Raw genomic sequence first — 112504 nt, forward strand, 5'->3', positions numbered from 1 at the left:
ATGGAAGAGAAGCTGCGCTTCGCCATCCGTGAAGGCGGCCGCACCGTCGGTGCCGGCATCGTCGTCACCATCAAAGAATAATCGAGACCGGCCAAAGCCGGATCGACAAGGAAAGGGCGGTCTTCGGGCCGCCCTTTTTCGTTAACGTCGCTGCGTGACATCGGAACCGCGCCTGCCCTGTTGCAAGCGCCATCACGGCAACTAGTATAGGTTGCATTGCGGGAGCTTTGCGAAAGAGTGGTTCCAGGGCGCTGTTTCGGCGAGAAGGGGTGGCAGTTGCGGGCACTGGTCCGTCTCATGCTGTTGGTCCCTGCGGTCCTGCCGGCCCAGGCCCAGGAGCAGTCTCTGGACATCCCGCCGATGCGCTTCGCCGTCGTGCGCAGCAATGCGCCGGGCTGCGAGCCCAATTGTCCGGAATGGATATCGGCTGAAGGCACGATCGCGGCGGGCACGCCGTCACTCTTCAAACGCACGCTCAAAACGTTGAAGGGACGGCAACTGCCCGTCGTCGTCAGCTCGCCCGGCGGCAATGTCGATGCCGCGCTCGCACTTGGCAGGATGATCCGCAAGGCCAAGCTCGATATCGCCGTCGGCGTGACGGTGTTTTCCGGCTGCCAGCCGGAGGCGAAGAATTGCAGCGACAACAAGGGCAAGGGTGCCGACTATTTCGGCATGGCCTTTGACGACGGGGCCATGTGCAATTCGGCCTGTCCGCTGATGTTTTCCGGCGGTGTCCGCCGCGTGGTCGGAGATTTTGCCTATCTCGGCGTCCACCAGATCACCACCACCTACAAGCGCGAGAAGCTGCTCTACCGGACCACCTACCGGATCGTGAACGGCAAGAGGAAGGTCATCAACACCAAGGTGGTCAGCCGGAAAAGTGCCGGCAGCTACAAGACCTACGAGATGAGCAAGGCGGTCGAGAAGACGCTATCGGCCTATCTCAGGGAAATGGGGATAGGCGACGGCGTGCTGGAAATGATGAAGGCCACGCCAGCCAGCGACATCCGCCAGATCGCGCTCGACGACATGCTGACGGTGAATTTGGTGACCAGCCGAGACGCGGCGGATCTGTTGACCTCCGCGAGCCTGTGCGCACTGCAGCAGCCGGCTGCGAACTGCCGGGAGATACCGAGCCCTGCAAACGATGCGACGCCATCGGCCGCTCCGACGGGCAAGCCCCGGGATGTCGCACCGGTTGGAATGGAAACCGCGAAGGCCGGCGCGGACATGCGCTTTGTCGTGGTTCGCGGCAGCAATCCGCTGTGTAATCCCGACTGTCCGGAATGGATCTCGGCGGAAGGCGTGATTACGAGCCAGACACCGCAGAAGCTGCGCCAGTTGCTCGCCACGCTTGGCGAGCGGCGCCTGCCTGTCGTGATCAGCTCACGGGGAGGTGACCTGTCCGGCGCCCTTGCGGCGGGCCGGCTTATCCACGAAAGGAAGCTCGACGTCGCCGTCGGCCGGACCGATTTCGTCGATTGCGACCCAGGGGCATGGAATTGCCTGGCCAAGGAGGGCGCCTATGCCGGTTTGAGCATCGATGCGGGCGTCGAATGCGATACGGCGTGCGCGCTGATGCTTGCCAGCGGCGCGAGAAGGCTTGTCGGTCCCGAGGCGCGGCTCAGCCTGTATCCGATGGGACAGAAGCAGATGGTCAAGGCGTATCTCGAGGAGATGGCGATCGGTCCCGCTCTGTTCAAAGCGATCGCGGAGCGCTCGGCCGAGCGCCGGCTTGAACCGGACATCATGCTGAGGGCGGGACTGATAACGGGGCCGCAATCGGTCGACGCACTGACCGGCGCCACGATTTGCAAAGCTGTTCCCAGGCCCGACAATTGCCGCGGCCTGCCGCCCGCCAATGCGGCGGCCGATGCGCCCGCAAAGCTGTAGCGCGCGGCTTCGGAAACTGGCCATAGAGGCAGGTTGAGCTGCCTTCGATCTTTCCGCTATCGTCGCCGCCGGTGGCGCCGAGGCTGGCGGAGGATCGATGATGAGCCGGGATGTTCCGACACTCTACGAATGGGCCGGTGGCAGCGATGCCCTGAACCGGCTGACGCAGACCTTCTATGACAAGGTGGCAAAGGACCCTGTTGTCGGGCCGGTATTCAAGTCGATGTCGCCGGACCATCCCGCCCATGTCGCGGCCTTCATCGGCGAGGTCTTTGGCGGACCGAAGACCTATAGCGAGAAATTCGGCGGCCACCGCGAGATGGTCATGCATCATCTGGGCAAGCATCTGACGGAAGAACAGCGCCGCCGCTGGATCAACCTGCTCGCCGACGCAGCCGACGAGGTCGGCTTGCCGGACGATCCCGAATTCCGTTCGGCCTTCATGGGCTATATCGAATGGGGATCGCGATTGGCCAAGATGAACTCCAATCTCGGCGAGACCTGCGATCCGGAAACCGAGCCGATGCCTGCCTGGGGCTGGGGCGTGCCTGGCGGGCCGTACACGCCGCCGGAAACAAAGTAGCTTCCATCCGCCTCGGAGTGCGGGCTGATGTCGGACCATTTCAAGACCGGGCGCTGGCGCGAGTGGGACGGCCCCGGTATCGAGCATCGTGAACTGCGTGAGCGCGCAGGGGAGGTTTTTGCCGACTCCGTCGTCATGTGCTCCGGCCAAAGGAGGGCAGACGATATCTCTATGAATCGCGCGTCAGTGACTTCAGGCGCGAACTCGAGATCGACCGCGACGGGCTGGTCGTCACCTATCCCGATTTCTGGCAAAGGGGATGAAGGCGCGTTTGCGTGCAAACCACTCTTTACAGACAGCGCGGAAGCTTTTAGGAAGCCCCTGCTGCGCCGAAGCGCGCACGATACGGGCATAGCTCAGTTGGTAGAGCGGCGGTCTCCAAAACCGCAGGTCGTAGGTTCGAGCCCTGCTGCCCGTGCCATTTCAAAAATGGCCGTCAGAAACGATATTTCCGCGGACCGCCCTTTGAAAATCGGCGACACGCTTGCCATATTAGGCCGATTGGGGCATAAGGACGCCATAGCCGGGACGGAACGACTGGATGGTTCCGAGGCGGCGTTTGGTCATAAAGCGGACACTTGCCACTTGCGTGGATCAAGAATCGGTTTTATGTAGACAGAACAGACACGCGACGCGTGGAGCTGGGAAGCCGGCTTTACGCGTCTGATTTGCATGGGCGAAATGATTGCGCTGATTCGGCGCGAGACTGGGCCCAGGCGGCACGTCCCGGCCAGCGGGATCATCCAGGGGACCCGGCCAACGGGTCTTGAAGACAGAGCGGCATATGGCTTCGAAAACCACAAATCCTTTCGTCTTTCTCCAGCAGGTTCGCTCGGAGACCGCCAAGGTGACTTGGCCGTCGCGGCGCGAAACGATGATCTCGACGGTGATGGTTCTGGCCTTCGCTGTGATTGCGATGATCTTTTTCTTTAGCGCCGATCAGTTGATGGGCCTCGCGATCGAACAGATTCTGGGCATTGGACGCTAAGTCCGGCGACTACGGAGAAGTCTAAAAAAATGGCTGCGCGCTGGTACATCGTCCACGCTTATTCGAACTTTGAAAAGAAGGTCGCCGAGGACATCGAGAACAAGGCCAAGCAGAAGGGCCTGTCCGCCGATATCGAGCAGATCGTGGTGCCGACCGAGAAGGTGGTCGAGGTTCGTCGTGGCCGCAAGGTCGATGCCGAGCGCAAATTCTTCCCGGGCTATGTGCTCCTGAAGGCCAATTTGACCGATGCCGTGTTCTCGCTGGTGAAGAACACGCCGAAGGTCACCGGCTTTCTCGGTGACTCCAAGCCGGTGCCGATCACCGAGGCGGAAGCGCAGCGCATCCTGAACCAGGTACAGGAAGGCGTCGAGCGGCCGAAGCCCTCGGTCACTTTCGAGATCGGCGAGGCGATCCGCGTGTCGGATGGTCCTTTCGCGTCGTTCAACGGCTTCGTCCAGGAAGTGGACGAGGAGCGGGCGCGGCTCAAGGTGGAAGTTTCGATCTTCGGGCGCGCCGTGCCTGTCGATCTGGAATTCGGACAGGTCGAAAAGGGCTGATCCGAAATCCCTGATGCCGGTCTGGCGATCAGGGGAGGCGGTGCGGAAACGCATGGCCTGAGAACGGTGGGAGGCGAATGTGGCTTTAGCCGGCCGCGTGAACCGCACCACCAGACTGCAACCGCCGGTGTTTTCCCTGATGGGGCCGGCATAGACAAAGGCAGGAAAAGAGATGGCTAAGAAAATTGCAGGCCAGCTCAAGCTTCAGGTCTCCGCGGGTTCGGCCACGCCGTCGCCCCCGATCGGCCCGGCGCTTGGTCAGCGCGGCATCAACATCATGGAGTTCTGCAAGGCGTTCAACGCGCAGACCCAGGAAATGGAAAAGGGATCGCCGGTTCCGGTCGTCATCACCTACTATCAGGACAAGTCGTTCACCTTCGTCATGAAGACGCCGCCGGTGAGCTACTTCCTGAAGAAGGCCGCGAACCTGAAGTCGGGCTCGAAGGAGCCGGGCAAGGTCAAGGCTGGCACCGTTTCGCGCGACAAGGTGCGCGAAATCGCGACCGCCAAGATGAAGGATCTGAACGCAAACGACGTCGAGGCGGCCATGCGCATGGTCGAGGGCTCCGCCCGCTCGATGGGTCTGGAAGTGGTGGGCTGAGATCATGGCAAAGATTGCAAAGCGTGTATCGAAGACCCGCGAAGGCATCGATCCCAACAAGGCTTATGCCCTGGGTGAAGCGGTGAAGCTGCTCAAGGACCGTTCCTCGGTCAAGTTCGACGAGACCGTCGAAGTCGCCATGAACCTCGGCGTCGACCCGCGCCATGCCGACCAGATGGTCCGCGGCGTGGTCAACCTGCCGAACGGCACCGGCCGCTCGGTTCGCGTCGCCGTGTTCGCCCGTGGCGACAAGGCCGAGGAAGCCAAGGCCGCCGGCGCCGACATCGTCGGCGCGGAAGACCTGGTCGACATCGTCCAGAAGGGCACGATCGATTTCGATCGCTGCATCGCCACGCCGGACATGATGCCGCTGGTCGGCCGTCTCGGTAAGGTGCTCGGCCCGCGCGGCATGATGCCGAACCCGAAGGTCGGCACCGTCACCACCGACGTCGCCGCCGCCGTCAAGGCATCGAAGGGCGGCGCGGTCGAGTTCCGCGTCGAGAAGGCCGGCATCGTTCATGCCGGCGTCGGCAAGGTCTCGTTCGACGTCAAGGCGCTGGAAGAGAACATCCGCGCCTTCGCCGATGCGGTGACCAAAGCAAAGCCGGCTGGCGCCAAGGGCAACTACGTCAAGAAGGTGTCGGTCACCTCGACGATGGGCCCGGGCCTCAAGCTCGACGTCTCGACGCTCGCTGCGTCCTGATTAAGACCATTTGGATCGGCCGCCGGAAGGCCGATCCGTGACTGAATTCCGGGCCTTGGATTAATCCTGGGCCCGGTGCCGGAAGTCGAAAGGCTTCCGGACATCCTGTCCGAGATTGCAGGCGGCCCAAAAGCCTTAATTCATGTGGGCCTGCATGAGACGGGTGAAGACCCGACAACGGAGCGAATGCTCCAATGAAAGGTTCGAACCGTGTTTGCCTTTTGTCTGCGCATCGCCGGCCTTGCCGTCGGTGTGGCGAAAGGGGGCAGGATCCTCGAGCGTCGTTCGGGAGATCCGTTACTGGATGGCCCGGCCGGCAAAAGGCAACCCGACGCCTGTCCTCGAAATGAGATGTTCTCATTGACGGGATTGGGGTCAACTGGAGATAGGCAGTGGACAGAGCGGAAAAACGCGAACTCGTCACGGGCCTGAACGAAGCGTTCGGAAACGCAGGTTCAGTCGTCGTGGCCCACTATGCCGGTATCACCGTCGCGCAAATGAACGACCTTCGGTCGAAAATGCGCGCCGCCGGTGGCACCGTTAAAGTCGCGAAGAACCGTCTCGCCAAAATCGCTCTTCAGGGCACGGACTCCGCATCGATCATCGACCTGTTCAAGGGACAGACGCTGATTGCTTATTCGGAGGATCCGATTGCGGCGCCGAAGGTCGCGTCCGATTTCGCCAAGGGAAATGACAAGCTCGTCATTCTCGGCGGCGCAATGGGCACCACCTCGCTCAATGCCGACGGTGTGAAGGCACTCGCCACACTTCCGTCGCTCGATGAGCTGCGCGCCAGGCTGGTTGGCATGATCGCCACGCCGGCAACCCGGATCGCCCAGATCGTCAATGCGCCAGCGGCCTCGGTCGCGCGCGTCATCGGCGCTTACGCCCGGAAGGACGAGGCGGCATGAGGCCGTTCCTCGCTATCAAAAACACACGTTCGAACCTAACGAAGGAATACAACAATGGCTGATCTCGCAAAGATCGTAGACGACCTTTCGAAGCTGACCGTCCTCGAGGCGGCCGAGCTGTCGAAGCTTCTGGAAGAAAAGTGGGGCGTTTCGGCTGCTGCTCCGGTGGCGGTTGCCGCTGCTGGCGGCGCTGCCGCTGCTGCTGCTCCGGCCGAGGAAAAGACGGAATTCGACGTCGTCCTCACCGACGCTGGCGCTCAGAAGATCAACGTCATCAAGGAAGTCCGCGCCATCACCGGTCTTGGCCTCAAGGAAGCCAAGGACCTGGTCGAAGCGGCTCCGAAGCCGGTCAAGGAAGGCGTTTCCAAGGCCGACGCTGACAAGTTCAAGGCCCAGCTGGAAGCAGCCGGCGCCAAGGTCGACCTGAAGTAAGCGTAAAAGCGGCGGGCGGCCTCGCGCCGTCCGCCACTCCCTTCGCCTGGAGGGAGGACGCGTAGCGCGAGATGTACGAGAACCTCTTTCCTGAGGGCCGCAAACCGGCCTTCAGGAAACGGGTTTTCTCCCGTTTTAGCCGTCCGCCGAAAGGCGGACGGAGAACAGACAGAGAGCCGCCGCCCAGGCGGTTCGGTATGCAAGGCGGACCGCGGCGAGGTTCGTCCCGAGTTTAGAGCTAAGGAGCGACGATGGCCCAGACCCAGACTTTCAATGGCCGCAGACGCGTACGCAAGTTCTTCGGAAAGATTCCGGAAGTTGCGGAGATGCCGAACCTGATCGAGGTTCAGAAGGCATCCTATGACCAGTTCCTGATGGTGGACGAGCCCAAGGGCGGCCGTCCGGACGAGGGGCTGCAGGCTGTTTTCAAGTCGGTCTTCCCGATCTCCGATTTTTCCGGCTCCTCGATGCTGGAGTTCGTGAAGTACGAGTTCGAAGGACCGAAATTCGACGTTGACGAATGCCGTCAGCGCGACCTGACCTATGCCGCGCCGCTGAAGGTGACGCTGCGCCTCATCGTGTTCGATATCGACGAGGATACCGGCGCCAAGTCGATCAAGGACATCAAGGAGCAGGACGTCTACATGGGCGACATGCCGCTCATGACCTTGAACGGCACCTTCATCGTCAACGGCACCGAGCGCGTCATCGTCTCGCAGATGCACCGTTCGCCGGGCGTCTTCTTCGACCACGACAAGGGCAAGTCGCACTCGTCGGGCAAGCTTCTGTTTGCCGCGCGCGTCATTCCCTATCGCGGCTCGTGGCTCGACATCGAGTTCGATTCCAAGGACGTAGTGCACGCCCGCATCGACCGCCGCCGCAAGATTCCGGTGACGTCGCTGTTGATGGCGCTCGGCATGGATGGCGAAGAGATCCTGTCGACCTTCTACAACAAGATCAGCTATGTGCGCGCCGGCGACCACTGGCGCATTCCGTTCAACGTCGAGCGTTTCCGCGGCCTCAAGGCCGTCGGCGATCTGGTCGACGCCGATACGGGCGAGATCGTTGTCGAGGCCGGCAAGAAGATCACCGCCCGCCAGGCGCGCCAGCTCGGCGAAAAGGGCCTGAAGGCGATCAAGGCGACCGACGAGGATCTGCTCGGCAACTACCTGGCCGAGGACATCGTCAATTACGCCACCGGCGAGATCTTCCTCGAAGCCGGCGACGAGATCGATGAAAAGACGCTCAAGGTGCTGCTTGGCACCGGCGAGCAGGAGATCAAGGTTCTCGACATCGACCACGTCAATGTCGGCGCCTATATCCGCAACACGCTCAACGTCGACAAGAACGAGAGCCGCCAGGACGCGCTGTTCGACATCTATCGTGTCATGCGCCCGGGCGAGCCGCCGACGCTCGAGACCGCCGAAGCCATGTTCAACTCGCTGTTCTTCGATAGCGAGCGCTACGATTTGTCGGCTGTCGGCCGCGTCAAGATGAACATGCGGCTCGAACTCAAGGCCGAGGACACCGTGCGCGTGCTGCGCAAGGAGGACATCCTGGCCGTGGTCAAGACGCTGGTCGAACTGCGCGACGGCAAGGGCGAGATCGACGACATCGACAATCTCGGCAACCGCCGCGTGCGTTCCGTTGGCGAGTTGATGGAGAACCAGTACCGCGTCGGCCTGCTGCGCATGGAGCGCGCGATCAAGGAGCGTATGTCCTCGATCGAGATCGACACGGTGATGCCGCAGGATCTGATCAACGCCAAGCCGGCGGCCGCCGCCGTGCGCGAGTTCTTCGGTTCCTCGCAGCTGTCGCAGTTCATGGACCAGACCAACCCGCTGTCGGAGATCACCCACAAGCGTCGTCTTTCGGCGCTTGGACCGGGCGGTCTGACCCGCGAGCGCGCCGGCTTCGAAGTGCGCGACGTGCACCCGACGCATTACGGCCGTATCTGCCCGATCGAGACGCCGGAAGGCCCGAATATCGGTCTGATCAACTCGCTGGCCACTTTCGCGCGCGTCAACAAGTACGGCTTCATCGAAAGCCCGTACCGCAAGATCGTCGACGGCAAGCTCACCAATGACGTCGTCTATCTCTCGGCGATGGAAGAAGCCAAGCACCATGTCGCGCAGGCCAACGCCGAGCTCGACAAGAATGGCGGCTTCGTCGACGAGTTCGTCATTTGCCGCAGCGCCGGCGAAGTGATGATGGCGCCGCGCGAAAACGTCGACCTGATGGACGTGTCGCCCAAGCAGATGGTGTCGGTGGCCGCGGCCCTGATTCCGTTCCTGGAAAACGACGACGCCAATCGCGCTCTGATGGGCTCGAACATGCAGCGTCAGGCCGTGCCGCTGGTGCGCGCCGAGGCGCCGTTCGTCGGCACCGGCATGGAGCCGGTCGTTGCCCGTGACTCAGGCGCCGCCATCGGTGCCCGCCGCGGCGGCATTGTCGACCAGGTGGACGCGACGCGTATCGTCATCCGCGCAACGGAAGATCTCGATCCGGGCAAGTCCGGCGTCGACATCTACCGGCTGATGAAGTTCCAGCGTTCGAACCAGAACACCTGCATCAACCAGCGTCCGCTGGTGCGCATGGGTGACCGGGTCAACAAGGGCGACATCATCGCCGACGGTCCGTCGACCGAGCTCGGTGATCTGGCGCTCGGCCGCAACGTGCTGGTCGCGTTCATGCCGTGGAACGGCTACAACTACGAGGACTCCATCCTGCTCTCCGAGCGCATCGTCGCCGACGACGTCTTCACCTCGATCCACATCGAGGAGTTCGAGGTCATGGCGCGCGATACCAAGCTTGGTCCGGAGGAAATCACGCGTGACATTCCCAACGTTTCGGAAGAAGCGCTGAAGAACCTCGACGAAGCTGGCATCGTCTATATCGGCGCGGAAGTGCAGCCGGGCGACATCCTCGTCGGCAAGATCACGCCGAAGGGCGAAAGCCCGATGACGCCCGAAGAGAAGCTTCTGCGCGCCATCTTCGGCGAAAAGGCTTCCGACGTGCGCGACACTTCGATGCGCATGCCTCCGGGCACTTTCGGCACCGTCGTCGAGGTGCGCGTGTTCAATCGCCACGGTGTGGAGAAGGACGAGCGCGCCATGGCAATCGAGCGCGAGGAGATCGAACGCCTCGCCAAGGACCGTGACGACGAGCAGGCCATCCTGGACCGCAACGTCTACGCGCGTCTTTCCGACGTGCTCGTCGGCAAGGAAGCGATCGCTGGACCGAAGGGCTTCAAGAAGGGCTCGACGCTGTCGAAGGATACGCTCGACGAGTATCCGCGTTCGCAGTGGTGGCAGTTTGCCGTGGAGAACGAAAAGCTCCAGAGCGAACTGGAAGCCCTGCGTGGCCAGTACGATGACTCCAAGAAGGCGCTCGAGCAGCGCTTCATGGATAAGGTCGAGAAGGTCCAGCGCGGCGACGAAATGCCTCCGGGCGTCATGAAGATGGTCAAGGTCTTCGTCGCGGTGAAGCGCAAGATGCAGCCGGGCGACAAGATGGCCGGCCGTCACGGCAACAAGGGTGTCGTGTCGCGCATCGTTCCGGTCGAGGACATGCCTTTCCTCGAGGACGGCACGCATGCCGATATCGTGCTCAACCCGCTGGGTGTGCCGAGCCGCATGAATGTCGGCCAGATCCTGGAAACGCATCTCGGCTGGGCCTGCGCGGGCATGGGCAGGAAGATCGGCGAACTGATCGACACGTACAAGGCGGCCGGCGACATCAAGCCGCTGCGCAAGACGCTCGAGAGCTTCATGCCGGCCAATGACCGCAACGAGCCGATCCGCGAGTATGACGACGAGAGCATTGTTCGCCTCAGCGAGCAGATGCGCCGCGGCGTCTCGATCGCGACCCCGGTGTTCGACGGTGCGCACGAGGCTGACATCAACATCATGCTGGAGCAGGCGGGCCTGCACACCAGCGGTCAGTCGCAGCTCTATGACGGACGCACGGGCGAGCCGTTCGATCGCAAGGTGACGATGGGCTATATCTACATGCTCAAGCTTCACCACCTGGTGGACGACAAGATCCACGCGCGTTCGATCGGTCCGTACTCGCTCGTCACCCAGCAGCCGCTGGGCGGCAAGGCGCAGTTCGGTGGCCAGCGCTTCGGTGAAATGGAGGTCTGGGCGCTGGAAGCCTATGGCGCCGCCTACACGCTGCAGGAAATGCTGACGGTGAAGTCGGACGACGTCGCCGGCCGCACCAAGGTCTACGAGGCGATCGTGCGCGGCGACGACACGTTCGAGGCCGGCATTCCGGAGAGCTTCAACGTGCTCGTCAAGGAAATGCGGTCTCTCGGCCTCAATGTCGAGCTGGAGAACACCAAGCTCGACGACGCCCCGGTTCGGCTGCCCGACGCGGCTGAGTAAAGGCTAGAGCGCGCCGCACGAAGTTGCGGCGCGCCAAAGGAATTCGACGGCCGGTGGCCGACAAAGACGGCGGGCGTTTGGCCCGCGACTAGATGCAAGGGGTTTTCGAGGACCCCGAAAAGGAGAACGGCATGAACCAAGAGGTCATGAATCTCTTCAATCCGCAGGCGCCTGCGCAGGTGTTCGATTCCATCCGGATCTCACTGGCCAGCCCTGAGAAGATTCTGTCCTGGTCGTTCGGCGAGATCAAGAAGCCGGAGACCATCAACTACCGCACCTTCAAGCCGGAGCGTGACGGTCTGTTCTGCGCGCGCATTTTTGGCCCGATCAAGGACTATGAGTGCCTGTGCGGCAAGTACAAGCGCATGAAGTACAAGGGCGTCATCTGCGAAAAGTGCGGCGTCGAAGTCACGCTGTCGCGCGTCCGCCGCGAGCGCATGGGCCATATCGAGCTCGCCGCTCCCGTCGCCCATATCTGGTTCTTGAAGTCGCTGCCCTCGCGCATCGGCACGCTGCTCGACATGACCCTGAAGGACATCGAGCGCGTCCTTTACTTCGAGAACTACATCGTCACCGAACCCGGCCTCACCGCGCTGAAGGAGCACCAGCTGCTCAGCGAGGAAGAGTACATGATCGCCGTCGACGAGTATGGCGAGGATTCGTTCACCGCCATGATCGGCGCCGAGGCCATTCATGACCTTCTGGCCGGCATGGATCTGGAGAAGATCGCCGGCGACCTGCGTTCGGAACTGGCTTCGACCACCTCCGAGCTGAAGCAGAAGAAGTATCTGAAGCGGCTCAAGGTCGTCGAGAACTTCATGGAATCCGGCAACCGTCCGGAATGGATGATCATGAAGGTGGTTCCGGTGATCCCGCCGGACCTGCGTCCGCTGGTTCCTCTGGACGGCGGCCGTTTCGCGACGTCCGACCTGAACGATCTCTATCGCCGCGTCATCAACCGCAACAACCGCCTGAAGCGGCTGATCGAGTTGCGTGCGCCCGGCATCATCGTGCGCAATGAAAAGCGCATGCTGCAGGAAGCTGTCGACGCACTGTTCGACAACGGCCGTCGCGGCCGCGTCATCACCGGCGCCAACAAGCGTCCGCTGAAGTCGCTTTCCGATATGCTCAAGGGCAAGCAGGGCCGGTTCCGGCAGAACCTGCTCGGCAAGCGCGTCGACTATTCCGGCCGCTCGGTCATCGTCACCGGTCCGGAGCTCAAGCTGCACCAGTGCGGCCTGCCGAAGAAGATGGCGCTCGAACTGTTCAAGCCCTTCATCTACGCCCGTCTCGACGCCAAGGGTTACTCCTCGACCGTCAAGCAGGCCAAGAAGCTGGTAGAGAAGGAGCGTCCGGAAGTATGGGATATCCTCGACGAGGTCATCCGCGAGCATCCGGTGCTGCTCAACCGCGCGCCGACGCTGCACCGCCTCGGCATCCAGGCGTTCGAGCCGATCCTGATCGAAGGCAAGGCGATCCAGCTGCACCCGCTGGTCTGCACGGCCTTCAACGCCGACTTCGACGGCGACCAGATGGCTGTCCACGTGCCGCTGTCCCTGGAAGCGCAGCTTGAAGCCCGCGTGCTCATGATGTCGACCAACAACATCCTGCACCCGGCTTCCGGCGCGCCGATCATCGTGCCGTCGCAGGACATGGTTCTGGGTCTCTACTATCTCTCGATCGTCAACCAGAACGAGCCGGGCGAGGGCATGGTGTTTGCCGATATGGGCGAACTCCAGCACGCGCTCGAGACCAAGGCGGTGACCCTGCACGCCAAGATCAAGGGTCGCTTCCGCACGGTCGACGCCGAAGGCAAGGTCGTGTCGAAGATCCATGACACCACGCCTGGCCGCATGATCATCGGCGAGCTTCTGCCGAAAAACGTCAATGTGCCTTACGAGACCGCCAACCAGGAGATGACCAAGAAGAACATCTCCAAGATGATCGATACCGTCTACCGCCATTGCGGTCAGAAGGAGACGGTCATTTTCTGCGACCGGATCATGGCGCTCGGCTTCGCTCACGCCTGCCGTGCCGGCATTTCGTTCGGCAAGGACGACATGCTGATCCCGGACAGCAAGATCAAGCTGGTCTCCGACACCGAGGCTTTGGCCAAGGAATACGAGCAGCAGTACAATGACGGCCTGATCACGCAGGGCGAGAAGTACAACAAGGTCGTCGACGCCTGGGCCAAGTGCTCGGAAAAGGTCGCCGACGAGATGATGGCCCGCATCAAGGCGGTGGAGTTTGAAGACAACGGCCGTCAGAAGCCGATGAACTCGATCTACATGATGTCGCACTCCGGTGCGCGTGGCTCGCCCACCCAGATGCGCCAGCTCGCCGGCATGCGCGGCCTGATGGCCAAGCCGTCGGGTGAAATCATCGAGACGCCGATCATCTCGAACTTCAAGGAAGGCCTGACCGTGCTCGAGTACTTCAACTCGACCCACGGCGCCCGCAAGGGTCTGGCCGACACCGCCTTGAAGACGGCGAACTCGGGTTACCTCACCCGCCGCCTAGTCGACGTGGCGCAGGACTGCATCGTCAACTCCGTGGATTGCGGCACCGACAAGGGCCTCACCATGCAGCCGATCGTCGATGCCGGCCAGGTCGTCGCTTCGGTCGGCCAGCGCGTGCTGGGCCGCACCGCGCTCGACGACATCAACCATCCGGTGACCGGCGACCTTCTGGTCAAGGCCGGAACGCTGATGGACGAGCGCGACGTGGAGCAGATCGAAAAGGCCGGCGTCCAGTCGGTCCGCATCCGCTCGGCACTGACCTGCGAGGTCAGGGTCGGTGTGTGCGCGGTCTGCTACGGACGCGATCTGGCGCGCGGCACCCCGGTCAACCAGGGTGAAGCCGTCGGCGTCATCGCGGCGCAGTCGATCGGCGAGCCGGGCACCCAGCTCACCATGCGTACCTTCCACATGGGCGGTACCGCGCAGGTGGTGGATAGCTCGTTCCTTGAAGCCTCCTATGAGGGCAAGGTCGAAATCCGCAACCGCAACGTGGTGCGCAACTCCGACGGCCAGCAGATGGTCATGGGCCGCAACATGGCGGTGCTGATCCTCGACGAAGCCGGCAAGGAGCGCGCCACGCACCGTGTCACCTATGGTTCGCGTATCTTCGTGGACGATGGCGACAAGGTGAAGCGCGGCCAGCGTATTGCCGAGTGGGATCCCTACACCCGCCCGATCCTCACCGAAATCGAGGGCAAGGTGGCGTTCGAGGATCTGGTCGACGGCATCTCCGTCCAGGAAACGGCCGACGAGTCGACAGGCATCACCAAGCGTGAGGTCATCGACTGGCGTTCGACGCCGCGCGGCAACGATCTGAAGCCGGCGATCGTCGTTCAGGACGGCAAGGGCAAGGTCGGCAAGCTGTCGAAGGGTGGCGATGCCCGCTTCCTGCTCTCGGTCGAGGCCATTCTCTCGGTCGAGCCGGGTGCGCAGGTTCGTCCCGGCGACGTGCTGGCGCGTATCCCGATGGAAAGCGCCAAGACCAAGGACATCACCGGCGGTCTGCCGCGTGTTGCCGAGCTGTTCGAGGCACGTCGTCCGAAGGATCACGCCATCATCGCCGAGATCGATGGCACGATCCGCTTCGGCCGCGACTACAAGAACAAGCGCCGCATCATCATCGAGCCGCATGACTCCACGCTCGAGCCGGTCGAATACCTGATCCCGAAGGGCAAGCCGTTCCATCTCCAGGACGGCGACGTCATCGAGAAGGGCGACTACATCCTCGACGGCAATCCGGCGCCGCACGACATCCTGGCGATCAAGGGCGTGGAGGCTCTTGCTTCCTACCTCGTCAACGAGATCCAGGAAGTCTACCGCCTGCAGGGCGTGTCGATCAACGACAAGCACATCGAGGTGATCGTTCGCCAGATGCTGCAGAAGGTCGAGATCACCACGCAGGGCGACTCGACCTACATCCCGGGCGACCACGTCGACGTGATCGAACTGGAAGAGGTCAACGAGCGGCTGATCGAGGACGGCAAGAAGCCGGCCGAAGGCCAGCCGGTGCTGCTCGGCATCACCAAGGCCTCGCTGCAGACGCCGTCCTTCATCTCGGCCGCCTCCTTCCAGGAGACGACCAGGGTGCTGACGGAAGCCGCGGTTGCCGGCAAGACCGACATGCTGCAGGGCTTGAAGGAAAACGTCATCGTCGGCCGGCTGATCCCGGCCGGTACGGGCGGCACGATGAGCCAGATCCGGCGCATCGCCACCTCGCGCGACGAACTCATCATCGACGAGCGCCGCAAGGCCTCCGGGGTGGAAGTGGCCGAGCCGATGCTGGCCGATATGACAACCGCCGCGCAGTAGGCGCGGCGGCAATAATCTCAGGCAACAGAAGCCGTCGGGGCAACCCGGCGGCTTTTTCCTTTCAGCGAACGATCGAGGAAGGCAGATGAGCACGAAGAGCTGGACGGCTGTCGATAACTACATCGTTTCCTCACTCTTCGAGGCGGATCCCGTTCTCGACGCGGTTCTGGCGGCCAACCGCGACAACGGCCTGCCGGCGATCGACGTCTCGGCGGCGCAGGGGAAGCTGCTCTTGCTGCTGGTGCGCATCGGCAGTGCGAAAAACGTGCTCGAGATCGGTACGCTCGGCGGCTATTCCACCATCTGGATGGCTCGCGCGTTGCCCATGGACGGCAAGATCGTCACGCTTGAACTGGACCCGCATCACGCCAAGGTCGCGCGGTCGAATTTCGAACGGGCAGGCGTGTCGGACCAAGTGGAACTGCGGGTCGGGCCGGCCCTTGAATCGCTGGCCGCGCTAAGTGCTGAAAATGCCGGGCCGTTCGATCTCATCTTCATCGATGCCGACAAGCCGAACAACCCGAACTATCTCTCCTGGGCCATGCGGCTTTCGCGGCCGGGAACGGTCATCGTCTGCGACAACGTCATCCGCGACGGCTATGTCGTGAACGAAGATGGCCGCGATGCCAATGTCGAAGGCGCACGCGCGGCCTTTTCATTCATCGGTGGCGACAAACGACTGGACGGCACAGCCATCCAGACCGTCGGCGCCAAGGGATATGACGGCTTTGCCATTGCGATTGTAAAATGAGGTTGCTGGCGGTGGTTTGTGGTTGACTGCCGAGAAGACGATCCAGCTATGGTGTATGGATTTATCCTGAAGGTGCTTGGGGAATTGGCAATTGAACGAAGTCGCGCTCTGGGAATTGATCAACGAGAGCCGGTACCGCATGAGTTTAGCGCAGAGAAGGCTCTGGGATCTGATCAGAATCGATCCAGAACAGTGGATTCATCGTTCACCGACTGGAAATGTCAGCATTTGGGTCGTGGCTCTGATCGGTCGCGGCGTCATTTCCTACAACGACGCTGAGAACGGTTTCGACCGCTCAAGTTTCGTCCAATACGGCGAGATCGTCGAGCTCGGCTGGGGACAGGACGAACTTGAGGGGGCCGTTCAGCACGTGTTGAACGAACTGGAGCTCGGATATCGGACGGCGCCCGGCATCTCCCGGCCTCAGCCGGGAGAGTTTCCAGACGGAAAGCGATGATGCAGATGGGACCGCCGTGCTGACAATTCATCTGCCGCAGGCTTAGTCGAAGAACGCCTCGGCCACGTTGCGCTTCCCGAGCATGAAGGCGTCGGCGACATGCTGCAGCGGCGCCAGATCGACGTCCGAGGTGCCGGCGCGTACGATCTCGGCAAAACGCCTGTAGAGCATCGGATATTCCGCTTCCGGTTCCTCATGGACGATCTGGCCATCGATGGCGAGCTTCGAGCCGCCACCCGAGAGCACCATCTTGCCCGCATCCGTGTCGGCCAGGATGTCCCAGCTTTGCGGGCCGGTCTGCAGCCAGTCGAGATCCATCGTCACCGGCAATCCGTTCGAGGTGCGGAAGGTGACTTGCGCCGCGACCGGGGCGGCGCGGTTTTCAGGAAAGTCGAGCACGGCCGAGGTGATGAACATTGCCGGCAGGATGTGCGTCGCGATCGACAGCGCATTGATGCCGGGATCGAAGACCCCGAAGCCGCCTGGCGCCCAGATCCAGTCCTGGTTCGGGTGCCAGCGGCGCACGTCTTCCTTCCAGACGATCGCCGCCGATTTGATTTTCGTCGAAGCCAAAAATGTCCGCGCCGCCTCCACAGCCGGCGCATAGCGCGAATGCCAACTGGCGAACAGCGACACGCCTTGCCTCGCCGCCAGTGCCTTCAGATCCTCGACCTCGCTGACCGTGGCGCCCGGCGGCTTTTCCAGGAAGACATGCTTCTTCGCCTCGAGCGCGGTGCGCGCGGCATCGTAGCGGAATTGCGGCGGCATACAGAGCGATACGGCTTCAAGCTCCGGCACCGCGTCGAGCATTGCTTCGATGGTGGGAAAATTCGGGATGCCGTCGACCTTGCCATGCCGGCTGGCGGCGGCGATGAGGCGATAGTTCTGGTCTTTCGCCAGCGCCGGCAGATGCTGGTCGCGAACGATCTTGCCGACGCCGACGATGCCTATGTTGATGGGCTGGGACACGGCCGCTCCGTCTGTTTGATGATGGTGAGCGTTTCTATCAGAACACTTGCCCCGGGCAAGCCGGAAGCCGAAAAGTCAGCCCCAGCTTTCCTCGAATTGCAGTGTCAGTTTTCCGCCCCCCAAAAAGGCTTCGATCGCAGGTTCGAAGGGCGAGGGGTCGAGGCCGTTGGCCGCCAGCCACTCATCAGAATAGTAGGTGTTGGCGTAACGGTCGCCGGAATCGCAGATCAGCGTCACCAGCGAACCGGTCTTACCGTGCTCGATCATGCGCGCCGCCTGAAAGCACATGGCGATGAAGTTGGTACCGGTCGAACCGCCGACACGACGGCCGAGCCGGCGCGACAACACCCGCATTGCCGCCAGCGACACGGCATCCGGCACCTGCAACATGTGATCAATGACACCTAGGACGAAGGACGGCTCCATGCGCGGTCGGCCAATGCCTTCGATGCGCGACGGCTGCTCGCAGCGACATTCGCGATCATGCGTGGCAAAGCCTTCGAAGAAGGCCGAGCGTTCTACATCCGCCACCGACAGCCGCGTGGCGTGCCGCTTGTAGCGCAGGTATCGGCCGATCGTGGCGGTGGTGCCGCCCGTCCCGCCACTCATCACGATCCAGCTTGGGATGGGGTGCCGCTCCTCGCGCATCTGTCCGAAGATGGAATCAGCGATGTTGTTGTTGCCGCGCCAGTCGGTGGCACGTTCGGCATAGGTAAACTGGTCCATGAAATGGCCGCCGAGCCGTTCGCTGAGTTCGGACGACTCGGCATAGATGCGCCTGCCGTCATCGATGAAATGGCAGTTGCCCCCATAGTGCTCGATCGCGGCGATCTTTTCGCGCGACGTCGACCGAGGCATCACCGCATAGAAGGGCACGCCGATCATGCGCGCGAAATAGGCTTCCGACACAGCTGTCGAGCCTGATGAGGCTTCGACCACCGGGGTGTCTTCACGGACAAGGCCATTGCACAGCGCATAGAGAAACAGCGAACGCGCAAGTCTGTGCTTGAGGCTGCCGGTCGGATGGGTGGACTCATCCTTAAGATAGAAGTCGATTCCAATCAGCGCCGGCAGATCGAATTTCCAGAGGTGGGTATCGGCCGAACGGTGCTGGTCGGCCTCGATCGCGGCGACCGCCTGGTCGGCCCAGGCTCGGGATGCAGGTTCAATCGGCTTTGATCCGGCCATCATCGGTGCCCTGGTTTCAGATCGGTGCGTCGAAGGTGACGATCGACACTTCGCCTTCGAGCGCGCCCTGATAGGCCGACAGATGCGGCTCGTCGTCCGGCACGCCGTCCATATCGCCGATCTGGTCGAGCTCGGCCTCGGCGTAACCTTCCGCCGCAAGCGATTCGAGGGCGCGACGCACCGCCGAATCGTCGTCGGGCGCCACCAGCATGACGTGGACGCCTTCCGGCTTGCCGCCTTTGCGCTTCCACACCCGGCCGGTGATGATGGTGACCGGGCGTTCTTCATTGTCGTTCACGGGCTGATTCCTCCTGGCAAAGCGCGGGCGAGGGGATTTTGAGTGCTCAGGCGGCCTTTTCGCATGAAGCGGGGCCGCGCGACAGCCAAAAACCGGTTACTTTCTTCTCCGTCCTTGCAAAATGGCGAAAGAAAATTACCTGCGGTTTTCGCATGGCTGCCAAGCCCCGCCTTCGATGCAATATTTGCCGCGCCGGGGTTGACGGTTCGCGGGCTTACGAGTAGAAGCCGCCCAGTCAGAACCGATGTGAGGCTCTCCCTTCCGAAGCGACACGCTTTGGAGTTTGCCTCAAACAGGGTTCGTTTTACGAGCGAAAAGACATTTCCGGCGTGCACGAAGCGGCTTCCGCTTCCTCTGCGATTTGTTCGGGCAAGACCGCGAGGCGCGGTTTGTGGCCCGAATTTGCGTATGGAAATGACGCTTTGAGCGAGCCTTGACCGGCACGAGACACGGAATTGAGAGACAAGAGGGTTTAATGCCTACCGTCAACCAGCTGATCCGCAAGCCGCGCATTGCGCCGGTGAAGCGCAACAAGGTCCCGGCCATGCAGCAGAACCCGCAGAAGCGGGGCGTCTGCACGCGCGTCTACACGACGACGCCGAAGAAGCCGAACTCGGCGCTGCGCAAGGTGGCCAAGATCCGCCTGACCAATGGTTTTGAAGTGATCGGTTACATCCCCGGCGAAGGTCACAACCTTCAGGAACACTCCGTGGTCATGATCCGCGGCGGTCGCGTCAAGGATCTTCCGGGCGTCCGCTACCACATCATCCGCGGCGTGCTCGACACGCAGGGCGTAAAGAACCGCAAGCAGCGCCGTTCGAAGTACGGCGCCAAGCGTCCCAAGTAAGATTTTCCGGCCCTGGCGCTGCTTGAAAGCGTCGGGCTACGAGATTGAGAGACAAAAGCCATGTCGCGTCGTCACAGTGCAGAAAAGCGTGAGATCAACCCGGATCCGAAGTTCGGCGATCTGATCGTCACCAAGTTCATGAACGCCGTCATGTATGACGGCAAGAAGTCGGTCGCCGAGACCATCGTCTATGGCGCGCTCGACCAGGTCCAGTCGAAGACCAAGCAGGAGCCGGTCACCGTCTTCCATCAGGCGCTCGACAATGTCGCGCCGCATGTGGAAGTGCGTTCGCGTCGCGTCGGCGGCGCCACCTACCAGGTTCCGGTCGACGTGCGTCCCGAGCGCCGCCAGGCATTGGCCATTCGTTGGCTGATCGCGGCTGCCCGCAACCGCAACGAGACCACCATGATCGATCGCCTCTCCGGCGAGCTGATGGACGCGGCCAACAACCGCGGCACGGCCGTCAAGAAGCGTGAAGACACCCACAAGATGGCTGAAGCCAACCGCGCTTTCGCACACTACCGCTGGTAAAGCGCGAACAGGACTGAGAGGCAGCTACGATGGCCCGCGAATACAAAATCGAAGACTACCGCAATTTCGGTATCATGGCGCATATTGACGCCGGCAAGACGACGACCACCGAGCGCGTCCTCTATTACACGGGCAAGTCGCACAAGATCGGCGAAGTGCACGACGGCGCTGCCACCATGGACTGGATGGAGCAGGAGCAGGAACGCGGCATCACCATCACGTCCGCCGCCACCACGACCTTCTGGAAGGGCCGTGACGGCAAGATGCGCCGCTTCAACATCATCGACACTCCCGGACACGTCGACTTCACCATCGAAGTCGAACGTTCGCTGCGCGTGCTCGACGGCGCCATCGCGCTGCTCGACGCCAACGCCGGTGTCGAGCCGCAGACGGAAACCGTCTGGCGCCAGGCCGACAAGTACCGCGTGCCGCGCATGATCTTCTGCAACAAGATGGACAAGATCGGCGCCGACTTCTACCGCTCGGTCGAGATGATCGGCTCGCGCCTTGGTGCGCAGGCTGTCGTCATGCAGCTGCCGATCGGCGCCGAGACCGAATTCAAGGGCGTCGTCGACCTCGTCGAGATGAACGCGCTTGTCTGGCGTGACGAGACGCTGGGCGCTGCCTGGGACGTCGTCGAGATACCGGCCGACCTTCAGGCACGTGCGGTGGAATACCGCGAGAAGATGATCGAGGCCGCCGTCGAAATGGACGAGACGGCCCTCGAGAACTACCTCGAAGGCAAGATGCCGTCGAATGACGAGATCCGTTCGCTGATCCGCAAGGGCACGATCGCGGTCAAGTTCTTCCCGATGTTCTGTGGCTCGGCCTTCAAGAACAAGGGCGTGCAGCCGCTGCTCGACGCCGTCGTGGAATACCTGCCGTCGCCGGCCGACGTTCCCGCCATCAAGGGTGTCGATGCCAAGACCGACGCCGAAATCGAGCGTCATGCGGTCGATGACGAGCCGCTCTCGATGCTCGCCTTCAAGATCATGAACGACCCTTTCGTCGGTTCGCTGACCTTCGCCCGCATCTATTCGGGTAAGCTCACCAAGGGCATCTCGGTCGACAACACCGTCAAGGGCAAGAAGGAGCGCATCGGCCGCATGCTGCAGATGCATGCGAACTCGCGCGCCGACGTCGAAGAAGCCTTCGCCGGCGACATCGTCGCTCTGGCTGGCCTCAAGGACACGACCACCGGCGACACGCTGTGCGATCCGCTGCATCCGGTCATCCTCGAGCGCATGGAATTCCCCGATCCGGTCATCCAGATCGCCATCGAGCCGAAGACCAAGAACGACCAGGAAAAGATGGGCCTCGCCCTTCACCGCCTGGCTGCCGAGGATCCGTCCTTCCGCGTCAAGACCGACGAGGAAAGCGGCCAGACCATCATCTCTGGCATGGGCGAACTGCACCTCGACATCATCGTCGACCGCATGCGTCGCGAGTTCAAGGTCGAAGCCAATGTCGGCGCTCCGCAGGTGGCTTATCGCGAGACGATCACCCGCAAGCATGAGCAGGACTACACCCACAAGAAGCAGACCGGCGGTACCGGCCAGTTCGCCCGCGTCAAGGTTATCTTCGAGCCGAACACCGAGAGCGAAGAGTTCGTCTTCGAGTCCAAGATCGTCGGCGGCGCGGTGCCGAAGGAATACATTCCGGGTGTCGAGAAGGGCATCCAGAGCGTCATGGGCGCTGGTCCGTTCGCGGGCTTCCCGATGATCGGCGTCCGGGCGACGCTGATCGACGGCGCCTACCACGACGTCGACTCCTCGGTCCTGGCCTTCGAAATCGCGTCCCGCGCCTGCTTCCGTGAAGCCGCGCCCAAGCTTGGCGTGCAGCTGCTCGAGCCGATCATGAAGGTCGAAGTCGTGACGCCGGAAGACTATGTCGGCAGCGTCATCGGCGACCTGAACGGCCGTCGTGGCCAGATCCAGGGCCAGGAAGCACGCGGCGTGGCCGTCGTCATCAACGCGATGGTGCCGCTCGCCAACATGTTCAAGTATGTCGACAACCTGCGCTCGATGAGCCAGGGCCGCGCGGCCTACACGATGCAGTTCGACCACTACGAACCGGTCCCGACCCTGGTGGCCCAGGAAGTCCAGAAAAAATACGCGTAACTCGAAAGAGCCGTCGCGGTAACGCAATTCAAAGCCCGTATGGGCGAGCAGGAAATGGAGACATCACATGGCAAAAGGTAAATTCGAGCGCACTAAGCCTCATGTGAACATCGGCACGATTGGTCACGTTGACCATGGCAAGACGTCGCTGACGGCGGCGATCACGAAGTATTTTGGCGAGTACAAGCGCTACGACCAGATCGATGCGGCGCCGGAAGAGAAGGCGCGCGGCATCACCATCTCGACGGCTCACGTTGAATACGAGACGGCCAACCGTCACTACGCCCACGTCGACTGCCCCGGCCACGCCGACTATGTGAAGAACATGATCACCGGCGCCGCGCAGATGGACGGCGCGATCCTGGTCGTGTCGGCCGCCGACGGCCCGATGCCGCAGACCCGCGAGCACATCCTGCTTGCCCGTCAGGTCGGCGTGCCGTCGATCGTGGTGTTCCTGAACAAGGTCGACCAGGTCGACGACGCCGAGCTTTTGGAACTGGTCGAGCTCGAGGTTCGCGAGCTTCTGTCGAAGAACGAATTCCCCGGCGACGACATTCCGATCGTCAAGGGTTCGGCGCTGGCCGCGCTGGAGGATTCGAACAAGACGATCGGCGAGGACGCGATCCGCGAGCTGATGGCTCAGGTTGACGCCTACATCCCGACCCCGGTTCGTCCGCTCGACAAGCCGTTCCTGATGCCGATCGAAGACGTGTTCTCGATCTCGGGCCGTGGCACGGTCGTGACCGGCCGCGTCGAGCGCGGCGTGGTCAAGGTCGGCGAGGAACTGGAGATCATCGGCATCCGTCCGACGACCAAGACGACCTGCACGGGCGTGGAAATGTTCCGCAAGCTGCTCGATCAGGGCCAGGCTGGCGACAACATCGGCGCGCTGCTGCGCGGCGTTGATCGTGAAGGCGTCGAGCGCGGCCAGGTTCTGGCCAAGCCCGGCACGGTGAAGCCGCACAAGAAGTTCGTGGCCGAAGCCTACATCCTGACCAAGGACGAAGGTGGCCGTCACACGCCGTTCTTCACCAACTACCGTCCGCAGTTCTACTTCCGCACGACGGACGTGACCGGCATCGTGTCGCTGCCGGCCGGCACCGAGATGGTGATGCCTGGCGACAACATCACGGTCGATGTCGAGCTGATCGTGCCGATCGCCATGGAAGAGAAGCTGCGCTTCGCCATCCGTGAAGGCGGCCGCACCGTCGGTGCCGGCATCGTCGTCACCATCAAAGAGTAATTTGGACTTAAACCGATCTGTCGCGGGCGCGGAAGTTGCCCGCGCCGCGCCAGAACAAGGAAGTGACGCATGAACGGACAGAATATCCGCATCCGCCTGAAGGCGTTTGATCACCGCGTGCTCGACGCCTCGACGAAGGAAATCGTGTCGACGGCCAAGCGCACCGGCGCAAACGTCCGCGGCCCCATTCCGCTGCCGACGCGGATCGAAAAGTTCACGGTGAACCGGTCGCCCCACGTCGACAAGAAGAGCCGCGAGCAGTTCGAGATGCGCACGCACAAGCGTCTGCTCGACATCGTCGATCCGACCCCGCAGACCGTCGATGCTTTGATGAAGCTCGATCTGGCCGCCGGCGTCGACGTCGAGATCAAGCTCTAAGGGAATGAGAGCGCGGTAAGGGGCGGTGCCCCTGGCCCGGAACTCTAAAGGAATTGAACCGATGCGTTCAGGTGTGATTGCAAAGAAGGTGGGAATGACCCGCATCTATAACGATGCCGGGGAACATGTTCCCGTCACCGTTCTCCAGATGGAGAACTGCCAGGTCGTGGCGCAGCGCACGCAGGAGAAGAATGGCTACACCGCCGTTCAGCTCGGCGTTGGCCTCGCCAAGGTGAAGAACACGTCGAAGGCGATGCGCGGCCATTTCGCGACCGCTTCCGTCGAGCCGAAGGCGAAGGTTGCCGAGTTCCGCGTCTCGGCCGACAACATGATCGATGTCGGCGCCGAGATCACCGTCGAGCACTTCGTCGCCGGCCAGAAGGTCGATGTGACGGGCACGACGATCGGCAAGGGTTTCCAGGGCGTCATCAAGCGTCACCACATGGGTGGTGGCCGCGCGACGCACGGTAACTCGGTCTCGCACCGTACGCACGGTTCGACCGGCCAGCGCCAGGACCCCGGCAAGGTGTTCAAGGGCAAGAAGATGGCCGGCCACATGGGCGACACCCGCGTGACGACGCAGAATGTCGAGATCGTCTCGACCGATGCCGACCGCGGCCTGATCCTGATCCGCGGAGCGGTTCCCGGGTCGAAGGGCGCCTGGATCCTGGTCCGCGATGCGGCCAAGGTGGCACTTCCGGCCAATGCGCCGAAGCCCGCCGCGATCCGCCCAGTTGCAGCAGGAAGTGCTGCTAAGAACGAGGCTCCGGCCACAGAGGGAGCGGAATAATGGATCTCAAGATCACAACGCTTGGCGGCAAGGACGCCGGTAAGGTGAAACTCTCCGAGGAGATTTTCGGCCTTGATCCGCGCGAGGACATCCTGCAGCGCGTCGTGCGCTGGCAGCTTGCCAAGAAGCAGCAGGGCACGCACAAGGCCAAAGGCCGCGCCGAAATCGCGCGCACCGGCGCCAAGATGTACAAGCAGAAGGGTACGGGCCGCGCCCGTCACCATTCGGCACGCGCTCCGCAGTTCCGCGGCGGCGGCAAGGCCCACGGCCCGGTCGTTCGCAGCCACGAGCACGATCTGCCGAAGAAGGTGCGCGCCCTGGGCTTGAAGCACGCTCTCTCGGCCAAGGCCAAGAGCGCGTCGATCATCGTCATCGACGAGCTGAAGCTGACCGAGGCCAAGACCAAGGCGCTGATCGCGAATTTCGCGACGCTGGGCCTGAGCAACGCCCTGGTGATCGGTGGCGCCGAGCTTGACAAGAACTTCAAGCTGGCCGCGACCAACATTCCCAACATCGACGTGCTGCCCATCCAGGGCATCAACGTCTACGACATTCTGCGCCGCGGCACGCTGGTCCTTTCCAAGGCCGCCGTCGAGGCTCTCGAGGAGCGCTTTAAATGACCGACCTTCGTCACTACGACGTGATCGTCAGCCCGGCGATCACCGAAAAGTCGACCATGGCTTCCGAGCAGAACCAGGTCGTCTTCAACGTCGCCAAGAAGGCGTCGAAGCCGGAAATCAAGGCCGCCGTCGAAGCGCTGTTCGGCGTCAAGGTGATGGCCGTGAACACGCTTGTCCGCAAGGGCAAGATCAAGCGCTTCCGCGGCACGATCGGCCGCCAGAGCGACGTCAAGAAGGCGATTGTGACGCTGGCCGACGGCCAGTCGATCGACGTCGCGACGGGTCTCTGAGCAAGGCCGCGAGGACAGAACAATGGCACTGAAAAAATTCAACCCGGTAACGCCGAGCACCCGCCAGCTGGTCATCGTCGACCGCTCGGGCCTCTACAAGGGCAAGCCCGTCAAGGGTCTGACCGAGGGCCTGACCAAGTCGGGCGGCCGCAACAATTACGGCCGCATCACCGCCCGCTTCATCGGCGGTGGTCACAAGCGTTCGTACCGCATCATCGACTTCAAGCGCCGCAAGTTCGACGTCGTCGGCACGGTCGAGCGCATTGAATACGATCCGAACCGCACCGCCTTCATCGCGCTGATCAAGTACGACGATGGTGAGCTATCCTACATCATCGCCCCGCAGCGCCTTGCCGCCGGCGACAAGATCGTGGCTGGCGAAGCGGTCGACGTGAAGCCGGGCAATGCGATGCCGCTGGCCTCGATGCCGGTCGGCACGATCGTCCACAACATCGAGCTGAAGCCGGGCAAGGGCGCCCAGGTCGCCCGTTCGGCCGGCGGTTACGCCCAGCTCGTCGGTCGCGACCAGGGTATGGCGATCCTGCGCCTCAACTCGGGCGAGCAGCGTGTCGTTCACGGCTCCTGCATGGCCACCGTCGGTGCCGTGTCGAACCCCGACCACGGCAACATCAACGACGGCAAGGCCGGCCGCACGGTTTGGCGCGGCAAGCGTCCGCACAATCGCGGCGTGACCATGAACCCGGTCGACCATCCGCACGGCGGTGGTGAAGGCCGCACCTCCGGTGGCCGTCATCCGGTCAGCCCGTGGGGCAAGCCGACCAAGGGCAAGAAGACGCGGTCCAACAAGGCGACCGACAAGTTCATCCTGCGCTCGCGCCATCAGCGCAAGAGCTAAGAAGAGGTAACGCCAAGTGACTCGTTCTATTTGGAAAGGCCCCTTCATCGACGGCTACCTTCTCAAGAAGGTGGACAAGGTTCGTGAAGGTGGTCGCAATGAGGTGATCAAGATGTGGAGCCGTCGCTCCACCATCCTGCCGCAGTTCGTCGGCTTCACCTTCGGTGTCTACAACGGCCAGAAGCATGTTCCCGTCTCGGTGAACGAGGACATGGTCGGTCATAAGTTCGGTGAATTCGCTCCGACGCGGACCTATTACGGTCACGGCGCGGATAAGAAGGCGAAGAGGAAATAATCATGGGCAAGGCCAAAGCTCCGCGCAGGCTTGCTGACAACGAAGCGCGCGCCGTGTTGCGCACGATCCGTATCAGCCCGCAGAAGCTGAACCTCGTTGCCGCGCTGATCCGCGGCAAGAAGGTCGCGACAGCGCTTTCCGATCTCGAGTTCTCGGCCAAGCGGATTTCCGGCACGGTCAAGAAGACGCTGGAATCGGCGATCGCCAACGCGGAAAACAACCACGACCTCGACGTCGATGCGCTGATCGTGGCGGAAGCCTATGTCGGCAAGTCGATCGTCATGAAGCGGTTCCACGCTCGTGGCCGTGGTCGCGCCAGCCGCATCGAGAAGCCGTTCTCGCACCTCACGATCGTCGTTCGTGAAGTCGAAGAAAAAGGGGAGGCCGCATAATGGGCCAGAAAGTCAATCCGATCGGTCTTCGCCTCGGCATCAACCGCACCTGGGATTCGCGCTGGTTCGCGAACACCGGCGAGTACGGCAAGCTGCTGCATGAGGACATCAAGATCCGCAAGTATCTTGAGAAGGAACTCAAGCAGGCCGCGATCTCCAAGGTCGTGATCGAGCGCCCGCACAAGAAGTGCCGCGTCACCATCCATGCCGCGCGCCCGGGTCTGATCATCGGCAAGAAGGGCGCCGACATCGAGAAGCTTCGCAAGAAGCTGATGGAGATGACGAAGTCCGAGACGCACCTCAACATCGTCGAAGTGCGCAAGCCGGAAATCGACGCGACCCTGGTCGCCCAGTCGATCGCCCAGCAGCTCGAGCGCCGCATCGCGTTCCGCCGCGCCATGAAGCGCGCCGTGCAGTCGGCGATGCGCCTCGGTGCCGAAGGCATCCGCATCAACTGCTCGGGCCGTCTCGGCGGCGCCGAAATCGCCCGCATGGAGTGGTACCGCGAAGGTCGCGTGCCGCTGCACACGCTGCGCGCCGATGTCGACTACGGCACGGCCGAAGCGCATACGGCGTACGGCATCTGCGGCGTCAAGGTCTGGGTATTCAAGGGCGAGATCCTCGAGCACGACCCGATGGCTTCGGAACGTCGCGCGACCGAGGGTGATGCTGCGCATGGCGGTGGTGGTGATCGCGAACGCGGTCGTCGTCGCGAAAACGCCTGAGACATTTAGGAATTTGGAGTTAGAACGATGCTGCAGCCAAAGCGCACAAAGTTCCGCAAGCAGTTCAAGGGCCGTATCCATGGTACCGCAAAGGGCGGCACCAACCTGGATTTCGGTGGTTTCGGGCTGAAGGCGCTTGAGCCGAACCGCGTCACCGCGCGTGAGATCGAGGCGGCCCGCCGCGCGATCACTCGTGAAATGAAGCGTGCTGGCCGTGTCTGGATCCGTATTTTCCCGGATCTGCCGGTCACGTCGAAGCCGACCGAAGTCCGCATGGGCAAGGGCAAGGGGGCCGTCGACTACTGGGCGGCGCGCGTCAAGCCGGGCCGCATCATGTTCGAGATCGACGGCGTCAGTGAAGAAACCGCCCGTGAGGCGCTGCGTCTCGGCGCGGCCAAGCTCTCGGTCAGGACGCGCTTCGTACAGCGCATCGCAGAATAAGGACGGGCTGATCATGAAAGCCGAAGACATCCGGACCAAGACCCAGGACCAGCTGACCGACGACTTGGCCAGCCTGAAGAAGGAGCAGTTCAACCTGCGCTTCCAGAAGGCCACCGGCCAGCTCGAGAAGACCGCGCGCGTGAGGCAGGTTCGTAAGGACATTGCGCGTATCAAGACCATCGCTGCGGAAAAGTCCGCGGCCAAGAAGGCTTAAGGACGAAAACCATGCCAAAGCGCATTCTGCAGGGCACCGTCGTCAGCGACAAGAACGAGAAGACGGTTGTCGTCAAGGTCGAACGGCGCTTCACGCATCCCGTGATGAAGAAGACCGTGCGCATGACCAAGAAGTACAAGGCGCACGACGAGAACAACGCCCACAAGGTTGGCGATCAGGTGTTCATCCAGGAATCGAAGCCGATTTCCAAGGACAAGCGCTGGATCGTCGTGTCTTCGGACCAAGCCTGACCTCTGGGCGTAAACAACGAATTTTGGACAGACCGGGGAGGGGCTTCGAGCCCGTCCCGTTAGAAAAGAAGAAGGCGGCCAGTCATGATTCAGATGCAAACAAACCTCGACGTGGCGGATAATTCCGGCGCGCGTCGTGTCATGTGCATCAAGGTGCTGGGCGGCTCGAAGCGGAAATACGCTTCCGTGGGCGACATCATCGTGGTGTCCATCAAGGAAGCCATTCCGCGCGGCCGCGTCAAGAAGGGCGATGTGATGAAGGCGGTCGTGGTACGCACGGCCAAGGACATCCGCCGCCCGGACGGCAGCGTGATCCGTTTCGACAAGAACGCGGCCGTTCTCGTCGACAACAAGAAAGAGCCGATCGGCACGCGTATCTTCGGACCGGTTCCGCGCGAACTCCGCGCCAAGAACCACATGAAGATCATCTCGCTCGCGCCTGAAGTGCTGTAAGGAGCCGGACCAATGCAAAAGATTAGAAAAGGCGACAAGGTCGTCGTGCTGGCCGGCAAGGACAAGGGCCGTTCGGGCGAAGTCCTCTCGGTTCAGCCGAAGGATGACACCGCGCTGGTGCGCGGCGTCAACATGATCCGTCGTCACCAGAAGCAGACCCAGTCCCAAGAGGGCGGGATCATCACCAAGGAAGCGCCGATCCAGCTGTCGAACATCGCGCTGGCCGACCCCAAGGATGGCAAGCCGACCCGCGTCGGTTTCATCTTCCAGAAGGACGGCAAGAAGGTGCGCGTCGCCAAGCGCTCGGGAGAAGTCATCAATGGCTAAGGCTCAAAGCAAGCAGGCGACTGCCACCAACACGCCGCGTCTGAAGCAGGTCTACAACGAGACCATCCGCAAGGCGCTGCAGGAGCAGTTCGGCTACGACAACGACATGCAGGTTCCGCGCCTCGACAAGATTGTCCTGAACATGGGTGTCGGCGAAGCGACCGCCGATTCGAAGAAGCCCTCGGTCGCGGCCGAAGACCTGGCGCTGATCGCCGGCCAGAAGGCCGTCGTCACCCGCGCCCGCAATTCGATCGCCGGCTTCAAGGTCCGCGAGAACATGCCGATCGGCGCCAAGGTCACGCTGCGCAAGGAACGCATGTACGAGTTCCTCGACCGCCTCGTGAACATCGCGCTGCCGCGCGTCCGCGACTTCCGCGGACTGAACCCCAAGAGCTTCGATGGCCGTGGCAATTACGCCATGGGCATCAAGGAGCACATCGTGTTCCCGGAGATCAACTACGACAAGGTTGATCAGATCTGGGGCATGGACGTCATCGTTTGTACGACTGCGAAGACGGACGACGAAGCCAGGGCATTGCTCAAGGCTTTCAACTTCCCCTTCCGCCAGTAACGGCAGCGAGAAAAGGAAAAATCTGAAATGGCAAAGACCAGCTCAGTCGAGAAGAACAACAGGCGCCGCAAGCTTGCCGACCAGTACGGTCCCAAGCGCGCCGCCCTGAAGGCGATCATCATGGATCAGTCCAAGCCGATGGAGGAGCGCTTCCGCGCTCAGCTCAAGCTTGCTGCCCTGCCGCGCAACTCGGCCAAGATCCGCATCCGCAACCGCTGCGAAGTCACCGGCCGTCCGCGTGCCTACTATCGCAAGCTCAAAGTATCGCGCATCGCGCTTCGTGATCTCGGCAACAACGGCCAGATCCCGGGCCTGGTCAAGTCGAGCTGGTAAGGAGGACATAACATGTCATTGAGCGATCCTCTCGGCGATATGCTGACCCGCATCCGCAACGCCTACGGCCGCAAGAAGTCGAGCGTCTCGACGCCGGCCTCGCGTCTGCGCACCCGCGTCCTCGACGTGCTGAAGGCTGAAGGCTATATCCGCGACTACAGCCAGACCGACTTCGATAACGGCAAGTCCGAGATCGAAATCGAGCTGAAGTATTTCGACGGCGCGCCGGTCGTGCGCGAAATCGCCCGCGTCTCGAAGCCGGGCCGCCGCGTTTACGTCTCGGCCAAGTCGATCCCGCACGTCGCCAACGGCCTCGGCATCGCCATCCTTTCGACGCCGAAGGGCGTGATGGCCGATCACGAAGCCCGCGAACAGAACGTCGGCGGCGAGATCCTCTGCCAGATCTTCTGATCTGGCAGCGACCGCAAATTGGAATCCTGTCTTCGGATCGTTCCGAAGACAGAGACCTGAAACAAGAGAAGTGACGAGGACAACAAAATGTCTCGTATTGGAAAGAAACCCGTTTCGCTGCCGCAGGGCGTGACCGCGACCGTCAACGGCCAGACCGTGACGGCGAAGGGCCCCAAGGGCGAGCTGAAGTTCGTGGTGAACGACGAAGTCCTGGTCAAGATGGAAGGCAGCGAGATCGCTGTCCAGCCGCGCGACCAGACCAAGACCGCCCGCTCCAAGTGGGGCATGTCGCGCACGCAGATCGTCAACATCCTGCATGGCGTCAAGGACGGCTTCGAGAAGAAGCTCGAGATCACCGGCGTCGGCTATCGCGCCGCCATGCAGGGCAAGAACCTGCAGCTGGCTCTTGGCTTCAGCCATGACGTCGTCTATGAGACGCCGGCCGGTGTCACCATCGCTGTGCCGAAGCCGACGGAAATCACCGTGACCGGCATCGACAAGCAGCAGGTTGGCCAGGTCGCCGCCGAGATCCGCGAATATCGCGGTCCGGAGCCCTACAAGGGCAAGGGCGTTCGCTATGCTGGCGAGAAGATCGTCCGCAAGGAAGGTAAGAAGAAGTAGTGGACCTGGTCCTGAAAAGTCGCAGGCTTTTCGGAAAGGACCAAGCCAAGGAAGTGTAACGCCGCGGGGAGCGGCCGCGGGAGGCGCTTTCGCCTACCGCACAGGGCGGCCCCCGTTTTTTGAAGGCAAGGAAGACCATCATGGGTACCAAGGAATCCACGCAGCGCCGTGCGCAGCGCGTTCGCCGGCAGATCAGGAAGGTCGCCGGCGAGCGTCCGCGTCTGTCGGTTCACCGCACCTCGAAGAACATCTACGTCCAGGTGATCGACGACGCCAAGGGCCACACCATCGCCGCCGCTTCGACGCTCGAGAAGGACCTCAAGGGTTCGCTCAAGACCGGCGCCGACACCGCAGCCGCCGCCGCGATCGGCAAGCTGATCGCCGAGCGCGCCACCAAGGCCGGCGTCAAGGAAGTCGTCTTCGACCGTGGCCCGTACATCTATCACGGCCGCGTCAAGGCGCTGGCTGAAGCTGCCCGCGAAGGCGGCCTGAGCTTCTAATCTTTCACCGTCGGCGACCCAAAGCGGCGCCGGCAATCAGCAACCCGTGCTTCCGGAAAAGAACAAGGAACAGGATATGGCACAGGAACGTAGGGAAGGCGGCCGCGGCCGCGAGCGCGAAGAGCGCGACGACGGCATGGTGGACAAGCTGGTCCACATCAATCGCGTCGCCAAGGTCGTCAAGGGTGGCCGTCGCTTCGGCTTCGCCGCACTCGTCGTTGTCGGCGACCAGAAAGGGCGCGTCGGCTTTGGTCACGGCAAGGCACGCGAAGTGCCGGAAGCCATCCGCAAGGCAACCGAATCGGCCAAGCGCGACATGATCTTCGTGCCGCTGCGCTCGGGCCGTACGCTGCATCACGACGTCGAGGGACGCTGGGGCGCCGGACGCGTTCTGCTGCGCGCCGCCAAGCAGGGTACCGGCATCATCGCCGGCGGCCCGATGCGCGCCGTTTTCGAGACGCTCGGCATGCATGACGTGGTCGCCAAGTCGATGGGTTCGTCGAACCCCTACAACATGGTTCGCGCCACGTTCGACGCGCTGAAGAGCCAGATGCATCCCAAGGATGTGGCTGCCGCTCGCGGCATCAAGTATTCGACCCTTCAGGCCCGCCGCGGCACCGCCGTTGCGGCTGAAGAATAGTCGATCTGACCAGGGATTTTGACCATGGCCAAGAAAGCAACCAAGACCATCACCGTTGAGCAGATCGGTTCGCCGATCCGCCGTCCGAAGGAGCAGCGCGCGACGCTGGTCGGCCTCGGCCTCAACAAGATGCACAAGCAGCGCACGCTGGAAGATACGCCTTCCGTGCGCGGCATGATCGCCGCCGTTCAGCATCTCGTCCGCGTCGTGGACGAGGGCTGAGCCAAAGCGCAGGAGAACTCAGATGAAACTCAACGATCTGCGTGACAAGGACGGCGCGACGCATTCCAAGAAGCGTCTCGGCCGCGGCATCGGTTCCGGCTCGGGCAAGACCGCCGGTCGCGGCGTCAAGGGTCAGAAGGCGCGCTCCGGCGTCGCCGTCAACGGCTTCGAGGGTGGCCAGATGCCGCTCTACCGGCGCCTGCCGAAGCGTGGCTTCAACAACATCTTCGCCAAGAGCTTCGTCGTCGTGTCGCTGGCCCGTATCCAGGAAGCCGTCGACGCCAAGAAGCTCGACGCCAAGGCAACCGTGACGGCCGAGGCGCTTGTCGCCGCCGGCGTCATCCGCCGCGTCAAGGATGGCGTGCGCGTACTGTCCGATGGTGAACTGAAGGCCAAGCTTGCCTTCGACGTCGCCGGTGCTTCCAAGGCGGCGATCGAGAAGATCGAAAAGGCCGGCGGCTCGGTCAAGTTGCCGGAAAAGGCAGCTGCCGAGTAACGGCAATTTGAAGCGCGATCGGCAAGAGTGGGATCCCGTTTTTGCTCACGATTGCGCTTTGATCTGCTCAATTAAGCGGCCGCGTCAACGCGGCCGCTTGCATGTTTAGAGCCCGGAGCTTATCTCGTGAGCTTCGGTGAAACGCACCGCCTGACCTCACGGGCCATCAAGCGTTACCAAGCGGAGAATCAGGCATGGCTTCGGCTGCTGAACAACTAGCCTCGAATCTGAATTTCTCGGCCTTCGCCAAGGCAGAGGACCTGAAGAAACGCATCTGGTTCACCATTGGCGCGTTGCTCGTCTACCGCCTCGGCACCTACATTCCGCTTCCCGGAATCAACCCCGACGCCTTCGCCCAGGCCTTCTCCTCGCAGAGCAAGGGCGTGCTTGGCATGTTCAACATGTTCGCCGGCGGCGCCGTGCAGCGCATGGCGATCTTCGCGCTTGGCATCATGCCTTACATCTCCGCCTCCATCATCATGCAGCTGATGACCTCGGTCATCCCGTCGCTGGAAGCGCTGAAGAAGGAAGGCGAACAGGGCCGCAAGGTCATCAACCAGTACACGCGCTACGGCACCGTGCTTTTGGCACTCGTGCAGGCCTATGGCATTTCGGTGGGGCTTGAGAACGGGAACGGCATCGTCAATGATCCCGGCATGTTCTTCCGCATCTCGACCGTGGTCACGCTGGTCGGTGGCACCATGTTCCTGATGTGGCTCGGTGAGCAGATCACCGCCCGCGGCATCGGCAACGGCATTTCGCTGATCATATTCTCCGGGATTGTCGCCGGCCTGCCGCGCGCCATTTCCGGCACGCTGGAGCTTGGCCGCACCGGCGCCCTGTCGACCGGCCTCATCCTGGCGATCATCGTCCTGGCCATCGTCGTCATTGCGCTCATCGTGTTCTTCGAGCGCGCGCAGCGCCGCCTGCTGATCCAGTATCCGAAGCGCCAGGTCGGCAACCGCATGTTCCAGGGCGACACCTCGCATCTGCCGCTGAAGCTCAACACGTCGGGCGTCATCCCGCCGATCTTCGCTTCGTCGCTGCTCCTGCTGCCGGCCACAGTCGCCGGCTTCTCGCAGACCACAAACATGCCCGCCTGGGCGAGCACCATCCTGGCCTCGCTCGGCCATGGCCAGCCGCTCTACATGGCGTTCTACGCGGCGATGATCGTGTTCTTCGCCTTCTTCTACACAGCGATTGTCTTCAACCCGAAGGACACCGCCGATCAGCTCAAGAAGCATTCGGGCTTCATCCCGGGCTATCGTCCGGGCGAGCGCACCGCCGATTACATCGATTACGTTCTCACCCGCATCACCGTCGTCGGCGCCATCTATCTGGTGCTGGTGTGCCTGCTGCCGGAGTTCCTGATCTCGGCGACTGGCGTACCATTCTACCTTGGTGGCACATCGCTTCTGATCGTGGTCAGTGTCACGCTCGATACGGTTGCGCAGATTCAGGGCCACTTGATCGCGCACCAGTATGAAGGCCTGATCAAGAAGTCGAAGCTGCGCGGGGGGAAGAAAGCCAGATGAGGTTGATTTTGCTTGGGCCGCCAGGGGCGGGCAAGGGGACACAAGCACAAAGACTGGTAGAAAAACACGGCATACCCCAACTCTCGACGGGAGACATGCTGCGTGCCGCCGTTCAGGCCGGTTCCGAAGTCGGCAAGCGTGCCAAGGCGGTGATGGATGCCGGCGAACTGGTGTCCGACGCCATCGTCAACGCCATCGTCGCCGAGCGGATCGACCAGGCCGACTGCGCCAAGGGATTCATCCTCGACGGCTACCCGCGCACACTGGTGCAGGCCGATGCGGTTGAATCGATGCTTTCGCAGCGTGGCATCGGTCTCGACACGGTCATCGAACTGGTCGTCGACGACAGGGCGCTGGTCGGCCGCATCGTCAAGCGCGCCGAGGACGCCAAGGCCGCCGGGCAACCGGTGCGCAAGGATGACAATCCCGCGGTGTTCGAGGAACGCCTGCGCGAGTACTACAAGAAGACCGCTCCGCTGACCGGCTATTATTATGCCAAAGGCAAGCTCAAGACGGTCGACGGCATGGCCAGCATCGACGCGGTGACCGCCGAGATCGAGGCCCTGCTCACGGCGGCCGCCGAGGCGCTGTAAGGGAATTTAAAGATTAGGCTTGACGGGGGCGGCCCGCTGCGGTATGGCGGCCCGTCTTCCTATCAGGTGCGAACTTTGCTTGTCCGCAAGGGCAAGGCAGTCGCTTTGAACTGGAAACTCCCGCAAGGGCCGGCCTCCACCGGACGCGGGGCAACTTTGACAGCGCCAGGCCTGCCTTGTTTGAAAGGTTGGCCGGCCCACATGGAGAAGGAAAGAACATGGCTCGTATAGCCGGCGTCAACATTCCGACCAACAAGCGCGTCGTCATCGCGCTTCAGTACATTCACGGAATTGGCAAGAAGTTCGCCCAGGAGATCGTCGACAAGGTCGGCATCCCGGCCGAGCGTCGCGTCAACCAGCTGACCGACGCGGAAGTCTTGCAGATCCGCGAGACCATCGACCGTGACTATCAGGTCGAAGGCGACCTGCGCCGCGAAGTGTCGATGAACATCAAGCGTCTCATGGACCTCGGCTGCTACCGCGGCCTGCGTCACCGTCGCTCGCTGCCGGTCCGCGGCCAGCGTACGCACACCAATGCACGCACCCGCAAGGGTCCGGCCAAGTCGATCGCCGGCAAGAAGAAGTAATTTGAAGTGAGTAGTCGGTGGTGAGTAGTGAGAAGCAGCGTCAACGCCTGCGCCTCGTCACTACTCACCAATTCACTACTCGCTTTCCAGGTGGAGCCGCTGGCATTACGGCGGTGTAGAGATCAACTGAAAGGAATACCATGGCCAAGGAAGCCGCTCGTGTTCGCCGTCGCGAACGCAAGAATATCTCGTCGGGCGTTGCCCACGTCAATTCGACCTTCAACAACACGATGATCACCATCACCGACGCGCAGGGCAATTCGATTGCCTGGTCGTCGGCCGGTGCCCAGGGCTTCAAGGGTTCGCGCAAGTCGACCCCCTTCGCCGCCCAGATGGCTGCCGAGGACGTCGCCAAGAAGGCCCAGGAACACGGCATGCGCATGCTCGAAGTCGAGGTCTGCGGACCTGGCTCGGGCCGCGAATCGGCGCTGCGCGCCCTGCAGGCGGCCGGCTTCACCATCACCTCGATCCGTGATGTGACGCCGATCCCGCACAATGGCTGCCGCCCGCGCAAGAAGCGCCGCGTCTAAGAAATTACCGAACGCCGCGCGAACGCTCATAGGGGCGTTCCTCCGTGGTATTCCAGGTCGCCCGCCACGATTGGATGGTGGCGGGTCAACGGAAGGAAAGCATCATGATCCAGAAAAATTGGCAGGAACTGATCAAGCCGAACAAGATCGAGTTCTCGTCGAAGAAGAAGACGCTGACCACGCTGGTCGCCGAGCCGCTCGAGCGTGGCTTTGGTCTCACCCTCGGCAACGCGCTGCGCCGCGTGCTTCTGTCTTCGCTGCGCGGTGCGGCCGTGACCGCCGTGCAGATCGACGGCGTTCTGCATGAATTCTCGTCCATCGCCGGCGTGCGCGAGGACGTGACCGACATCGTCTTGAACATCAAGGAAATCGCCATCCGCATGGAAGGCGATGGCCCCAAGCGCATGGTCGTGCGCAAGCAGGGACCGGGTGCGGTTCTCGCCGGCGACATCCAGACGGTTGGCGATGTCGAGATCCTCAACCCCGATCACGTCATCTGCACGCTGGACGAAGGCGCTGAAATCCGCATGGAATTCACCGTCGACACCGGCAAGGGCTACGTGCCGGCCGAGCGCAACCGCGCCGAGGACGCGCCGATCGGCCTGATCCCGGTCGACAGCCTCTATTCGCCGGTCAAGAAGGTCTCCTACAAGGTCGAGAACACCCGCGAGGGCCAGGTTCTCGACTATGACAAGCTGACCATGACCATCGAGACCGACGGTTCGATCTCGGGCGAGGACGCGGTGGCTTTCGCCGCTCGCATCCTGCAGGACCAGCTTGGCCTGTTCGTCAACTTCGACGAGCCGCAGAAGGAAGTCGCCGCCGAAGCCGTCACCGAGCTCGCCTTCAACCCGGCGCTGCTCAAGAAGGTCGACGAACTCGAGCTTTCGGTGCGTTCGGCCAACTGCCTGAAGAACGACAACATCGTCTACATCGGCGATCTCATCCAGAAGACCGAAGCCGAGATGCTGCGCACCCCGAACTTCGGCCGCAAGTCGCTGAACGAGATCAAGGAAGTGCTCGCGGCGATGGGCCTGCACCTCGGCATGGAAGTGCCGGACTGGCCGCCGGAAAACATCGAAGACCTCGCCAAGCGTTACGAAGATCAATATTGAGCATGAATTCCAAGGATCGGCGGCGTGCGCCGCTCGATCCGACGGTCATGCGGAAAACCATCAGAGGCCTTGGCCTCTTGAATAACTGAAGAAGGAAAAGAGCCATGCGCCACGGTTTCAAAGGCCGCCGCTTCGCCCGAAGCATTAGCCATCGCAAGTCGATGTTCGCCAACCTCGCCGTGTCGCTGCTCGAGCACGAGCAGATCGTCACCACCCTGCCGAAGGCGAAGGACCTGCGTCCGATCGTCGAGAAGCTGGTGACGCTCGGCAAACGCGGCGACCTGCACGCCCGCCGCCAGGTGATCGCGCAGATCGGCAATGAAGGCGTCGTCAAGCGCCTGTTCGACACCATCGCCCCACGCTACGCCAACCGCAACGGCGGCTATCTGCGCATCATGAAGGCAGGCTTCCGTCACGGCGACAACGCCGCGATGGCCGTCATCGAGTTCGTCGATCGCGACACGGATGCCAAGGGCGCCGCCGACCGCGCTCGCCTCGAAGCCGAAGGCACCGACACGGAAGCAGCGGCCGCATAACGCCACGTCTTTCCGGAATGAATTGAAGGGGCCCGCGGGCCCCTTTGGTTTGCCGGTGCTTATCGTCTGCCGGCCAAGATCAGATAGCGGCTTCCGCTCAACAGCTTCCAATTGAACGCTCCCGGTACCTCTTCGGTCTTCGGGTATGGATAGGAATAGATACTGTCGAGAACGACTCGAGAGTCGATCTCCATGATCAGTTGCGACGTGGGGGAACTGCTCAAATATGTTTCGGCGTCTTGGCCGCCGGTCAAGTTGGCATCAACGCGAAAGTGCATCTGTATTGGTCCGGCGCATATGTTCAGCAAGATGTCATTCCCGGAAGCTGCATAGAAAATTTTGACCTGATCTGGAGCCCACAGGCCGGCATCCAGAAATTGCGATGGCTTTGTCTTTCCGCTCAACCCATCCAGCGAAAGCGAAAGGCGATTGGTGAGAACCTCAAGGTCGCCTTTGAGGTAGCCGGCCTCTTCAATTTGAAACCAGTTCATCTGGCGAGGCGCCTCGATATCAAAGGAAATTTCGAGCTTTCCGAACGTCCAGTAATCTGGATCGGCATGCTCAGGCGTACCGAGCACTTTGACAATCTCGGTCATTGTCATGTCGGGGGAGATCGCGCCCAGTTTGCCGGTCTTCAAAAAGTCACGGAATGACATCAGTTGTTTTTTCATGAGGGCCGAGGAGGTTTTCGGTTTCGAAATCAGCTGTAGCTGCTTTTGCTGCATAAAATAATCGGATTTCAGCGGCTTAGCCTTTCATTTTGCACAATCGTCGGGACAATGCGCCCGAACTTGCCTTGGAGGATTCGCGAATGCGCGCCAAAAGACTGTCCCTTGTTCTGCTCTGCGCCTTCATGGTGTTCGCAGCCGCACCGGCAGTCCGGCAGGCGCTGGCAGAAGACGCCGCAAAGCCCGCCGATCCGGGCCTGTCCGATGTGTTGACCGATCTGTTGCATGGCGTAGAAGGCGAGAACGCCACCTCGGGGCCTGACAAGCGCGTGCCGTTCGGCCGCGAGGAGGTGCAGCTTTCGTTCGCGCCCCTGGTCAAGCAGACGGCGCCGGCCGTGGTCAATGTCTATGCCTCGCAGACGGCCAAGGTCACATCGCCTTTTGAAGGCGATCCGTTCTTCGAGGAGTTTTTCGGCCGTGCCCAGCCGCGCGCGCAGTCCTCGCTCGGCTCGGGCGTGCTTGTCGATCCGAGCGGTGTCATCGTTACCAATTTCCATGTCATCAAGGATGCCGACGAGGTCAAGGTGGCGACCGCCGACGGGCGCGAATTCACCAGCAAGGTGATGCTCAAGGACGAGACGCTCGATCTTGCAGTGCTCAAGATCGAATCCGACAAGCCGTTCCCCGTCATCGCCATTGGTGATTCCGACGCGCTTGAGGTCGGCGACCTAGTGCTGGCCATCGGCAACCCCTTCGGCGTCGGCCAGACCACCACCAGCGGCATCGTCTCGGCGCTTGCCCGCAGCCATATCGGCGTCTCGGATTCGGGCTATTTCATCCAGACCGACGCGGCGATCAATCCCGGCAATTCCGGCGGCGCGCTGATCAACATGGGCGGCCAGCTGGTCGGCATCAACACCGCCATCTACAGCCGCAGCGGCGGTTCGATCGGCATCGGCTTTGCCATTCCCGCCAACATGGTTCGGGCTTTCGCCGATGCGGCCAAGGCCGGCCTCGATTTCTTCGAACGCCCCTATATCGGCGCCGAGTTCGAGGCGGTAACGCCGCAGATCGCCGAATCGCTCGGCATGGAAAAGCCAACCGGTGCGTTGGTGTCTTCGGTCGATGCCGCCGGTCCTGCCGGAAAGGCCGGGCTGAAGGCGGGCGATGTCGTGCTGCAGATCAACGGCAAGCCGGTCGAGAGCATCGAGGCGCTGGACTATCGCATGGCGACGCTGTCGATCGGCACCAAGGCGAATTTCGCGATCCTGACCAAGGGCCAGCAGGCAGCCATGGACATCGCTCTGGAGCGCGCGCCGGAAGGTGCGAAAGCCTCGGAAGTGACGTTGCATGGCCGCAGCCCGTTCTCGGGCGCCAAGGTTGCGGAACTGTCGCCGCGCCTTGCCCAGAAGCTTGGCCTGCGCACCGATCTCAAGGGCGTGACGGTGATCGATATCAACCGCGATTCGCCGGCCGCCGATTTCGGCTTCATGCCGGGCGACATCGTGCGCGAGGTCAACGGCACCACCATCGATACCGCCGCGACGCTGGCGCAGGTAGCCCAGCAGGATACGCGCTGGTGGCGCTTTACCGTCGAACGCGGCGGGCAGATACTGCGCCAGGTGTTGCGTTACTGAGTTCGATCTGAAGGGATCGCGCTCCAAACCAAAAGAAGTACATGGCCGATCTGTTCAGTGTCGATGAACCGGAAAAGGCGCCGCCCGGTCGGCCGCTGGCCGACAGGCTGCGGCCGAGAAATCTTGGCGAGGTCGTCGGCCAGGAGCATCTGACCGGCCCCGATGGCGCGCTGACGCGGCTGATCGGCTCGGGCTCACTCGGCTCGATGATTTTCTGGGGGCCGCCGGGCACCGGCAAGACCACGGTGGCAAGGCTGCTCGCCGGCGAGACCAGCCTTGCCTTCGAGCAGATCTCGGCGGTGTTTTCCGGCGTCGCCGACCTGAAGAAAGTGTTCGAGACGGCCAAGCTGCGCCGCGCCAACGGCCGCCAGACCCTGCTTTTCGTCGACGAGATCCATCGCTTCAACCGCGCCCAGCAGGACTCCTTTCTTCCTGTCATGGAGGATGGGACGGTCGTCCTGGTCGGCGCCACGACCGAAAACCCGTCCTTCGAGCTCAACGCGGCGCTGTTGTCGCGCGCGCGCGTCATGGTTTTCCATTCGCTCGGCGAGGAGAGCATCGCCAAACTGATGGTGCGGGCGGAGGAGACGGAGGGCAGGGCGCTGCCGCTCGACGACGAGGCCCGCGCCATGCTGATCCGCATGAGCGACGGCGACGGCCGCGCATCGCTGACCCTCGCCGAGGAAGTCTGGCGCGCCGCCAAGCCCGGCGAGATATTCGATCCCGAGGGGCTGCGGCGCATCGTCCAGCGCCGTGCGCCGATCTACGACAAGGGCCAGGACGGCCACTACAATCTGATCTCGGCGCTGCACAAATCGGTGCGCGGTTCCGATCCCGACGCGGCACTCTACTATCTCGCCCGCATGTTCGACGCCGGCGAGGATCCGCTCTATCTCGGCCGCCGGCTGGTGCGCATGGCGATGGAAGACATCGGCCTAGCCGATCCGCAGGCGCTGGTCGTCGCCAATGCCGCCAAGGACGCCTACGACTATCTGGGCTCTCCGGAAGGCGAGCTCGCCTTTGCCGAGGCCACCGTCTATCTCGCCACCGCGCCCAAATCCAATGCCGTCTACACCGCCTTCAAGGCGGCCACGCAGGCAGCCAAGCAGCATGGCTCGCTGCTGCCGCCGAAGCATATCCTCAACGCGCCGACCAAGCTGATGAAGGAAGAGGATTACGGCGCCGGCTATCGCTACGATCATGATGAGCCTGACGCCTTTTCGGGCCAGGACTATTTTCCGGAGAAGATTGGCCGCCAGACCTTCTACGATCCGCCTGAGCGTGGTTTCGAGCGCGACATCAGGAAGCGGCTCGACTATTGGGCGAAGCTGCGCAAGGAACGGGAATAATAGGATTGCGCGGCCCGGCGGTCGTCACGCTTCGAAGCGAGGCCTCGCCATGGGGCATCTCAACCTCGGTTGCTCTCCACCCCCTGCTGGCTGCGATGTTGGCGCTCATGCCGCTGCCAAAGCGGCCGAAGCGGCTGGACGAGGAACGGGTGTCGGTCGACATTCTGACACCCCAGCAGTTCGAGGCCTCGACAAGGCCGCCGCCGGCGCCAGCACCGCCTTCAGCACCCGAGGCACAAGCGCCCGCACCAACGCCAACGCCAACGCCGAGCGCTCCTCGATCTACACCACCCACCGCGCCGACCATGATTCGGCCGACCGAAATGCTGTCGGCCAAGACGCTCGCCGATCCGCGCAGCCGGCAGGCGCGCGCAGATCTCGCGACCTTCGCTTCCGATGAACGCATGGTGCAATTGTGCAATCTCGAGGCCATGGACCAGATCCGGCGATGGCGCGCGGACTTTGAGCCGGAACGCGTCGTGCCTTATGCAACGGCCGAGGAGAAGATCAGCGGCACCGCGATCACCGCGGACGGCGCGGCTTTCCGCAGTCGCAAAAACTGGTATGGTCTGAAGTTCAAATGCCAGCTCGCGCGGGACGGCGAAAGCGTCATCGGCTTTGAGTTCCTGGTCGGCGATCCCGTGGCCAGGGAGAAATGGGACGAGCTCAGCTTGCCAGCGGTGCATTGACCGACGGCTGGTAAATTCCACCAGGCAACTGCCGGGCCACGATGTCGTGGCGTTGTGCGGCGACCCAAAAAACCTTATCAAGGCGCACGACCGGGCGGTGGTCGTTGCCGAGATTTGGCACACTCATTCGCAACAGGATCGCGCTCCGCGCGTGGAAAAATGACAAAAGCCCTTCGCAAATCCCTTCGCAAATTCGCCATCGCCATCCCGCTTCTCGCCCTTGGCTTCTACTTTATCCCCATTCTGACGACGATCTTCATCGTCTGCGGCCTGATCGACGTGCTGCGCAACGACAGGAAGGATCTGGCGCTGTTCTCAGGCTACTTCCTCGGCAACGGCCTGTTCACCTGGCTCTTGTCGCCGTTCAACCTGCTGGTCGATCTGCTCTGCTACCGGAATCCCGGCGTGTGGAAGCTGGAGCAGTTTCCGGAGGATTATCAGCGCGAGGTCAATGAGGTCCTGGACATCTTCAAGGCGCGCAAGGATGAGATCATCGCCGACATCGACGCCAATTTCGGCGCCGGCCGGCGTGGCATGTATGTCTACCAGTGGTACGGCAAGCACCGGATCGACAACGTCGCCGAGTTCAACAAGGATTTCAAATACATCAAGACCATCGCCGTTTCGGTCTTCAGCAAGCGCGAATCGACTTCCTGGCATTTCGGCCCGCTGCGGCTCAGCCTGCGCATCCTCTACAACCTGATCCCGGTGAAGGCGGAAATCTTCGTCGAATGCGGCAACGTCAAGAACTACTGGTACGACAATCCGCAGTTCATTTTCGACGACACGCTGCTGCACCGTTCGGTCAACGAATATGACGGCCGCCGCTACTGCGTGTTCATGGACATCATCAGGCCGTCCCCGTTCCCGAGACTCATTGCCGGCATGCTCGCGGTTGTCTCGGTCAGCGTCGAGCGCATCAATTCGATGTTCTACAAGAACTGGAAGATGATCGGCTCGACCAAGCCGAAGAAGGTCGAAACCACCTGACCTGAAAACGTCGACGCTGCCGGCTCTGCTGGCAGCGTCAGGGTGAGATGCATTTTATCTCTGCCGACTTTCTCGCGCACGGCTTCTGTATATCACATATGTATAATATATCGAACGGCCGTTTGGAAGAAGCGGTCCCTTCGGCGGTATTACTGTGCGTCGTCGACGCTTGCGATGTCCATGCGTTTAAGTATACATCTTTATCAAGTCATCAATAATTCGTGATATGAATTTGGTAATCCCGATTGGTGGAACGGCACTTCGAGTGCATTAGAAATAGCTTAAATTAGACTGCTACAAACCCGTCTCTTCCTTTGTTGGCGGCTTCAGGTGATCGGGAAAAAAATCTTCGGATTCTGGGGTGCTTACATCTGCACCGTGTTACTTGGCGCCGCTCTGAGCGCCGCGTACATAAATCTCGAAGAGCCCGTCTATTACTGGGACTTCGCGGCCTATTTCAACATGTTCAACCAGCAGGGCGCTCTGCTTGTCGAGAGCCCTTTCGAATGGCTGAGCCAATTGGGCACCTCCATCGCCACGGAAGATTACGGCGTGGCGATCCTGGTGCCCCTGATGCCGTTTCACCTTGTTTTTGGCGGTTCAAGGCTTTCCTTCGTTACCGGAATAGTCGCGGTCTACCTGGTTCCGGCGGTTCTTTTGATAGGCAGAATAAGCTATCAGGAGGCGGTCTCCGAGACGCCCTCCCGTAGTTGGATCGCCGTATGGATCGCGGCCTTCCTGTACACGCCATTCTGGGCGCCGACGCTTCGGGGAATGCCTGACATTGCCGGCTGTCTCGCCTTGACCGCGGCAACCTATTTTCTCTGGAAATCCAAATTCCTGACCCGCGAACCGGTGATGAGCGGAATATCCGTCGGCGCCTGCCTGTGGTTGGCGTTCATGCTGCGCCGCTGGTACGCCTATGCGGACATAGGGATCACCGTGTCAGCGGCATTCCTGGGTTTGCTGCAGATTGCAAGGGAGCGGGATTTGCCGGCCCTCCGCAACGCGGCCCTGGGCGGCGCGTGCGCGATTTTCCTTATTGCCGCGACGGCGTTGAACTTCCAGCTGCCGTTGATTGCCAAGATTCTGCAAACCAGCTACGCTGACCTTTACAGCGGATACAAGACGACCTTTGTCACTCAGCTCGGTGACGTCGGATCCCGGCTCAGCTATCTGAACTGGGCGTTGATTGTGGTGGGCCTCCACATCTCGGTTGTGCGCCGCAACAGATTTGCGGTGTTCTGTGCCATGGCCTCGGTGCTTGCCTTCCTGGCTTTCATCCGGACGCAGGACCCGGAACGTCATCATTCCTTGCCGATGTTTCTTTGGCTCTTTCCCGCCTATGCCCAGGCAATCGTTTCGATCGTCTCCGTGCCGGGACTGAAATCACGATGGCCGACCGTCGCCATGGTCGCTGTTGCCGGATTTGCTTTTTTGGGCACGTTTTTTCCAGCCGGCCGTCAGTTGTTGTCCCCGGTTGGCTTCGTCTTCGCCAGGGAAGCCACGCTTCCCCTTCACCTCGACAATCTCGCCGAATACAGCCGCCTGATCGATGACCTCGTCGACAGGATGGAACCGAAGGACCGCTTTTCGGTATTTGCGTCGGGTCCTGTGATGAGCGACGCCCTGTTGTTCGGCATGAAACGGGATCTTGTTGCCCATGTCGGATGGATTTGCCAGGTGGACAGTCGTGACCGGTTCCGGCCGGACGCATTGAAATCCAGATACGTTGTCGTGACCGACCGGCCGGTTACTCATCTGCAACCGGGCGCGCAGATCTGCGTCACGCTCCCGAACCAGTATATTCTTGAAGGCAAGGGTATCGGTGCCGCGTACGGGCGCATTGCGCAGTACCAATTGTCAGGCGGCGTCGCCGGCTATCTTTACGAACAGGTGCGCCCGGTCAGCAAAGCCGAGGTCGACGCCCTCTACGCTGAATTCAGGAAGAAGTATCCGGACTGGGCAGCGCCTAAATGGTGACGGTGAAGGGATTGACGCCACCGCCTCGACACGGGCAGTAGACCATAATGTTCAATCTGCTTCTCGTGGTCGTCGGCGGCGGCATCGGCGCCGGCATTCGCCATCTCACCAGTATGGGCGCGCTGCGTCTTGTCGGCCCCAATTATCCCTGGGGCACGATGGCCATCAACATCGTAGGCTCCTTTGCCATGGGCCTGTTCATCGCCATCCTGGTGCGGCGTGGCGGGTCGAACGAAGTCAGGCTGTTCGTCGCCACCGGCATTCTTGGCGGTTTCACTACCTTTTCCGCGTTTTCGCTCGATTTCGCGACGCTGTGGGAACGGGGAGCCACGCTGCCGGCATTTGGATATGCGCTGGCCAGTGTCATTGGCGCGATCATCGCCCTGTTTTTAGGTCTTTGGCTCGCAAGAAGCCTGCCTTAATGCTATTGCCGCGCCAAGCGCAGGCCGAGCCCTGCTTTGGAAACGGATAAGCGAAGAAAAAATGGCAGGCGTTGAACAGATCACGGTGGAGGCCGGCGAGGCGGGCATGCGGCTCGATCGCTGGTTCAAGACGCATTTCCCGGGCCTAGGTTTCGGCCATTTGCAGAAGCTGCTGCGCTCCGGCCAGATCCGCGTCGATGGCGGCCGCGTCAAGGCCGACAGCCGTGTCGAGCCCGGCCAGGTGGTGCGTATCCCGCCGCTCGAGGTCGACAAGAAGGGCGAGAGCGCGCTGACTGGCCATTCGATCCGCAACCAGGGCGATGCCGACGTCCTGGCGAAAATGCTGATCCACGAGGACCCAAAGGTTTTCGTCTTCAACAAACCGGCGGGCCTGGCGGTGCAGGGCGGCTCGGGCGTCACCCGCAATGTCGACGACATGCTGGAGGCCTGGCGCAACCAGAAGGGCGAGAAGCCGCGGCTGGTCCACCGGCTCGATCGCGACACGTCGGGCGTGCTGGTCGTCGCCCGCACGAGACTGGCCGCCATGAAGCTGTCGGAGGCGTTCCGCGCCCGCGAAACGAAGAAGACCTACTGGGCCTTGGTCAAGGGCGTGCCGCCGAAGCGCGAGGACAAGATCTCGACCTGGCTGATCAAGGAGCCGACCGAGGATGGCGACCGTGTCCGGGTCGCCGCGCATGGTGAAAAAGGCGCCGACCATGCCGTGTCCTACTACCGTATCATCGAGCAGGCGGCGCAGACCATGACCTGGCTGGAGATGGAACCTTATACGGGCCGCACCCACCAGCTTCGCGTCCATGCCGCCTATATCGGCTGCCCGATCATCGGCGACCCGAAATATTTCGAGGCCGACACCAACTGGGACTTCCCCGGCGGTATTCAGAATCGCCTGCATCTGCATGCGCGCCGCATCATCATTCCGCATCCCGACAAAGGCGTCATCGACGTCACCGCGCCGATGCCGCCGCATATGCGCCAGAGCTGGAATCTGATCGGCTTCGACGACGCCAGCGCGGAGGATTGATCTTGAGCGGCGCCACTGACGCGCTCGATCGGCGCGACACGGTCGACATGGCCGCCGCCGCCATCATGGTCGGTCTGACCTTTTCCTGGGGCTTGAACTACGTCGCCGCCAAAATCTCCTATGCCGGCTACGACCCCGTCTTCCTGTCGATCGCACGCTCGATCATCGGCGGCGTCTGCGTCTTCCTCTGGTGCCGCTGGCGCGGCATCGCTCTGTTCAGGCGCGATGGCACATTGCTCGCCGGCATTGCCGTGGGCGTGCTTTTCGGCATCGAGTTCCTCTGCCTCTATGTCGGCCTGGAGCATACGACCGTTGCCCGCAACACGCTGCTGGTCAACTCGATGCCGTTCTGGATGCTGATTGGCGGTCACTTCCTGCTTGGCGAACAGATCACCATGCGCAAGTTCCTCGGCCTGCTGCTGGCTTTTGCCGGCCTCACCGCCGTCTTTTCCGACAAGCTTGGCGGCGGCGACATGCTGTTCGGCGATCTGCTCAGTCTTGGCTCCGGATTTTTCTGGGCTTTGACCAATATCCTCATCAAGCGCTCGAAACTGGTTGAGGCGAGCGCCGAGAAGCTGCTGCTCTACCAACTCGCCGGTGCGGCGATCGTCGGCATATTGGTGCTGCCTCTCGCCGGCCCGCCGGTGCGCGATCCGTCCTTGTTGCCGACTTTGGCGCTGCTTTTCCAGGCGATCTATATCGTCGCCTTCACCTATGTCCTGTGGTTCTGGCTGCTGCGCCGCTATCCGGCCTCCGGCCTGTCCAGCTTTACCTTCCTGTCGCCGGTTTTTGGTGTCCTGTGCGGCGCGATCATCTTGAACGAGCCGCTGACCATTCGCATTTTCCTGGCACTTGGCTTGATTGCGGCGGGCCTGATCATCGTTAACCGGCCGGCGCGCAAGCTGACACCGGTGTGAGAGAGGCTTTTCATGCGTGACATCCTCAACGACCTCGAAGCGGGCAAGTATCTTTCCGATCCGGATCCGGTGCGCCGCGCCCAGATCCAGATGAAGATGCCGCTGCCCAAGCGCTTCTACAAAACCGCTTCGGTTGCGCCGATAGCGGGAGGTTTCGCCGTGCATCTCGACGGCAAGCCGGTGCGCACGCCGGGCAAGGCGCTGCTGGCGCTGCCGACCGAGGCGGCGGCAGTGCTGGTTGCAGGCGAATTCGCGGAACAGGGCGAGACGATCAATCCGGTGACGATGCCGGTGATGCGCCTGGTCAACACCGCCATCGACGGCGTTGCCAGCGATCCGCAGGCGGTGCTGGAAGACATACTGCGGTTTGCCTCATCGGATCTGCTCTGTTATCGCGCCGACGCCCCCCAGGGGCTGGTCGAGCGGCAGAACGAGCAGTGGGATCCGGTCATCGATTGGGCGAGCACGACATTGGGGGCTCGCTTCAACCTTGCCGAGGGGATCATCCATGTCGAGCAGCCGCGCGAGACGATCGCCGTTCTGGGCAGTCATCTCAATCAGCGCGCCGAGCCGCTGCGGCTGGCCGCCATCCACCTCATGACCTCGCTGACGGGTTCGGCGCTGCTGGCGCTGGCGGTCGATTTCGGCAAGCTCGATGCCGAGACTGCCTGGGCCGCCAGCCATGTCGACGAGGACTGGCAGATCGAGCATTGGGGGCAGGATGCCGAAGCGGTTGCGCGCCGTGCCGCCCGCAAACGCGATATGATGGCTGCCGTCAGCCTTCTCGAAGCACTCAGGGGCTGACTATGCGGCGATTGCCGCACCGCACCTAATACCAAAGTCATAATCCCATCGTCGCTCTGCCGTCGGCGGGCGCTTTCTGTCATTTTTCCCGTGATGGCCCGGCATTTCCGAGTCCGCGTTCGGAGGAGAGCGCTGACACTGGCGCCCGGCATCGAGGACAAGGGTCTCACGGGAGGACAACTCAATGGCAATGGCATCGACCGCCGGCAAAACGAGCCGCGGCATGACTCGGGAAGAGAAGAAGGTCATCTTCGCTTCCTCACTCGGCACCGTTTTCGAATGGTACGATTTCTATCTCTACGGTTCATTGGCGGCCTTCATTGGCTCGACCTTTTTCAGCCCGACCATTCCGGAGGCGACGCGCAACATCTTCGCGCTGCTGGCCTTTGCCGCCGGTTTTCTCGTCCGCCCGTTCGGCGCCCTGGTGTTTGGCCGTATCGGTGACCTCGTCGGCCGCAAGTATACCTTTCTCGTCACCATGACGATCATGGGTCTATCGACCTTCCTGGTCGGCTTGCTGCCCGGTTATGCGACCTTGGGTATCGCGGCTCCGGTGATCCTGATCGGGCTGCGCATGCTGCAGGGTCTAGCCCTCGGCGGCGAATATGGCGGTGCGGCGACCTATGTCGCTGAGCACGCGCCTGATGACCGCCGCGGTTTCTACACGTCGTGGATTCAGACGACGGCGACACTTGGCCTGTTCCTGTCGTTGATCGTCATCCTGATCGTGCAGGGATCGCTGAGCAAGGAAACTTACGCCGCCTGGGGCTGGCGCATTCCCTTCATCGTTTCTTTCGTGCTGCTCGCCGTCTCGATCTGGATTCGACTGTCTCTCTCGGAGTCTCCGACCTTCCAGAAGATGAAGGACGAAGGTAAGGGCTCGAAGGCACCGCTTACGGAAGCCTTCGGTCAGTGGAAGAATGCCAAGATCGCACTGCTGGCGCTGCTTGGCCTCACCGCTGGCCAGGCCGTCGTCTGGTACAATGGCCAATTCTATGCGCTGTTCTTCCTGCAGAACGTGCTGAAAGTCGATGCGCAGTCGGTCAACATCATGATCGCGATCGCGCTGGCACTCGGCTCGATCTTCTTCGTCGTGTTCGGCTGGCTCTCCGACAAGATCGGCCGCAAGCCGATCATCATGGCTGGCCTTGCGCTCGCCATTGTCTGCACCTTCCCGCTGTTCAAGGCATTGACCTGGGCCGCCAATCCGGCACTCGCCAAGGCGCAGCTGAACACAAAGGCAACGGTCACGGCAGCGCCAGGCGACTGCAAGTTCCAGTTCAACCCGGTGGGGAATGCGAAATTCACCACATCGTGTGATGTGGCAACGGCATTCCTAACCAGGAACTCAGTTCCCTATGACGTGATCACTACGGCGGCCCCTGGAACAGCGGCATCGGTCAAAATCGGTAGCGAGACGGTTGAGTCCTACGACGTCGTCGCCGCCGGCGACCAGTCAAAAGCCAAAGAGGCAGCCTTCATGAAGGCCGTCAATATCTCGCTTCGGGACGGCGGCTATCCACTGAAGCGTGCGGCGATCAAGATACCGGACCAGAAGCTCGATGCATTTGTCGCCGCCAATCCGGAACTGAAGCTCGATGCCGCCGCCATTCGCGGTGGCGAAAAAACCGCGGTGCCGACCGATCAGGCGGTCAAGGACAAGCTCCTGACCACCGACGAGGCCGCCGGCGCGCCAGAGGTCACCGTCTACAACATACCGGGCGGCGGTGCCTTCGCCATGTTCGCCGATCCGGCCGCCGTAAACTGGCCGATGACGATCGGCATCCTGTTCATCCTGGTCCTGTTCGTGACCATGGTCTACGGGCCGATCGCGGCGATCCTGGTCGAGATGTTCCCGACCCGCATTCGTTACACCGGCATGTCGCTGCCCTATCATATCGGCAATGGCTGGTTCGGTGGCCTGTTGCCGGCAACAGTCTTCGCGCTCAGCGCCTACAAGGGCGATATCTACTATGGTCTGTGGTATCCGGTGGTGATCGCGGCGATGACGCTGATCATCGGCATGATCTTCGTTAAGGATACGCTTGGCACCGACCTGCACGGCAAGGAGTAGCTGGCCTCGGCCAACAGAAAGCCCGGCGTGATCGCTCACGCCGGGCTTTCCGTGTCTGAGACTCCGAAGAAGCGGATCAGCTCTTTGGCTGATTTTCTTCCTCGATGGCCGCTTCGTGATACCAGCCGTCAAAATCGGCGTACGTGCAGCGCAACGAGGCGATCTCTGCCGCGAATTTCGCCTTTGCGCCTAAATTTGAGGCAGATCTTCGCGCTGCAAGAGGGAACATCAGAATTTTTGCCGACGGACGGGAGGGGACGACTTCCATGGGCGGTCTCCTTTCGTTTTCAGGAGCTTGTCGATTCAGCTTTCGCACAAGATAGGTCCTGCGATTCCTTTAGGCAATATGCCTACGAAAAGATCAGCAATTGCCTAATATTTATGCATAATTCGAGCTTGATTGATTTGGGCCCAATGTTGAGGCGGCTCATGAAATTCGACGCGATACCCCTGCCATTTTGCCGCACCCGCCGAAGTCGGAGTGGCACATGAATTGCATTTTAGGGATCGGCAGCGCCGGCTGCCGACGGCAGACGTGTGTCGAGGCCGTTTGGTGTTCGGTGAACAAGCAACGAGAGGCTAGAATGACGAAATACAAGCTCGAGTACATTTGGCTCGATGGTTACACCCCGGTCCCCAACCTTCGCGGCAAGACGCAGATCAAGGAATTCGCCGAATTCCCGACGCTCGAACAGCTGCCGCTGTGGGGCTTCGACGGTTCCTCGACCATGCAGGCCGAAGGCCGCAGCTCCGATTGCGTGTTGAAGCCTGTGGCGCTTTACCCGGATCCGGCCCGCACCAATGGCATTCTCGTCATGTGCGAGGTCATGATGCCCGATGGCGTCACCCCGCATGAATCGAACAGCCGCGCGACCATCCTCGACGACGAGGACGCCTGGTTCGGCTTCGAGCAGGAATACTTCTTCTACAAGGACGGCCGCCCGCTCGGCTTCCCCGAGAGCGGTTATCCCGCGCCGCAGGGCCCGTACTACACCGGCGTCGGCTACAAGAATGTCGGCGACGTCGCGCGCAAGATCGTCGAAGAGCATCTCGACCAGTGCCTTGCGGCCGGCATCAACCATGAAGGCATCAACGCCGAAGTGGCCAAGGGCCAGTGGGAATTCCAGATTTTCGGCAAGGGCTCCAAGAAGGCCGCCGACCAGATCTGGATGGCGCGCTACCTACTGCTGCGTCTGACCGAGGCTTACGGCATCGACATCGAGTTCCACTGCAAGCCGCTCGGCGACACGGACTGGAACGGCTCCGGCATGCATTGCAACTTCTCGACCAAGTTCATGCGCGAAGTCGGCGGCAAGGCCTATTTCGAGGCCCTGATGGCGCAGTTCGACAAGAACCTGATGGACCACATTGCCGTCTACGGTCCGGACAACGACAAGCGCCTGACCGGCAAGCACGAGACCGCGCCGTGGAACAAGTTCAGCTATGGCGTCGCCGACCGTGGCGCGTCGATCCGCGTGCCACACTCCTTCGTCAAGAACGACTACAAGGGCTATCTGGAAGACCGTCGTCCGAACTCCCAGGGCGACCCCTACCAGATCGCTTCGCAGGTGCTGAAGACGATCTCGCAGGTCGCGACCGACGCGAAGGTTTCGGCCGCCGCCTGATTGTTCGCGGCGCCGAACGCAAGGTCTTCGCCTCGACCAGAACTCGATAACAAAAAGCCCTGGCGGAAACGCCAGGGCTCAGGTTTCTGACAAACCCCTGGCAATTGCCGGGGGTTTTTGATTCAATGGGTCATGTTGAAGCGACCCGCCCCCGAACCGCGCTTGAGATGGTAACGTTGGATCAGTTGGATCCTGCTGACCACCTGTTACGCAAGATCGACCGCGCAGTCGACTTTTCCCTCATCCACGATCTGACGGCACCCGCTCTACTGCGCCGACAATGGCCGGCCGCCACTTGATCCGACTTTGATGTTCAAGGCGCTGTTTGTGGGCTACCTGTTCGGCGTGCGCTCGGAAAGGCAGTTGCTGCGCGAGATCGAGGTCAATGTCGCCTGGCGGAGCGAATACCCCCAAAAAAAGTCAGGTTGAAAAAGACCGGGCAAATTTGCCGGATGGAGAGGCTTTTGGCTGATACTACTTGCCGCCACCGGTGTGGTGCGCTTTCCACTTCGCCGGAAAAGCCCGGAAAACGGCCTGTTTCATCTCATCCGTAGTCCAACGATCCTTTCTATAAGCCTCTGTTCATACATTGAAATCGGCGATTTATGCCTTCGTCCGGCGACGTTGACAGATCACGCTGCGGCATGCGTATTCGTGGCCATGTGGTTACGCCAAAGCGATGCTGTTCGAACGGGGCGGGGTTTCTTGAACGACGGCATTGGCGGGGGCGCCGGACGAGCGGGCATTGCAGCCTGAGGCAGTGCGCCGCTCGCTCCTGGCGTTCGATTGCGCGCTCGAAACTGCCACCCACAAGCCTTCATTTGTGATTTCCGCCGGTGGTCACGGCCCTGGCACGGGACATCAAACGATCCTTTGGAACGAAATAGCAGCGCTTGCGTGGCTGGCGACGTGCGGCCCATCGGTGAGCATTGGTCGATGAGCATTGACGAACAGCAAAAGGCCCTTGAAGGCGGATATCCTTCAAAGGCCTTTTCAACGCTACCGGTACGGGTTCTTACACCGAATAGTACATGTCGTATTCGACCGGATGCGGGGTCATTTCGAAGCGCATCACCTCGGCCATCTTCAGCTCGATGTAGCTGTCGATCTGATCGTCGTCGAAGACGCCGCCGGCCTTCAGGAAGCCGCGGTCCTTGTCGAGGCTCTGGAGGGCTTCACGCAGCGAACCGCAGACGGTCGGGATCTTCTTCAGCTCTTTCGGCGGCAGGTCGTAGAGGTCCTTGTCCATCGGCTGGCCCGGGTGGATCTTGTTCTTGATGCCGTCGAGGCCGGCCATCAGCATGGCGGCGAAGGCGAGGTAGGGGTTCGCGCCCGGATCGGGGAAGCGGACCTCGACGCGCTTGGCCTTCGGCGACGAGCCGAACGGGATGCGGCAGGAGGCCGAACGGTTGCGCGCCGAGTAGGCGAGCAGCACCGGCGCTTCATAGCCGGGCACCAGACGCTTGTAGGAGTTGGTCAGCGGGTTGGTGAACGCGTTGATCGCCTTGGCGTGCTTGATGATGCCGCCGATGTAGAACAGGCAGCTTTCGGACAGGCCGGCATATTCATTGCCGGCGAAGGTCGGCTTGCCGCCCTTCCAGATCGACTGGTGGACGTGCATGCCCGAGCCATTGTCGCCGAAGATGGGCTTCGGCATGAAGGTGGCCGTCTTGCCATAGGCGTTGGCGACTTGATGCACGACATACTTGTAGATCAGCATCTTGTCGGCGTTGCGGACCAGCGTGTCGAACTTGATGCCGAGTTCGTGCTGCGCAGCCGCGACCTCGTGGTGATGCTTTTCGACGCGTACGCCCATTTCTGCGAGCACGGTCAGCATCTCGGAGCGCATGTCCTGCGCGCTGTCGATCGGCGGCACCGGGAAATAGCCGCCCTTGATGCGCGGGCGGTGGCCGAGATTGCCGGTCTCGTAGTCGGTGTCGTCGTTGGACGGCAGTTCGGTGGAGTCGAGCTTGAAGCCGGTGTTGTAGGGATCGGCCTTGTACTTGACGTCATCGAACACGAAGAACTCGGCTTCCGGGCCGACGAAGATCTGGTCGCCGATGCCTTCCGACTTCATGTAGGCTTCGGCCTTCTTGGCCGTGCCGCGCGGGTCGCGGTTGTAGGATTCGCCCGAGACCGGGTCGAGGATGTCGCACAGGATGACCATGGTCGACTGGGCGAAGAACGGGTCCATGTGGACCGTGTCCGGATCGGGCATCAGCACCATGTCGGACTCGTTGATGGCCTTCCAGCCGGCAATCGAGGAGCCGTCGAACATGACGCCATCGGCAAACATGTCTTCCTCGACCTCGACGACATCCATCGTTACGTGCTGCAGTTTGCCCTTCGGGTCGGTGAAGCGCAGGTCGACGAATTTCACGTCGTTGTCCTTGATCTGCTTCATGATGTCTTTGGCTGTCGTCATGTCATGTATCCCTGTTTGATGACGTTTTTTGATGGATGACGTTTCTTGGAAGGCTGGTCGCGTCAGACCGCGTCCATTCCGGTCTCACCGGTGCGGATGCGCACGACTTCCTCGATATTGGAGACGAAGATCTTGCCGTCGCCGATGCGGCCGGTCTGGGCCGCCTTGCGGATGGCCTCGATGGCGCCTTCGACCGCGTCGTCGCCGAGCACGACCTCGATCTTCACCTTGGGCAGGAAATCGACGACATATTCGGCGCCACGATAGAGTTCGGTATGGCCTTTCTGACGCCCGAAGCCTTTGGCCTCGGTCACGGTGATGCCTTGCAGTCCGGCCTCCTGAAGCGCTTCCTTCACTTCGTCCAGCTTGAATGGCTTGATGATCGCTTCGATCTTTTTCATGTAAAAAGTGGCCTCCACTGCCAAAAAAACGGGTTGTGAACCCCCGCTTGCGCCTCCATCAAGCACGAACTGTGCCAGATAGCTGGATCCGAAGCGGTTTCATACGATTTCCAACCTATGCCGCGCCGAGATGCAAATTCGCGTCATTCGCAGTATCGGATGCGGCATGGCCTGCTGAAGCGACACAGTCCCCATGATTGCGTCCGCCTAACAATTAGGCAGGATGCTCATCTGGTGTGCGATTTTGCCTTGATACCCGCCTTGGTGGCATGGCCGCAGTTGGTGATGCGCTCCTCTTTGTTTGCGTCGGCTCGAAAACTGGACAATGCTTGATCGAATGCGGATCGGCAATCCATGAGCGATGAACTTCTTACTTCCGCCGAAATGGGCGAGGCGGACCGGCTGACGATTGCCGCCGGTCCAATCGATGGCTATGGCCTGATGCAGTGTGCGGGCGAAGCGGTCGCGGGCGAAGTTCTCAGGCGTTACCCCTCAGCGATGCACGTCCATGTGTTGTGCGGGCCCGGCAACAATGGTGGCGACGGCTATGTCGTCGCCCGCATCCTGGCCGGCAGCGGCGTCACCACCACGATCTGGGCGTCCGGTGCACCGAGGCCGCAAAGCGACGCAGCACTTGCGGCGGCCGAGTGCCCGATCGCGCCCCGGCCGCTGTCCAGGTTTGAAGCGGAGCCCGGCTCGATCCTGGTCGATGCGCTTTATGGGGCAGGGCTGTCCAAGCCGCTGTCGGGCGATGCCGCCAGGGCGGTGGGTGTCGCCACCGATCGGCGTTTGCCGGTTGTCGCGGTCGATCTGCCCTCGGGCGTTTCCGGCGACAGCGGCAGAGTTTTGAGCGTGGCATTTGCCGCCGCCGTCACGGTAACCTTCGCACGCAAGAAGCCAGGCCATCTGCTCCAGCCGGGCCGGGAGCGATGCGGCGACATCGTGCTCGCCGATATCGGCATCGGCGACGACATCATCGCACGGCTCCAGCCCCGGATATTCGAGAACAGGCCGGCGCATTGGCTGCGCGATTTCCCGGTGCCGGCTGTCGACGCACACAAGTACAAGCGCGGCCATGTCGGCGTCTTTTCCGGCGGGCCGAGCGCCACCGGGGCAGCGCGGCTGTCGGCGCTTGCCGCGGCTCGAAGCGGGGCAGGAGCGGTGACCGTGCTGTCGCCGGGCAATGCCATGCAGGTCAATGCCGGCCATCTGACCTCGATCATGCTGCGCAAAACCGATGATGTCGCCGACATCAGGGAATTTGTCGGCGAACGCCGGCCTTCGGCCTTTGTTCTTGGCCCCGGCTTCGGCGTTGGTGACAAAACGCGGACCTTTGGGCTGGCACTCCTCGCCTCCGGACAGGCTCAAGCTGCTGCCACACAGGTTGATGGCCTCGTGTTCGACGCCGACGCGATCACCGCGTTTCGCGACGCGCCGGACGTCCTGTTCGAAGCGGCGCGCAGGCCGCATGCGCCAGCCCTGGTAATGACGCCGCATGACGGTGAGTTCGCCAGGCTGTTTCCTGACATCGCCTCTGACAATGCCTCGTCCAAACTCCACAAGGCACGCGCGGCGGCCGCACGAGCCAATGCCGTTATCGTCTACAAGGGCGCCGACACGGTGATCGCTGCTCCCGACGGCCGGGCGGCGATCAATTCCAATGGCGCGGCCTGGCTTGCCACTGCCGGGTCTGGCGACGTGCTGTCCGGCATCACCGCCGGTCTGCTGGCGCAAGCCATGCCGGCTTTCGAAGCGGCCTGCGCCGCGGTCTGGATCCATGCCGAGGCCGGCAGCCGGTTCGGTGCGGGGCTGATTGCCGAGGATCTGCCGCTGGCGCTGGTGCCTGTGCTGCGCGAACTGGTTGCGGATCGAGGCGGACGCTGACGGCCGTCGCTTCACAGCGGGATGTTGTCGTGCTTCTTCCAGGGGTTCTGCATGTCCTTGTTGCGCAGCATCCGCAGCGCCCGGGCGATGCGGCGGCGGGTCGAGTGGGGCATGATCACCTCGTCGACATAGCCGCGCTCGGCGGCGACGAAGGGTGACAGGAAGCGATCCTCGTAAGTCTTTGTATGGGCCGCGATCTTTTCCGCATCGCCAATGTCCTTGCGGTAGATGATCTCGACCGCGCCCCTGGCGCCCATCACCGCGATCTGCGCCGTCGGCCAGGCATAGTTCATGTCGCCACGCAGATGTTTCGAGGCCATCACGTCATAGGCGCCGCCATAGGCTTTACGGGTGATGACGGTGATCTTCGGCACGGTCGCTTCGGCATAGGCGAACAGCAGCTTGGCGCCGTGCTTGATCAGCCCGCCATATTCCTGCGCGGTGCCGGGCAGGAAGCCCGGCACATCGACGAAGGTGACGATCGGGATCGAAAAACAGTCGCAGAAGCGCACGAAGCGCGCCGCCTTGCGGCTGGCGTCGGAATCGAGCACGCCGGCCAGCACCATCGGCTGATTGGCGACGAAGCCGACGGTGCGGCCCTCGACGCGCCCGAAGCCGGTGACGATGTTCTTGGCGAAACTCTGCTGGATTTCGAAGAAGTCACCCTCGTCGGCGACCTTCAGGATCAGCTCCTTGATGTCGTAGGGTTTGTTGGCGGTGTCGGGGATCAGCCGGTCGAGCGACAAATCGTGGTCAGTGACTGACTGGTAGCATTCGATCTCGGGAATGTCAGATGTGTTCGAGGCCGGCAACAGGTCGACCAGCCGGCGCATCTGCAGCAGCGCTTCGACGTCATTGTCATAGGCGCCGTCGGCGATGGAGGACTTCGTCGTGTGCACCGAAGCGCCGCCGAGGCTTTCGGCGGTCACCGTCTCGTTGGTGACGGTCTTCACCACATCCGGGCCGGTGACGAACATGTAGGAGGTGTCGCGCACCATGAAGATGAAGTCGGTCATGGCGGGCGAATAGACGTCGCCGCCGGCGCACGGACCCATGATCACCGAAATCTGCGGAATGACGCCGGAGGCCAGCACGTTGCGCTGGAAAATCTCGGCATAGCCGCCGAGCGCCGCCACGCCCTCCTGGATGCGCGCGCCGCCGGCATCGTAGAGGCCGATGATCGGCGCGCGGTTGCGCAGCGCCATCTCCTGCACCTTGATGACCTTTTCGGCATGCGCTTCCGACAGCGAGCCACCGAATACGGTGAAGTCCTTGGCGAAGAGGTAGACCGGACGGCCGTTGACCGTGCCCCAGCCGGTGACGACGCCATCGCCGGCGATCTTGGTCTTCTCCATGCCGAAATCGGTCGAGCGGTGCTCGACATACATGTCGAACTCTTCGAAGGAGCCTTCGTCGAGGAACACCTCGATGCGTTCGCGCGCGGTGAGCTTGCCCTTCTTGTGCTGGGCATCGATGCGCGCTTGTCCGCCACCCATGCGGGCGATGTCGCGCCGGCGCTCGAGTTCCTTCAGCACGTCCTTCATCGCTCGGTCCCCAAAATAGAAGCTGCATTTGTGGTAATGATGCCCGTCGGGGAGTGCAAGCGTCGGCTTTCCCAGCCGGTTTTGCTGCGCTGCAACATGACGCCCCTTGCATTCCGGGGCGAACTCAGCCATATGCGGCCCATAGGCGCTTGGGCCGGGAGATTCCGGCCTTCTCGACAAATGAGACTGGTTGCGTCTGTTTTCCCTCTTTCCGGCAAATCGGTAAGGCGGCGAAAAAGCCCCGTGGCATGATGCCTGCGGGCACGACAGCGCAGCCGAGCGGACGCACGCGTCCGCCCGCCTTGTCGTTTCATATCAGTTTTTCGACGGCAGGTTGCGCCCTGCCGCCATTGATGTTTGCGGCCAAGAAGCCGCGTGAAAGAAGAATATTTTGACCAACGAAAACACATTGCCCAGCAACGAAACCGTGGAACTCTCCGGCTTCGCAGCGCTGGGAATCACGGGTGCGCTGCTCAAGGCCACCCACAATGCCGGCTTCACGGAGCCGAAGCCGATACAGATGCAGGCCATCCCGCCGCAGCTGGAAGGCCGTGACATTTTTGGCATCGCGCAGACCGGCTCCGGCAAGACCGCGGCCTTTGCGCTGCCCATCCTGTCGAAGATCATCGCGCTCGGCACCAAGCGGCGCGCCAAGACGACCCGTGCGCTCATCCTGGCGCCGACCCGCGAGCTCGCCGTGCAGATCGAGGACACGATCAAGATCCTCGCCAAGGGCGCGCATGTCTCGACGGCACTCGTGCTGGGCGGCGTCTCGCGCTTCAGCCAGGTGAAGAAGGTTGCTCCCGGCGTCGACATCCTGATTGCCACGCCCGGCCGCTTGACCGACTTGGTGCGCGAGGGCGACCTCATCCTCTCCGACACCAAATGGCTGGTGCTGGACGAGGGCGACCGCATGCTCGACATGGGCTTCATCAACGACGTCAAGCGCATCGCCAAGGCGACCGCGCCGGACCGCCAGACGGCGCTGTTCTCGGCCACCATGCCGGACGAGATCGCCGAGTTGGCCAAGGGTCTTCTGAAGAACCCGGTTCGTATCGAAGTCTCGCCGCAAAGCACCGCGGCGGCCGAGATCGTCCAGGGCGTCGTCTTCGCCCGCACCAAGCAGAAGCGGCAGGTGCTGTCGACGATGCTTGCCGACGAGGCGATGAAGTCCGTCATCATCTTTTCGCGCACCAAGCATGGCGCCGACCGGGTGACCAAGGACCTCGAGCGCGATGGCTTCAAGGCCGCCGTCATCCATGGCAACAAGTCGCAGAATGCCCGTCAGAAGGCGTTGAACGATTTTCGCGATGGATCGGTCCGCATTCTGGTCGCGACCGATATCGCGGCGCGCGGCATCGACGTCCCCGGTATCAGCCATGTCGTGAATTTCGACCTGCCGGACGAGGCTGAAAGCTATGTCCACCGCATCGGCCGCACCGGCCGCAACGGCATGGACGGCATTGCGATCACGCTTTGCGATCCTTCGGAAAACAGCAAGCTGCGCCAGGTCGAGCGCATCATCCGCACCAAACTGCCGATCGTCGCCGACCATCTCGGCAGCCCCGATCCGCAGCGCAATCCGGCTGAAAAGCACGAACGCTTCGAGCCCGCCAATGATCGCAACGACCGCAATGGCCGTCGTGACGGCCGGCGGCCGGGCGGCGAGAACAAGGGCAACGGCTTTGGCAAGAAGCGCTTCAGCGACAAGCCGGCCTTTGCCGGTGAGCGCAAGCCGGAAGGCGCCAAGCCTTTCAAGGGCAACAACAAGCGCCGTTTCGGCGGCAAGCGTCCGGCAGCGCGGGCTGCCTGACCAGCCTCATGAAGGCCGGCCAAGCCTTGGCGCTTGGCTGGTTGCCTGATTGACACAGAAAAAGGCGGCCGAAGCGATGCTTCAGCCGCCTTTTTCGTCTGCGCACCTTACTTCGCCACCGCCTCGATCCAGACGGCAATCCGTTGCGCCAGAAATGCCGTGGTCGATGGCGACAGCGCATCGCCGGCAATGACATGGTTGTCCGGGTCGCCGGTGTCGTCGACCGGCACCAGTTCGTGCGGTGCCCCCCAGCGCCCGGCGATTTCGCGGGTGCGGTCTGGCCGCACCACCCTGTCCGAATCCGAGAAGATGAACAGGGCAGGGATATCAGCCTTCTCCACCCGCGCCCTATAGGCGAGTTCCGTCAACGCCTGCATCGGCAGCGTCGCGGCAACCGGATATTTGGTGGTCCAGAATTTCTCGTGCAGCGCGTTGCGCGCCACGAAACTGCGCTCCTTGCCGATGACGAGTTCCGCGATCTGCTTGCCCCAGGGCATCGTCAGGATCTCGGCGCCGGATGCCTTGACGCCGAAATTGGGCGAGATGAATGCAATCGCCGCCACCCCATCCGATGCACCCGGCTGCGTTGCCGCCCATGCCGCCAGCGAGCCGCCGGTCGAGGTCGAGATGACGATCACCTTGTCGCCGATCGCCCGGCCGATGGCGAGCGCTTCCTCATAGTCGTTGATCCAGGCGTTGACGCTGCCTTGCGTCATCGCCGCGCCGTCCCGCCCGTGACCGGTCAGGCGGGTGTAGAAGAGATTGGCGTCCAGCAGGTCGGCCACGTCGTCGGGCAGGGGGCGGACCTCGCCCTTCGAGGCCGAGAAACCGTGGATGTAGACGATCGACAGCGGCGTCTTGGCATGCACCATGGGGTTGGCCCAGACGATCTCCTTCTCGAGCCCGTCGCGGATACCGGGCACGGCGGCTTCCACCTTCGCCACATAGGCCTGCGGATCGTCACCGATGACGGAAGGATCGAAGCGGATCGTGGTGTCGACGGGAACGCGCGGGCCGAAGACGAAAGCCAATGCGAGGACGGCGACCAGGGTCAGCACAGCAAGCACGATCCGTCGCCCCATCGCAGACTCCACGCAACAACAACAAGCCTATGGCGGTGGCCATGAACAGGCAACGACCGTTCAGGCCGTCGCACCACCAAATCCTGTGGGCATCCTATTCGTTGGGTGACTTGCGCTCGTAATGCAGCGGCCGTGCCTTCCAGCTGGTCATCAAGGTGATCACCCATCGGCTTATCGGCCTGGGCAACAAAGCGAGAAATTTCAGCGGCCAGCTCGTGCGGTACGGGAAAGTGACTTCGAAGCCGCCGGATTTGATTGCCTTCACCATGCGGCGCGTCGCCCGGGTGACCGGCATCAGGCCTGGCATTGGCAGCATGTTCTTTTCGGTCAGCGGCGTGTCGACAAAGCCGGGGTTTATCACCTGGACGCGGATGTTCATCTTGTCGAAATCATACTTCAGCGACTCGGCCAGGATATTGATCGCCGCCTTGGTGCCGCCATAGGCGGCCGTCGTTGGCCAGCCGAAATAGGCGGTGACCGATCCGACCAGCACGACATGGCCGCGCGACCGCACGCGCATATACTCCACGACCGGCACCAAGCCGTTGATGATGCCGAAATAGTTGACCTCGAAGGACCGGCGAAAGTCTTTGACGACGAGAGCCTCTCCAGGCGTCGAAATGTAGTTTCCGGCATTGAAGACGGCGAGCACGATGGGGCCGAGCTCCTTCTCGATCGCGGCCACCGTTCTTGCCATGCGCGGCTCGTCCGTGACGTCGCAGGGAAAGGCCGTGACGCTGCCCGGCATCTGCGCGGTCTCGACGATGAGCGTGTCGATCGGATCGTCATCCAGAGCCGTTACCGCCACCGCATAGCCCTGGGACGCCAGATCCCTGGCCAGCGAGCGGCCAATGCCGCTGCTGCCGCCCGTGACCCAGGCGACGCCGTGTTTCGGATCTGCCCGATAGAGTGTCATGCTGCGCCCTGCCGAGTTGTTGGTGCCTTGCTCTAGCGGTCAGGGAATCGAATGAAAAGAGTGCTTTTCGACCACGGATGCAAATGAACTGTGGGATATCGAGCAGGCTGCAAAGGGTGTAGACGCACAGCAGTGCCGGAAATGCGACTGGACCAGGCGAATTCTTGCCTTGAAACCGAAGCTTCGGGTTTCTAGGGTTTCGGCGCACGCACACAAGGAATCCTGAATGCCCCGTTCTGTGATCGACGCGATCGGCAACACGCCTCTGATCCGCCTTAACAAAGCGTCCGAAGAAACCGGCTGCGAGATCCTGGGCAAGGCCGAATTCATGAATCCGGGGCAATCGGTCAAGGATCGCGCCGGCCTTTTCATCATCCGCGACGCCGAACAGCGCGGCCTGTTGAAGCCGGGCGGCGTCATCGTCGAGGGCACGGCAGGCAATACGGGCATCGGGCTGACGCTGGTCGCCAAGGCATTGGGTTATCGCACCGTCATCGTCATTCCCGATACGCAGAGCCAGGAGAAGAAGGACACGATCCGGTTGCTCGGCGCCGAGCTGATCGAGGTGCCGGCCGTGCCCTACAAGAACCCCAACAATTACGTGAAACTGTCGGGGCGGCTGGCCGAGCAGATGGCTAGGACCGAGCCCAACGGCGCAATTTGGGCCAACCAGTTCGACAATGTCGCCAACCGCGATGGGCATATCCGCACCACGGCGGAGGAAATCTGGACCCAGACCGGCGGCAAGGTTGACGGTTTCGTCTCGGCGGTGGGTTCAGGCGGCACGCTGGCCGGCGTCGCTTTCGGGCTGAAGGCCAAGAGCAAGGATGTGAAAATCGCGCTTGCCGACCCGCTTGGCGCCGCGCTCCACAGTTTCTATACCAGCGGCGAATTGAAGTCCGAAGGCAGTTCGATCACCGAAGGCATCGGGCAAGGGCGTATTACCGCCAATCTCGAAGGGTTCACGCCGGATTTCTCGTTCCAGATCAAGGACGAGGACGCGCTGCCGATCGTCTTCGACCTGATCCAGGAAGAAGGCCTGTGCGTCGGCGGCTCGACAGGCATCAACATTGCCGGCGCTATCCGGCTCGCCAGGGAATTGGGCCCGGGCCACACCATCGTGACCATTCTTTGCGACTACGGCACACGCTACCAGTCGAAGCTGTTCAATCCGGAATTCCTGCGTGAGAAGAATCTCCCGGTGCCGGGCTGGATGGAACTGCAGAGCAAGATTTCGGTGCCTTTCGAAAAGGTCGCATGATGGCGCACAAGACGGAAGCGCTGTTTCGCGACGACGCCTATCTGCGTACGGCGGATGCGGCGGTTGCCGCAGTCAATGATCGTGGCGGCATCATCCTCGACCGGACGATCTTCTATGCCACCTCGGGCGGCCAGCCGGGTGATACCGGCTATCTCGTACGTGCCGATGGCAGCCGCATCGCCATTGCCGCCACCATCACAGGTGAGACCAAGGACGAGATCATCCATGTGCCGGCGCCGGAGCAGGCGGATCTGGTGGTTGGCAAGAAGGTCAACCTCGCGATAGACTGGGAACGTCGGCACCTGTTGATGCGCATGCACGCGGCTTGCCATCTGCTTACCGTCGTTTGTCCGTTTCCAATCACCGGTGCCGCGGTTTCCGAGGACGATAGCCGGGTCGATTTCGACATTCCGGACGCCAGTTTCTCGAAGGAAGAGGTCACCGCCAGCCTGATGGATCTGGTGCGCGCCGATCATCCGATTTTCACCAGGCTGATCAGCGACGAGGAACTCGCCGCTAACCCCGGCCTGGTCAAGTCGAAGAACGTCCGGCCGCCGGTCGGCACCGGCAGGATCCGCCTGGTCTGCATTGGTGAGAATGGCGCGGTCGATAGCCAGCCCTGTGGTGGCACACACGTGAAAAGCACCGGCGAAATCGGTGAAATCCACATCGGCAAGATCGAAAAGAAGGGTCGCGAGAACAGGCGCTTCCGCATCCGTTTCGGCCCGATGCCGGCCGCCTGACACTTAACCCTTGCCCTACCCGCAATAGAGAGAACCAGAATGGCCGAAGACAGTCCTTTCACCGTCGACGCGGACTGGCTGCAGGCGCGCCTGGGCGAGCCCGGCCTGACCATCGTGGACGCGTCCTGGTACCTGCCGGCGCAAAAGCGCGACGCGCGCGCCGAATACAATGCCGCCCATATTCCAGGCGCCCGCTTCCTGGACCAGGACGCGGTGTCGGATCCCGACGCTGCCTTGCCGCACACGCTGCCTTCGCCTCAGCATTTCGCGCAATATGTCGGTGCGATGGGCGTGTCCGCCGACGACACCATTGTCGTCTATGATGGTCCGGGTTTCTTCTCGGCACCCCGGGCATGGTGGATGTTCCGCATCATGGGTGTTTTCCAGACCTATATCCTGGATGGCGGTTTCGACGCTTGGAAGGCGGCCGGGCGCCCGGTAACGTCTGAGCCGACGAAGATCGCGCCAAGCGTGTTCCATGCCGATTTCGACGCCGGCCGCGTCGCCAGCCTCGCCGACATGCGAGGGATCGTCGAGACCGGCGCCAGCCAGATTGCCGATGCCCGTGGACCCGGCCGCTTCACCGGCGTCGAGCCCGAGCCGCGCGCGGGTGTCCGCTCCGGCCATATGCCGGGCGCACGCAACGTGCCGTACTCCGCACTGTCGGAAAACGGCATGCTGTTGTCGAAGGACCGTTTGCGCAAGGTGATCGAGGACGCCGGCATCGACCTGTCGAAGCCCGTCGTCACGTCTTGCGGCTCCGGTGTCACCGCCGCGGTGGTTACGCTCGCGCTGGAGACGCTTGGCCACACCGACAACAGGCTTTATGACGGCTCATGGACGGAATGGGGCGGGCTCTCCGATACGCCTGTCGTGACCGGCCCCGCGACGGTTGGCCCCGCCAAGACCGGCCCCGCCAAGGGCGGCAAGGAATGAACGCGATGGAAAACGGTGTGCTGCAGGACATTGAAGTCACGGTGACTTTTCTCGAAATGCATGCCCCTCCTGCGGTCTCCCCGCCAGTGCCCTACAACCGCCAGATCGCGCTGCTGAAGACCAGGGACATCCCCTTGCATTTCTATCGCTATCTGATGGACCGGGTCGGGCGCAAATGGCATTGGGTGAATGTTCTCAGGCTGGACGATGAGGAGCTTTCGGCCGGCATCCACCGCGAGGACCGCGACATTAGGGTGCTCTACCTCGACGGCGCGCCAGCCGGCTTCTTTGACCTCAAGCCGCATCTGCCTGATGAAGTCGAACTCGCCTATTTCGGCATGATGGAACATGCCACCGGGCAAGGCATTGGCCGCTGGTTCCTGGGTTCGGCGATTTCAGCCGCCTGGTCGCATGGGCCAAAACGGGTAACGGTGCAGACCTGCACGCTGGACCATCCGGCAGCTCTGCCGCTTTACCAGAAGCTCGGCTTCAAGCCGGTCGCGCAGAAGAACGAGGTCGTGCATCCGCTGCCTTTCGCCGAGCGCTCGGCCAGCGTCATGCGCCCGTGACATTGGCCGGAACCTGAACCGGCCGTTCGTCGGCGCTTCAGCCTGCCTTTGGCATCTTGCCCGCATCATCAATGCGGCCGAGGCCGAAGGAGAAATAGATATGCCGACACGCCGTACACTCGTCGCCGCGCTGATCGCAGCGATCGCCATGCCGAGCCTTGCCGCCGCCCAGGCGAAGACGCCTTCGGCCGCGACGATCGAGCGCAAGCTCGAGGCGGCGCCCCGGGTGAGGCTGCGGCCCAACGAGCGTGTCACCATCCGCGAATTCAAGCGCCGGCCGGATTTGCGCCGCATGGCGCGCTCGATCGACATCCAGTCGATCAATTTCGCCTTCGGCTCGGCGGCTATTTCCAGTTCGCAATACGACAAGATCGAGAATATCGCCGACGCGCTGCGGCGCATCCTGCGCCGCGATCCCGGCGCCCGCGTGCTGATCGAAGGGCATACCGATGCCGTCGGTTCCTTCCAGTCGAACCAGATCCTTTCCGAACGACGGGCCGCTTCGTTGAAACGTACGCTGGTGCGCGAATTCGGCGTGCCCGGCTATGCCCTGGAAACCGTGGGCTACGGCGAGGAGTTCCTGCTCGTGCCGACGCAGAACGAAAACTGGCAGAATCGCAGGGTGACATTGCGACGCTTCGACGATTTCATTCGGTGAACCAGGGTTCGATCAACTTTAATTAGCTGGCTTGTTTTAATCGGTCGGCCCGATCGATGATGCTTTTTGATCTATGGGAGGGACCGACATCGGATCGGCCCCTCGATCCCTTGGCAAGAATCGGGTGGGAAACATTGGCCCGAGCACATAATTTCCGGTCAGCAAACCGGAGGTTTTCATCATGGCCATTCAGTTCAAGGCGCTACCCAGCGAACAAGTCAGGACGCTGCAACGCGGCGGTCTCGACGCTTACGGCCAGAGGCCAGAGCGGAGGATTTCCGACGGCGACGGCATGCCTTGCCGGCATTGCCTGAAGAACATCGCCGCCGGTGATGCCTATCTCATCCTTGCCTACCGCCCCTTTCCGGAGCTTCAGCCCTATGCTGAAACCGGGCCGATCTTTCTGCATGCGGAAGAGTGCGAGCGTGCGGCCGAGACCGAATTGCTTCCCGAGGTCCTCGAAAGCCCGGACTACATCGTGCGCGGCTATGGCAGGGATGATCGAATCGTCTACGGCAGTGGCGGGGTCATTCCTACCGAAGCGATTGCGGCACGGGCCGAGACTTTGTTCGAGCGCGACGACATCGCCTATGTGCATGTCCGCTCGGCGCGTAACAACTGCTACCAGTGCCGGATTGAGCGGGCCTGAAACGCAAAGGACTGCGCTCGGGAATCCTGTCGTACTCCCGTCGCATAGATGCGATAGAACGCGATTGTCGATAGATTGGCCGACCGCGGATGAACCGGCGGCAATCTCGATACCGAGGAAGCGGGGCTTTGGCTCCGCTTTTTTGTTGCTTGGGTCCAGCGCAAAAGCCTTCAGCGCAAAAAAAGCCCGCCGGCTAGGCCGGGGGGCCGCAACTTTTACCTGGAGGGCTTTAGTTGAACTTGTACTTCGCGCCGAGACGCACGGTATGGAAAGAAGAAGTGGATGTGATGGAGTCGTCGGGCAGCCCCAACTCCGACGAGAAATCCTTCTTGGCAAACTGCGAATAGCGATACTCGACACCGACCGTGACGTTGCTGGACACTGCCGTTTCCAGACCGCCACCAACCGAGAAACCGCTGGAACCCCAGTCGAGGATATCGCCGATCGGGTCGGAAGCATTTATGTCGAAATGCTGCCAGCTGTAGCCAGCCAGTGCGTAGGCAAGCGTCGATTCGTTCATCTTCATGCCGACGCGGCCGAGCACGTCGAAACCGTAGTCGGTGTCGACATTGATCGATCCGCCGCCAAGGTCCAGCTTCGAGGTCATGCCGGAGTAGCGGGCGTCGACCATAACGCCTGCAACCCAGTTGCCAAAGTCTTGGTCGTAACCAACGTTCAACTCGCCAAACGCGCCTTCGCCACCGAGGCCATTGAACTTGGCGCCGCCGAGCGGCGGGATTTCAATCTGGTGCACGGACGCACCCGCGCCAGCCGCGCCGCCGATATAGAAGCCGGTCCAGTTGTATGCAGGGGTTTCAAAAGTGGCACCGCCGCCATTCCGGGCGCCAAAACGATAGTTGGCCGCAATCTGGAACGTATGCCGCGACGTATCGAGGTTGAGAAGGCCATCCGGAGCTCCGATAAGGCCGGCCTCCGAGAGGAGATCCTCCTTGGTGCCGAAGCGCGTATAACGGTACTCTGTCTTGATCGTCCAGTTGCTGTTGATGGCCGTTTCAATGCCGCCGCCGACGAAGTAGCCGCTCTGGTCCCAATCAAAGCCGAAGCCAGCATTGGTATCGAGCTTGTACTTCTGCCAGGAATAGCCGCCGAGCACGTAGCCCAGTGTGTTCGGGGTAAACAGATAGCCGACGCGCAGGCCAGCGTCGAAACCGTATGTCTCCTGGATCGAGGCGTTGACACCGGCGGCATCGATCTTGGTTTTGATATCGCCCACGTGGACGTCCAGCAATCCGCCGAGCAGGAAGCGGGGAGACACCATATAGTCGTAACCAGCGGTCAGCTCGCCGTAAACACCCTCACCGCCAATGCCGTTCAGCGAAATCGGAATAAAGTCGCTGCTGAGTTTATGAACGTTGGCACCTGCACCCACACCGAAGCCGACATACAGCCCACTCCAGTTGAAACCGGACGCCTCGACCGGCTGCACCACATCGGCAGCATGCGCGCCAGACATCAAAGCCACTGCAGAAACTGCGCTTAAAAGGAAAGATTTCGCGGAAACGCGAAGAAACATAGCCCAAACCCCTAATCAATAAACCCGCCGCGTCTCTAGCAGGGAGTCGGTCAGATTAGGAATGACAAATGTGCAACAGTTTTGGGCAAACCAAAACCTGCGGCTGACACTGTTCTGCCCAGTAACCAGGCCACCGCCCTAGATCGGCCAATAATAAGCCCGCCGGCGTGGACCGGCGGGCAACAATAGCAAGTTGACTTTTTCTGGGTGTATCAGGCGGCCAGAACAGCTTTCGGCTCGACCAACTCGTAGCCGAGCGCTTCGGCGACCGCCCGGTTGGTGATCTTGCCCTTGTGGACATTGAGGCCGTTGCGCAGGTGATGGTCGTCGACCAGCGCCTTCAGGCCCTTGTCGGCGAGCTGCAAGCCGTAGTGCAGCGTCGCATTGTTGAGGGCGTGGGCCGAAGTGACCGGCACCGCACCTGGCATGTTGGCGACGCAATAGTGGATGACGCCATCGACCTCGTAGGTCGGCTCGGCGTGAGTCGTCGCATGCGAGGTCTCGAAGCAGCCGCCCTGGTCGATGGCGACGTCGACCAGCACCGAGCCCTTCTTCATGCCCGACAGCATTTCGCGGGTGACGAGCTTCGGTGCTGCGGCACCGGGAATCAGCACGGCGCCGACGACGATGTCGGCCGAGAAGCATTCTTCCTCGAGCGCCTCGACGGTGGAGTAGCGGGTGTGCACACGGCCGGCGAAGAGGTCGTCGAGCTGGCGCAGGCGCGGGATGGAGCGGTCGATGATGGTGACATCGGCGCCAAGGCCGGCGGCCATGCGGGCCGCGTGCAGACCGACGACGCCGCCGCCGAGCACGGTGACCTTGCCGGGCAGCACGCCGGGCACGCCGCCGAGCAGCACGCCGCGGCCACCATTGGCCTTCTGCAGCGCCGTGGCGCCGGCCTGGATTGACAGGCGGCCGGCGACTTCCGACATCGGCGCGAGCAGCGGCAGGCCGCCACGATCGTCGGTCACGGTTTCGTAGGCGATCGCCGTGACGCCCGAAGCGAGCAGGCCCTTGGTCTGCTCCGGATCCGGAGCCAGATGCAGGTAGGTGTAGAGGATCTGGCCGTCGCGCAGCTGAACCCACTCATTGGGCTGCGGCTCCTTGACCTTGACGATCATGTCCGACTTGGCGAACACGTCGGCGGCGGTCTTGGCGATGCTGGCGCCGGCGGCGCGATAGGCGTTGTCATCGGCACCGATGCCGGCGCCGGCGCCGGCTTCGACCAGAACTTCGTGGCCGTGCGCCACATATTCGCGGACCGAGCCTGGTGTGAGGCCGACACGATATTCGTGGTTCTTGATTTCCTTGGGGCAGCCGACGCGCATTTTCTTCTCCTGATCCGGGCCCTTTTGGGCTCACTCCCTGTATTGTCGGAGTGAACCATGAATCGGCTCGCAAGTGTTTGCGAATGCGCTTGCGCGGACAGGCAGGTTTCGATAATCCTTGCGCGAAATAGCAGGATATTCGCAGGATTCACGAAAAATGCCGCTCGACAGGATCGATATCGCCATTCTTGAGACTTTGCAGAAGGACGGCAGGATACCCAATGCGGCGCTCGCGGAGAAGGTTGGCCTGTCGCAGTCGGCCTGTTCGCGCCGGCTCGATAATTTGGAAAAATCCGGAACCATTCGTGGCTACCACGCCCGGCTGTCCAATGCCGCGCTCGGCCATCGGATGACGGCGATCGTGCATATATCGCTGTCGGGCCAGTTCGAGAAGACGCTGTCGGATTTCGAAGCAGCCATCAAGCGTTGCCCCAATGTCTTGTCCTGCCACCTGATGTCGGGCGAGTACGACTACATCCTGCGCATCGCAGCGAAAGACCTGGTCGACTATGAGCGCATCCACAAGGAATGGCTGTCGGCGATGCCGCATGTGACCAAGATCAACTCGTCCTTCGCTTTGCGCGAAATCGTCGACCGCACCGCCATGGGCATGAAGCCGGAGATGGCTTGAGCTTGCCGGCCTGACCTTGCTCTAAACAGGCTTCAGGCTTCAGTGACGATCCGATTCATCGGAATGTCGTGCGGCTGCGGATAGATGGTGGCGATGCGCTGCAGTTCGTAGCCGACGCCGATGACCAGCGGCTTGGACGGTATGGCGGCCAACGTGCGGTCGAAGAAGCCGCCGCCATAACCCAGGCGATAATTTGCCGGATCAATGCCGACGATCGGCGCGATGACGATGTCAGGCAGCACCGGATCGCCCTCGGCCGGGATCGGGATATTCCAGACGCCCTTTTCCAATCGGTCGCCCGGTTTGTAGGCACGGAAGATCAGGGGGTGCCCTTTCTCGACGACGATGGGCAACGCCGTGCTGCCGCCGCGCTCGTTGACGGACGCCATCCATGGCCGCAGATCCGGTTCACCGCGAAACGGCCAGTAAAGGCTGACCATGCGACCGCGGATCTCGCCTATGATCGTGTCGAGCCCTTCGGCGATGCGCCGGGACATTGCCGTTCGCGCGTCGGCCGAAACTCCAAGGCGGGCTGCGATCAGCCGCTCGCGTTCGGCCTTGCGCCAGCGCCGCACATCGGTCCAGTCGGACAGCGGCGCCCGGAATTCCGGATCGAGTTCATGCATGAAACAGGGCGGCGAGGCATACTGTGCCGGACCCTGGTCGTCATGATTGTTGGCCATGCGTCACCTCATAGCGTATTCGGTGACGCTATACCTCGCGGCACGATACAACTTGTGCATTCACGACATGGGACGGCGAGTCCCGGGCACTATCCTTCTGTTGTTGCATTGCACAAAAATACCTACATCCGGGACAGGCATCTTGCCATTGGGGTGAACGAGATGAACCAGGCCAGCCACCATGTTGTCGTCGTCGGCGCGGGGTTCGGCGGCCTCGAACTCACCCACGCGCTGGCTGGACAGCCCGTGCGCATCACCATGATCGACAAGCGCAACCACCATCTTTTCCAGCCGCTGCTCTACCAGGTGGCGACGACCGCGCTGGCGACCTCCGAGGTTGCCTGGCCGATCCGCCATCTTCTGCGCAAACGCAAGGACGTGACGACGCTGCTGGCCAATGTCACCGGCGTCGACCGTACCGGCAAACGCGTATTGCTCGACGACGGCAGCACAGTCGCCTATGACACGCTGGTGCTCGCCACCGGCGCCCGTCACGCCTATTTCGGCCACGACGAATGGGAGCCTTTCGCGCCAGGCCTGAAGACGCTGGAGGACGCCACCACCATTCGCCGGCGCATTCTCACGGCCTTCGAGCAGGCGGAGCGGGAAACCGATCCCGCCAGACGCCAGGCGCTGCTGACCATTGCGATCGTCGGCGGCGGGCCGACTGGCGTCGAACTGGCCGGCACCATCGTCGAGCTGGCGCACGACACGCTGCGCGGCGAGTTCCGCAACATCGACACGCGGCAAACGCGCGTGGTGCTGATCGAGGCCGGTGACCGCATCCTGGCCAATTTCGCGCCAGAACTCTCAGATTATGCCAGCAAGGCGCTCGAGCGGCTCGGCGTGACGGTCGAGCTCGGCCGGGCCGTCACACGCTGCGACGCCGAAGGTGTCGTGTTTGGCGACAAGCAGCTGGCAGCCCGAACGATCCTGTGGGCAGCTGGCGTTGCCGCTTCGCCCGCCGCCGAATGGCTGGGAGCGAAGGCGGACCGCGCGGGCAGGGTGCTCGTCGAGCCTGACCTCAGCGTGCCGGGCAGCCCGGAGATTTTCGTCATCGGCGACGCCGCCCTTGTGCTGCGGCCCGATGGACGGCCGGTACCCGGCGTGGCGCCTTCCGCCAAGCAGGAGGGTCGCCACGTCGCCGCGACCATCAAGTCCAGGCTCGGCGGTGACGACACCACGCGGCCATTTCAATACAAACATGCCGGCGATCTGGCGACGATCGGCAAACGCGCCGCCGCGATCGACTTCGGCTGGATCAAGCTCACGGGCTGGCTCGCCTGGTGGCTGTGGGGCATCGCGCACATCTATTTCCTGATCGGTTTCCGCAACCGGCTTGCGGTTTCCCTGAGCTGGCTATGGATCTACGTGACGGGCCAGCGCAGCGCCCGGCTGATCACCCAGGGTGACAACGACAAGACCTGATTCTTCTTCGCTGTCCCATTCATCCGCCCGTCATCTGGTGCTGATGGATTGACGTGCGGATGCGCGCGACTTCTTGAATGGACTTGAGCTGATTTCGGCGCGAAGTTTGCTTGGGGCAGGGCGTGTCACGTCGTCAATGAGGAGAAAACATGTCGCAACTGCTCCATCCAGTCTCCCGCCGCGGTTTCCTCGCCGGCGCCGCAGCCACAGGGGCGCTGATCGTGCTTCATCCCTTCTCCGCCCGCGCTCAAGCCAACCAGGCGCATCTTCGGATCATGGAGACCACCGACATCCATGTGAACGTGCTGCCTTATGATTATTACGCCGACAAAGCCAACGACACGATGGGTCTCTCGCGCACGGCGTCGCTGATCGACGCGGTGCGCAAGGAAGCCGTCAATTCGATGCTGATCGACAATGGCGACCTGCTGCAAGGCAACCCGATGGGCGACTACATCGCTTACGAGAAGGGCCTGAAGGACGGCGATCTGCATCCGATCATGAAAGGCATGAACCTGCTGGGCTACGAGTGCTCGACGCTCGGCAACCACGAGTTCAACTACGGCCTCTCCTTCCTGGACAAGGTGCTGGCGGGCGCCAATTTCCCCTTCGTCTGCGCCAATCTGATCCGCGGCACCGAGCTTGCCGCCAACCCGCGCGACGACAAGCTCTATCTCAAGCCCTATGTGATCCTCGACAAGAAGATCAAGGACGGTTCGGGCGCCGAACAGCCGATCAGGATCGGCATCATCGGCTTCGTGCCGCCACAGATCATGGTCTGGGATCTCAAGAATCTCGAAGGCAACGTCAAGACGCGAGACATCGTCGAGGCGGCCAAGGCCTGGGTGCCTCAGATGAAGGAAGAGGGCGCCGACATCGTCATCGCGCTCTCGCATTCCGGCATCGACGTGAAGCAGGGCGACATGATGGAGAACGCCTCGTTCTTCGTTGCCGGCGTCGATGGCATCGATGCCGTGTTCACCGGCCACCAGCATCTGGTGTTCCCCGGCAAGAAGGACTTCCAGTCGCTCGAAGGCGTCGACACGCAGAAAGGCACGCTGCAGGGCAAGCACGCTGTGATGGGCGGTTTCTGGGGCTCGCATATGGGTCTGATCGACCTGATGCTGGAGCGTGACGGATCGAAATGGAAGGTTGTCTCCGCGACCTCCGAGGCGCGGCCGATCTTCGAGCGCGTCGACAACAAGAACAAGCCGACTGTCCCCGACGACAAGCGCATCATCGCCGCCCTCGAACAGGACCACCAGGCGACATTGACCTATGTGCGCCGTCCGGTCGGCAAGACCTCCGCGCCGCTCTATTCCTATTTCGCGCTGGTCGCCGACGATCCGTCGGTGCAGGTCGTCAGCCAGGCGCAGACCTGGTACTTGAAGGATATTCTCAAAAGTACGCAGTGGAAGGACGTGCCGCTGCTGTCGGCCGCTGCTCCCTTCAAGGCGGGCGGGCGCAACGGCGCCGACTACTACACCGACGTGCCGGCCGGCGACATCGCCATCAAGAACGTCGCCGACCTCTATCTCTACCCGAACACCGTGCGGGCCGTTGAGATCACGGGGGCCCAGGTGAAGGAATGGCTGGAGATGTCGGCCGGCATCTTCAACAGGATCGAGGTGGGGAAGGCCGACCAGGCTCTCATAAACACCGATTTCCCGTCCTACAATTTCGATGTCATCGATGGCGTCTCCTACAAGATCGATCTGTCGCAGCCGCCGAAATATGACACCAAGGGCGGAGTGGCAAATGCCGGCGCCAATCGCATCGTCGACTTGATGTTCGACGGCAAACCAATTGATCCCAAACAGAAATTCGTCGTTGCGACCAACAATTACCGTGCCGGCGGCGGCGGCAATTTCCCCGACATCAATGCCTCGAAGATCATCTACGAGGCGCCGGACACCAACCGCGACGTCATCGTTCGCTACATTGTGAGCCAGGGCACGATCAACCCGTCGGCCGACGGCAACTGGTCGTTCGCACCACTGCCGGGAACCAGCGTCGTGTTCGAGACAGGCGTAAAGGCAAAGGATTTCATTGCCGATGTGAAGGCGCTGAAGATCGAACCGGCGGGCGAGGGCGAAGCAGGGTTTGCGAAATATCGCATCCTTCTTTGAGGGTATCGGCGATCCCTTGGAGACAGGCCCACGCCATACAAGCGTGGGCTTGGTCGCGAAACGGCGGCTTCCGTTGGTTGCGGGGTATCGGCGTCTGCCGCAGGCAAATGATACCGACGCGTGTAAAGCCTACGCCTTGTAGACCACCTGCCGCACGTCGATGTAGCTGGCGCGGAAACCGGCTTCGCAATAGTGCAGGTAGAACTCCCAGAGCTTCTTGAAGCGGTCGTCGAAGCCGAGAGGCACGATCTTCTCCCAGGATCCCCAGAAGCGGTTGCGCCATTCGGCGAGCGTGCGCGCATAGTCGTTGGGAAACACGCGCTCACACAGATGCGCGAGGCCATGGTCCTTGCCGAGCGCCTTCAGGATCGACGGTGTTGGCAGCATGCCGCCCGGGAACACATAGCGCTGGATGAAATCCGGCCTGGCGCGATAGGTGTCGTAGGAGGCCTCGTTGATGGTGATGATCTGCAGGCCCGCGGTGCCGCCGGGCCTCAGGCAGGACTTCATCTTCGAGAAGAACACCGGCCAGTATTTCTCGCCGACCGCTTCGAACATCTCGATCGAGGCGATTCGGTCGTAAGTTCCTGTTTCGTCGCGGTAATCCTGCAACTTGATGTCGACCTTGTCGGCAAGCCCGGCCTTGGCGATGCGTGCCTTGGCGAAATCGTGCTGTTCGCGGCTGATCGTCAGCCCGGTTACGCGGCAGCCGATTTCGCGTGCCGCGAATTCGGCAAAACCGCCCCAGCCGCAGCCGATCTCCAGCACATGGTCCTTTCCGCCGATACCCGTGTCCCTGGCCAGCGCCCGATATTTGGCGGCCTGGGCGCTCTCCAGGTCGTTGGCGCCATTCGCGTAGAGCGCCGAGGAATAGGTCATGCTCGGATCGAGCCACTCCTTGTAGAAGGCGTTGCCGAGATCGTAATGCGCCGAGATGTTGCGCTTCGAACCGGTGCGTGTGTTGTCGTTGAACCAGTGGCGGATGCGCTGGACGGTGTTGATGAGCCAGCTGGCGCCGCCAGCGACGCGTTCGCCTATCGCCGAATTGACCACGAACAATTCCAGGAAGCTGGTGACGTCGGGGCTTTCCCAATCGCCGTCCATGTAGGATTCGGCAACGCCGATCGTACCGCCGGAAAAGGCGCGGCCTGGCAGGCGCCAGTTCTTGAGCACCAGCTCGGCGTCCGGGCCGGGCCCCTTGCCGCCAACCAGAACGGCGCGGCCATCCGGCATCCTGACCTTGAGCGAACCGCGCGGCAGGTTCATTGCCGCCGACAGCACCATGCGCGCCTTGGCGGGCAGGCCCTTGACGATCTCGGCGAAATTGAACTCGTCGAGCCTGACCGCTTCGCCCGGCGCTACGCTTTGATGGTCCCCGTCTGCCATTTCACGCCCCTGGATTTCCGTGGTGCCGGCGCAAATTGCCGGGTCACGGTTCTCTTGGATCATTCGCCAGGTTCGAAAGCCTTGCCTGTCCAGGTAGCTCCCAGTGCTTCCCAGTGAATGCCTGCCACAATCTTCCACGTGATGAGGGGGAACTTCAAGAGGCAGGCCACTGGCTGGGCTGTGCCACGTGGCGTCTGGCATCGGCGCCTTGCGTCAAGTTGCTGCTGTCCACGATCCAAAACGTCTATGGCCGTCGCAGCGCATGTGCGATAGCTTTAGCCATGCGTTATGTAATCGTCATTGCGGCAATCGCGTTTTTCCTGATCTGGGACGGTCTCTACAACCAGGGCCGGTATCTCGACATCTCGGTCAGGGAGCTCAACCACGTCGTGCGTTACGTGACCGGCAAGGCCTGAATTTCCCTCCCGAAGAGCGCAGCCTGGCGCGTCGCACGACGTGCCCGTCGCCGCGGGATTGGCACTCGCATCGTTTGGGGCGCGTCGCAAGGACGCGTGGCGCCATGAACGGTTGACGCGACGAAACCGCCGTCACAAAAGACCCCGGCATTCAGATCGAGGAGGCGGGATTGATCCGGCATATCGTTTTCTTCAGCGCGCGGCGCAAGGAGGATGTGGAGGCGGTGCGCACCGGCCTGCTGGCACTCGGCAAAATTCCGCATTCCAGTTTCTTCGAGGTCACTTTGAACACCAAGGTCGACCCGCTGTCGGATGAAATTGATGTCGTCGTCTACGCCGAGTTCGCCGACGACGCGGCGCTGGCCGCCTACAAGGCGCATCCGCTCTATGCACAGACCACAGCCAAGGTCAAACCGTTACGCGAACTGCGCTATTCCGCCGATGTAGTCGCCGGCAGCTGATCCCGGGCGCGGTTCTGGATCTCGACAAGTGCCTGCGGCCGCCGACCGGAAACGGCCTTGAACCGCGCTCCCGAATGATGCACACCGCGCCCGATGACCGACAGACCAACCACCGGCACGCATCCGCTTGACCATCTCGTTCTGCCGACGCAGAACCTCGAGGTGGCGCGAGCCCGGCTCACTGCGCTGGGCTTCGTCGTTGCGCCGACCGGTATCCATCCCTTTGGAACGGTAAACTGCTGCGTCTTCCTCGCCGACGGCACCTATCTGGAGCCGCTCGCGATTGGCGATGAGCAGGCAGCGATCGATGCGACGGCCGCCGGCAACGTCTTCGTCGCGCGCGATCGCCTCTATCGCGACAGCCGTGGCGATGAGGGGTTTTCGGCTGTGGTCCTGGCGACCGACAATGCCGATGCCGACCATGCACGCTTTGTCGGCGCCGGTCTGTCGGCGGGAGACATTCTGAGCTTTTCGCGCGCTTTCGGCGATACGTCGGGCAAGAGCGATATCGCATCGTTCAAGCTCGCCTTTGCTGCGACCCGCGGAGCAACCGACGCGTTCCTGTTTGCCTGTCAGCGGATCAATGCGCCTGACTTGGACCGTACGGCTTTGCAGGCCCACGCCAATGGCGCCACCGGCATTTTGGAGGTGGTGGCGATCAGCGACCAGCCCGCCGAACAGCATAGGCTGGTGTCCATCGCGGCGAACGATCCTGCTGCCAGCGGCGAGGGCGGGGCGTTTTTCCTGCCAAACGCAACCTTGAGCGTGCTCGACCCCAAATTCTTCACCGCTCGCTTTGGCATTCCGGCGGGTTCGTCCACGAAGCTGCGCTTCGCCGCGATCGTCTTTGCTGTCCGCAGCATCGATGCCACGTCGAGCCTGCTTGCAGCCAATGCTGTCCAGCACGATATACCGGGCACTGATATTGTCGTGCGGCCGGCATCCGGACAGGGCGCGGCTTTCATCTTCCGGGAGATACAATGAACAAGCCCCAAGTGCCCAATTCGATGGCACCCAATTCGTCGGTAACGGTCGGTAATGTCGTGTTCGACAACAAGGCGGCTTTGGCGCTGATCGCCGGCCCATGCCAGTTCGAGTCGCGCCAGCATGCCTTCGACATGGCCGGCGCGCTGAAGGAACTGACTGCCAAGCTCGGCATCGGCCTCGTCTACAAGACCAGCTACGACAAGGCCAACCGCACCTCGCTGTCGGCAACGCGCGGCGCCGGCATGGACGCCGCACTTCCGGTCTTCGACGAGTTGCGCAAGGAATTTTCGCTCCCCGTGCTGACCGATGTCCACACCGAGGAACAGTGCGCGATCGTCGCGCCGCATGTCGATGTGCTGCAGATCCCAGCCTTTCTGTCGCGCCAGACTGACATGCTGGTCGCCGCCGCGAAAACGGGCAAGGTCATCAACGTGAAGAAGGGGCAGTTCCTCGCGCCCTGGGATATGAAGAATGTGGTCGCCAAGATCACCGGTTCCGGCAACGCCAATGTGCTCACCACCGAGCGTGGCGCGTCCTTCGGCTACAACACGCTGGTGTCTGACATGCGCGCGCTGCCTGTCATGGCCGAGATCGGCGCGCCGGTGATCTTCGACGCCACGCATTCGGTCCAGCAGCCAGGCGGGCAGGGCGGCTCGTCCGGTGGCGAGCGCCGCTTTGTCGAGACGCTGGCCCGTGCGGCCGTAGCCGTCGGTGTCGCCGGCGTCTTCATCGAGACCCATCAGGATCCTGACAATTCGACCTCTTCCGATGGGCCCAACATGCTGCCGCTGAAGGATATGCCGGCCCTCCTGGAAAGGCTGATGGCTTTCGACCGGATCGCGAAGGGCCGCTGAGCCCTGCGCTTCCTGCCGTGCTTGTGGTCGGGAGGGGCCGGTTGTACGCTTGGCCGGCAAATGAGCGTGTTGCCAGGAGGAAGCCATGTCCGTCGCCCGCGTCACCGAAATCACCTCGTCGTCGAAGAAGAGCTTTCAGGACGCCATCGAGAAGGGAATCGCCCGCGCTGCGAAAACCCTGAAGAACGTGGAAGGCGCCTGGATCCAGGATCAGAAGATCGTCGTCGAGGACGGCAAGATCGTTGCCTATCGCGTCAACATGAAGGTGACTTTCATCCTCGCGGAGTGATTGGCCGACGCCGAAAAAGTCGGGAACTTTCACCCGCGCCCCTCATTGTCAAAGCAGAGTTCAACGACAACGAGGAGCAGATTATGACAACACAGACAGGCCACACCGAAGCCATAGCCGCTTCGCGCGTCATCGGCACGTCGGTCTACAATACTGAAGGCAGGAGCATCGGCAGCATCGAGGACATCATGCTCGACAAGACGTCGAACGGCATCATGTTCGCGGTGATCGGCTTTGGCGGTTTTCTCGGCATCGGCGAGAAGTACCACGCCATTCCCTGGGCCAGCCTCGACTACGACGAGAACAGGGGCGGTTATGTCGTGCCCTTCTCGAAGGAGCAGCTGAAAGCAGCACCCGCCTATTCGATCAACGAATTGGCCGGCGCGGATGGCGAGGCGGCGCGAGACGCATCCTATGAGTATTACAAGGTCACGCCCTACTGGCATTGATGCAGCCACGATCAAAAGGGCCCCGTCTCGACGGGGTCCTTTTTTATTCAACGCGAACGCCTATTCGCTGGTGCTCAACGCCGACAAAGGCGCAAGGGCCTTTGGCGGCGATTGCTGTGTGTCGCACGACGTCAGCAACGCCGCCGCGATCAGGAACAAACTGACGATACCGCTTAACTCGGACATGGCGAAACTCCTCCTGTTTCGCCCCGCGCGACAACAGCCATAACCCGAAATGGATGTCCGGGCGCATGACTTATGATGACAGATATTTGCGCTTCGTGAATCGGGCTGGTGACACTATTCGGCCATGGCCGGATTGCCTTTTGCGTCGCTTTGGCTAAGACGGGCGCGACCTTTCGTCAGATCAATCGGGGACATCGCAATGACCGCCATCATCGACATTGTCGGACGTGAAATCCTGGACAGCCGTGGAAACCCGACCGTCGAGGTCGATGTTGTACTCGAAGACGGTTCGATGGGCCGCGCCGCGGTGCCGTCGGGCGCCTCGACCGGCGCCCATGAAGCCGTCGAGCTTCGCGACGGCGGCGCCCGCTATCTCGGCAAGGGCGTGCTCAAGGCCGTAGAGGCGGTCAATGGCGAGCTGTTCGAGGCGATCGGCGGCATGGAAGCCGAGAACCAGATCCATATCGACCAGACCATGATCGAGCTCGACGGCACGCCCAACAAGAGCCGGCTCGGCGCCAATGCCATTCTCGGCGTTTCGCTGGCGGTGGCGAAGGCTGCTGCCGACGCGGCCGGCCTGCCGCTCTATCGCTATGTCGGCGGCACCAAGGCGCATATCCTGCCTGTGCCGATGATGAACATCATCAATGGCGGCGCCCATGCCGACAACCCGATCGACTTCCAGGAATTCATGATCCTGCCGGTCGGCGCGCCGACTTTGCGCGAAGGCGTGCGCTGGGGCTCGGAAATCTTCCACACACTGCGCAAGAAGCTGAAGGATGCCGGCCACAACACCAATGTCGGCGACGAGGGCGGCTTTGCCCCGAACCTGAAGAGCGCGCCGGTGGCGCTCGATTTCATCATGGAATCGATCGAGAAGGCCGGCTTCAAGCCGGGCGAGGAAATCGCGCTCGGCCTCGATTGCGCCGCCACCGAGTTCTTCAAGGACGGCAATTACGTCTATGACGGCGAGAAGAAGACGCGCGATCCCAAGGCCCAGGCCAAGTACCTCGCCAAGCTCGCCGCCGACTATCCGATCATCTCGATCGAGGACGGCCTTGCCGAGGACGACTGGGAAGGCTGGAAGTATCTGACCGACCTGATCGGCAAGAAGACGCAGCTGGTCGGCGACGACCTCTTCGTCACCAACACGGCGCGTCTACGCGACGGCATCCGGATGGGCGTTGCCAATTCGATCCTGGTCAAGGTCAACCAGATCGGCTCGCTGACGGAAACGCTCGATGCCGTCGAGACCGCGCACAAGGCCGGCTACACCGCTGTCATGTCGCACCGTTCGGGCGAAACCGAGGATTCGACCATTGCCGATCTCGCCGTCGCCACCAATTGCGGGCAGATCAAGACCGGTTCGCTCTCGCGCTCCGACCGCATGGCCAAATACAACCAACTGATCCGCATCGAGGAAGAGCTTGGCAAGCAGGCGAGTTACGCCGGCAAGTCGGTATTGAAGGCCTGATCCGGGCCAAATTCCAGGGAATGTGTAGGGCGGGTCATCCGCTGCCGCCAACGCGCGTCACACGGCCTCGTGTGACGCGCTGCGCCCCTCGGTCCTGGCCCAGCTTTGGGCGACATGCACTGCGGAGCTCGAACTGGAACGCTTCTGCTGTGGCGGGAAGCGCTCAAGCGCTTTCCGTGCGATGCACGCCTAGCGCCAACGAGAGGTCTGCAGTGATTTTCTGCATCATATCCGGCGAGTCTCGCTCGACACCGTAGACGAAGCCTGGGAAATCGAGCGGTTTCTGGTGAGACCAGATCGCTTCATGCTGGTCCGGAGGCAGAATCTGAGCTGGATTGCCGACGGCAATCCAGCCGATCGGTACGACCGTACCAGGTTCGAGGCGGGTACGCAGGTGAACGATGCCATTGATGCGGACTTCCGATCCGCGGCCTACGTGCGCACCATGGAACACCGCCGCGCCTGTAGCGACAAAAACGTCATCGCCGATTTCCGCGCCAACCACGTGGCTGTTAGGGCCTACAAGGCAATGGTTCCCCATGGTGCAAGGATGACTCGCTGTGGCCCGGATCACTGCATTTTCCAACACGATACAGTCGCGGCCAATGCGAATTGAGCCGCCAGCCTCCGCCACAAGGCGGGCGCCGTGCATGATCCGGCTGCCAGCGCCAATGACGACATCGCCACATACTGTGGCATCCGGGGCGACCCAAGCATCGGTGTCGATCGCAGGCGAATGCCCTGCATAAGAAACGATCATCGCTCGCTCTCCTCTCTCTCGATCTCAGCCGCGCGGCAGCCGATCGGGCAAATCTCATGCCCGCAAAGGTCATGCTCGCAGAGGCGACACGTTGTTCTCGCGAAAGCGCGGGAAGTCGTCGCGCCGGCAAGGATCTCGTCCAGCATGGAAGCAAAGTGCCGCCGCTTGTCCGGCTGCAGCGCAGACAGCAATCCGTCGAGCGCGGCGAGCCGAAGAGCTTGCATTTCCCTTACCTGTGCCTGGCCAGTCTCCGTCAGCGACAGCGGAGTGACGCGACCCACCGGGCTGCCACGCACTATCAGCGCCTGCCGTTCCAGGCCGTCGATCAAACGCACGGCTGTCGGTTGACTGACGCCGACGACCTCGGCGAGTTCTGTCGTCGTCAACCCGGGTTTGAAATGCAGCATCGACAGCACCGCCGCAGCACTTGGTGAAAGCTCTCTCAACGAGGCTTCCGTCCTGTCGCGAATCATGGCGCCGAGCGCGCCGAGTTTGTTGGCGTCCAATAATTGCATAGCGTATGCATATGTTATTTCGGCAGAACGTCAACCGCTTTTCCGCATGCAAGCTGCATGCAAGCTGCACGACTGCAAAGGATTGAAAAAAAACGACGGCCGGATGCAACTTGCCGGGCCAGGTCATGCCCCGCTCGCCAAACCCAACGGCACGTAACCGTCCGTTAAGCACAATCGGGCGAAAAAGATGCGAGCCGCATGAGTTCGCGGCCGCGGGGATTCGGATCATGTGGACGCGTCAGCACAAGCAGAGAAATACCGGCCGGCTGATCATCCCCTCGCTTTGCGTGGTGTTTCTCGCCTATTTCGGCTTCCATGCCTATCACGGCGAGTTCGGCATCAATTCGAAATATCAGCTGGAAGCCCAGACCGTTGCTCTGCAGGCTCAGCTTGATGCGATCAAGGCGCGCCGGATGGAACTCGAACGGCGCGTTCGGCTGATGCATGACGGCACGCTGGAGAAGGACATGCTTGACGAACAGGCGCGCAGGGCGCTCAATCTGTCCCAGGCCGATGAAATCACCATCATGCTGCCCGCCTCGTCGAAATAACTGAATTTCAGTTAATCGGCAATATTTTCAATGATTTTAATCGCTTAGGCGCATGCCAGCTATGCAAATTCGTCATGGCGCAACGCTCTAACGCGTGTTAGCCTTGCATAAATCGGTGGGGAGAGCTGATCTTCCCAGGGCGGATTTCATCCTGCCCTAATGTCCGCAAAGAGACGCCAACAGGGAGTGATGCATGGCCACCGCAGCCAGAAAAGCGCCTGCCAAATCCAAATCCGAAGCCAAATCAGGGCTTTCCGCGCCCAAGCCTGCTGAATTCACCAAGGATGAGGAGCTTGCCGCGTATCGGCACATGCTGCTCATCCGCCGCTTCGAGGAAAAGGCCGGCCAGCTCTACGGCATGGGCTTCATCGGCGGCTTCTGCCATCTCTATATCGGCCAGGAAGCTGTCGTCACCGGCATGAAGATGGCGCTGATTGATGGCGACCAGATGATCACGGCCTATCGTGACCACGGCCACATGCTGGCCATGGAGCTTTCCCCGCGCGGCGTCATGGCCGAACTGACCGGACGCCGTGGCGGCCTATCCAGGGGCAAGGGCGGCTCGATGCACATGTTCTCCAAGGAAAAGCATTTTTACGGCGGCCACGGCATTGTCGGCGCGCAGGTGTCGCTCGGCACGGGCTTGGCGTTCGCCAACCGCTACCGCGACAACAACAACGTTTCGCTGACCTATTTCGGCGACGGCGCCGCCAACCAGGGCCAGGTCTATGAAAGCTTCAACATGGCCTCGCTGTGGAAGCTGCCGGTGATCTACATCATCGAGAACAATCGCTACGCCATGGGCACCTCGGTGTCGCGCTCGTCGGCCGAAACCAATTTTTCGCATCGTGGCGCCTCGTTCAAGATTCCCGGCATTCAGGTCGACGGCATGGATGTGCGCGCGGTCAAATCCGCCGGCGATCAGGCGACCGAATGGTGCCGCGGCGGCAACGGGCCGATCATTCTCGAAATGCAGACCTATCGCTATCGTGGTCACTCGATGTCCGACCCGGCGAAATACCGCTCGAAGGAAGAAGTGCAGAAGATGCGCTCCGAGCATGACCCGATTGAACAGGTCAAGGCGCGGTTGACCGAGAAGAAATGGGCGACCGAGGACGAACTCAAGGCCATCGACAAGGAGGTTCGCGACATCGTCGCCGACGCCGCCGAATTTGCCCAGAACGATGCGGAGCCGGATCCGTCCGAGCTCTGGACCGATATCGTATTGTAAGGGAGGGCCAGGACATGCCGATCGAAATTCTCATGCCCGCTCTCTCGCCGACCATGGAAGAGGGCAATCTTTCCAAGTGGTTGAAGAACGAGGGCGACAAGGTCGTCGCCGGCGACGTCATCGCCGAGATCGAGACCGACAAGGCGACGATGGAAGTCGAAGCCGTCGACGAAGGCACGCTTGCCAAGATCGTGGTTCCCGCCGGCACCGAAGGCGTCAAGGTCAACGCGGTGATCGCCGTGCTTGCGGTTGACGGCGAAGACACCGACAAGGCCGGCGAAGGTATTGGCGAAGAGCCCGCCAAGGCTGAAACGGCTGCGCCGGCGCCAACTGCGGCGAAGAACGAGGCCGCGGCACCTGTCGCGGCGGCGCCGAAGACCGAGATTGCCGCTGACCCGGATGTCCCCGCGGGCACCGAGATGGTCTCGACCACGGTGCGCGAAGCACTGCGCGATGCCATGGCCGAGGAAATGCGCCGCGACGGCGATGTCTTCGTCATGGGCGAGGAGGTCGCCGAATACCAGGGCGCCTACAAGATCACCCAAGGGTTGCTGCAGGAGTTCGGGCCGCGTCGCGTCGTCGACACGCCGATTACCGAGCATGGGTTTGCAGGCGTCGGCGTCGGTGCGGCGATGGCCGGGTTGAAGCCGATCGTCGAGTTCATGACCTTCAACTTCGCCATGCAGGCGATCGACCAGATCATCAATTCGGCCGCCAAGACGCTCTACATGTCCGGCGGCCAGATGGGCGCGCCGATCGTGTTCCGCGGACCGAACGGGGCTGCTGCCCGCGTCGCCGCCCAGCACTCGCAGTGTTACGCCGCGTGGTACAGCCACATTCCTGGCCTGAAGGTGGTGATGCCGTATACGGCCGCCGACGCCAAGGGTCTGCTCAAGGCAGCCATCCGCGACCCGAACCCGGTCATCTTCCTCGAGAACGAAATCCTCTACGGCCAATCCTTCGACGTGCCGAAGCTTGATGATTTCGTGCTGCCGATCGGCAAGGCCCGCATCCACAAGCAAGGCAAGGATGTCACCATCGTTTCCTTCGGCATCGGCATGACCTACGCGGTCAAGGCCGAAGCCGAACTGCGCGGCATGGGCATCGACGCCGAGATCATCGATCTGCGCACCGTCCGCCCGCTCGACCTCGACACCATCATCGCTTCGGTCAAGAAGACCAACCGGCTTGTCGTGGTCGAAGAAGGCTATCCGCAGAGCTCGGTCGGCGACCATATCGCCAACCAGGTGTCGCAGCGCGCCTTCGATTTTCTCGACGCACCGGTCATCACCATTGCCGGCAAGGATGTGCCGATGCCTTATGCGGCCAACCTCGAAAAGCTGGCCTTGCCGAATGTCGGCGAGGTCATCGAGGCAGTCAAAGCCGTTACGTATCGCTGAACCGGCCGGGAGGACAAAATGCCAATCAACATCACCATGCCGGCGCTCTCGCCCACGATGGAAGAGGGCAATCTGTCGAAGTGGCTGGTCAAGGAAGGCGATAAGGTTTCGCCGGGCGATGTCATCGCCGAGATCGAGACCGACAAGGCGACGATGGAGGTCGAGGCCGTCGACGAGGGCACGGTCGCCAAGCTCGTCGTTCCCGCCGGCACCGAAGGCGTCAAGGTCAACGCGCTGATCGCCGTGCTTGCCGCTGAGGGCGAGGATGCGGGCGCCGCCGCGAAAAGCGGTGGCGGTGCCGCACCGGCGAAAGCCGAAGCGCCGAAAGCGGATGCTCCCAAGGCTGACGCACCAAAGGCTGAGGCAGCAAAGGCTGAACCTGCTGCCGCAGCCGCTCCGAAGGCTGAGCCGGCTCCGGTCGCCAATGGCCATGCGACTGGCGAGCGCACCTTCGCATCGCCGCTCGCACGCCGTATCGCCAAGGAAGCCGGCGTCGATGTGTCAGCCGTGACCGGCACCGGCCCGCATGGCCGCGTGGTGAAGGCCGATGTCGATGCCGCGATTGCCGGTGGCGGGGCCAGGGCTGAGCCCGCCGCCAAGGCTCCTGCCGGTGCACCTGCCGCCGCTGCTCCGGCGGTGAAAGCGATGTCGGACGACCAGGTGCTGAAGCTGTTTGAACCCGGCTCCTACGAACTCGTCCCGCACGACAACATGCGCAAGACCATTGCGCGTCGCCTGGTCGAGGCCAAGTCCACCATCCCGCATTTTTATCTCACGCTCGACTGCGAGCTCGATGCGCTGCTGGCGCTGCGCACGCAGATCAATGCGGCGGCCCCGATGAAGAAGACCGAGAAGGGTGACGTGCCTGCCTACAAGCTGTCGGTCAACGACATGGTCATCAAGGCGATGGCGATGGCGCTGAAGGCGGTGCCGGATGCCAATGCCTCGTGGACCGAAAGCGCCATGGTCAAGCACAAGCATGCCGATGTCGGCGTTGCCGTGTCGATCCCCGGCGGCCTGATCACGCCGATCATTCGGCATGCGGATGAAAAGACGCTGTCCACCATCTCCAACGAGATGAAGGACCTGGCCAGCCGCGCCCGCAGCCGCAAGCTGAAGCCGGAAGAGTATCAGGGCGGCACGACGGCCGTCTCCAATCTCGGCATGTTCGGCATCAAGGATTTTGCCGCCGTAATCAACCCGCCGCATGCGACGATCCTGGCGGTCGGCGCCGGCGAGGAGCGGGCGGTGGTCAAGAATGGCGAGATCAAAATCGCCACCGTGATGTCGGTGACCTTGTCGACCGACCATCGCGCCGTTGATGGCGCCCTTGGCGCCGAACTTCTGGTCGCCTTCAAACGGCTGATCGAGAACCCGATGGGCATGCTGGTCTAGGAAAGGAAAAGGCTGTGCGGAAGTTCTTCACCAGCCTTTTCGCCTTTTTCATTTCCTGGTTTGCCGGCGGTCTGACGGCGCTGGGACTGGCCACCGCAACGGAAGCCCGGGAAGAATACATTCTGGTGTTCATGGCGTCCGCGCTTGTCACCATTGTCGTGACGATTGTGTTTTTCGTTGCGAAGTTTTTTTCGAATGCACCCGCGATCATCGACTCGTCGCCGGCCTGGTCTTGCCAAGCTTGGCCACGGTGCTGGTCCACTGGCTGTTCGTACGCTGGCGGTTGGGGCGCGGTTTGATGAATGCACAGGTGAACGCATGAAGACGGTGCTTTGCTACGGCGACTCGCTGACCTGGGGTTACAACGCCGAAGGCGGGCGTCATGCGCTGGAAGACCGCTGGCCAAGCGTCCTGCAGGCCGGCCTGGGCAGTGGCGTCCAGGTTATCGCCGACGGACTCAATGGCCGCACCACGGCCTTCGACGACCATCTGGCAGGTGCCGATCGCAACGGCGCGCGGCTGTTGCCGACGGTGCTGACGACGCATGCACCGATCGATCTGATCGTCATCATGCTCGGCGCCAACGACATGAAGCCTTGGATCCACGGCAATCCGGTCGCGGCCAAGCAAGGCATCCAACGGTTGATCGACATCGTGCGCGGTCATGACTATCCGTTCGACTGGCCGGCGCCACAGATACTCATTGTGTCGCCGCCCGTTGTAAGCCGCACCGAAAATGCCGACTTCAGGGACATGTTTGCCGGCGGCGACGAGGCGTCGAAGCAGCTCGCCCCGCAATATGCGGCGCTCGCCGACGAAGTCGGCTGCGGCTTCTTCGATGCCGGCACGGTGGCGCAAACCACACCCCTCGACGGCGTCCATCTCGATGCCGAAAACACGCGAAACATCGGCAAGACGCTGACATCGGTCGTGCGCGTCATGCTGGAATTGTGATTGAAGGAGAAAATCCGTGGCTGAGAACTACGACGTCATCATCATCGGCTCCGGCCCCGGCGGCTATGTCACGGCGGTACGTTCCGCCCAGCTCGGCTTCAAGACGGCCATCGTCGAGCGCGAACATCTCGGCGGCATCTGCCTCAACTGGGGCTGCATTCCGACCAAGGCGCTGCTGCGCTCGGCCGAGATCATGCACTATTCCGACCATCTGAAGGACTATGGCCTGAAGCTCGACGGCAAGGTCAGCGTCGACACCTCGGCCGTCGTTGATCGCTCGCGCAAAGTCTCGCTGCGGCTCAATGGCGGCGTTGCCTTCCTGATGAAGAAGAACAAGGTCGACGTCATTTGGGGCGAAGCCAAGCTGTCGAAACCCGGCGAGGTCGTCGTCTCCAAGACGGCCAAGAAGCCGATGGAACCGCAGCCGCCGGTGCCGAAGGGCGTCAAGGGCGAGGGCACCTACACCGCCAAGCACATCATCCTGGCGACCGGCGCGCGGCCGCGCGCGCTGCCCGGCATCGAGCCGGACGGCAAGCTCATCTGGACCTATTTCGAGGCCATGGTGCCAAAGGAGATGCCGAAATCGCTGCTGGTGATGGGCTCGGGCGCCATCGGCATCGAATTTGCTTCCTTCTACCGCACCATGGGTGCCGAGGTGACGGTGGTCGAGCTGTTGCCGGCGGTGATGCCGGTCGAGGACGCCGAAGTCTCGAAATTCGCGCAAAAACAGTTCGAGAAGCAAGGCATGAAGATCATTCTCGAAGCCAAGGTGACCAAGGTCGAGAAGGGCGCCAACTCGGTCACCGCGCATGTCGAGATGAAGGACGGCAAGGTCGAGAAGATCACCGCCGACCGCATGATCTCGGCCGTCGGCGTCCAGGGCAATATCGAGAATCTCGGCCTTGAAGCGCTCGGCGTGAAGACCGACCGCGGCTGCGTCGTCGTCGACGGCTACGGCAAGACGAACGTACCCGGCATCTACGCCATCGGCGATGTCGCCGGCCCTCCCATGCTTGCCCACAAGGCCGAGCATGAGGGCGTTGTGTGCGTGGAAAAGATCGCCAACTTCCCCGGCGTGCACGCCATCGACAAGCTCAAGATTCCCGGCTGCACCTACTGCAATCCGCAGGTCGCCTCCGTCGGCCTGACGGAAGCCAAGGCCAAGGCCGAAGGCAAGGATATCCGCGTCGGCCGCTTCCAGTTCGCCGCCAACGGCAAGGCGATCGCGCTTGGCGAGGATCAGGGCTTCATCAAGACCATCTTCGACAAGAAGACCGGTCAGCTGCTCGGCGCCCATATGGTCGGCGCCGAGGTGACCGAACTGATCCAGGGCTTTGTCGTCGCGATGAACTTGGAGACGACCGAGGAAGAGCTGATGCACACCATCTTCCCGCATCCGACGCTGTCGGAGATGATGAAGGAGAGCGTGCTCGACGCCTATGGCCGCGCGCTGAACGCATGATAGATTCGCCGCAAGAGACTCAACCGCGAAAGCCGCAGGAGTTCGACGGCAAGGCAGCTCGTTTCCGCATGCATTTTTACGCGCGCAAGGAGAAGGCATATGCACTTGAACGGCGTGGGCTGGCTCGCAGCCATCATTATCGGCGGCCTGGCAGGCTGGTTCGCCGAAATGGTCATGAAGAGCAACACTGGCATTTTCATGAACATTATCATGGGCATCGTTGGAGCGATCGTGTTGAACGCCATCCTGCAGGCGCTCAATTTCGGCCCGTTCGGCGTCGGCTGGACCGCCTATCTGATCACCGGCTTCATCGGTGCCTGCCTGCTGATCTGGGTCGGTCGCCTGGTGCGCCGCTAGTCGGTACCGTTCCCGGCTATGCGAAAACGGTTGTAGCGGCATGCGCCGCCGCTGCCTTTTTCTTTGCGCCGAAAAGTCCTAGATGACGATGAAGTGACGATCGCCGACGGGCGGTCGCGAGAAAAGCCAGGGTCCAGATGGTTACTGTCCTCGACACGATCGCCAACGCGCCACGGCTGCGGCACCCCGAGAAGGCGCACAAGCCCGACCAGGAGGTGTTGCGCAAGCCGGACTGGATTCGCGTCAAGGCGCCGGTCTCCAAGGGCTATGCCGAGACACGCGAGATCGTCAAATCGCACAAGCTGGTGACGGTCTGCGAAGAGGCTGGTTGCCCCAACATCGGCGAGTGCTGGGACAAGAAGCACGCCACCTTCATGATCATGGGCGAGATCTGCACGCGCGCCTGCGCCTTCTGCAATGTCGCCACCGGCATTCCGACCGCACTCGACCCCGACGAGCCGGCCCGCGTCGCGCATGCCGTCAGGCAGATGGGGCTGAGCCACGTCGTCATCACCTCCGTCGACCGCGACGATCTTGCCGATGGCGGTGCGCAGCACTTTGCCGATGTCATCCGCGCGATCCGCGCGGCAACGCCGTCGACGACGATCGAAATCCTGACGCCTGATTTCCTGCGCAAGGACGGCGCGCTGGAGATTGTGGTGGCGGCCAAGCCCGACGTCTTCAACCACAATCTCGAAACCGTGCCGTCGAATTATCTGAAGGTTCGGCCGGGTGCCCGCTATTTCCACTCGATCCGGCTGTTGCAACGGGTCAAGGAACTCGATCCGTCGATCTTCACCAAGTCCGGCATCATGGTCGGCCTGGGCGAGGAGCGGAATGAAATCCTGCAGCTGATGGACGATCTGCGCACGGCCAATGTCGACTTCATGACCATCGGCCAGTATCTGCAGCCGTCGAAGAAGCACCATCCGGTGATCCGCTTCGTCACGCCCGAAGAGTTCAAGTCCTTCGAGACGATCGGCCGGACCAAGGGTTTCCTGCTGGTGGCATCGAGCCCGCTGACGCGCTCATCGCACCATGCCGGCGACGATTTCGCCCGGCTGCGCGCGGCGCGGGAAGCACAGCTTCAGAAGTCGGTCTAGCGCTGGTTGAATGCCGAAATTCGAAGCCACCCGCCGCGTCGCCCATACGCCGCAACAGATGTTTGCGCTGGTAGCCGATGTCGAGGCCTATCCGCAATTCCTGCCGCTTTGCGAAGCGCTGACGGTACGCTCGCGCAAGGAGCGTGACGGACGTACCGTTCTGCTGGCCGACATGAGCATCGGCTACAAGGCGATCCGCGAGACCTTCACGACGCAGGTGCTTTTGAAGCCCGACGAGAACGCCATCGACGTGAAGTATATCGATGGTCCGTTCAAATATCTGAGCAATGTCTGGCGTTTCGAGCCCGATGGCGCCGGCTGTGCCGTTCGCTTCTTCATCGACTATGAGTTCAAGAGCCGTATCCTGGGCGCGCTGATGGGCACCATGTTCGACCGTGCCTTCCGCATGTTCGCCGAGGCTTTCGAAAAGCGTGCCGACGTCATCTATGGCGTCGCGTCGTCGACCTAAATCCGGCCAAGCGCTCGCAGCCCAAGTTCCAGGGCGTGCCCGACCGTCTCACGGCGGATGAAATCGCGGCCCTTATCTGCAAACTGCCTGTGTTCGGCCGTCACGGTTTGGCCTTCCAGTCCGACGCCGAACCACACCAGGCCGACAGGCTTCTGCGCCGAACCGCCGCCTGGCCCGGCGATGCCGGTGACCGCAAGGGTTAGTCCCGCTCGCGAACGGGCAAGTGCTCCGGCCGCCATCTCGATCGCCGTCTCGCGGGACACCGCGCCATGCGCCTCGAGCGTCGCCGCTGAAACGCCAAGCATGTCCATCTTGGCGTCGTTGGAATAGGTAATGAAGCCGCGATCGACCACGGCCGAGGAACCGGCAATGTCGGTCAGCGCGGCGATGATCATGCCGCCGGTGCAGCTTTCCGCCGTCGCCACCATGATGCCGCGTTCGCGGCAGGCCTCGAACAGGGCAATGGCCAGTTCGGCGTTGCTCATTCCGGCACCTCGCCGGGGAACACCACGCTGGCGGTGGCGATCGCCGCAATGCCTTCTTCACGACCGACAAAGCCCAATTTTTCGTTGGTTGTCGCCTTGATCGAGATGCGGTCGGCGGAAATCCCCAGCATCCGCGACAGGGCTGCCGTCATCGCCTCGCGATGCGGCCCGACGCGCGGCGCCTCGCAGATCAATGTGACGTCGGCATTGGCGATGCGTCCGCCGCGCTCGCGCACCAGCTTCGCCGCGTGTTCGACGAAGATCCGCGACGCCGCACCTTTCCACTGCGGATCGGATGGCGGAAAATGCGTGCCGATGTCGCCGGCGCCGCAGGTTGCCAGCAGGGCGTCGGTCAAGGCGTGCAGGCCGACATCGGCATCGGAATGACCGGACAGTTTCTTGTCATGTGGAATGGCGACGCCGCACAGTGTGACGTGATCGCCGGGCTCAAAGGCGTGGACATCGTAGCCGTTGCCGGTGCGGATGTCGGGGAAATGCGTGCGTTCGCTGGAAAGCCGCTGGTGCGCCATGGCGATGTCCCGTGCCCAGGTGAGTTTGACATTGTCCGGCGAGCCCGGAACGAGATTGACTGGAATCTGCGCCCATTCGGCGATGGCCGCGTCATCGGTGAAATCCAGCCTGCCCAGTTGGTAGGCCCTGTCGTGCGCGGCAAGGATCGGCCCATAGGGAAAACCTTGCGGCGTTTGCGCCGCGTGCAGCCCGCTGCGGGAAACGGTCTCCGCGACCACGCCGGCGGCCGACTCGCGCTTCAGCGTGTCGGCGACGGGCAGGGCGGGCAACGCCCCCTCGTTCTCGCCGATGGCGGCGATGGTGCGGTCGATCAACTCCGCATCGACGAACGGGCGGACGGCGTCGTGAATCAGAACCTGGCCCGGCGCGTGTTCCTTCAGCGCCAGCAGCCCGAGCCGAACGGACTCCTGCCTGGTCGGTCCGCCAATGATGGCAGTGACGCGCTGTGCCTGTGCGCCCGCTGCTTGCCGGAACAATTCGTGGTCGTCGGCATGAATGGCGACAACGATCCGGCCAGTTCGCGGATGGGTCAGAAACATCTCCAGCGTGTGCGCAATGACAGCGCGGCCGCCAATGTTCTGGTACTGCTTGGGTCCGTTGGCCTGCCCGGCACGAGCGCCGCGGCCGGCGGCGACGATCACCACCGCAACCCCACCTGTCGCGCTCGAGTTTTCACTTCCGTCAGTCATGGCGATTGGCTTAGCGCACGATCCCCAAAAGTGTAATTGGTTTTCCGAAAAGATCGTGCGTCAAATATGAACTCAAAAGCCTCCTTCACACGGCATGAAGGACGCGCGGCGCCTTGGCCACGGCAAATCCCCAAGGCTCTGGAATTTTCCCGATTGCGCCTCAATGTGACGTCATTCCGCGTTGCACATTGCCGCTGATATGGCTAGAGAATGTGCAACGAATGGACATGCTTGGTTTTTGTGCATGGTTAACTCAACCAGATTGGCCGCGCCTTTGAACGTCGGCGGCGTGGAAATCCGCAACCGCGTATTCCTCGCGCCGATGTCGGGAATCACCGACGAGCCTTTCCGGCAGCGCGCCCATGCGCATGGCGCGGGCCTGGTCGTGTCCGAAATGGTGGCAAGCGGCGAACTCGCCAAGGGTAGGGCCGGCTTCGACCTGCGCATACGGCATTCCGGCCTGCCGGTCCATATGGTGCAGCTAGCCGGCCGCGAAGCGATCCACATGGCCGAAGGCGCACGGATTGCCGCAGGCGAGGGCGCCGACATCATCGACATCAACATGGGCTGCCCGGCCAAGAAGGTCACCGGTGGTTATGCCGGCTCGGCATTGATGCTGGATCTTGACCATGCGCTGTCGCTGATCGAGGCTGTGGTCGGCGCGGTCAAGGTGCCGGTGACGGTCAAGATGCGGCTCGGCTGGGACGAAGGCGCGTTCAATGCGCCCATCCTCGCGCGCCGGGCCGAGCAAGCGGGCGTCAAGATGGTGACGGTGCACGGCCGCACGCGCTGCCAGTTCTATCAGGGCAAGGCCGACTGGCGCGCCATCGCCCGTGTCAAGGAAGCCGTGTCCATTCCGGTCGTTGCCAATGGCGATGTCTGTTCCCCGGCCGAGGCAGCCGCCATTCTCGGCCAATCCGGCGCCGACGCTGTGATGGTCGGTCGCGCGCATTACGGCGCGCCCTGGATCGCCGGTGGCATCGCGGCAGCTGCGGCAGGCCAAACGGCGGCCAACGTGCCGCAGACTCCCGCGGCTCTGGCCGACTATATCGTCGGCCACTACGAGGACATGCTGGCGCTTTATGGCGTCGAGAGCGGTTTGCGCCAGGCGCGCAAACATCTGGGCTGGTATCTCGATCGCCATGCCGTTGGCGTCGCCGACGACCACCGAAAGGCCATCCTGACGACGTTCGATCCGGCCCGCGTCATTGCCTTGCTGCGCAATGTGTTTTCGCGCGATCCGCAACCCTTGAGCCTGCGGAGCGCCGCATGAACGCCACCGCTGGCCAGGGAACTGAAATGGTGGATGCCGCCCAGATCGTCCTCAACACCATCCGCCGCCCGGTGATCATGATCAGCGAGGACGGGTTCATCACCTTCGCCAATGCCGATGCCGAGGATTTCTTTCGCTCCAGCGCGACCATGCTGGCGCGCAACACGCTGTCCAAGCTCGTCCCCTTCGGCAGTCCGCTGCTGACCCTGGTCGATCAGGTGCGCGAGCGTCGGGCTCCGGTCAACGAGTATCGGGTCGATGTGTCGTCGCCACGCCTCGGCATCGAGAAGGTCGTCGATCTCTATGTCGCACCAGTGACGGAATTCCCGGGCTCCGTCGTGGTCATGTTCCAGGAACGGTCGATGGCCGACAAGATCGACCGGCAGATGACGCATCGCGGTGCCGCACGCTCTGTGACCGGCCTGGCAGCGATGCTCGCCCACGAGATCAAGAACCCGCTCTCCGGCATCCGCGGCGCCGCGCAACTGCTCGAACTGTCCGCCTCCGATGAAGACCGCGCACTGACCCGGCTTATCACCGACGAGACGGACCGCATCGTCTCGCTGGTCGATCGCATGGAGGTGTTTTCCGACGAGCGGCCGATCGATCGCTACCCCGTCAACATCCATGTCGTACTCGACCATGTGAAGGCGATCGCAAAGAACGGTTTTGCGAAGAAAATCAGGATATTGGAGGACTATGATCCATCATTGCCTCCGGTATTCGCCAATCGCGACCAACTGATCCAGGTGTTCCTGAACCTGGTCAAGAACGCCGCCGAGGCAATCGGCAGCGACCCCCATGGCGAGATCGTGCTGTCGACTGCCTTCCGGCCGGGCATCCGCGTTTCGGTTCCAGGCACACAGGATCGCGTGTCGCTGCCGCTCGAGTTCTGCGTGCGCGACAATGGCTCCGGTGTCTCGGAGGATATCCTGCCGATCCTGTTCGATCCCTTCATCACCACCAAACCGAACGGCTCGGGACTGGGCTTGGCGCTGGTCGCCAAGATCGTCGGCGAGCATGGCGGCATCATCGAATGCGAATCGACCCCGCGCGGGACCACCTTCCGCATCCTGATGCCGGCCTGGAAGGAAACGCCGTTCGGCGCTGAAGAAGACGGTGAAGGAGACCGCAAATGACCGCTCGCGGCAATATTCTCGTCGCCGATGACGATGCGGCGATCCGCACCGTGCTCAACCAGGCTCTCTCGCGCGTCGGCCACGAGGTGCGCGTCACGTCCAACGCCTCGACCTTGTGGCGCTGGGTGGCGGCGGGCGAGGGCGACCTTGTCATCACCGACGTCGTCATGCCGGACGAGAACGCCTTCGACATGCTGCCGCGCATCAAGAAGGCGCGGCCGGAGCTGCCCGTCATCGTCATGAGCGCCCAGAACACGTTCATGACGGCGATCCGTGCATCCGAGACCGGCGCCTATGAATATCTGCCGAAACCGTTCGACCTGACCGAACTGCTCAATATCGTCAACCGGGCGCTGTCGGAGCCCCGCCGGCCGAAAATCGATGCGCGGCCCGACGAGCAGCCCGAAACGATGCCGCTGGTCGGCCGCTCGGCGGCCATGCAGGACATCTATCGCATGCTGGCGCGCATGATGCAGACCGACCTGACGGTGATGATCTCGGGCGAATCCGGCACCGGCAAGGAACTGGTGGCGCGCGCGCTGCATGAATATGGCCGCCGTCGCGGCGGACCGTTCGTTGCCATCAACATGGCGGCGATCCCGCGCGACCTGATCGAATCGGAACTGTTCGGCCACGAGAAGGGCGCTTTCACCGGCGCCCAGAACCGCTCCACCGGCCGCTTCGAGCAGGCCGAGGGCGGCACGCTGTTCCTCGACGAGATCGGCGACATGCCGATGGAGGCGCAGACGCGCCTGCTGCGTGTCCTGCAGCAGGGCGAATACACGACGGTCGGCGGCCGCACGCCGATCAAGACGGATGTGCGCATCGTCGCCGCCACCAACAAGGATCTGCGCACCCTAATCAACCAGGGATTGTTCCGCGAGGATCTGTTCTATCGCCTCAATGTCGTTCCGCTGAGGTTGCCGGCGCTGCGCGAGCGCTCCGAGGACGTGCCTGATCTCGTGCGCCACTTCTTCAAGCTCGGCGAAATGGAAGGGCTGCAGACCAAGCGTATTTCATCCGGCGGCATCGAACTGATGAAGCGCTACCCGTGGCCGGGCAATGTGCGCGAACTGGAAAACCTGGTTCGCCGGCTGGCCGCGCTCTATTCACAGGATGAGATCTCCGCCGAAATCATCGAGGCGGAGCTGAAGACCGGCGAGCGCCCCGTGGTCCCCGGCGGCGGCAACCTCATTCCCGACGACCTTTCCATCGGCCAGGCGGTGGAGCATTTCCTGCAGCGCTATTTCGCCTCGTTTGCCGGCGAATTGCCGCCAGCCGGGCTCTACCAGCGCATCCTGTCCGAAGTCGAATATCCGCTGGTCCTGGCCTCGATGACGGCAACCCGCGGCAATCAGATCAAGGCTGCGGAACTGCTGGGGCTGAACCGCAACACGCTGCGCAAGAAGATTCGCGAACTGGGCGTCAACGTCTATAAATCGTCGCGGCCGGGCTGAGTGCTGGTCTGACGCACTCTTTTCAGGGGACTGAGCGGCGAAAGATTTCCGCCATTGTCACACTTGTTGCATAATCGCCACAATGCGTTGCATAGATCGGACGCAATCATTGGCTCCCAGACGGCGACATGGCTCCGCAGGCACCTGTACTCAACCAACCGCTATTCAGCGAACCCGGCGCGCGCGACGGACGCCGCTTGCTGGCGCTGCCCGGCGTGGTGGCGGTCGTCGGCGCGCTGGTCATGGCGGCCATTTCATTCACTATCCTGGTCGGCGCGACGCCGATCGCGCCTGACGCCAGGACGACCTGGGCGCTGATCGCGCTTAACGCCGCTTTCGTGCTGTTCCTCATGGCGCTGGTCGGGCGCGAGGTGCATCGCATCGTCATGGCGCGCCGGCATGGCAAGGCGGCCTCGCGGCTGCATGTGCGCATCGTTGCCATGTTCGCGCTGGTTGCCGCCATTCCCGCCATCATGGTGGCCATTATCGCCTCGATCACGCTCGATATCGGCCTCGATCGCTGGTTCGAGATTCGCACCAAGACGATCGTCAATTCCTCGTTATCGATCGCCGATGCCTATGTTCAGGAAAATGCCCGCAACTTGCAGGGCACGACGCTGTCGATGGCCTATGATCTCGACGCGTCGCGAACACTCTACGGCCTTGATCGCACAGGCTTTCTCGACCTCCTGAACAAGGAGGCGGTGGGCCGGTCGCTGGCCCATGCGGCGCTGATCAAGCCCGACGGTTCGTTCGTCATGAGCGCGCAGACCGATGCCGATTTCGCCATGCCGGAACCGCCGGAAGGCGCGGTCAGCAGCGCCACCGACGGCAAACCGGTGCTGATAGAGCCGCGCACCCGCAACATCATGGGCGCCATCGTCAAGCTGCGCGAGATCGAGGGCCTCTACCTCTACACCATCCGCCTTGTCGATCCCGAGGTGATCAAGGCGCGGCAGATCGTCAGGTCCAACACCGACGAGTATCGCAATCTCGAAGACAACAGGCGCACCTCGCAAGTGGCCTTCGCGCTGCCCTATCTGTCGCTGACGCTGATCATCATCTTGTCGGCAATCTGGACCGGCATCGCGGTCGCCGACCGTCTCGTGCGGCCGATTCGCCAGCTTATCGGCGCCGCCGACGAGGTGGCGACAGGCAATCTGGACGTCGCGGTTCCGGTCAGGCCTTCCGACGGCGACGTCGCCTCGCTGGGCGACACCTTCAACAAGATGCTGCTGGAGCTCAAATCGCAACGCAACGAGATCCTGTCGGCAAAGGACCTGATCGACGAACGGCGGCGCTTTTCCGAAGCCGTGCTTGCCGGTGTCACCGCCGGCGTCATCGGCGTCGATCCCTACGGCATCGTCACCATCGTCAACCGTTCAGCCGAATCGATGCTGGCCGTCTCCGCCAGTGCCGCACTCGGGCAGAACCTTTCCGCCATTCTGCCGCATGTTGGCCGTGTCTTCGAGATCGGTCGCCAGTCGGGCAAGCCCGTCTACCGAGAGCAGGTGACGTTTTTCCGCGCCGGGACCGAGCGTACTTTCAACGTGCAGATCACCGTCGAGGCGGGCGATGACGGCTCGGAGGAGAAATCCTACGTCGTGACCGTCGACGACATCACCGATCTGGTCCAGGCGCAGCGTTCTTCCGCCTGGGCCGATGTGGCGCGGCGCATCGCCCACGAGATCAAGAACCCGCTGACGCCGATCCAGCTTTCGGCCGAGCGCATCAAGCGCCGCTATGGCAAGGTCATCACCGAAGACCGTGAGGTTTTCGACCAATGCACCGACACCATCATCCGGCAGGTCGAGGACATCGGCCGGATGGTCGACGAATTCTCCGCCTTCGCGCGCATGCCCAAGCCCGAGATGAAAGCCATCGATCTGCGCGAATCGCTGCGTGAGGCGTCCTTCCTGGTCGAAGTCAGCCGCGCCGACATCACCTTCGAGCGGATTTTCGGCAACGAACCGCTCAAGGGCACGTTCGACAGCCGCCTTTTGGCGCAGGCTTTCGGCAATGTGATCAAGAACGCCGCCGAGGCGATCGACGGACTGGAACAAAAGGACGGCTCGCACGGCATAATCCGGATTCAAGCCGGCCGTCAGAATGGCGCGATTCGAATCGACGTCATCGACAATGGCAAAGGTCTGCCGCGGGAGAATCGCCAACGGTTGCTCGAGCCCTATATGACCACGCGCGAGAAGGGCACCGGGCTTGGTCTCGCTATCGTCAAGAAGATCGTGGAGGACCATGGCGGCAGGCTGGAACTTCATGATGCGCCTGCGGACTTCCATGGCGGCCGCGGGGCGATGATCAGCATCATCCTGCCGCCCGCGGCCGTCACGCCGTTGCGCGGCGAGGGCAAGACGGAACACGAAAGAGAAACTGAAAAGGTCGGTAATGGCGTCTGATATTCTCATCGTCGATGACGAGGAAGACATCCGCGAGCTCGTCGCAGGCATACTGAGCGACGAAGGTCACGAAACCCGTACGGCATTTGACGCCGACAGCGCGTTGGCGGCCATAGCCGATCGGGCGCCGAGGTTGATTTTCCTCGACATCTGGCTGCAGGGCTCGCGCCTGGACGGCCTGGCGCTGCTCGACGAGATCAAGACCATGCATCCCACTCTGCCGGTGGTGATGATCTCCGGTCACGGCAACATCGAAACGGCGGTCTCGGCCATCCGCCGTGGCGCCTACGATTTCATCGAGAAGCCGTTCAAGGCCGACAGGCTGATCCTCATCGCCGAGCGTGCGCTCGAAACCTCGAAGTTGCGGCGCGAGGTTTCCGACCTCAAGCAGCGCAGCGGCGAGACCTTCGACCTGATCGGCATGTCGTCGGCGATGAGCCAGCTGCGCCAGACCATCGAGCGCGTCGCGCCGACCAACAGCCGTGTGATGATCATCGGCCCGTCCGGATCAGGCAAGGAACTGGCGGCGCGCGCCATCCACACGCTGTCGGCCCGCAAGGGCGGGCCGTTCGTGACCCTGAGCGCTGCAAACATCACGCCCGAGCGCATGGAGATCGAACTGTTCGGTACCGAATCGAACGGTGTCGAGCGCAAGGTCGGCGCGCTGGAAGAAGCCCATCGCGGCATCCTCTACATCGATGAAGTGGCCGACATGCCGCGCGAGACGCAGAACAAGATCCTGCGTGTGCTGGTCGAGCAGCAGTTCGAGCGGGTAGGGGGCACCAAACGGGTCAAGGTCGATGTCCGCATCATCTCCTCGACCTCGCAGAACCTGGAAGCCATGATCGCCGACGGGCGTTTCCGCGAGGATCTCTATCATCGCCTGGCGGTGGTTCCGGTGATGGTGCCGGGGCTGGCCGAACGGCGCGAGGATATTCCCTATCTCGTCGACAATTTCATGAAGCAGATCGCCCGCCAGGCCGGCATCAAGCCGCGCCGTATCGGCGACGATGCGCTTGCCGTGCTGCAGGCGCACAATTGGCCGGGCAACGTGCGTCAGCTGCGCAACAATGTCGAGCGCCTGATGATCCTGGCGCGCGGCGACGACGTCGATGCGCCGATCACCGCGGACCTTCTGCCGTCCGAGATCGGCGATGTCATGCCGCGCACGCCGAATCAGTCCGACCAGCACATCATGGCGCTGCCGCTGCGCGAGGCGCGCGAACAGTTCGAGAAGGACTATCTGATCGCCCAGATCAACCGCTTTGGCGGCAACATCTCGAAGACCGCCGAGTTCATCGGGATGGAGCGCTCGGCGCTGCACCGCAAACTGAAGTCGCTGGGCGTCTGACGCGCAGGACCTGTGCTGAACAGCGCGTGGTCCAAGCATTTGCCGGTTACGGCGGCGGCGGAATCGCATAAGAAAGCCCGAGATTTTTCAGGGGTCGCCAATGCCGCGCATTGCCTATGTCAACGGGCGCTATGTCGCTCACGCGAACGCTTCCGTGCATATCGAGGATCGCGGCTATCAGTTCGCCGATGGCGTCTATGAGGTCTGCGAGGTGGCGCGCGGCTTCATCGTCGACATGCCGCGCCATCTTGCCCGGCTCAACCGCTCGCTGACCGAACTGTCGATTGCATGGCCGGTCGCGCGCAACGTGCTGCCGCTCATTCTGCGCGAAGTGGTCAACCGCAACCATGTCGTCAACGGCCTGGTCTATGTGCAGGTAACGCGCGGTGTCGCCAGCCGCGAGTTTGTTTTCCCGTCGGCGGACACCAAGCGGTCTTTGGTGGTTACTGCCAAAAAGGCCGATCCGGCGGCTGGAGCAAAGCGAGCCGAGACCGGGATCGCGGTCATTACCGTGCCAGAGAATCGCTGGGACCGGGTCGATATCAAGACCGTCGGACTGCTGCCCAATGTATTGGCCAAGCAAAAAGCCAAGGAGGCCGGCGCGCAGGAGGCATGGTTCGTCGACCCCGAAGGCAACGTCAAGGAAGGCGGCTCGTCCAACGCCTGGATCGTCACCAGGGACGGCGTCCTGGTTACCAGACCAGCCGATCACGGCATCCTGCGCGGCATCACCCGCACGACCATGTTCGAGGTTGCGGCAAAGCTCGGCCTGAAGATCGAAGAGCGCGGTTTTTCGGTCGCCGAGGCCAAGGCGGCGCGCGAGGCGTTCATCAGTTCCGCCACGACGATCGCCATGCCGGTCGTGGCTATTGACGGCGATCCTGTGGCCAACGGGCACCCCGGCTCAGTGACACTTTCGTTACGGCAGGCCTTTTTTGACATTGCGGAAAAAAGTCCAGCCTGATAACCGCACAGGTGGAATGAACATCAATATATCTCGTTCTGCTTGTCGTTACTGACGACAAGACGGTGTTTGCGCGCTTGACATGTGCCCGACAATTTGGCGCATTGGCTTGCAAACCGAAGGGGATCGGCGAAAGACAAGAACAATGGCGGAACGATCGCAAAATCTTCAGGACCTGTTCCTGAATTCAGTTCGCAAGAGCAAGAACCCGCTCACCATCTTCCTCATCAACGGCGTGAAGCTGACCGGCGTGGTCACTTCGTTCGACAATTTCTGTGTGCTGCTGCGCCGCGACGGTCACTCCCAGCTCGTCTACAAGCACGCCATTTCCACGATCATGCCGAGCCAGCCGGTTCAGATGTTCGATGGCGAGGAAAGCCAGGGCGCCTGATTGGCACGTGAGAAGGACGCGGACGGCACGGTTCGCGGAAAACCAGCGCATCATCCCGGGACGGAAGCCATGGCGCCGACCCGGGCCGTCGTCATTGTGCCCGTGCTTGCCCGTCAGCCGCGCGGCGACGACGACACCAACCGCCCGCGGCTGACGCGTTCGGCCGACGCTCGCCATGACGAGGCGGTCGGCCTTGCGCGCGCCATCAATCTCGACCCTGTCCATACGGCTGTCGTGACGGTCAACGATCCGCGTCCAGCAACCTTGCTCGGCAGCGGCAAGGTCGAAGAGTTCGCCCAATTCGTCAAGGACAACGACGCCGAGCTGGTCATCGTCGACCATCCGCTGACCCCGGTGCAGCAACGCAATCTCGAGAGGGAACTGCATGCCAAGGTTCTGGACCGAACCGGGCTGATCCTAGAAATCTTTGGCGAGCGCGCCCGCACCAAGGAAGGCACGCTGCAGGTCGAGCTTGCCCATCTCAACTATCAGAAGGGCCGCCTGGTCCGCAGCTGGACCCACCTTGAACGCCAGCGCGGTGGCGCCGGCTTCCTCGGCGGTCCCGGCGAAACCCAGATCGAATCCGACCGGCGGCAGTTGCAGGAAAAGATCATCAAGCTGAAGCACGAGCTGGAAACGGTGCGTCGCACCCGCGACCTGCATCGCGCCAAGCGCAAGAAGGTGCCGTTCCCGGTGGTGGCGATCGTCGGCTACACCAATGCCGGCAAGTCGACGCTGTTCAACCGGCTGACCGGGGCGGACGTACTGGCGCAGGACATGCTGTTCGCCACGCTCGATCCGACGCTGCGCCGCGTGCGCCTGCCGCATGGCACGCCGATCATCCTGTCGGACACGGTCGGCTTCATCTCCGACCTGCCGACGCATTTGATCGCGGCTTTTCGCGCCACGCTGGAAGAGGTGGTCGAGGCCGATCTCGTCATCCATCTGCGCGACATTTCCGATCCCGACACGGCGGCACAGGCCGAGGATGTCGAGCGCATCCTGGCCGACCTCGGTGTCGACGCCGGTGACACCAAGCGTGTGATCGAAGTCTGGAACAAGATCGATCTGCTGGACGAAGGCAACAGGAGCCGCCTGCTTGCCGATGCCGCGGACGGCAGCAAGGGTCCGCCGATCGCCATATCGGCGGTGATCGGCGAGGGCATCGATGCGCTTAAGGCGCTCATCGAGACGCGCATGGCCGGCGAGCTCGAAGATCTGACGGTGACGATCGAGCCGGCACAATTTGGCTTTGTCGATTGGCTGTATCGCAATGGCGATATCGTTTCGCGCACCGACAATGAAGACGGCAGCGCCACCATCTCGCTCAAGGCTACACAAAGCGCTCGCGAAGAGATCGAAAGCCGATTGCGTCGCAAAAACAACGGCTAGGCCGGAGCAATTATCGGAAAAGTCTAAACGCGTTTCCGTCCCGGATTGCCGATCTACAGGCCTACTTCGCGCTCTTCGCTTCCTGCCAGAGCGCTTCCATCTCGTCCAGGGTGGCCTTCTCCAGTGTGTTGCCGGACTTCTCGAGAGCCTGCTCGACATAGTGGAAGCGCGTCCGGAATTTTTCGTTGGTGCCGCTCAAAGCGGCTTCCGAATCGAACTTGAGATGACGGCCGAGATTGACGACGGCGAACAGCATGTCGCCGAACTCGTCCTTGATCGAGGCCGTCTCGCCCTTCGCCAGAGCCTCGCGCAACTCGCCGATCTCCTCCTCGATCTTGTCGAGGATGGGGGCTGCCTCGCTCCAGTCGAAGCCGACACGGGCAGCCTTCTCCTGAAGCTTTAGCGCTCGCGTCAAAGCGGGCAGGGCGACCGGAACACTGTCCAGAAATCCCTTGCCATTGTCTTCGGGGTCGAGGCCGCGCGCGAGACGGCCTTGCCGTTTCTCCGCCTTCTCCTCGGCCTTGATCTTCTCCCACATGCCCTTGGCCATGCCGGCGCCGCGGGCTTCCTCGTCGCCGAAGACATGCGGGTGGCGCCGGATCATTTTGGTGGTGATGGCCTGGACGACATCCGGGAAGGCGAATTCGCCCGCTTCCTCGGCCATTTGCGCGTGGTAGACGACCTGCAGCAGGAGGTCGCCGAGCTCATCGCGCAGATCGTTGAGGTCACCGCGCGCGATGGCATCCGCCACCTCGTAGGCTTCCTCGATCGTATAGGGCGCGATGGTCGAGAAATCCTGCTCGATGTCCCAGGGGCAGCCGGTCCTCGGCGCGCGCAGCGCGGCCATGATCTCGATCAGGCGCGAAATGTCTTTGGATGGCGTCATGCGGCGGATGCTATCCTGCGACCCGACGCACGGCCAACACTGTCAGCCGGCGAGGGGGCCTTGTCCACAGCTGAGCCGCTTCAGTCAAGCACGGAGACGATCGCCTTGGCGAGGTCGTCCATGCCGTCCTCCGGCAATCCAGCGACGTTGATGCGGCTATCGCCAACCATGTAGACGCCGTGCTCGGCACGCAACCGCTCGACCTGCGCTTCCGTGAGACCAAGCCGCGAGAACATGCCGCGATGGCTGGCGACGAAGTCGAAGCGGTCGGAGTTGGACTGCCGGCGCAGCGCCTCGGCGAAAGCCACGCGAAGCCTCAGCATGCGCAGGCGCATCTCTTCCAACTCGGCTTCCCAGTCGGCGCGCAGGCTTGCGTCTTCCAGCACAATGCGCACCGCCGCCGCGCCATGGTCGGGCGGCATCGAATACATGGCGCGTGCGGCCGACAGCATCTGGCTCATCGCCACGTCGGCCTGCGCGCTGTCCCTGGCCAAGACCATCGCCGCGCCGACACGATCGCGATAGACGGCGAAGTTCTTCGAGCAGCTCGAGGCAACGACCATTTCCGGAACTTTCGCCGCCAGCAGGCGCAGGCCGAGAGCGTCGGCCTCGAGGCCGTCGCCAAAGCCCTGATAGGCGATGTCGACGAACGGCAGCAGGCCGCGCTCGACGACCAGATCGGTGACGGCCTGCCACTGCCCCGCATCGAGGTTGGCGCCGGTCGGGTTGTGGCAGCAGCCATGCAACAGCACCACGTCGCCGCTCTTGGCCGTTCGCAACGCCTCCAGCATGTCGTCGAAACGAACAGCACCGGAGGCCGCGTCGAAATAGGGATATTCGCGGATCTGCAGGCCGGCTGCGCGCATCACCGGCATGTGGTTCGGCCATGTCGGGTCCGACAGCCAGATCGTGGCGTCCGAACGCGTCCGCTTGAGCAGCTCCGCCACCAGGCGAAGCGCACCGGAGCCGCCGGGCGCCTGTGCCGCCCGGATGCGCGTCATGTCCGCGCCCGGCCCGAAGGCGAGCTTGGCCATCACCGCGTTGAAGCCGGTGTCGCCGGCGAGCCCGAGATAGGTCTTGGTGTCCTGGCTGCTCAGCAGCCGCTTTTCAGCCTCACGCACCGCGCGCATCACCGGCGTCTTGCCGTCGCGATCCTTGTAGACGCCGACGCCGAGGTCGACCTTGTTGGGACGCGGATCGGCGCGATAGAGGCCGATCAGGGCCAGGATCTTGTCGGCGGGAGCTGGCTGCAGGTCTTCGAACATCGTTATGGTTCCGTTTGCGCGGCGGAGTGATACGCAAATCGAAGGCGCTTCGCCAGCGGTTTTAATTGCGCAAAGCGAAGGGCGGCACCCCAGGGGGCGCGGCCTTTCGAAACGATAGCAGCTATTCTAATTGCAGCGTATGCCTCGCTTCGAAAGCGGCTCAAGGAATGACTGCCTCATGCTCGTACGGCTGACGATGATCTGCAACGGCGCCACGGCCGCGACCCGGCGGGGTTCGTTTCCGCTCGATGAGCCGCTGGACCCGCGCTCGCTGACGCAGGCGAAGGCGATGCGCGGGACGCTGCGCCGCGCCGACCGCGCATGGACAGCGCCCGCGCTTCGCGCCCGCCAGACCGCCGAGGCGCTATCGCTGGACGCATCGGTCGAACCGCTCCTGGCGGACCAGGATCATGGAGGCTGGGCCGGGAAGAGTTTTGAGGACGTGCAGGCCCAACAGCCCGGCGACATCGCCGCCTGGCTGACCGACCCCAACGCAGCGCCGCATGGCGGCGAGTCTCTGGCCGACGTTGGCCGCCGGGCTTCCGAGTTAATGGACCGGTTGATGGCAGAGCCTGGCCACACCATCGCGCTGACCCATGCCAGTGTCATTCGCACCGCGATCGTGCATGTTCTGGGTGCTCCGCTTGCCGCCTGTCGGAAGATTGATATCGAGCCGCTGAGCATCACCGATTTTCGCAGCGACGGCGGCCGATGGGTGTTGCGCGCTTGCGGTGTGACTACACCCAAACCGGCAAAACCACTTCGCCCCTAAGAGCCGGGCGGGCGGAGGGGCAATCCTCCGGGGAAACCGCCAAAGAAAAATGGCACGGGTCGGGATTAACATCCCCACATGCTCCGTAAACAGGGCATGAAACGGTCGATGCCACGCTTTGACATCATAGGACAGCTCGGGTCGCTGCGGCGCTATGCGCAGTCGCTGACGCGCGACAGCGCGGATGCCGAGGATCTCGTGCATGACGCGCTTGTGCGCGCCTATGAGCGGCGCGGCACCTTCCGCTCGGGCGCAAACCTGCGTGCCTGGCTGCTGTCCATCGTCCACAACGCATTTGTCGACCGCATGCGCTCGCGCCGCTCGGAAGCGATGCGCATCGAACAGGCCGGATACCTCGCCGACGCCGCTACGCCGGCGCCGCAGGAACATTCGGTGCGCCTGGCGCAGGTGCGGGACGCCTTTTTCAACCTGCCGGAAGAGCAGCGCTCGGCGCTGCATCTGGTCGCCATCGAAGGGCTTTCCTACCAGCAGGCGGCCAATGCCACCGGCGTGCCGCTGGGCACGCTGATGTCGCGCATCGGCAGGGCGCGCGCGGCACTGCGCCAGATGGAAGACGCCGCCCCGGCGCGCGGAAGAAGTCATCTCAGCATCGTGGGAGGTGAGCCATGAGCGCTCTTGTCGACCCTGTGACGGAAACTGACCTCGACGCCTATGTCGACGACCAGCAGGATGTCACCCGCCGCATCGAGGTCGAAGCCTTCCTGTCGACACGCCCGGAGGCCGCCGCGCGCGTCATGTCGGATCTGCGGACCCGCGATGAACTGCGCGTGGCGCTTGCCGGCTCCAAGGGCATGGCACGGCCGGCCACCGCTGACGCGGCGCGGCGGCTGGAGAGGGGACTTGTCCGTGGCCGCATCTTCGGCGTGCTGCAGCGTGCTGCAGCCGTTGCCGCCTTCGTTGCCGCCGGCTGGCTGGCAAACGGCATCATCGGGCCGATGTCGGTGACCAAGGTCGTCGCGTCGCCGCAGCCGCCCGCCTATGTCGACGAGGCGGTGCGCGCGCACCGGACGACGCTGGTGCGCGAGACCATGCCCTCGCAGCCGGAAGCGCCCAACTACAGTGCCGGCGAGATCCGTGCGGCGACCGCGATCGTCATGCCGTCACTGCCAAAGGACTGGAAGGTGCGCGACGTGCAGATCTACCCGTCGCGCTTCGGCCCGAGCGTCGAGATGGCTGTCGACACCAAGGATATGGGCCTGGTGTCGCTGTTTGCGATCCGGCCGGGAACCTTCGACGTGGTCAAGCCGACCGTCGCGCCGTCGGGCGACATTTCCTCGGCCTATTTCCAGATCGGCGAGGTCGCCTATGCGGTGGTCGCGCGGAGCGGGGTTCATGATCTCGACCGCGCCGCCGAGACGCTCGCCAGAACGCTTTACTGACCGATCCACAAAGGAGACTGCAAATGAACACGCCCAATCTGGGATATCGCGTCGGCGCCGGCGCCCAGGCCGGAGCCGTCTTTGACGAGGGCCTGCGCCAGCATATGCTGCGCGTCTACAACTATATGGGCCTTGGCCTCGTGGTCACCGGCCTGGTCGCGTTCCTGGTGTCATCGACGCCGGCGCTCTACGTGCCAATCTTCTCCAGCCCGTTGAAATGGGTGGTGATGCTGGCGCCGCTGGCCTTCGTCATGCTGTTTTCGTTCAAGATGCAGACCATGTCGGCGGCCAGCGCCCAGGCGATGTTCTGGGCCTTCTGCGCGGTGATGGGCCTGTCGCTCGCCTCCGTGTTCCTGGTTTTCACCGGCACCAGCATTGCGCGCACCTTCTTCATCGCCGCCACCATGTTCGGCGCCACCAGCCTCTACGGCTACACGACCAGGCGCGACCTGACGCAGTTCTCGTCCTTCCTGATCATGGGCCTGATCGGCGTGGTGATCGCCAGCATCGTCAACATCTTCCTCGGTTCGTCCGCGCTGCAGTTCGCCATTTCGGTGATCGGCATCGCCGTCTTCATCGGCCTGACCGCCTGGGACACGCAGACGATCAAGGAACAATATGCCGAGAATTTCGATGCGGAATCGCGCCAGAAGCTGGCTGTTTTCGGTGCTTTCTCGCTCTACCTGAACTTCATCAACATCTTCCAGCTGCTGCTAAACTTCACCGGTGAGCGCGAGTAGCGACTGTCCGCCATGGGCAAGGGCGGGGGTTCTCGCCCTTGATGCGGAGAGGTGGCCGGAGGAGAGATCCTCCGGCCACAAATCGTTCCGGCCGCACCTTGAGTCCCCAATAGGTTTTGCTAGTCTGCCGCCGCACCAGCCTTCAACACCGGCCCGCGAGGACATGTGGCACAGGACAGCCAAACGCTTCATGGCGACGGCATCTCGGCTGTCATAACAGGGCAGGGTGCCGAACTGGTTTCGCTGCAGGATGGGCGGGGATTTGAGTTTCTGTGGCAGGCCGGGCCGGAGTGGCGGCGCCATTCGCCGGTGCTGTTCCCGATCGTTGGCCGGCTAAAGGGCGATCGACTGCGTCATCGCGGCCGAACCTATCCGATGACGCAGCACGGCTTCGCTCGAGACAAACCGTTCACCTGGGAGGAGAGGGGACCCCGCTCCTGCACGCTGGTGCTCACCGATGACGCCGACACGCGTGCGCATTATCCCTTCGCCTTTCGCCTTGCCGTCACCTATACGCTGGACCGACAGCAGCTCGATGTGACCTTGCAAGTGACCAACACCGGCGACGAGAAATTGCCGGCCTCGATCGGTGCTCATCCTGCATTCAACTGGCCGTTGCTGCCGGAGTTGCCCAAGGAGGCCTATCGGCTGACCTTTGCCGCGAGTGAGCCGGCGCCGGTTCGTCGCCTGAAGGATGGCCTTCTGCTCTCGGAAACGCGGACGACGCCCATCGATGGCAGAACGCTTGCGCTGTCCGAACGGCTGTTCGATGACGACGCCGTCATCCTGGATCGGCCCGCCAGCACCAGTGTGCGATATGCAGCCGAGCGCGGTCCGGCAATCGAAATGTCATGGCAGGGAGCCGAAGAGTTGGGCATCTGGTCCAAGCCCGGCGGCGCGCCCTTCCTGTGCATCGAACCCTGGCGTGGTATTGCGAGCCCGGCCGATTTCGACGGCGAGTTCAGCGACAAACCCGGCGTGATGCTGATCGAGCCGGGGGCCAAGCGTTCGCTAAGCTGCCGGATCGGTCTGGAGCAGGGGCGGCGGTGACCGACCGAGCTGCAGAGCCAACACCTGGGAGTACCCAATGAAACTCGGCTTCATCGGCACAGGTGCGCTGACTTCAGCCATTGTCACCGGGCTCAAATCCCTCGATGGCGATCCGGTATCGGTGGTGTTGTCGCCACGCAACGAAGAGATCGCGGCCAACCTCGCTTCCCGCTATCCGAACATACGTGTTGCCGCCGACAATCAGGCGGTGCTCGACGATTGCGATACCGTCATGCTGGCTGTCCGACCGCAAGATGCCCACCAGGTGCTGCGTCAACTGAAATTTCGGCGAACCCATCACCTCATCAGCCTGATCGCCACGTTGTCACGCGAGGAAATAGCCGGCCTGACCGCACCCGCGAGCCGCGTGACCAAAGCGCTGCCGATGCCGATGATCGCCCGGCGGCGGGGGGCGACGATCATTTATCCGCCTGATCGGGACATGACCGCTTTGTTCGGCGGGCTGGGGACCGTGATCGAGGTCGAGAGCTCCAGCGAGTTCGATGCGTTGAGCGTCGTTACCGCGACCTATGCCACCTATTTCAAGTACCTCGATACGATCCATCGCTGGCTGAAAGCGCATGATGTGCCGGACACCAAGGGGCGCGACTATATCGCCGCGCTCTTCATGGCGCTCGGACACGCTCCGGAGACGGCGCCCGATGCGGACTTCACGCATCTGGCGCAGGATTATGCGACCCGTGGCGGCATCAACGAGCAGGTCCTGAACGAACTTACGGCCCGCAACGTCTTCGATGCGCTGGCGGAAAGCCTGGACGGCGTGCATCGGCGCATTTCAGCGGCCGGCGCTACGTGACGGGAAAGCTTGCGAGGATGGTCCGGGGTTTCAAACCTGCCGGGCGATGGTGCCCATCACATTGACCAGAAGGCGCGCGACGGTCAGCGCCGACAGGCCGTCAATGTCGGCGGGCGGAGGAGTTTGAGGATCACGCATGGGGCAAGCGCAACGTCCAGCGTTTACGATGTCCGAAAGTCGCATAAGATAGATTATGGAACTTATCTGTTGGCCAGCATCTGGAAATTGCCGTTGATTTTCATGGATTTGGCTCGATCGGGGCGTGTTGCCTTGAGCTAACGGCCGACGCTGCGCGAATGATGATAGCAAAGCGTGGAGATCGAACTGGCCGATTGAAGTGTTCGTGCATGACGGGCTATGAACGGATGTGAACGCTGCTGATGTTCGCCCCAAAACGCAGAGCACCTTCATCAGAGCCCGTTCGTATCACGCTGATTCAAAGGGAATTTCGATCACCATGCCGTCATAGGCCGGGGTGACGTTGGCCGGCAGTTCGCCCTTGACCGTGGCATAGTCGAGCGGCACGTGCATGTGGGTCAGCACGGCCTTCCTCGGTGTCAGCTTTTCGATCCAGCCGAGCGCCTGGCCCAGCGACAGATGGCTGGGATGGGGGTTGTACTGCAACGCGTCGATGACCAGCATCTCCAGGCCGCGCAGCCGCTCGGCGGTGGCGTCGGGAAAGTCGCTGATATCAGGGCAATAGGCCAGCCCTCCAATGCGGAAGCCGAGCGAGATGATGTCGCCATGAATCTGCGGCAGCGGTTCGAGGGCGAGGGCACCGCCCTCGCCTTCGATCATGACAGGCATTGCGTGGTCGATGATATGCGCCCGCACGATCGGTGGATAAGAACTGCCCGGCGGCGTCTCGAAGCAATAGCCGAACGCCTGCCGCAGGCGCAGCATCGTCGGCTGGTCGGCATGGATGTCGATCAGGTGGCGCTGCTCGAGCACATAGCCGCGCAGATCGTCGATGCCGTGAATATGGTCGGCATGTGGGTGCGTGTAGACGACCGCGTCGATGCGTTTGACCGACGCAAGCAGCATCTGCTCGCGGAAATCCGGCCCGGTGTCGATGACCACGGTGGTACGGCCGCCATCGGCCGCAATCCGTTCGACCAGCGCTGCCGTGCGCATGCGCCGGTTCCTCGGATTGGTCGAGTCGCAATTGCCCCAGTCGCCGGTGATGCGCGGCGTACCTGGCGACGAGCCGCAGCCCAGAATGGTGAGGCGCAGCCGGTCGGTCATCGCTCAGGCGCTCAGCTCAGCAGGTCGCGGCATCTTGCCGAACAGGCGGAAGAAATTGTTCGTCGTCAGATCGGCGATTTCAGCTTCGCTGACACCAATTGTCTCCGCCAGCACCTTGGCGGTGTGCGCGACATAGGCCGGCTCGTTGCGCTTGCCGCGAAACGGGATCGGCGCCAGATAGGGTGCGTCGGTTTCGACGAGCAGCCGGTCATGCGGCACG

The 112504-nt window shown here is 62.2% G+C and carries 120 protein-coding genes, 1 tRNA gene and 2 pseudogenes (1 of these 123 cut by a window edge); 100 read left to right on the plus strand and 23 right to left on the minus strand.

Translation table 11 applies throughout. The features are described 5' to 3' along the window. The 15 genes and pseudogenes from FJV80_RS06315 to FJV80_RS06385 all read left to right on the plus strand — a co-directional run. Positions 1-81: pseudogene (locus tag FJV80_RS06315) on the plus strand (elongation factor Tu); the annotation flags it as partial. 216 nt (positions 82-297) lie between these two features. After that, a complete protein-coding gene (locus tag FJV80_RS06320) occupies positions 298-1893 on the plus strand; it encodes a hypothetical protein (RefSeq protein ID WP_246688910.1) in 1596 nt (531 codons plus the stop codon). Positions 1894-1993: 100 nt separating this feature from the next. Then, positions 1994-2476 carry a group II truncated hemoglobin gene (locus FJV80_RS06325; RefSeq protein ID WP_095770855.1) on the plus strand — a complete coding sequence of 161 codons (483 nt, stop codon included), beginning with the start codon at positions 1994-1996 and terminating at the stop codon, positions 2474-2476. Positions 2477-2613: 137 nt separating this feature from the next. Next, positions 2614-2739, plus strand: a complete 126-nt coding sequence (locus tag FJV80_RS34925; RefSeq protein WP_245317925.1) for a putative glycolipid-binding domain-containing protein — start codon at positions 2614-2616, stop codon at positions 2737-2739. 82 nt (positions 2740-2821) lie between these two features. Then, positions 2822-2897, plus strand: a tRNA-Trp gene (locus FJV80_RS06335). 363 nt (positions 2898-3260) lie between these two features. Next, the gene (gene secE / locus FJV80_RS06340) at positions 3261-3464 is read left to right on the plus strand and encodes a preprotein translocase subunit SecE (RefSeq protein ID WP_010909260.1); all 204 of its coding nucleotides are present in this window, start codon (positions 3261-3263) and stop codon (positions 3462-3464) included. Between the two features lie 29 nt (positions 3465-3493). After that, positions 3494-4021, plus strand: a complete 528-nt coding sequence (gene nusG, locus FJV80_RS06345) for a transcription termination/antitermination protein NusG (RefSeq protein ID WP_010909261.1) — start codon at positions 3494-3496, stop codon at positions 4019-4021. A 172-nt stretch (positions 4022-4193) separates the two neighbouring features. Continuing rightward, positions 4194-4622, plus strand: coding sequence for a 50S ribosomal protein L11 (gene rplK, locus FJV80_RS06350; RefSeq protein WP_010909262.1), 429 nt, complete (start codon positions 4194-4196; stop codon positions 4620-4622). Positions 4623-4626: 4 nt separating this feature from the next. After that, on the plus strand, positions 4627-5325 hold the full coding sequence (gene rplA / locus FJV80_RS06355) for a 50S ribosomal protein L1 (RefSeq protein WP_142875923.1): 699 nt from the start codon (positions 4627-4629) through the stop codon (positions 5323-5325). Positions 5326-5717: 392 nt separating this feature from the next. Further along, on the plus strand, positions 5718-6236 hold the full coding sequence (gene rplJ / locus FJV80_RS06360; RefSeq protein WP_019857958.1) for a 50S ribosomal protein L10: 519 nt from the start codon (positions 5718-5720) through the stop codon (positions 6234-6236). A 54-nt stretch (positions 6237-6290) separates the two neighbouring features. Beyond that, on the plus strand, positions 6291-6668 hold the full coding sequence (gene rplL, locus FJV80_RS06365) for a 50S ribosomal protein L7/L12 (protein WP_010909265.1): 378 nt from the start codon (positions 6291-6293) through the stop codon (positions 6666-6668). A gap of 251 nt (positions 6669-6919) precedes the next feature. Beyond that, positions 6920-11056, plus strand: a complete 4137-nt coding sequence (gene rpoB, locus FJV80_RS06370; RefSeq protein WP_095770228.1) for a DNA-directed RNA polymerase subunit beta — start codon at positions 6920-6922, stop codon at positions 11054-11056. 131 nt (positions 11057-11187) lie between these two features. Further along, on the plus strand, positions 11188-15384 hold the full coding sequence (gene rpoC / locus FJV80_RS06375) for a DNA-directed RNA polymerase subunit beta' (RefSeq protein WP_095770854.1): 4197 nt from the start codon (positions 11188-11190) through the stop codon (positions 15382-15384). Positions 15385-15469: 85 nt separating this feature from the next. Continuing rightward, positions 15470-16135, plus strand: a complete 666-nt coding sequence (locus FJV80_RS06380) for an O-methyltransferase (protein WP_142875924.1) — start codon at positions 15470-15472, stop codon at positions 16133-16135. 91 nt (positions 16136-16226) lie between these two features. Next, positions 16227-16592 (plus strand): hypothetical protein, encoded by a 366-nt coding sequence (locus FJV80_RS06385; protein WP_210251480.1) that lies wholly within the window; start codon positions 16227-16229, stop codon positions 16590-16592. 42 nt (positions 16593-16634) lie between these two features. On the opposite strand, the gene FJV80_RS06390 is transcribed toward FJV80_RS06385, so the two are convergent. The 3 genes from FJV80_RS06390 to FJV80_RS06400 form a co-directional block, all read right to left on the minus strand. Further along, complete coding sequence (locus FJV80_RS06390) at positions 16635-17561, minus strand: Gfo/Idh/MocA family oxidoreductase (RefSeq protein ID WP_142875926.1); 927 nt, start codon at positions 17559-17561, stop codon at positions 16635-16637. A 75-nt stretch (positions 17562-17636) separates the two neighbouring features. Further along, positions 17637-18752 carry a PLP-dependent cysteine synthase family protein gene (locus FJV80_RS06395; RefSeq protein ID WP_142875927.1) on the minus strand — a complete coding sequence of 372 codons (1116 nt, stop codon included), beginning with the start codon at positions 18750-18752 and terminating at the stop codon, positions 17637-17639. A 13-nt stretch (positions 18753-18765) separates the two neighbouring features. Beyond that, positions 18766-19047, minus strand: a complete 282-nt coding sequence (locus FJV80_RS06400) for a transcriptional regulator (protein ID WP_095770223.1) — start codon at positions 19045-19047, stop codon at positions 18766-18768. A 475-nt stretch (positions 19048-19522) separates the two neighbouring features. Here FJV80_RS06400 and rpsL point away from each other — a divergent pair, with 475 nt between their 5' ends. The 31 genes from rpsL (at position 19523) to rplQ (ending at position 38510) form a co-directional block, all read left to right on the plus strand. After that, positions 19523-19894 (plus strand): 30S ribosomal protein S12, encoded by a 372-nt coding sequence (rpsL, locus tag FJV80_RS06405; RefSeq protein ID WP_006333356.1) that lies wholly within the window; start codon positions 19523-19525, stop codon positions 19892-19894. Between the two features lie 60 nt (positions 19895-19954). After that, positions 19955-20425, plus strand: coding sequence for a 30S ribosomal protein S7 (rpsG, locus tag FJV80_RS06410; RefSeq protein WP_006202127.1), 471 nt, complete (start codon positions 19955-19957; stop codon positions 20423-20425). 29 nt (positions 20426-20454) lie between these two features. Then, a complete protein-coding gene (gene fusA, locus FJV80_RS06415; RefSeq protein WP_142875928.1) occupies positions 20455-22545 on the plus strand; it encodes an elongation factor G in 2091 nt (696 codons plus the stop codon). Between the two features lie 67 nt (positions 22546-22612). After that, positions 22613-23788: an elongation factor Tu gene (tuf, locus tag FJV80_RS06420; protein WP_010909256.1), complete on the plus strand. Its 1176-nt coding sequence runs from the start codon at positions 22613-22615 to the stop codon at positions 23786-23788. A 69-nt stretch (positions 23789-23857) separates the two neighbouring features. Continuing rightward, entirely contained in the window at positions 23858-24166 is a 309-nt protein-coding gene (gene rpsJ / locus FJV80_RS06425; RefSeq protein WP_010909272.1) for a 30S ribosomal protein S10, read from the plus strand. Between the two features lie 61 nt (positions 24167-24227). Further along, positions 24228-24956: a 50S ribosomal protein L3 gene (gene rplC / locus FJV80_RS06430; protein ID WP_095775810.1), complete on the plus strand. Its 729-nt coding sequence runs from the start codon at positions 24228-24230 to the stop codon at positions 24954-24956. Next, the gene (gene rplD, locus FJV80_RS06435; protein WP_019857964.1) at positions 24956-25576 is read left to right on the plus strand and encodes a 50S ribosomal protein L4; all 621 of its coding nucleotides are present in this window, start codon (positions 24956-24958) and stop codon (positions 25574-25576) included. Before rplC ends, rplD begins: the two co-directional genes overlap by 1 nt. Next, positions 25573-25866, plus strand: a complete 294-nt coding sequence (locus FJV80_RS06440) for a 50S ribosomal protein L23 (protein ID WP_010909275.1) — start codon at positions 25573-25575, stop codon at positions 25864-25866. Before rplD ends, FJV80_RS06440 begins: the two co-directional genes overlap by 4 nt. Positions 25867-25888: 22 nt before the next feature. Next, positions 25889-26722, plus strand: coding sequence for a 50S ribosomal protein L2 (gene rplB / locus FJV80_RS06445; RefSeq protein WP_095775809.1), 834 nt, complete (start codon positions 25889-25891; stop codon positions 26720-26722). A gap of 16 nt (positions 26723-26738) precedes the next feature. Next, a complete protein-coding gene (rpsS, locus tag FJV80_RS06450) occupies positions 26739-27017 on the plus strand; it encodes a 30S ribosomal protein S19 (protein WP_006205463.1) in 279 nt (92 codons plus the stop codon). Positions 27018-27019: 2 nt separating this feature from the next. Further along, complete coding sequence (gene rplV / locus FJV80_RS06455; RefSeq protein ID WP_006205462.1) at positions 27020-27409, plus strand: 50S ribosomal protein L22; 390 nt, start codon at positions 27020-27022, stop codon at positions 27407-27409. Next, positions 27409-28134 (plus strand): 30S ribosomal protein S3, encoded by a 726-nt coding sequence (gene rpsC, locus FJV80_RS06460; protein ID WP_027028840.1) that lies wholly within the window; start codon positions 27409-27411, stop codon positions 28132-28134. Before rplV ends, rpsC begins: the two co-directional genes overlap by 1 nt. 27 nt (positions 28135-28161) lie before the next feature. Beyond that, the gene (rplP, locus tag FJV80_RS06465; protein ID WP_010909279.1) at positions 28162-28575 is read left to right on the plus strand and encodes a 50S ribosomal protein L16; all 414 of its coding nucleotides are present in this window, start codon (positions 28162-28164) and stop codon (positions 28573-28575) included. A 13-nt stretch (positions 28576-28588) separates the two neighbouring features. Further along, complete coding sequence (gene rpmC, locus FJV80_RS06470) at positions 28589-28789, plus strand: 50S ribosomal protein L29 (protein ID WP_006205459.1); 201 nt, start codon at positions 28589-28591, stop codon at positions 28787-28789. An 11-nt stretch (positions 28790-28800) separates the two neighbouring features. Further along, positions 28801-29040, plus strand: coding sequence for a 30S ribosomal protein S17 (rpsQ, locus tag FJV80_RS06475; protein WP_010909280.1), 240 nt, complete (start codon positions 28801-28803; stop codon positions 29038-29040). Positions 29041-29124: 84 nt separating this feature from the next. Then, positions 29125-29493, plus strand: coding sequence for a 50S ribosomal protein L14 (gene rplN, locus FJV80_RS06480; protein WP_006205457.1), 369 nt, complete (start codon positions 29125-29127; stop codon positions 29491-29493). A gap of 12 nt (positions 29494-29505) precedes the next feature. Continuing rightward, positions 29506-29820: a 50S ribosomal protein L24 gene (rplX, locus tag FJV80_RS06485; RefSeq protein WP_019857966.1), complete on the plus strand. Its 315-nt coding sequence runs from the start codon at positions 29506-29508 to the stop codon at positions 29818-29820. Beyond that, a complete protein-coding gene (gene rplE, locus FJV80_RS06490) occupies positions 29813-30391 on the plus strand; it encodes a 50S ribosomal protein L5 (RefSeq protein WP_010909281.1) in 579 nt (192 codons plus the stop codon). Before rplX ends, rplE begins: the two co-directional genes overlap by 8 nt. A 27-nt stretch (positions 30392-30418) precedes the next feature. Further along, a complete protein-coding gene (rpsN, locus tag FJV80_RS06495) occupies positions 30419-30724 on the plus strand; it encodes a 30S ribosomal protein S14 (RefSeq protein ID WP_010909282.1) in 306 nt (101 codons plus the stop codon). Positions 30725-30736: 12 nt separating this feature from the next. Further along, positions 30737-31135 carry a 30S ribosomal protein S8 gene (gene rpsH, locus FJV80_RS06500; RefSeq protein WP_006205453.1) on the plus strand — a complete coding sequence of 133 codons (399 nt, stop codon included), beginning with the start codon at positions 30737-30739 and terminating at the stop codon, positions 31133-31135. Between the two features lie 87 nt (positions 31136-31222). Next, positions 31223-31756, plus strand: coding sequence for a 50S ribosomal protein L6 (gene rplF / locus FJV80_RS06505; RefSeq protein WP_010909283.1), 534 nt, complete (start codon positions 31223-31225; stop codon positions 31754-31756). A gap of 140 nt (positions 31757-31896) precedes the next feature. Then, positions 31897-32256 carry a 50S ribosomal protein L18 gene (gene rplR / locus FJV80_RS06510; protein ID WP_010909284.1) on the plus strand — a complete coding sequence of 120 codons (360 nt, stop codon included), beginning with the start codon at positions 31897-31899 and terminating at the stop codon, positions 32254-32256. 76 nt (positions 32257-32332) lie between these two features. Further along, on the plus strand, positions 32333-32896 hold the full coding sequence (gene rpsE / locus FJV80_RS06515; protein WP_032933400.1) for a 30S ribosomal protein S5: 564 nt from the start codon (positions 32333-32335) through the stop codon (positions 32894-32896). Positions 32897-32920: 24 nt separating this feature from the next. Beyond that, positions 32921-33118, plus strand: a complete 198-nt coding sequence (rpmD, locus tag FJV80_RS06520) for a 50S ribosomal protein L30 (protein ID WP_006205449.1) — start codon at positions 32921-32923, stop codon at positions 33116-33118. A gap of 22 nt (positions 33119-33140) precedes the next feature. Continuing rightward, positions 33141-33614: a 50S ribosomal protein L15 gene (gene rplO / locus FJV80_RS06525; RefSeq protein WP_095775807.1), complete on the plus strand. Its 474-nt coding sequence runs from the start codon at positions 33141-33143 to the stop codon at positions 33612-33614. Positions 33615-33808: 194 nt separating this feature from the next. Beyond that, on the plus strand, positions 33809-35149 hold the full coding sequence (gene secY, locus FJV80_RS06530) for a preprotein translocase subunit SecY (protein WP_095775806.1): 1341 nt from the start codon (positions 33809-33811) through the stop codon (positions 35147-35149). Then, positions 35146-35742 carry an adenylate kinase gene (locus FJV80_RS06535; protein ID WP_095788693.1) on the plus strand — a complete coding sequence of 199 codons (597 nt, stop codon included), beginning with the start codon at positions 35146-35148 and terminating at the stop codon, positions 35740-35742. The genes secY and FJV80_RS06535 overlap by 4 nt, the downstream gene beginning before the upstream one ends. 218 nt (positions 35743-35960) lie before the next feature. After that, entirely contained in the window at positions 35961-36329 is a 369-nt protein-coding gene (rpsM, locus tag FJV80_RS06540) for a 30S ribosomal protein S13 (RefSeq protein WP_006205445.1), read from the plus strand. Positions 36330-36469: 140 nt separating this feature from the next. Continuing rightward, positions 36470-36859 (plus strand): 30S ribosomal protein S11, encoded by a 390-nt coding sequence (gene rpsK, locus FJV80_RS06545; protein ID WP_006205444.1) that lies wholly within the window; start codon positions 36470-36472, stop codon positions 36857-36859. A gap of 104 nt (positions 36860-36963) precedes the next feature. Beyond that, complete coding sequence (locus tag FJV80_RS06550) at positions 36964-37974, plus strand: DNA-directed RNA polymerase subunit alpha (RefSeq protein WP_006205443.1); 1011 nt, start codon at positions 36964-36966, stop codon at positions 37972-37974. Positions 37975-38078: 104 nt separating this feature from the next. Further along, on the plus strand, positions 38079-38510 hold the full coding sequence (rplQ, locus tag FJV80_RS06555) for a 50S ribosomal protein L17 (protein ID WP_095775804.1): 432 nt from the start codon (positions 38079-38081) through the stop codon (positions 38508-38510). Positions 38511-38569: 59 nt separating this feature from the next. Here rplQ and FJV80_RS06560 read toward each other — a convergent pair whose 3' ends face one another. Continuing rightward, the gene (locus FJV80_RS06560; protein ID WP_095788695.1) at positions 38570-39235 is read right to left on the minus strand and encodes a hypothetical protein; all 666 of its coding nucleotides are present in this window, start codon (positions 39233-39235) and stop codon (positions 38570-38572) included. Between the two features lie 86 nt (positions 39236-39321). Here FJV80_RS06560 and FJV80_RS06565 point away from each other — a divergent pair, with 86 nt between their 5' ends. The 10 genes from FJV80_RS06565 to FJV80_RS06610 all read left to right on the plus strand — a co-directional run bounded on the left by FJV80_RS06565 (position 39322) and on the right by FJV80_RS06610 (position 51085). Continuing rightward, positions 39322-40815, plus strand: coding sequence for a DegQ family serine endoprotease (locus tag FJV80_RS06565; RefSeq protein WP_142875929.1), 1494 nt, complete (start codon positions 39322-39324; stop codon positions 40813-40815). Between the two features lie 41 nt (positions 40816-40856). Continuing rightward, entirely contained in the window at positions 40857-42164 is a 1308-nt protein-coding gene (locus tag FJV80_RS06570) for a replication-associated recombination protein A (RefSeq protein WP_095793113.1), read from the plus strand. Then, positions 42134-42853, plus strand: coding sequence for a DUF930 domain-containing protein (locus FJV80_RS34930; protein WP_246688911.1), 720 nt, complete (start codon positions 42134-42136; stop codon positions 42851-42853). Before FJV80_RS06570 ends, FJV80_RS34930 begins: the two co-directional genes overlap by 31 nt. A gap of 159 nt (positions 42854-43012) precedes the next feature. Further along, positions 43013-43843 carry an aspartyl/asparaginyl beta-hydroxylase domain-containing protein gene (locus FJV80_RS06580; protein WP_095788698.1) on the plus strand — a complete coding sequence of 277 codons (831 nt, stop codon included), beginning with the start codon at positions 43013-43015 and terminating at the stop codon, positions 43841-43843. A 330-nt stretch (positions 43844-44173) separates the two neighbouring features. Beyond that, a complete protein-coding gene (locus FJV80_RS06585) occupies positions 44174-45826 on the plus strand; it encodes a hypothetical protein (protein ID WP_142875930.1) in 1653 nt (550 codons plus the stop codon). 47 nt (positions 45827-45873) lie between these two features. Beyond that, positions 45874-46248 (plus strand): fluoride efflux transporter CrcB, encoded by a 375-nt coding sequence (gene crcB, locus FJV80_RS06590; RefSeq protein WP_095775799.1) that lies wholly within the window; start codon positions 45874-45876, stop codon positions 46246-46248. A 61-nt stretch (positions 46249-46309) separates the two neighbouring features. After that, positions 46310-47290 carry an RluA family pseudouridine synthase gene (locus tag FJV80_RS06595; RefSeq protein WP_019857981.1) on the plus strand — a complete coding sequence of 327 codons (981 nt, stop codon included), beginning with the start codon at positions 46310-46312 and terminating at the stop codon, positions 47288-47290. A 47-nt stretch (positions 47291-47337) separates the two neighbouring features. Beyond that, positions 47338-48207 (plus strand): DMT family transporter, encoded by an 870-nt coding sequence (locus FJV80_RS06600; RefSeq protein WP_179295970.1) that lies wholly within the window; start codon positions 47338-47340, stop codon positions 48205-48207. Between the two features lie 12 nt (positions 48208-48219). Continuing rightward, positions 48220-49011 carry an ATP12 family chaperone protein gene (locus FJV80_RS06605; RefSeq protein ID WP_142875931.1) on the plus strand — a complete coding sequence of 264 codons (792 nt, stop codon included), beginning with the start codon at positions 48220-48222 and terminating at the stop codon, positions 49009-49011. Positions 49012-49195: 184 nt separating this feature from the next. Further along, positions 49196-51085 carry an MFS transporter gene (locus FJV80_RS06610; RefSeq protein ID WP_142875932.1) on the plus strand — a complete coding sequence of 630 codons (1890 nt, stop codon included), beginning with the start codon at positions 49196-49198 and terminating at the stop codon, positions 51083-51085. Positions 51086-51161: 76 nt separating this feature from the next. Here the strand turns inward: FJV80_RS06610 and FJV80_RS06615 are convergent, their stop codons facing one another. After that, the gene (locus FJV80_RS06615) at positions 51162-51353 is read right to left on the minus strand and encodes a DUF2735 domain-containing protein (RefSeq protein WP_142875933.1); all 192 of its coding nucleotides are present in this window, start codon (positions 51351-51353) and stop codon (positions 51162-51164) included. 316 nt (positions 51354-51669) lie between these two features. Here FJV80_RS06615 and FJV80_RS06620 point away from each other — a divergent pair, with 316 nt between their 5' ends. Further along, entirely contained in the window at positions 51670-52710 is a 1041-nt protein-coding gene (locus FJV80_RS06620; protein WP_095775794.1) for a glutamine synthetase beta-grasp domain-containing protein, read from the plus strand. 132 nt (positions 52711-52842) lie between these two features. Continuing rightward, positions 52843-53109 (plus strand): annotated as a pseudogene (locus FJV80_RS06625) (transposase); the annotation flags it as partial. 616 nt (positions 53110-53725) lie between these two features. Here the strand turns inward: FJV80_RS06625 and glnA are convergent. Continuing rightward, positions 53726-55135: a type I glutamate--ammonia ligase gene (gene glnA, locus FJV80_RS06630; RefSeq protein ID WP_010909302.1), complete on the minus strand. Its 1410-nt coding sequence runs from the start codon at positions 55133-55135 to the stop codon at positions 53726-53728. Positions 55136-55197: 62 nt separating this feature from the next. Continuing rightward, the gene (locus FJV80_RS06635; RefSeq protein ID WP_006205430.1) at positions 55198-55536 is read right to left on the minus strand and encodes a P-II family nitrogen regulator; all 339 of its coding nucleotides are present in this window, start codon (positions 55534-55536) and stop codon (positions 55198-55200) included. Between the two features lie 354 nt (positions 55537-55890). Between FJV80_RS06635 and FJV80_RS06640 the strand changes: the two genes are divergently transcribed. After that, positions 55891-57420, plus strand: a complete 1530-nt coding sequence (locus FJV80_RS06640) for an NAD(P)H-hydrate dehydratase (RefSeq protein ID WP_142875934.1) — start codon at positions 55891-55893, stop codon at positions 57418-57420. 11 nt (positions 57421-57431) lie between these two features. Here FJV80_RS06640 and FJV80_RS06645 read toward each other — a convergent pair whose 3' ends face one another. Then, positions 57432-58964, minus strand: a complete 1533-nt coding sequence (locus FJV80_RS06645; RefSeq protein WP_095775792.1) for an acyl-CoA carboxylase subunit beta — start codon at positions 58962-58964, stop codon at positions 57432-57434. 391 nt (positions 58965-59355) lie between these two features. On the opposite strand from FJV80_RS06645, the gene FJV80_RS06650 reads away from it, so the two are divergent. Beyond that, the gene (locus FJV80_RS06650) at positions 59356-60777 is read left to right on the plus strand and encodes a DEAD/DEAH box helicase (protein WP_095788706.1); all 1422 of its coding nucleotides are present in this window, start codon (positions 59356-59358) and stop codon (positions 60775-60777) included. Positions 60778-60884: 107 nt separating this feature from the next. Here FJV80_RS06650 and FJV80_RS06655 read toward each other — a convergent pair whose 3' ends face one another. Beyond that, positions 60885-61859 (minus strand): alpha/beta fold hydrolase, encoded by a 975-nt coding sequence (locus FJV80_RS06655; protein ID WP_142875935.1) that lies wholly within the window; start codon positions 61857-61859, stop codon positions 60885-60887. A gap of 94 nt (positions 61860-61953) precedes the next feature. Next, a complete protein-coding gene (locus FJV80_RS06660) occupies positions 61954-62775 on the minus strand; it encodes an SDR family oxidoreductase (RefSeq protein ID WP_095775789.1) in 822 nt (273 codons plus the stop codon). Positions 62776-63001: 226 nt separating this feature from the next. On the opposite strand from FJV80_RS06660, the gene FJV80_RS06665 reads away from it, so the two are divergent. The 6 genes from FJV80_RS06665 (at position 63002) to FJV80_RS06690 (ending at position 67591) form a co-directional block, all read left to right on the plus strand. After that, positions 63002-64036 carry a cysteine synthase A gene (locus FJV80_RS06665; RefSeq protein ID WP_095775788.1) on the plus strand — a complete coding sequence of 345 codons (1035 nt, stop codon included), beginning with the start codon at positions 63002-63004 and terminating at the stop codon, positions 64034-64036. After that, positions 64036-64779 carry an alanyl-tRNA editing protein gene (locus FJV80_RS06670; RefSeq protein ID WP_142876021.1) on the plus strand — a complete coding sequence of 248 codons (744 nt, stop codon included), beginning with the start codon at positions 64036-64038 and terminating at the stop codon, positions 64777-64779. Before FJV80_RS06665 ends, FJV80_RS06670 begins: the two co-directional genes overlap by 1 nt. Before the next feature lie 39 nt (positions 64780-64818). After that, positions 64819-65715, plus strand: a complete 897-nt coding sequence (gene sseA, locus FJV80_RS06675) for a 3-mercaptopyruvate sulfurtransferase (protein WP_095788710.1) — start codon at positions 64819-64821, stop codon at positions 65713-65715. A gap of 5 nt (positions 65716-65720) precedes the next feature. Beyond that, entirely contained in the window at positions 65721-66284 is a 564-nt protein-coding gene (locus FJV80_RS06680) for a GNAT family N-acetyltransferase (protein ID WP_095775786.1), read from the plus strand. Between the two features lie 100 nt (positions 66285-66384). Beyond that, positions 66385-66942, plus strand: a complete 558-nt coding sequence (locus tag FJV80_RS06685; RefSeq protein ID WP_142875936.1) for an OmpA family protein — start codon at positions 66385-66387, stop codon at positions 66940-66942. Between the two features lie 181 nt (positions 66943-67123). Further along, entirely contained in the window at positions 67124-67591 is a 468-nt protein-coding gene (locus tag FJV80_RS06690) for a DUF1203 domain-containing protein (protein WP_095775784.1), read from the plus strand. A 229-nt stretch (positions 67592-67820) separates the two neighbouring features. Here the strand turns inward: FJV80_RS06690 and FJV80_RS06695 are convergent, their stop codons facing one another. Together FJV80_RS06695 and ald are read right to left on the minus strand one after the other, a co-directional pair. Then, positions 67821-69125: an outer membrane beta-barrel protein gene (locus tag FJV80_RS06695; RefSeq protein WP_142875937.1), complete on the minus strand. Its 1305-nt coding sequence runs from the start codon at positions 69123-69125 to the stop codon at positions 67821-67823. Between the two features lie 212 nt (positions 69126-69337). Then, positions 69338-70453 carry an alanine dehydrogenase gene (gene ald, locus FJV80_RS06700; protein WP_095775783.1) on the minus strand — a complete coding sequence of 372 codons (1116 nt, stop codon included), beginning with the start codon at positions 70451-70453 and terminating at the stop codon, positions 69338-69340. A 157-nt stretch (positions 70454-70610) separates the two neighbouring features. On the opposite strand from ald, the gene FJV80_RS06705 reads away from it, so the two are divergent. Next, entirely contained in the window at positions 70611-71084 is a 474-nt protein-coding gene (locus tag FJV80_RS06705) for an Lrp/AsnC family transcriptional regulator (RefSeq protein WP_095775782.1), read from the plus strand. A 32-nt stretch (positions 71085-71116) separates the two neighbouring features. Here FJV80_RS06705 and FJV80_RS06710 read toward each other — a convergent pair whose 3' ends face one another. After that, entirely contained in the window at positions 71117-71767 is a 651-nt protein-coding gene (locus tag FJV80_RS06710; protein ID WP_095775781.1) for a 5-formyltetrahydrofolate cyclo-ligase, read from the minus strand. Between the two features lie 162 nt (positions 71768-71929). Between FJV80_RS06710 and FJV80_RS06715 the strand changes: the two genes are divergently transcribed. Further along, positions 71930-73195, plus strand: coding sequence for an NAD(P)/FAD-dependent oxidoreductase (locus tag FJV80_RS06715; RefSeq protein ID WP_142875938.1), 1266 nt, complete (start codon positions 71930-71932; stop codon positions 73193-73195). Positions 73196-73344: 149 nt separating this feature from the next. After that, on the plus strand, positions 73345-75324 hold the full coding sequence (locus FJV80_RS06720; RefSeq protein WP_142875939.1) for a bifunctional 2',3'-cyclic-nucleotide 2'-phosphodiesterase/3'-nucleotidase: 1980 nt from the start codon (positions 73345-73347) through the stop codon (positions 75322-75324). A 129-nt stretch (positions 75325-75453) separates the two neighbouring features. On the opposite strand, the gene FJV80_RS06725 is transcribed toward FJV80_RS06720, so the two are convergent. After that, positions 75454-76710 carry a cyclopropane-fatty-acyl-phospholipid synthase family protein gene (locus tag FJV80_RS06725; protein ID WP_142875940.1) on the minus strand — a complete coding sequence of 419 codons (1257 nt, stop codon included), beginning with the start codon at positions 76708-76710 and terminating at the stop codon, positions 75454-75456. Between the two features lie 281 nt (positions 76711-76991). Between FJV80_RS06725 and FJV80_RS35555 the strand changes: the two genes are divergently transcribed. From FJV80_RS35555 to FJV80_RS06750, 6 genes are all read left to right on the plus strand, one after another. Continuing rightward, entirely contained in the window at positions 76992-77126 is a 135-nt protein-coding gene (locus FJV80_RS35555; protein ID WP_257784390.1) for a hypothetical protein, read from the plus strand. A 170-nt stretch (positions 77127-77296) separates the two neighbouring features. Next, positions 77297-77587: a Dabb family protein gene (locus FJV80_RS06730; RefSeq protein WP_095775777.1), complete on the plus strand. Its 291-nt coding sequence runs from the start codon at positions 77297-77299 to the stop codon at positions 77585-77587. A 93-nt stretch (positions 77588-77680) separates the two neighbouring features. Then, a complete protein-coding gene (locus FJV80_RS06735; protein ID WP_142875941.1) occupies positions 77681-78571 on the plus strand; it encodes a VOC family protein in 891 nt (296 codons plus the stop codon). Next, positions 78568-79428: a 3-deoxy-8-phosphooctulonate synthase gene (gene kdsA, locus FJV80_RS06740; RefSeq protein WP_019858015.1), complete on the plus strand. Its 861-nt coding sequence runs from the start codon at positions 78568-78570 to the stop codon at positions 79426-79428. The genes FJV80_RS06735 and kdsA overlap by 4 nt, the downstream gene beginning before the upstream one ends. Positions 79429-79513: 85 nt before the next feature. Continuing rightward, the gene (locus tag FJV80_RS06745) at positions 79514-79717 is read left to right on the plus strand and encodes a dodecin family protein (RefSeq protein WP_095775775.1); all 204 of its coding nucleotides are present in this window, start codon (positions 79514-79516) and stop codon (positions 79715-79717) included. 83 nt (positions 79718-79800) lie between these two features. After that, positions 79801-80166, plus strand: a complete 366-nt coding sequence (locus FJV80_RS06750) for a PRC-barrel domain-containing protein (RefSeq protein ID WP_032933411.1) — start codon at positions 79801-79803, stop codon at positions 80164-80166. A gap of 60 nt (positions 80167-80226) precedes the next feature. Here the strand turns inward: FJV80_RS06750 and FJV80_RS35560 are convergent, their stop codons facing one another. Next, positions 80227-80352, minus strand: a complete 126-nt coding sequence (locus FJV80_RS35560) for a hypothetical protein (protein ID WP_095775774.1) — start codon at positions 80350-80352, stop codon at positions 80227-80229. 199 nt (positions 80353-80551) lie between these two features. Here FJV80_RS35560 and eno point away from each other — a divergent pair, with 199 nt between their 5' ends. Next, a complete protein-coding gene (gene eno / locus FJV80_RS06760) occupies positions 80552-81826 on the plus strand; it encodes a phosphopyruvate hydratase (RefSeq protein ID WP_142875942.1) in 1275 nt (424 codons plus the stop codon). 163 nt (positions 81827-81989) lie between these two features. On the opposite strand, the gene FJV80_RS06765 is transcribed toward eno, so the two are convergent. After that, positions 81990-82586, minus strand: a complete 597-nt coding sequence (locus tag FJV80_RS06765; RefSeq protein WP_095775772.1) for a gamma carbonic anhydrase family protein — start codon at positions 82584-82586, stop codon at positions 81990-81992. After that, positions 82583-83101, minus strand: coding sequence for a MarR family transcriptional regulator (locus FJV80_RS06770; RefSeq protein WP_142875943.1), 519 nt, complete (start codon positions 83099-83101; stop codon positions 82583-82585). The genes FJV80_RS06765 and FJV80_RS06770 overlap by 4 nt, the downstream gene beginning before the upstream one ends. Positions 83102-83328: 227 nt before the next feature. Here FJV80_RS06770 and FJV80_RS06775 point away from each other — a divergent pair, with 227 nt between their 5' ends. The 10 genes from FJV80_RS06775 (at position 83329) to FJV80_RS06820 (ending at position 92023) form a co-directional block, all read left to right on the plus strand. Further along, the gene (locus FJV80_RS06775) at positions 83329-83652 is read left to right on the plus strand and encodes a septum formation initiator family protein (RefSeq protein ID WP_044550389.1); all 324 of its coding nucleotides are present in this window, start codon (positions 83329-83331) and stop codon (positions 83650-83652) included. 193 nt (positions 83653-83845) lie between these two features. Further along, entirely contained in the window at positions 83846-84883 is a 1038-nt protein-coding gene (gene pdhA, locus FJV80_RS06780) for a pyruvate dehydrogenase (acetyl-transferring) E1 component subunit alpha (protein ID WP_095775770.1), read from the plus strand. A 14-nt stretch (positions 84884-84897) separates the two neighbouring features. Continuing rightward, complete coding sequence (locus FJV80_RS06785) at positions 84898-86283, plus strand: pyruvate dehydrogenase complex E1 component subunit beta (RefSeq protein WP_095775769.1); 1386 nt, start codon at positions 84898-84900, stop codon at positions 86281-86283. An 18-nt stretch (positions 86284-86301) separates the two neighbouring features. After that, positions 86302-87678: a pyruvate dehydrogenase complex dihydrolipoamide acetyltransferase gene (locus FJV80_RS06790; RefSeq protein ID WP_142875944.1), complete on the plus strand. Its 1377-nt coding sequence runs from the start codon at positions 86302-86304 to the stop codon at positions 87676-87678. A 14-nt stretch (positions 87679-87692) separates the two neighbouring features. After that, positions 87693-87977 (plus strand): hypothetical protein, encoded by a 285-nt coding sequence (locus FJV80_RS06795; protein ID WP_245318366.1) that lies wholly within the window; start codon positions 87693-87695, stop codon positions 87975-87977. A 19-nt stretch (positions 87978-87996) separates the two neighbouring features. Then, on the plus strand, positions 87997-88632 hold the full coding sequence (locus FJV80_RS06800) for an SGNH/GDSL hydrolase family protein (RefSeq protein WP_095793094.1): 636 nt from the start codon (positions 87997-87999) through the stop codon (positions 88630-88632). A 16-nt stretch (positions 88633-88648) separates the two neighbouring features. Beyond that, positions 88649-90094, plus strand: coding sequence for a dihydrolipoyl dehydrogenase (gene lpdA / locus FJV80_RS06805; RefSeq protein WP_095788723.1), 1446 nt, complete (start codon positions 88649-88651; stop codon positions 90092-90094). Between the two features lie 99 nt (positions 90095-90193). Continuing rightward, positions 90194-90451, plus strand: coding sequence for a GlsB/YeaQ/YmgE family stress response membrane protein (locus FJV80_RS06810; RefSeq protein ID WP_142875945.1), 258 nt, complete (start codon positions 90194-90196; stop codon positions 90449-90451). Between the two features lie 137 nt (positions 90452-90588). Next, a complete protein-coding gene (gene lipA, locus FJV80_RS06815) occupies positions 90589-91554 on the plus strand; it encodes a lipoyl synthase (RefSeq protein ID WP_095775764.1) in 966 nt (321 codons plus the stop codon). A 10-nt stretch (positions 91555-91564) separates the two neighbouring features. Continuing rightward, positions 91565-92023, plus strand: coding sequence for a type II toxin-antitoxin system RatA family toxin (locus tag FJV80_RS06820; RefSeq protein WP_095775763.1), 459 nt, complete (start codon positions 91565-91567; stop codon positions 92021-92023). On the opposite strand, the gene FJV80_RS06825 is transcribed toward FJV80_RS06820, so the two are convergent. Continuing rightward, entirely contained in the window at positions 92020-92508 is a 489-nt protein-coding gene (locus FJV80_RS06825) for a CinA family protein (RefSeq protein WP_095793092.1), read from the minus strand. The genes FJV80_RS06820 and FJV80_RS06825 overlap by 4 nt on opposite strands. Further along, complete coding sequence (locus FJV80_RS06830; protein ID WP_095775761.1) at positions 92505-93728, minus strand: bifunctional 2-C-methyl-D-erythritol 4-phosphate cytidylyltransferase/2-C-methyl-D-erythritol 2,4-cyclodiphosphate synthase; 1224 nt, start codon at positions 93726-93728, stop codon at positions 92505-92507. The genes FJV80_RS06825 and FJV80_RS06830 overlap by 4 nt, the downstream gene beginning before the upstream one ends. 244 nt (positions 93729-93972) lie before the next feature. Here FJV80_RS06830 and dusB point away from each other — a divergent pair, with 244 nt between their 5' ends. The 8 genes from dusB to hflX all read left to right on the plus strand — a co-directional run bounded on the left by dusB (position 93973) and on the right by hflX (position 104109). Beyond that, positions 93973-95001 (plus strand): tRNA dihydrouridine synthase DusB, encoded by a 1029-nt coding sequence (dusB, locus tag FJV80_RS06835; protein ID WP_095793090.1) that lies wholly within the window; start codon positions 93973-93975, stop codon positions 94999-95001. After that, positions 94998-96140, plus strand: a complete 1143-nt coding sequence (locus FJV80_RS06840) for a nitrogen regulation protein NR(II) (protein WP_095793089.1) — start codon at positions 94998-95000, stop codon at positions 96138-96140. The genes dusB and FJV80_RS06840 overlap by 4 nt, the downstream gene beginning before the upstream one ends. Then, the gene (gene ntrC, locus FJV80_RS06845) at positions 96137-97597 is read left to right on the plus strand and encodes a nitrogen regulation protein NR(I) (protein ID WP_010909344.1); all 1461 of its coding nucleotides are present in this window, start codon (positions 96137-96139) and stop codon (positions 97595-97597) included. The genes FJV80_RS06840 and ntrC overlap by 4 nt, the downstream gene beginning before the upstream one ends. Positions 97598-97725: 128 nt before the next feature. Continuing rightward, a complete protein-coding gene (locus FJV80_RS06850) occupies positions 97726-100011 on the plus strand; it encodes a PAS domain-containing sensor histidine kinase (RefSeq protein WP_095775757.1) in 2286 nt (761 codons plus the stop codon). Beyond that, entirely contained in the window at positions 100001-101362 is a 1362-nt protein-coding gene (locus FJV80_RS06855) for a sigma-54 dependent transcriptional regulator (protein ID WP_095775756.1), read from the plus strand. Before FJV80_RS06850 ends, FJV80_RS06855 begins: the two co-directional genes overlap by 11 nt. Positions 101363-101462: 100 nt before the next feature. After that, the gene (locus tag FJV80_RS06860) at positions 101463-102326 is read left to right on the plus strand and encodes a D-amino-acid transaminase (RefSeq protein ID WP_142875946.1); all 864 of its coding nucleotides are present in this window, start codon (positions 101463-101465) and stop codon (positions 102324-102326) included. A 145-nt stretch (positions 102327-102471) separates the two neighbouring features. Beyond that, a complete protein-coding gene (gene hfq / locus FJV80_RS06865; protein ID WP_006202172.1) occupies positions 102472-102717 on the plus strand; it encodes an RNA chaperone Hfq in 246 nt (81 codons plus the stop codon). Next, a complete protein-coding gene (gene hflX / locus FJV80_RS06870; RefSeq protein WP_142875947.1) occupies positions 102718-104109 on the plus strand; it encodes a GTPase HflX in 1392 nt (463 codons plus the stop codon). Between the two features lie 61 nt (positions 104110-104170). Here hflX and mazG read toward each other — a convergent pair whose 3' ends face one another. Both mazG and FJV80_RS06880 read right to left on the minus strand, forming a co-directional pair. Then, positions 104171-104995: a nucleoside triphosphate pyrophosphohydrolase gene (gene mazG / locus FJV80_RS06875; RefSeq protein ID WP_142875948.1), complete on the minus strand. Its 825-nt coding sequence runs from the start codon at positions 104993-104995 to the stop codon at positions 104171-104173. 80 nt (positions 104996-105075) lie between these two features. Further along, positions 105076-106260: an amino acid aminotransferase gene (locus FJV80_RS06880; RefSeq protein WP_142875949.1), complete on the minus strand. Its 1185-nt coding sequence runs from the start codon at positions 106258-106260 to the stop codon at positions 105076-105078. Between the two features lie 178 nt (positions 106261-106438). On the opposite strand from FJV80_RS06880, the gene FJV80_RS06885 reads away from it, so the two are divergent. The 6 genes from FJV80_RS06885 (at position 106439) to FJV80_RS06910 (ending at position 111039) form a co-directional block, all read left to right on the plus strand. Beyond that, positions 106439-107032 (plus strand): histidine phosphatase family protein, encoded by a 594-nt coding sequence (locus FJV80_RS06885; RefSeq protein WP_095788847.1) that lies wholly within the window; start codon positions 106439-106441, stop codon positions 107030-107032. A 78-nt stretch (positions 107033-107110) separates the two neighbouring features. Further along, the gene (locus FJV80_RS06890; protein WP_142875950.1) at positions 107111-107662 is read left to right on the plus strand and encodes a sigma-70 family RNA polymerase sigma factor; all 552 of its coding nucleotides are present in this window, start codon (positions 107111-107113) and stop codon (positions 107660-107662) included. Beyond that, positions 107659-108432 carry an anti-sigma factor gene (locus FJV80_RS06895; protein WP_142875951.1) on the plus strand — a complete coding sequence of 258 codons (774 nt, stop codon included), beginning with the start codon at positions 107659-107661 and terminating at the stop codon, positions 108430-108432. The genes FJV80_RS06890 and FJV80_RS06895 overlap by 4 nt, the downstream gene beginning before the upstream one ends. Positions 108433-108455: 23 nt before the next feature. Next, a complete protein-coding gene (locus tag FJV80_RS06900; RefSeq protein ID WP_142875952.1) occupies positions 108456-109172 on the plus strand; it encodes a Bax inhibitor-1/YccA family protein in 717 nt (238 codons plus the stop codon). 165 nt (positions 109173-109337) lie between these two features. After that, positions 109338-110222: an aldose 1-epimerase family protein gene (locus tag FJV80_RS06905; protein ID WP_142875953.1), complete on the plus strand. Its 885-nt coding sequence runs from the start codon at positions 109338-109340 to the stop codon at positions 110220-110222. A gap of 37 nt (positions 110223-110259) precedes the next feature. After that, positions 110260-111039 (plus strand): pyrroline-5-carboxylate reductase, encoded by a 780-nt coding sequence (locus tag FJV80_RS06910; protein ID WP_142875954.1) that lies wholly within the window; start codon positions 110260-110262, stop codon positions 111037-111039. Positions 111040-111465: 426 nt separating this feature from the next. Here the strand turns inward: FJV80_RS06910 and FJV80_RS06915 are convergent, their stop codons facing one another. Together FJV80_RS06915 and FJV80_RS06920 are read right to left on the minus strand one after the other, a co-directional pair. Then, positions 111466-112284, minus strand: a complete 819-nt coding sequence (locus tag FJV80_RS06915; RefSeq protein WP_142875955.1) for an MBL fold metallo-hydrolase — start codon at positions 112282-112284, stop codon at positions 111466-111468. A gap of 3 nt (positions 112285-112287) precedes the next feature. Further along, positions 112288-112504, minus strand: partial view of a TatD family hydrolase gene (locus tag FJV80_RS06920; RefSeq protein WP_142875956.1) — the end only. The gene runs 578 nt beyond the window's last position; 217 of the gene's 795 nt are visible here — the last part of the coding sequence; the start codon falls outside the window, past its right edge; its stop codon occupies positions 112288-112290.

This window comes from Mesorhizobium sp. WSM4310, assembly GCF_007003935.1.
GTDB lineage: Bacteria > Pseudomonadota > Alphaproteobacteria > Rhizobiales > Rhizobiaceae > Mesorhizobium.

Coding starts and splice junctions, on each gene's coding strand:
- FJV80_RS06320 (WP_246688910.1), top strand. CDS start 298: ATGCTGTTGGTCCCTGCGGTCCTGCCGGCCCAGGCCCAGGAGCAGTCT.
- FJV80_RS06325 (WP_095770855.1), top strand. CDS start 1,994: ATGAGCCGGGATGTTCCGACACTCTACGAATGGGCCGGTGGCAGCGAT.
- secE (WP_010909260.1), top strand. CDS start 3,261: ATGGCTTCGAAAACCACAAATCCTTTCGTCTTTCTCCAGCAGGTTCGC.
- nusG (WP_010909261.1), top strand. CDS start 3,494: ATGGCTGCGCGCTGGTACATCGTCCACGCTTATTCGAACTTTGAAAAG.
- rplK (WP_010909262.1), top strand. CDS start 4,194: ATGGCTAAGAAAATTGCAGGCCAGCTCAAGCTTCAGGTCTCCGCGGGT.
- rplA (WP_142875923.1), top strand. CDS start 4,627: ATGGCAAAGATTGCAAAGCGTGTATCGAAGACCCGCGAAGGCATCGAT.
- rplL (WP_010909265.1), top strand. CDS start 6,291: ATGGCTGATCTCGCAAAGATCGTAGACGACCTTTCGAAGCTGACCGTC.
- rpoB (WP_095770228.1), top strand. CDS start 6,920: ATGGCCCAGACCCAGACTTTCAATGGCCGCAGACGCGTACGCAAGTTC.
- rpoC (WP_095770854.1), top strand. CDS start 11,188: ATGAACCAAGAGGTCATGAATCTCTTCAATCCGCAGGCGCCTGCGCAG.
- FJV80_RS06380 (WP_142875924.1), top strand. CDS start 15,470: ATGAGCACGAAGAGCTGGACGGCTGTCGATAACTACATCGTTTCCTCA.
- FJV80_RS06395 (WP_142875927.1), bottom strand. CDS start 18,752: ATGATGGCCGGATCAAAGCCGATTGAACCTGCATCCCGAGCCTGGGCC.
- rpsL (WP_006333356.1), top strand. CDS start 19,523: ATGCCTACCGTCAACCAGCTGATCCGCAAGCCGCGCATTGCGCCGGTG.
- rpsG (WP_006202127.1), top strand. CDS start 19,955: ATGTCGCGTCGTCACAGTGCAGAAAAGCGTGAGATCAACCCGGATCCG.
- fusA (WP_142875928.1), top strand. CDS start 20,455: ATGGCCCGCGAATACAAAATCGAAGACTACCGCAATTTCGGTATCATG.
- tuf (WP_010909256.1), top strand. CDS start 22,613: ATGGCAAAAGGTAAATTCGAGCGCACTAAGCCTCATGTGAACATCGGC.
- rpsJ (WP_010909272.1), top strand. CDS start 23,858: ATGAACGGACAGAATATCCGCATCCGCCTGAAGGCGTTTGATCACCGC.
- rplC (WP_095775810.1), top strand. CDS start 24,228: ATGCGTTCAGGTGTGATTGCAAAGAAGGTGGGAATGACCCGCATCTAT.
- rplD (WP_019857964.1), top strand. CDS start 24,956: ATGGATCTCAAGATCACAACGCTTGGCGGCAAGGACGCCGGTAAGGTG.
- FJV80_RS06440 (WP_010909275.1), top strand. CDS start 25,573: ATGACCGACCTTCGTCACTACGACGTGATCGTCAGCCCGGCGATCACC.
- rplB (WP_095775809.1), top strand. CDS start 25,889: ATGGCACTGAAAAAATTCAACCCGGTAACGCCGAGCACCCGCCAGCTG.
- rplV (WP_006205462.1), top strand. CDS start 27,020: ATGGGCAAGGCCAAAGCTCCGCGCAGGCTTGCTGACAACGAAGCGCGC.
- rpsC (WP_027028840.1), top strand. CDS start 27,409: ATGGGCCAGAAAGTCAATCCGATCGGTCTTCGCCTCGGCATCAACCGC.
- rplP (WP_010909279.1), top strand. CDS start 28,162: ATGCTGCAGCCAAAGCGCACAAAGTTCCGCAAGCAGTTCAAGGGCCGT.
- rpmC (WP_006205459.1), top strand. CDS start 28,589: ATGAAAGCCGAAGACATCCGGACCAAGACCCAGGACCAGCTGACCGAC.
- rpsQ (WP_010909280.1), top strand. CDS start 28,801: ATGCCAAAGCGCATTCTGCAGGGCACCGTCGTCAGCGACAAGAACGAG.
- rplN (WP_006205457.1), top strand. CDS start 29,125: ATGATTCAGATGCAAACAAACCTCGACGTGGCGGATAATTCCGGCGCG.
- rplX (WP_019857966.1), top strand. CDS start 29,506: ATGCAAAAGATTAGAAAAGGCGACAAGGTCGTCGTGCTGGCCGGCAAG.
- rplE (WP_010909281.1), top strand. CDS start 29,813: ATGGCTAAGGCTCAAAGCAAGCAGGCGACTGCCACCAACACGCCGCGT.
- rpsN (WP_010909282.1), top strand. CDS start 30,419: ATGGCAAAGACCAGCTCAGTCGAGAAGAACAACAGGCGCCGCAAGCTT.
- rpsH (WP_006205453.1), top strand. CDS start 30,737: ATGTCATTGAGCGATCCTCTCGGCGATATGCTGACCCGCATCCGCAAC.
- rplF (WP_010909283.1), top strand. CDS start 31,223: ATGTCTCGTATTGGAAAGAAACCCGTTTCGCTGCCGCAGGGCGTGACC.
- rplR (WP_010909284.1), top strand. CDS start 31,897: ATGGGTACCAAGGAATCCACGCAGCGCCGTGCGCAGCGCGTTCGCCGG.
- rpsE (WP_032933400.1), top strand. CDS start 32,333: ATGGCACAGGAACGTAGGGAAGGCGGCCGCGGCCGCGAGCGCGAAGAG.
- rpmD (WP_006205449.1), top strand. CDS start 32,921: ATGGCCAAGAAAGCAACCAAGACCATCACCGTTGAGCAGATCGGTTCG.
- rplO (WP_095775807.1), top strand. CDS start 33,141: ATGAAACTCAACGATCTGCGTGACAAGGACGGCGCGACGCATTCCAAG.
- secY (WP_095775806.1), top strand. CDS start 33,809: ATGGCTTCGGCTGCTGAACAACTAGCCTCGAATCTGAATTTCTCGGCC.
- FJV80_RS06535 (WP_095788693.1), top strand. CDS start 35,146: ATGAGGTTGATTTTGCTTGGGCCGCCAGGGGCGGGCAAGGGGACACAA.
- rpsM (WP_006205445.1), top strand. CDS start 35,961: ATGGCTCGTATAGCCGGCGTCAACATTCCGACCAACAAGCGCGTCGTC.
- rpsK (WP_006205444.1), top strand. CDS start 36,470: ATGGCCAAGGAAGCCGCTCGTGTTCGCCGTCGCGAACGCAAGAATATC.
- FJV80_RS06550 (WP_006205443.1), top strand. CDS start 36,964: ATGATCCAGAAAAATTGGCAGGAACTGATCAAGCCGAACAAGATCGAG.
- rplQ (WP_095775804.1), top strand. CDS start 38,079: ATGCGCCACGGTTTCAAAGGCCGCCGCTTCGCCCGAAGCATTAGCCAT.
- FJV80_RS06560 (WP_095788695.1), bottom strand. CDS start 39,235: ATGCAGCAAAAGCAGCTACAGCTGATTTCGAAACCGAAAACCTCCTCG.
- FJV80_RS06565 (WP_142875929.1), top strand. CDS start 39,322: ATGCGCGCCAAAAGACTGTCCCTTGTTCTGCTCTGCGCCTTCATGGTG.
- FJV80_RS06570 (WP_095793113.1), top strand. CDS start 40,857: ATGGCCGATCTGTTCAGTGTCGATGAACCGGAAAAGGCGCCGCCCGGT.
- FJV80_RS06580 (WP_095788698.1), top strand. CDS start 43,013: ATGACAAAAGCCCTTCGCAAATCCCTTCGCAAATTCGCCATCGCCATC.
- crcB (WP_095775799.1), top strand. CDS start 45,874: ATGTTCAATCTGCTTCTCGTGGTCGTCGGCGGCGGCATCGGCGCCGGC.
- FJV80_RS06595 (WP_019857981.1), top strand. CDS start 46,310: ATGGCAGGCGTTGAACAGATCACGGTGGAGGCCGGCGAGGCGGGCATG.
- FJV80_RS06600 (WP_179295970.1), top strand. CDS start 47,338: ATGGCCGCCGCCGCCATCATGGTCGGTCTGACCTTTTCCTGGGGCTTG.
- FJV80_RS06605 (WP_142875931.1), top strand. CDS start 48,220: ATGCGTGACATCCTCAACGACCTCGAAGCGGGCAAGTATCTTTCCGAT.
- FJV80_RS06610 (WP_142875932.1), top strand. CDS start 49,196: ATGGCAATGGCATCGACCGCCGGCAAAACGAGCCGCGGCATGACTCGG.
- FJV80_RS06615 (WP_142875933.1), bottom strand. CDS start 51,353: ATGGAAGTCGTCCCCTCCCGTCCGTCGGCAAAAATTCTGATGTTCCCT.
- FJV80_RS06620 (WP_095775794.1), top strand. CDS start 51,670: ATGACGAAATACAAGCTCGAGTACATTTGGCTCGATGGTTACACCCCG.
- glnA (WP_010909302.1), bottom strand. CDS start 55,135: ATGACGACAGCCAAAGACATCATGAAGCAGATCAAGGACAACGACGTG.
- FJV80_RS06635 (WP_006205430.1), bottom strand. CDS start 55,536: ATGAAAAAGATCGAAGCGATCATCAAGCCATTCAAGCTGGACGAAGTG.
- FJV80_RS06640 (WP_142875934.1), top strand. CDS start 55,891: ATGAGCGATGAACTTCTTACTTCCGCCGAAATGGGCGAGGCGGACCGG.
- FJV80_RS06645 (WP_095775792.1), bottom strand. CDS start 58,964: ATGAAGGACGTGCTGAAGGAACTCGAGCGCCGGCGCGACATCGCCCGC.
- FJV80_RS06655 (WP_142875935.1), bottom strand. CDS start 61,859: ATGGGGCGACGGATCGTGCTTGCTGTGCTGACCCTGGTCGCCGTCCTC.
- FJV80_RS06660 (WP_095775789.1), bottom strand. CDS start 62,775: ATGACACTCTATCGGGCAGATCCGAAACACGGCGTCGCCTGGGTCACG.
- FJV80_RS06665 (WP_095775788.1), top strand. CDS start 63,002: ATGCCCCGTTCTGTGATCGACGCGATCGGCAACACGCCTCTGATCCGC.
- FJV80_RS06670 (WP_142876021.1), top strand. CDS start 64,036: ATGGCGCACAAGACGGAAGCGCTGTTTCGCGACGACGCCTATCTGCGT.
- sseA (WP_095788710.1), top strand. CDS start 64,819: ATGGCCGAAGACAGTCCTTTCACCGTCGACGCGGACTGGCTGCAGGCG.
- FJV80_RS06680 (WP_095775786.1), top strand. CDS start 65,721: ATGGAAAACGGTGTGCTGCAGGACATTGAAGTCACGGTGACTTTTCTC.
- FJV80_RS06685 (WP_142875936.1), top strand. CDS start 66,385: ATGCCGACACGCCGTACACTCGTCGCCGCGCTGATCGCAGCGATCGCC.
- FJV80_RS06690 (WP_095775784.1), top strand. CDS start 67,124: ATGGCCATTCAGTTCAAGGCGCTACCCAGCGAACAAGTCAGGACGCTG.
- FJV80_RS06695 (WP_142875937.1), bottom strand. CDS start 69,125: ATGTTTCTTCGCGTTTCCGCGAAATCTTTCCTTTTAAGCGCAGTTTCT.
- ald (WP_095775783.1), bottom strand. CDS start 70,453: ATGCGCGTCGGCTGCCCCAAGGAAATCAAGAACCACGAATATCGTGTC.
- FJV80_RS06705 (WP_095775782.1), top strand. CDS start 70,611: ATGCCGCTCGACAGGATCGATATCGCCATTCTTGAGACTTTGCAGAAG.
- FJV80_RS06710 (WP_095775781.1), bottom strand. CDS start 71,767: ATGGCCAACAATCATGACGACCAGGGTCCGGCACAGTATGCCTCGCCG.
- FJV80_RS06715 (WP_142875938.1), top strand. CDS start 71,930: ATGAACCAGGCCAGCCACCATGTTGTCGTCGTCGGCGCGGGGTTCGGC.
- FJV80_RS06720 (WP_142875939.1), top strand. CDS start 73,345: ATGTCGCAACTGCTCCATCCAGTCTCCCGCCGCGGTTTCCTCGCCGGC.
- FJV80_RS06725 (WP_142875940.1), bottom strand. CDS start 76,710: ATGGCAGACGGGGACCATCAAAGCGTAGCGCCGGGCGAAGCGGTCAGG.
- FJV80_RS35555 (WP_257784390.1), top strand. CDS start 76,992: ATGCGTTATGTAATCGTCATTGCGGCAATCGCGTTTTTCCTGATCTGG.
- FJV80_RS06735 (WP_142875941.1), top strand. CDS start 77,681: ATGACCGACAGACCAACCACCGGCACGCATCCGCTTGACCATCTCGTT.
- kdsA (WP_019858015.1), top strand. CDS start 78,568: ATGAACAAGCCCCAAGTGCCCAATTCGATGGCACCCAATTCGTCGGTA.
- FJV80_RS06745 (WP_095775775.1), top strand. CDS start 79,514: ATGTCCGTCGCCCGCGTCACCGAAATCACCTCGTCGTCGAAGAAGAGC.
- FJV80_RS06750 (WP_032933411.1), top strand. CDS start 79,801: ATGACAACACAGACAGGCCACACCGAAGCCATAGCCGCTTCGCGCGTC.
- FJV80_RS35560 (WP_095775774.1), bottom strand. CDS start 80,352: ATGTCCGAGTTAAGCGGTATCGTCAGTTTGTTCCTGATCGCGGCGGCG.
- eno (WP_142875942.1), top strand. CDS start 80,552: ATGACCGCCATCATCGACATTGTCGGACGTGAAATCCTGGACAGCCGT.
- FJV80_RS06765 (WP_095775772.1), bottom strand. CDS start 82,586: ATGATCGTTTCTTATGCAGGGCATTCGCCTGCGATCGACACCGATGCT.
- FJV80_RS06770 (WP_142875943.1), bottom strand. CDS start 83,101: ATGCAATTATTGGACGCCAACAAACTCGGCGCGCTCGGCGCCATGATT.
- FJV80_RS06775 (WP_044550389.1), top strand. CDS start 83,329: ATGTGGACGCGTCAGCACAAGCAGAGAAATACCGGCCGGCTGATCATC.
- pdhA (WP_095775770.1), top strand. CDS start 83,846: ATGGCCACCGCAGCCAGAAAAGCGCCTGCCAAATCCAAATCCGAAGCC.
- FJV80_RS06785 (WP_095775769.1), top strand. CDS start 84,898: ATGCCGATCGAAATTCTCATGCCCGCTCTCTCGCCGACCATGGAAGAG.
- FJV80_RS06790 (WP_142875944.1), top strand. CDS start 86,302: ATGCCAATCAACATCACCATGCCGGCGCTCTCGCCCACGATGGAAGAG.
- FJV80_RS06800 (WP_095793094.1), top strand. CDS start 87,997: ATGAAGACGGTGCTTTGCTACGGCGACTCGCTGACCTGGGGTTACAAC.
- FJV80_RS06810 (WP_142875945.1), top strand. CDS start 90,194: ATGCACTTGAACGGCGTGGGCTGGCTCGCAGCCATCATTATCGGCGGC.
- lipA (WP_095775764.1), top strand. CDS start 90,589: ATGGTTACTGTCCTCGACACGATCGCCAACGCGCCACGGCTGCGGCAC.
- FJV80_RS06820 (WP_095775763.1), top strand. CDS start 91,565: ATGCCGAAATTCGAAGCCACCCGCCGCGTCGCCCATACGCCGCAACAG.
- FJV80_RS06825 (WP_095793092.1), bottom strand. CDS start 92,508: ATGAGCAACGCCGAACTGGCCATTGCCCTGTTCGAGGCCTGCCGCGAA.
- FJV80_RS06830 (WP_095775761.1), bottom strand. CDS start 93,728: ATGACTGACGGAAGTGAAAACTCGAGCGCGACAGGTGGGGTTGCGGTG.
- dusB (WP_095793090.1), top strand. CDS start 93,973: ATGGTTAACTCAACCAGATTGGCCGCGCCTTTGAACGTCGGCGGCGTG.
- FJV80_RS06840 (WP_095793089.1), top strand. CDS start 94,998: ATGAACGCCACCGCTGGCCAGGGAACTGAAATGGTGGATGCCGCCCAG.
- ntrC (WP_010909344.1), top strand. CDS start 96,137: ATGACCGCTCGCGGCAATATTCTCGTCGCCGATGACGATGCGGCGATC.
- FJV80_RS06850 (WP_095775757.1), top strand. CDS start 97,726: ATGGCTCCGCAGGCACCTGTACTCAACCAACCGCTATTCAGCGAACCC.
- FJV80_RS06855 (WP_095775756.1), top strand. CDS start 100,001: ATGGCGTCTGATATTCTCATCGTCGATGACGAGGAAGACATCCGCGAG.
- FJV80_RS06860 (WP_142875946.1), top strand. CDS start 101,463: ATGCCGCGCATTGCCTATGTCAACGGGCGCTATGTCGCTCACGCGAAC.
- hfq (WP_006202172.1), top strand. CDS start 102,472: ATGGCGGAACGATCGCAAAATCTTCAGGACCTGTTCCTGAATTCAGTT.
- mazG (WP_142875948.1), bottom strand. CDS start 104,995: ATGACGCCATCCAAAGACATTTCGCGCCTGATCGAGATCATGGCCGCG.
- FJV80_RS06880 (WP_142875949.1), bottom strand. CDS start 106,260: ATGTTCGAAGACCTGCAGCCAGCTCCCGCCGACAAGATCCTGGCCCTG.
- FJV80_RS06885 (WP_095788847.1), top strand. CDS start 106,439: ATGCTCGTACGGCTGACGATGATCTGCAACGGCGCCACGGCCGCGACC.
- FJV80_RS06890 (WP_142875950.1), top strand. CDS start 107,111: ATGCTCCGTAAACAGGGCATGAAACGGTCGATGCCACGCTTTGACATC.
- FJV80_RS06895 (WP_142875951.1), top strand. CDS start 107,659: ATGAGCGCTCTTGTCGACCCTGTGACGGAAACTGACCTCGACGCCTAT.
- FJV80_RS06900 (WP_142875952.1), top strand. CDS start 108,456: ATGAACACGCCCAATCTGGGATATCGCGTCGGCGCCGGCGCCCAGGCC.
- FJV80_RS06910 (WP_142875954.1), top strand. CDS start 110,260: ATGAAACTCGGCTTCATCGGCACAGGTGCGCTGACTTCAGCCATTGTC.
- FJV80_RS06915 (WP_142875955.1), bottom strand. CDS start 112,284: ATGACCGACCGGCTGCGCCTCACCATTCTGGGCTGCGGCTCGTCGCCA.